This is a genomic window from Endozoicomonas sp. ALD068, assembly GCF_049310145.1.
Classification (GTDB): Bacteria; Pseudomonadota; Gammaproteobacteria; order Pseudomonadales; family Endozoicomonadaceae; genus Endozoicomonas_A.
Genome location: NZ_JBLYNU010000004.1, coordinates 3,685,582 through 3,800,924 on the forward strand (window position 1 = coordinate 3,685,582; position 115,343 = coordinate 3,800,924).

At 46.8% G+C, this 115,343-nt stretch carries 110 protein-coding genes and 1 pseudogene (2 of these 111 only partly in view); 49 read left to right on the forward strand and 62 right to left on the reverse strand.

What is annotated here, in order from left to right:
* On the forward strand, nucleotides 1-113 hold the 3' portion of the coding sequence (locus tag ACO6V5_RS12995) for a hypothetical protein (RefSeq protein WP_422132635.1). Its footprint begins 61 nt before the window's first position; 113 of the gene's 174 nt are visible here — the last part of the coding sequence; the start codon falls outside the window, past its left edge; it ends in the stop codon at nucleotides 111-113.
* Between the two features lie 64 nt (nucleotides 114-177).
* Here the strand turns inward: ACO6V5_RS12995 and ACO6V5_RS13000 are convergent, their stop codons facing one another.
* Entirely contained in the window at nucleotides 178-387 is a 210-nt protein-coding gene (locus ACO6V5_RS13000; RefSeq protein WP_034832746.1) for a cold-shock protein, read from the reverse strand.
* Between the two features lie 522 nt (nucleotides 388-909).
* On the opposite strand from ACO6V5_RS13000, the gene ACO6V5_RS13005 reads away from it, so the two are divergent.
* Entirely contained in the window at nucleotides 910-1,422 is a 513-nt protein-coding gene (locus tag ACO6V5_RS13005) for a GNAT family N-acetyltransferase (protein ID WP_422132634.1), read from the forward strand.
* A gap of 206 nt (nucleotides 1,423-1,628) precedes the next feature.
* Here the strand turns inward: ACO6V5_RS13005 and ACO6V5_RS13010 are convergent, their stop codons facing one another.
* Nucleotides 1,629-2,144 (reverse strand): TIGR00645 family protein, encoded by a 516-nt coding sequence (locus ACO6V5_RS13010; RefSeq protein ID WP_422132633.1) that lies wholly within the window; start codon nucleotides 2,142-2,144, stop codon nucleotides 1,629-1,631.
* Between the two features lie 266 nt (nucleotides 2,145-2,410).
* Nucleotides 2,411-3,445, reverse strand: coding sequence for an N-acetyl-gamma-glutamyl-phosphate reductase (argC, locus tag ACO6V5_RS13015; RefSeq protein WP_422137287.1), 1,035 nt, complete (start codon nucleotides 3,443-3,445; stop codon nucleotides 2,411-2,413).
* Nucleotides 3,446-3,827: 382 nt separating this feature from the next.
* Here argC and hemJ point away from each other — a divergent pair, with 382 nt between their 5' ends.
* The 5 genes from hemJ to ACO6V5_RS13040 all read left to right on the forward strand — a co-directional run bounded on the left by hemJ (nucleotide 3,828) and on the right by ACO6V5_RS13040 (nucleotide 9,483).
* Nucleotides 3,828-4,250, forward strand: coding sequence for a protoporphyrinogen oxidase HemJ (hemJ, locus tag ACO6V5_RS13020; protein WP_422132631.1), 423 nt, complete (start codon nucleotides 3,828-3,830; stop codon nucleotides 4,248-4,250).
* A gap of 96 nt (nucleotides 4,251-4,346) precedes the next feature.
* A complete protein-coding gene (locus ACO6V5_RS13025) occupies nucleotides 4,347-5,174 on the forward strand; it encodes a DUF805 domain-containing protein (protein ID WP_422413732.1) in 828 nt (275 codons plus the stop codon).
* 414 nt (nucleotides 5,175-5,588) lie between these two features.
* Nucleotides 5,589-6,776 carry an acetate kinase gene (locus tag ACO6V5_RS13030; RefSeq protein ID WP_422132629.1) on the forward strand — a complete coding sequence of 396 codons (1,188 nt, stop codon included), beginning with the start codon at nucleotides 5,589-5,591 and terminating at the stop codon, nucleotides 6,774-6,776.
* A 66-nt stretch (nucleotides 6,777-6,842) separates the two neighbouring features.
* Nucleotides 6,843-8,939 carry a phosphate acetyltransferase gene (gene pta / locus ACO6V5_RS13035; RefSeq protein ID WP_422132628.1) on the forward strand — a complete coding sequence of 699 codons (2,097 nt, stop codon included), beginning with the start codon at nucleotides 6,843-6,845 and terminating at the stop codon, nucleotides 8,937-8,939.
* A 259-nt stretch (nucleotides 8,940-9,198) separates the two neighbouring features.
* Complete coding sequence (locus ACO6V5_RS13040) at nucleotides 9,199-9,483, forward strand: GDCCVxC domain-containing (seleno)protein (protein ID WP_422137076.1); 285 nt, start codon at nucleotides 9,199-9,201, stop codon at nucleotides 9,481-9,483.
* 87 nt (nucleotides 9,484-9,570) lie between these two features.
* Here ACO6V5_RS13040 and ACO6V5_RS13045 read toward each other — a convergent pair whose 3' ends face one another.
* The 4 genes from ACO6V5_RS13045 to bioA form a co-directional block, all read right to left on the reverse strand.
* Nucleotides 9,571-10,233 carry an OmpA family protein gene (locus ACO6V5_RS13045; RefSeq protein ID WP_422132627.1) on the reverse strand — a complete coding sequence of 221 codons (663 nt, stop codon included), beginning with the start codon at nucleotides 10,231-10,233 and terminating at the stop codon, nucleotides 9,571-9,573.
* 11 nt (nucleotides 10,234-10,244) lie between these two features.
* Nucleotides 10,245-10,889, reverse strand: coding sequence for an MBL fold metallo-hydrolase (locus ACO6V5_RS13050; protein WP_422132626.1), 645 nt, complete (start codon nucleotides 10,887-10,889; stop codon nucleotides 10,245-10,247).
* Between the two features lie 200 nt (nucleotides 10,890-11,089).
* On the reverse strand, nucleotides 11,090-11,338 hold the full coding sequence (locus ACO6V5_RS13055) for a hypothetical protein (RefSeq protein WP_422132625.1): 249 nt from the start codon (nucleotides 11,336-11,338) through the stop codon (nucleotides 11,090-11,092).
* Nucleotides 11,339-11,564: 226 nt separating this feature from the next.
* On the reverse strand, nucleotides 11,565-12,851 hold the full coding sequence (bioA, locus tag ACO6V5_RS13060; RefSeq protein ID WP_422132624.1) for an adenosylmethionine--8-amino-7-oxononanoate transaminase: 1,287 nt from the start codon (nucleotides 12,849-12,851) through the stop codon (nucleotides 11,565-11,567).
* 205 nt (nucleotides 12,852-13,056) lie between these two features.
* On the opposite strand from bioA, the gene ACO6V5_RS13065 reads away from it, so the two are divergent.
* The 3 genes from ACO6V5_RS13065 to nagA all read left to right on the forward strand — a co-directional run bounded on the left by ACO6V5_RS13065 (nucleotide 13,057) and on the right by nagA (nucleotide 15,957).
* Nucleotides 13,057-13,911 carry a 6-carboxytetrahydropterin synthase gene (locus ACO6V5_RS13065; RefSeq protein ID WP_422411524.1) on the forward strand — a complete coding sequence of 285 codons (855 nt, stop codon included), beginning with the start codon at nucleotides 13,057-13,059 and terminating at the stop codon, nucleotides 13,909-13,911.
* Nucleotides 13,912-14,022: 111 nt separating this feature from the next.
* Nucleotides 14,023-14,679, forward strand: coding sequence for a hypothetical protein (locus ACO6V5_RS13070; RefSeq protein ID WP_422137283.1), 657 nt, complete (start codon nucleotides 14,023-14,025; stop codon nucleotides 14,677-14,679).
* A gap of 123 nt (nucleotides 14,680-14,802) precedes the next feature.
* Nucleotides 14,803-15,957, forward strand: coding sequence for an N-acetylglucosamine-6-phosphate deacetylase (gene nagA, locus ACO6V5_RS13075; RefSeq protein ID WP_422132621.1), 1,155 nt, complete (start codon nucleotides 14,803-14,805; stop codon nucleotides 15,955-15,957).
* Nucleotides 15,958-15,999: 42 nt separating this feature from the next.
* Here the strand turns inward: nagA and ACO6V5_RS13080 are convergent, their stop codons facing one another.
* Together ACO6V5_RS13080 and ACO6V5_RS13085 are read right to left on the reverse strand one after the other, a co-directional pair.
* Nucleotides 16,000-16,899 (reverse strand): GlxA family transcriptional regulator, encoded by a 900-nt coding sequence (locus ACO6V5_RS13080; RefSeq protein ID WP_422411521.1) that lies wholly within the window; start codon nucleotides 16,897-16,899, stop codon nucleotides 16,000-16,002.
* 198 nt (nucleotides 16,900-17,097) lie between these two features.
* Nucleotides 17,098-17,790, reverse strand: a complete 693-nt coding sequence (locus ACO6V5_RS13085) for a class I SAM-dependent methyltransferase (protein WP_422411519.1) — start codon at nucleotides 17,788-17,790, stop codon at nucleotides 17,098-17,100.
* Nucleotides 17,791-18,688: 898 nt separating this feature from the next.
* On the opposite strand from ACO6V5_RS13085, the gene ACO6V5_RS13090 reads away from it, so the two are divergent.
* The 4 genes and pseudogenes from ACO6V5_RS13090 (at nucleotide 18,689) to ACO6V5_RS13105 (ending at nucleotide 20,945) form a co-directional block, all read left to right on the forward strand.
* Entirely contained in the window at nucleotides 18,689-18,979 is a 291-nt protein-coding gene (locus ACO6V5_RS13090) for an addiction module antidote protein (RefSeq protein ID WP_422411517.1), read from the forward strand.
* Between the two features lie 151 nt (nucleotides 18,980-19,130).
* Nucleotides 19,131-19,379: pseudogene (locus tag ACO6V5_RS13095) on the forward strand (transposase); the annotation flags it as partial.
* A 184-nt stretch (nucleotides 19,380-19,563) separates the two neighbouring features.
* The gene (locus ACO6V5_RS13100; RefSeq protein WP_422411515.1) at nucleotides 19,564-20,391 is read left to right on the forward strand and encodes a hypothetical protein; all 828 of its coding nucleotides are present in this window, start codon (nucleotides 19,564-19,566) and stop codon (nucleotides 20,389-20,391) included.
* A gap of 365 nt (nucleotides 20,392-20,756) precedes the next feature.
* A complete protein-coding gene (locus ACO6V5_RS13105; RefSeq protein ID WP_422442237.1) occupies nucleotides 20,757-20,945 on the forward strand; it encodes a hypothetical protein in 189 nt (62 codons plus the stop codon).
* A gap of 97 nt (nucleotides 20,946-21,042) precedes the next feature.
* On the opposite strand, the gene ACO6V5_RS13110 is transcribed toward ACO6V5_RS13105, so the two are convergent.
* The 7 genes from ACO6V5_RS13110 to ACO6V5_RS13140 form a co-directional block, all read right to left on the reverse strand.
* Entirely contained in the window at nucleotides 21,043-23,631 is a 2,589-nt protein-coding gene (locus ACO6V5_RS13110; protein WP_422411511.1) for a GTPase domain-containing protein, read from the reverse strand.
* A 428-nt stretch (nucleotides 23,632-24,059) separates the two neighbouring features.
* On the reverse strand, nucleotides 24,060-26,606 hold the full coding sequence (locus ACO6V5_RS13115; RefSeq protein WP_422411509.1) for a GTPase domain-containing protein: 2,547 nt from the start codon (nucleotides 26,604-26,606) through the stop codon (nucleotides 24,060-24,062).
* A gap of 59 nt (nucleotides 26,607-26,665) precedes the next feature.
* Nucleotides 26,666-27,649, reverse strand: a complete 984-nt coding sequence (locus tag ACO6V5_RS13120) for an IS66 family transposase (RefSeq protein WP_422411507.1) — start codon at nucleotides 27,647-27,649, stop codon at nucleotides 26,666-26,668.
* 15 nt (nucleotides 27,650-27,664) lie between these two features.
* Nucleotides 27,665-28,309 carry a hypothetical protein gene (locus tag ACO6V5_RS13125; protein WP_422411505.1) on the reverse strand — a complete coding sequence of 215 codons (645 nt, stop codon included), beginning with the start codon at nucleotides 28,307-28,309 and terminating at the stop codon, nucleotides 27,665-27,667.
* Nucleotides 28,310-28,698: 389 nt separating this feature from the next.
* Entirely contained in the window at nucleotides 28,699-31,179 is a 2,481-nt protein-coding gene (locus ACO6V5_RS13130; RefSeq protein WP_422411503.1) for a GTPase domain-containing protein, read from the reverse strand.
* A gap of 814 nt (nucleotides 31,180-31,993) precedes the next feature.
* On the reverse strand, nucleotides 31,994-32,362 hold the full coding sequence (locus ACO6V5_RS13135; RefSeq protein ID WP_422411501.1) for a helix-turn-helix domain-containing protein: 369 nt from the start codon (nucleotides 32,360-32,362) through the stop codon (nucleotides 31,994-31,996).
* A 17-nt stretch (nucleotides 32,363-32,379) separates the two neighbouring features.
* The gene (locus tag ACO6V5_RS13140; protein WP_422411499.1) at nucleotides 32,380-32,682 is read right to left on the reverse strand and encodes a type II toxin-antitoxin system HigB family toxin; all 303 of its coding nucleotides are present in this window, start codon (nucleotides 32,680-32,682) and stop codon (nucleotides 32,380-32,382) included.
* Nucleotides 32,683-33,220: 538 nt separating this feature from the next.
* Here ACO6V5_RS13140 and ACO6V5_RS13145 point away from each other — a divergent pair.
* The 8 genes from ACO6V5_RS13145 to ACO6V5_RS13180 all read left to right on the forward strand — a co-directional run bounded on the left by ACO6V5_RS13145 (nucleotide 33,221) and on the right by ACO6V5_RS13180 (nucleotide 42,364).
* Nucleotides 33,221-34,435 carry an aspartate aminotransferase family protein gene (locus ACO6V5_RS13145; protein ID WP_422411497.1) on the forward strand — a complete coding sequence of 405 codons (1,215 nt, stop codon included), beginning with the start codon at nucleotides 33,221-33,223 and terminating at the stop codon, nucleotides 34,433-34,435.
* 109 nt (nucleotides 34,436-34,544) lie between these two features.
* Nucleotides 34,545-35,807 (forward strand): hydrolase, encoded by a 1,263-nt coding sequence (locus ACO6V5_RS13150; protein WP_422411495.1) that lies wholly within the window; start codon nucleotides 34,545-34,547, stop codon nucleotides 35,805-35,807.
* Nucleotides 35,804-36,835 carry an arginine N-succinyltransferase gene (locus ACO6V5_RS13155; protein ID WP_422411493.1) on the forward strand — a complete coding sequence of 344 codons (1,032 nt, stop codon included), beginning with the start codon at nucleotides 35,804-35,806 and terminating at the stop codon, nucleotides 36,833-36,835. The genes ACO6V5_RS13150 and ACO6V5_RS13155 overlap by 4 nt, the downstream gene beginning before the upstream one ends.
* 36 nt (nucleotides 36,836-36,871) lie before the next feature.
* The gene (locus ACO6V5_RS13160) at nucleotides 36,872-37,696 is read left to right on the forward strand and encodes a DUF1338 domain-containing protein (RefSeq protein ID WP_422132615.1); all 825 of its coding nucleotides are present in this window, start codon (nucleotides 36,872-36,874) and stop codon (nucleotides 37,694-37,696) included.
* 114 nt (nucleotides 37,697-37,810) lie between these two features.
* Entirely contained in the window at nucleotides 37,811-38,848 is a 1,038-nt protein-coding gene (astA, locus tag ACO6V5_RS13165; RefSeq protein ID WP_422132614.1) for an arginine N-succinyltransferase, read from the forward strand.
* 48 nt (nucleotides 38,849-38,896) lie between these two features.
* Nucleotides 38,897-40,363 (forward strand): succinylglutamate-semialdehyde dehydrogenase, encoded by a 1,467-nt coding sequence (gene astD, locus ACO6V5_RS13170; RefSeq protein ID WP_422132613.1) that lies wholly within the window; start codon nucleotides 38,897-38,899, stop codon nucleotides 40,361-40,363.
* A 33-nt stretch (nucleotides 40,364-40,396) separates the two neighbouring features.
* Entirely contained in the window at nucleotides 40,397-41,740 is a 1,344-nt protein-coding gene (astB, locus tag ACO6V5_RS13175) for an N-succinylarginine dihydrolase (protein WP_422137277.1), read from the forward strand.
* Nucleotides 41,741-41,806: 66 nt separating this feature from the next.
* Nucleotides 41,807-42,364, forward strand: a complete 558-nt coding sequence (locus ACO6V5_RS13180; RefSeq protein WP_422132608.1) for a hypothetical protein — start codon at nucleotides 41,807-41,809, stop codon at nucleotides 42,362-42,364.
* A 32-nt stretch (nucleotides 42,365-42,396) separates the two neighbouring features.
* On the opposite strand, the gene ACO6V5_RS13185 is transcribed toward ACO6V5_RS13180, so the two are convergent.
* Nucleotides 42,397-44,214 (reverse strand): WD40 repeat domain-containing protein, encoded by a 1,818-nt coding sequence (locus ACO6V5_RS13185; RefSeq protein WP_422137276.1) that lies wholly within the window; start codon nucleotides 44,212-44,214, stop codon nucleotides 42,397-42,399.
* Between the two features lie 170 nt (nucleotides 44,215-44,384).
* Nucleotides 44,385-44,924, reverse strand: a complete 540-nt coding sequence (locus tag ACO6V5_RS13190) for a WD40 repeat domain-containing protein (RefSeq protein WP_422442233.1) — start codon at nucleotides 44,922-44,924, stop codon at nucleotides 44,385-44,387.
* Between ACO6V5_RS13190 and ACO6V5_RS13195 the strand changes: the two genes are divergently transcribed.
* The 3 genes from ACO6V5_RS13195 (at nucleotide 44,898) to ACO6V5_RS13205 (ending at nucleotide 47,483) form a co-directional block, all read left to right on the forward strand.
* The gene (locus tag ACO6V5_RS13195; protein WP_422442232.1) at nucleotides 44,898-45,698 is read left to right on the forward strand and encodes an aldehyde dehydrogenase family protein; all 801 of its coding nucleotides are present in this window, start codon (nucleotides 44,898-44,900) and stop codon (nucleotides 45,696-45,698) included. The genes ACO6V5_RS13190 and ACO6V5_RS13195 overlap by 27 nt on opposite strands.
* Before the next feature lie 33 nt (nucleotides 45,699-45,731).
* Nucleotides 45,732-46,859: an N-succinylarginine dihydrolase gene (locus tag ACO6V5_RS13200; protein ID WP_422442230.1), complete on the forward strand. Its 1,128-nt coding sequence runs from the start codon at nucleotides 45,732-45,734 to the stop codon at nucleotides 46,857-46,859.
* Between the two features lie 66 nt (nucleotides 46,860-46,925).
* Entirely contained in the window at nucleotides 46,926-47,483 is a 558-nt protein-coding gene (locus ACO6V5_RS13205; protein ID WP_422132608.1) for a hypothetical protein, read from the forward strand.
* 32 nt (nucleotides 47,484-47,515) lie between these two features.
* Here the strand turns inward: ACO6V5_RS13205 and ACO6V5_RS13210 are convergent, their stop codons facing one another.
* The 6 genes from ACO6V5_RS13210 to ACO6V5_RS13235 all read right to left on the reverse strand — a co-directional run bounded on the left by ACO6V5_RS13210 (nucleotide 47,516) and on the right by ACO6V5_RS13235 (nucleotide 56,767).
* Nucleotides 47,516-49,213: an F-box/WD repeat-containing protein gene (locus ACO6V5_RS13210; RefSeq protein ID WP_422413588.1), complete on the reverse strand. Its 1,698-nt coding sequence runs from the start codon at nucleotides 49,211-49,213 to the stop codon at nucleotides 47,516-47,518.
* Between the two features lie 287 nt (nucleotides 49,214-49,500).
* Nucleotides 49,501-51,309, reverse strand: a complete 1,809-nt coding sequence (locus ACO6V5_RS13215; protein WP_422413590.1) for a hypothetical protein — start codon at nucleotides 51,307-51,309, stop codon at nucleotides 49,501-49,503.
* A gap of 326 nt (nucleotides 51,310-51,635) precedes the next feature.
* Nucleotides 51,636-53,459, reverse strand: a complete 1,824-nt coding sequence (locus ACO6V5_RS13220; RefSeq protein ID WP_422413592.1) for an F-box/WD repeat-containing protein — start codon at nucleotides 53,457-53,459, stop codon at nucleotides 51,636-51,638.
* A gap of 219 nt (nucleotides 53,460-53,678) precedes the next feature.
* Nucleotides 53,679-55,484, reverse strand: a complete 1,806-nt coding sequence (locus tag ACO6V5_RS13225) for an F-box/WD repeat-containing protein (RefSeq protein ID WP_422132604.1) — start codon at nucleotides 55,482-55,484, stop codon at nucleotides 53,679-53,681.
* A 275-nt stretch (nucleotides 55,485-55,759) separates the two neighbouring features.
* Nucleotides 55,760-55,894 (reverse strand): hypothetical protein, encoded by a 135-nt coding sequence (locus ACO6V5_RS13230; RefSeq protein ID WP_422132603.1) that lies wholly within the window; start codon nucleotides 55,892-55,894, stop codon nucleotides 55,760-55,762.
* Nucleotides 55,895-56,131: 237 nt separating this feature from the next.
* Nucleotides 56,132-56,767, reverse strand: coding sequence for a glutathione S-transferase family protein (locus ACO6V5_RS13235; protein ID WP_422132602.1), 636 nt, complete (start codon nucleotides 56,765-56,767; stop codon nucleotides 56,132-56,134).
* Nucleotides 56,768-56,926: 159 nt separating this feature from the next.
* On the opposite strand from ACO6V5_RS13235, the gene ACO6V5_RS13240 reads away from it, so the two are divergent.
* Complete coding sequence (locus tag ACO6V5_RS13240) at nucleotides 56,927-58,096, forward strand: JmjC domain-containing protein (protein ID WP_422132601.1); 1,170 nt, start codon at nucleotides 56,927-56,929, stop codon at nucleotides 58,094-58,096.
* 95 nt (nucleotides 58,097-58,191) lie between these two features.
* Here ACO6V5_RS13240 and ACO6V5_RS13245 read toward each other — a convergent pair whose 3' ends face one another.
* Complete coding sequence (locus tag ACO6V5_RS13245) at nucleotides 58,192-58,446, reverse strand: hypothetical protein (protein WP_422442229.1); 255 nt, start codon at nucleotides 58,444-58,446, stop codon at nucleotides 58,192-58,194.
* A 570-nt stretch (nucleotides 58,447-59,016) separates the two neighbouring features.
* Here ACO6V5_RS13245 and ACO6V5_RS13250 point away from each other — a divergent pair.
* Nucleotides 59,017-60,291: a hypothetical protein gene (locus tag ACO6V5_RS13250; RefSeq protein WP_422412213.1), complete on the forward strand. Its 1,275-nt coding sequence runs from the start codon at nucleotides 59,017-59,019 to the stop codon at nucleotides 60,289-60,291.
* A gap of 219 nt (nucleotides 60,292-60,510) precedes the next feature.
* Here the strand turns inward: ACO6V5_RS13250 and ACO6V5_RS13255 are convergent, their stop codons facing one another.
* Nucleotides 60,511-62,316: an F-box/WD repeat-containing protein gene (locus ACO6V5_RS13255; protein ID WP_422412211.1), complete on the reverse strand. Its 1,806-nt coding sequence runs from the start codon at nucleotides 62,314-62,316 to the stop codon at nucleotides 60,511-60,513.
* 434 nt (nucleotides 62,317-62,750) lie between these two features.
* Here ACO6V5_RS13255 and ACO6V5_RS13260 point away from each other — a divergent pair, with 434 nt between their 5' ends.
* The gene (locus ACO6V5_RS13260; RefSeq protein WP_422442227.1) at nucleotides 62,751-64,052 is read left to right on the forward strand and encodes a hypothetical protein; all 1,302 of its coding nucleotides are present in this window, start codon (nucleotides 62,751-62,753) and stop codon (nucleotides 64,050-64,052) included.
* A 62-nt stretch (nucleotides 64,053-64,114) separates the two neighbouring features.
* Here ACO6V5_RS13260 and ACO6V5_RS13265 read toward each other — a convergent pair whose 3' ends face one another.
* Complete coding sequence (locus ACO6V5_RS13265; RefSeq protein ID WP_422132596.1) at nucleotides 64,115-64,636, reverse strand: hypothetical protein; 522 nt, start codon at nucleotides 64,634-64,636, stop codon at nucleotides 64,115-64,117.
* On the opposite strand from ACO6V5_RS13265, the gene ACO6V5_RS13270 reads away from it, so the two are divergent.
* Complete coding sequence (locus ACO6V5_RS13270; RefSeq protein WP_422412209.1) at nucleotides 64,635-64,988, forward strand: hypothetical protein; 354 nt, start codon at nucleotides 64,635-64,637, stop codon at nucleotides 64,986-64,988. The genes ACO6V5_RS13265 and ACO6V5_RS13270 overlap by 2 nt on opposite strands.
* A gap of 475 nt (nucleotides 64,989-65,463) precedes the next feature.
* Here the strand turns inward: ACO6V5_RS13270 and groL are convergent, their stop codons facing one another.
* The 4 genes from groL to ACO6V5_RS13290 form a co-directional block, all read right to left on the reverse strand.
* Complete coding sequence (gene groL / locus ACO6V5_RS13275; RefSeq protein ID WP_422132594.1) at nucleotides 65,464-67,110, reverse strand: chaperonin GroEL; 1,647 nt, start codon at nucleotides 67,108-67,110, stop codon at nucleotides 65,464-65,466.
* 55 nt (nucleotides 67,111-67,165) lie between these two features.
* Complete coding sequence (locus tag ACO6V5_RS13280) at nucleotides 67,166-67,459, reverse strand: co-chaperone GroES (RefSeq protein ID WP_257252343.1); 294 nt, start codon at nucleotides 67,457-67,459, stop codon at nucleotides 67,166-67,168.
* Between the two features lie 137 nt (nucleotides 67,460-67,596).
* On the reverse strand, nucleotides 67,597-68,064 hold the full coding sequence (locus ACO6V5_RS13285; RefSeq protein ID WP_422412206.1) for an FxsA family protein: 468 nt from the start codon (nucleotides 68,062-68,064) through the stop codon (nucleotides 67,597-67,599).
* Between the two features lie 117 nt (nucleotides 68,065-68,181).
* A complete protein-coding gene (locus ACO6V5_RS13290; RefSeq protein WP_422412204.1) occupies nucleotides 68,182-68,904 on the reverse strand; it encodes a HugZ family protein in 723 nt (240 codons plus the stop codon).
* Nucleotides 68,905-69,301: 397 nt separating this feature from the next.
* Here ACO6V5_RS13290 and ACO6V5_RS13295 point away from each other — a divergent pair, with 397 nt between their 5' ends.
* On the forward strand, nucleotides 69,302-70,354 hold the full coding sequence (locus tag ACO6V5_RS13295) for a hypothetical protein (RefSeq protein ID WP_422412203.1): 1,053 nt from the start codon (nucleotides 69,302-69,304) through the stop codon (nucleotides 70,352-70,354).
* Nucleotides 70,355-70,589: 235 nt separating this feature from the next.
* Nucleotides 70,590-71,351: an SDR family oxidoreductase gene (locus ACO6V5_RS13300; RefSeq protein WP_422412202.1), complete on the forward strand. Its 762-nt coding sequence runs from the start codon at nucleotides 70,590-70,592 to the stop codon at nucleotides 71,349-71,351.
* Nucleotides 71,352-71,393: 42 nt separating this feature from the next.
* Here ACO6V5_RS13300 and ACO6V5_RS13305 read toward each other — a convergent pair whose 3' ends face one another.
* Nucleotides 71,394-72,338 carry a DUF481 domain-containing protein gene (locus ACO6V5_RS13305; protein WP_422412201.1) on the reverse strand — a complete coding sequence of 315 codons (945 nt, stop codon included), beginning with the start codon at nucleotides 72,336-72,338 and terminating at the stop codon, nucleotides 71,394-71,396.
* Between the two features lie 395 nt (nucleotides 72,339-72,733).
* Here ACO6V5_RS13305 and ACO6V5_RS13310 point away from each other — a divergent pair, with 395 nt between their 5' ends.
* From ACO6V5_RS13310 to ACO6V5_RS13330, 5 genes are all read left to right on the forward strand, one after another.
* Nucleotides 72,734-73,048: an MGMT family protein gene (locus ACO6V5_RS13310; protein ID WP_422132588.1), complete on the forward strand. Its 315-nt coding sequence runs from the start codon at nucleotides 72,734-72,736 to the stop codon at nucleotides 73,046-73,048.
* 3 nt (nucleotides 73,049-73,051) lie between these two features.
* Nucleotides 73,052-73,246: a hypothetical protein gene (locus ACO6V5_RS13315; protein WP_422132587.1), complete on the forward strand. Its 195-nt coding sequence runs from the start codon at nucleotides 73,052-73,054 to the stop codon at nucleotides 73,244-73,246.
* Nucleotides 73,247-73,643: 397 nt separating this feature from the next.
* Nucleotides 73,644-73,931, forward strand: coding sequence for a type II toxin-antitoxin system RelE/ParE family toxin (locus ACO6V5_RS13320; protein WP_422137258.1), 288 nt, complete (start codon nucleotides 73,644-73,646; stop codon nucleotides 73,929-73,931).
* A gap of 3 nt (nucleotides 73,932-73,934) precedes the next feature.
* The gene (locus ACO6V5_RS13325; protein ID WP_422132585.1) at nucleotides 73,935-74,216 is read left to right on the forward strand and encodes an addiction module antidote protein; all 282 of its coding nucleotides are present in this window, start codon (nucleotides 73,935-73,937) and stop codon (nucleotides 74,214-74,216) included.
* A 45-nt stretch (nucleotides 74,217-74,261) separates the two neighbouring features.
* On the forward strand, nucleotides 74,262-74,537 hold the full coding sequence (locus ACO6V5_RS13330) for a BrnA antitoxin family protein (RefSeq protein WP_422132584.1): 276 nt from the start codon (nucleotides 74,262-74,264) through the stop codon (nucleotides 74,535-74,537).
* Nucleotides 74,538-74,857: 320 nt separating this feature from the next.
* Here ACO6V5_RS13330 and tnpA read toward each other — a convergent pair whose 3' ends face one another.
* From tnpA to ACO6V5_RS13355, 5 genes are all read right to left on the reverse strand, one after another.
* Nucleotides 74,858-75,310: an IS200/IS605 family transposase gene (gene tnpA / locus ACO6V5_RS13335; RefSeq protein ID WP_422132583.1), complete on the reverse strand. Its 453-nt coding sequence runs from the start codon at nucleotides 75,308-75,310 to the stop codon at nucleotides 74,858-74,860.
* Nucleotides 75,311-75,491: 181 nt separating this feature from the next.
* Nucleotides 75,492-77,057 carry an AmpG family muropeptide MFS transporter gene (locus ACO6V5_RS13340; protein ID WP_422132582.1) on the reverse strand — a complete coding sequence of 522 codons (1,566 nt, stop codon included), beginning with the start codon at nucleotides 77,055-77,057 and terminating at the stop codon, nucleotides 75,492-75,494.
* Nucleotides 77,058-77,300: 243 nt separating this feature from the next.
* Nucleotides 77,301-77,786 (reverse strand): YajQ family cyclic di-GMP-binding protein, encoded by a 486-nt coding sequence (locus ACO6V5_RS13345; protein WP_422412198.1) that lies wholly within the window; start codon nucleotides 77,784-77,786, stop codon nucleotides 77,301-77,303.
* 96 nt (nucleotides 77,787-77,882) lie between these two features.
* A complete protein-coding gene (locus ACO6V5_RS13350) occupies nucleotides 77,883-78,104 on the reverse strand; it encodes a dodecin (RefSeq protein ID WP_317142992.1) in 222 nt (73 codons plus the stop codon).
* Between the two features lie 48 nt (nucleotides 78,105-78,152).
* Nucleotides 78,153-79,325: a MerR family transcriptional regulator gene (locus tag ACO6V5_RS13355; protein WP_422137256.1), complete on the reverse strand. Its 1,173-nt coding sequence runs from the start codon at nucleotides 79,323-79,325 to the stop codon at nucleotides 78,153-78,155.
* A 152-nt stretch (nucleotides 79,326-79,477) separates the two neighbouring features.
* Here ACO6V5_RS13355 and ACO6V5_RS13360 point away from each other — a divergent pair, with 152 nt between their 5' ends.
* Nucleotides 79,478-79,753, forward strand: coding sequence for a hypothetical protein (locus ACO6V5_RS13360; RefSeq protein ID WP_422137255.1), 276 nt, complete (start codon nucleotides 79,478-79,480; stop codon nucleotides 79,751-79,753).
* 23 nt (nucleotides 79,754-79,776) lie between these two features.
* Here the strand turns inward: ACO6V5_RS13360 and ACO6V5_RS13365 are convergent, their stop codons facing one another.
* Nucleotides 79,777-81,735, reverse strand: a complete 1,959-nt coding sequence (locus tag ACO6V5_RS13365; RefSeq protein ID WP_422412195.1) for an AarF/UbiB family protein — start codon at nucleotides 81,733-81,735, stop codon at nucleotides 79,777-79,779.
* A 559-nt stretch (nucleotides 81,736-82,294) separates the two neighbouring features.
* Nucleotides 82,295-84,235, reverse strand: coding sequence for an AarF/UbiB family protein (locus ACO6V5_RS13370; RefSeq protein ID WP_422412378.1), 1,941 nt, complete (start codon nucleotides 84,233-84,235; stop codon nucleotides 82,295-82,297).
* Between the two features lie 234 nt (nucleotides 84,236-84,469).
* On the opposite strand from ACO6V5_RS13370, the gene ACO6V5_RS13375 reads away from it, so the two are divergent.
* Nucleotides 84,470-85,399, forward strand: coding sequence for a ketopantoate reductase family protein (locus ACO6V5_RS13375; RefSeq protein WP_422412380.1), 930 nt, complete (start codon nucleotides 84,470-84,472; stop codon nucleotides 85,397-85,399).
* Nucleotides 85,400-85,436: 37 nt separating this feature from the next.
* Here ACO6V5_RS13375 and ACO6V5_RS13380 read toward each other — a convergent pair whose 3' ends face one another.
* Nucleotides 85,437-85,961, reverse strand: coding sequence for a hypothetical protein (locus ACO6V5_RS13380; protein WP_422412382.1), 525 nt, complete (start codon nucleotides 85,959-85,961; stop codon nucleotides 85,437-85,439).
* A gap of 154 nt (nucleotides 85,962-86,115) precedes the next feature.
* On the opposite strand from ACO6V5_RS13380, the gene nadC reads away from it, so the two are divergent.
* From nadC to ACO6V5_RS13395, 3 genes are all read left to right on the forward strand, one after another.
* Nucleotides 86,116-86,994 carry a carboxylating nicotinate-nucleotide diphosphorylase gene (gene nadC / locus ACO6V5_RS13385; protein WP_422137250.1) on the forward strand — a complete coding sequence of 293 codons (879 nt, stop codon included), beginning with the start codon at nucleotides 86,116-86,118 and terminating at the stop codon, nucleotides 86,992-86,994.
* Between the two features lie 16 nt (nucleotides 86,995-87,010).
* Entirely contained in the window at nucleotides 87,011-88,027 is a 1,017-nt protein-coding gene (gene galE, locus ACO6V5_RS13390) for a UDP-glucose 4-epimerase GalE (RefSeq protein ID WP_422132573.1), read from the forward strand.
* Between the two features lie 89 nt (nucleotides 88,028-88,116).
* Nucleotides 88,117-89,799, forward strand: coding sequence for a helix-hairpin-helix domain-containing protein (locus tag ACO6V5_RS13395; protein ID WP_422412384.1), 1,683 nt, complete (start codon nucleotides 88,117-88,119; stop codon nucleotides 89,797-89,799).
* Between the two features lie 103 nt (nucleotides 89,800-89,902).
* Here the strand turns inward: ACO6V5_RS13395 and ACO6V5_RS13400 are convergent, their stop codons facing one another.
* Complete coding sequence (locus tag ACO6V5_RS13400; RefSeq protein WP_422132571.1) at nucleotides 89,903-90,376, reverse strand: pilin; 474 nt, start codon at nucleotides 90,374-90,376, stop codon at nucleotides 89,903-89,905.
* A 140-nt stretch (nucleotides 90,377-90,516) separates the two neighbouring features.
* Between ACO6V5_RS13400 and ACO6V5_RS13405 the strand changes: the two genes are divergently transcribed.
* Nucleotides 90,517-90,957, forward strand: coding sequence for a hypothetical protein (locus ACO6V5_RS13405; RefSeq protein ID WP_422132570.1), 441 nt, complete (start codon nucleotides 90,517-90,519; stop codon nucleotides 90,955-90,957).
* Here ACO6V5_RS13405 and ACO6V5_RS13410 read toward each other — a convergent pair.
* Nucleotides 90,950-92,221 carry an O-antigen ligase family protein gene (locus tag ACO6V5_RS13410; RefSeq protein ID WP_422132569.1) on the reverse strand — a complete coding sequence of 424 codons (1,272 nt, stop codon included), beginning with the start codon at nucleotides 92,219-92,221 and terminating at the stop codon, nucleotides 90,950-90,952. The two genes, ACO6V5_RS13405 and ACO6V5_RS13410, sit on opposite strands and share 8 nt — an antisense overlap.
* 438 nt (nucleotides 92,222-92,659) lie before the next feature.
* On the opposite strand from ACO6V5_RS13410, the gene ACO6V5_RS13415 reads away from it, so the two are divergent.
* Nucleotides 92,660-93,643, forward strand: a complete 984-nt coding sequence (locus tag ACO6V5_RS13415; RefSeq protein ID WP_422412387.1) for a transposase — start codon at nucleotides 92,660-92,662, stop codon at nucleotides 93,641-93,643.
* Nucleotides 93,644-94,119: 476 nt separating this feature from the next.
* Here ACO6V5_RS13415 and ACO6V5_RS13420 read toward each other — a convergent pair whose 3' ends face one another.
* The 5 genes from ACO6V5_RS13420 to ACO6V5_RS13440 all read right to left on the reverse strand — a co-directional run bounded on the left by ACO6V5_RS13420 (nucleotide 94,120) and on the right by ACO6V5_RS13440 (nucleotide 99,467).
* Nucleotides 94,120-94,983 carry an ABC transporter permease gene (locus ACO6V5_RS13420; RefSeq protein ID WP_422132566.1) on the reverse strand — a complete coding sequence of 288 codons (864 nt, stop codon included), beginning with the start codon at nucleotides 94,981-94,983 and terminating at the stop codon, nucleotides 94,120-94,122.
* A 10-nt stretch (nucleotides 94,984-94,993) separates the two neighbouring features.
* On the reverse strand, nucleotides 94,994-95,857 hold the full coding sequence (locus ACO6V5_RS13425; protein WP_422412390.1) for an ABC transporter permease: 864 nt from the start codon (nucleotides 95,855-95,857) through the stop codon (nucleotides 94,994-94,996).
* Nucleotides 95,858-95,859: 2 nt separating this feature from the next.
* On the reverse strand, nucleotides 95,860-96,978 hold the full coding sequence (locus ACO6V5_RS13430; RefSeq protein WP_422412392.1) for an ABC transporter ATP-binding protein: 1,119 nt from the start codon (nucleotides 96,976-96,978) through the stop codon (nucleotides 95,860-95,862).
* Nucleotides 96,979-97,065: 87 nt separating this feature from the next.
* Nucleotides 97,066-98,136, reverse strand: coding sequence for an extracellular solute-binding protein (locus ACO6V5_RS13435; RefSeq protein WP_422132563.1), 1,071 nt, complete (start codon nucleotides 98,134-98,136; stop codon nucleotides 97,066-97,068).
* A gap of 308 nt (nucleotides 98,137-98,444) precedes the next feature.
* On the reverse strand, nucleotides 98,445-99,467 hold the full coding sequence (locus ACO6V5_RS13440) for a hypothetical protein (RefSeq protein ID WP_422412394.1): 1,023 nt from the start codon (nucleotides 99,465-99,467) through the stop codon (nucleotides 98,445-98,447).
* A 476-nt stretch (nucleotides 99,468-99,943) separates the two neighbouring features.
* Here ACO6V5_RS13440 and ACO6V5_RS13445 point away from each other — a divergent pair, with 476 nt between their 5' ends.
* Nucleotides 99,944-101,800 (forward strand): hypothetical protein, encoded by a 1,857-nt coding sequence (locus ACO6V5_RS13445; protein WP_422412396.1) that lies wholly within the window; start codon nucleotides 99,944-99,946, stop codon nucleotides 101,798-101,800.
* A 143-nt stretch (nucleotides 101,801-101,943) separates the two neighbouring features.
* On the opposite strand, the gene ACO6V5_RS13450 is transcribed toward ACO6V5_RS13445, so the two are convergent.
* On the reverse strand, nucleotides 101,944-102,369 hold the full coding sequence (locus ACO6V5_RS13450) for a type II toxin-antitoxin system VapC family toxin (protein WP_422137243.1): 426 nt from the start codon (nucleotides 102,367-102,369) through the stop codon (nucleotides 101,944-101,946).
* Nucleotides 102,366-102,620, reverse strand: coding sequence for a type II toxin-antitoxin system Phd/YefM family antitoxin (locus tag ACO6V5_RS13455; RefSeq protein WP_422137242.1), 255 nt, complete (start codon nucleotides 102,618-102,620; stop codon nucleotides 102,366-102,368). The genes ACO6V5_RS13450 and ACO6V5_RS13455 overlap by 4 nt, the downstream gene beginning before the upstream one ends.
* A 629-nt stretch (nucleotides 102,621-103,249) precedes the next feature.
* Between ACO6V5_RS13455 and ACO6V5_RS13460 the strand changes: the two genes are divergently transcribed.
* Together ACO6V5_RS13460 and ACO6V5_RS13465 are read left to right on the forward strand one after the other, a co-directional pair.
* Nucleotides 103,250-103,483 (forward strand): FitA-like ribbon-helix-helix domain-containing protein, encoded by a 234-nt coding sequence (locus tag ACO6V5_RS13460; RefSeq protein ID WP_422132560.1) that lies wholly within the window; start codon nucleotides 103,250-103,252, stop codon nucleotides 103,481-103,483.
* Nucleotides 103,470-103,889, forward strand: a complete 420-nt coding sequence (locus ACO6V5_RS13465) for a type II toxin-antitoxin system VapC family toxin (protein WP_422410774.1) — start codon at nucleotides 103,470-103,472, stop codon at nucleotides 103,887-103,889. The genes ACO6V5_RS13460 and ACO6V5_RS13465 overlap by 14 nt, the downstream gene beginning before the upstream one ends.
* A gap of 215 nt (nucleotides 103,890-104,104) precedes the next feature.
* Here ACO6V5_RS13465 and ACO6V5_RS13470 read toward each other — a convergent pair whose 3' ends face one another.
* The 5 genes from ACO6V5_RS13470 to ACO6V5_RS13490 form a co-directional block, all read right to left on the reverse strand.
* Nucleotides 104,105-104,377 (reverse strand): CopG family antitoxin, encoded by a 273-nt coding sequence (locus ACO6V5_RS13470; RefSeq protein WP_422132557.1) that lies wholly within the window; start codon nucleotides 104,375-104,377, stop codon nucleotides 104,105-104,107.
* On the reverse strand, nucleotides 104,374-104,652 hold the full coding sequence (locus tag ACO6V5_RS13475) for a hypothetical protein (protein WP_422137240.1): 279 nt from the start codon (nucleotides 104,650-104,652) through the stop codon (nucleotides 104,374-104,376). The genes ACO6V5_RS13470 and ACO6V5_RS13475 overlap by 4 nt, the downstream gene beginning before the upstream one ends.
* A 266-nt stretch (nucleotides 104,653-104,918) precedes the next feature.
* Entirely contained in the window at nucleotides 104,919-105,245 is a 327-nt protein-coding gene (locus ACO6V5_RS13480) for a type II toxin-antitoxin system HicB family antitoxin (protein ID WP_422137239.1), read from the reverse strand.
* A 1,599-nt stretch (nucleotides 105,246-106,844) separates the two neighbouring features.
* A complete protein-coding gene (locus ACO6V5_RS13485) occupies nucleotides 106,845-108,467 on the reverse strand; it encodes a Wzy polymerase domain-containing protein (RefSeq protein ID WP_422410776.1) in 1,623 nt (540 codons plus the stop codon).
* Between the two features lie 70 nt (nucleotides 108,468-108,537).
* Nucleotides 108,538-109,113 carry a pilin gene (locus ACO6V5_RS13490; protein WP_422410778.1) on the reverse strand — a complete coding sequence of 192 codons (576 nt, stop codon included), beginning with the start codon at nucleotides 109,111-109,113 and terminating at the stop codon, nucleotides 108,538-108,540.
* A gap of 349 nt (nucleotides 109,114-109,462) precedes the next feature.
* Between ACO6V5_RS13490 and ACO6V5_RS13495 the strand changes: the two genes are divergently transcribed.
* Together ACO6V5_RS13495 and ACO6V5_RS13500 are read left to right on the forward strand one after the other, a co-directional pair.
* Nucleotides 109,463-109,939 (forward strand): hypothetical protein, encoded by a 477-nt coding sequence (locus tag ACO6V5_RS13495; protein ID WP_422410780.1) that lies wholly within the window; start codon nucleotides 109,463-109,465, stop codon nucleotides 109,937-109,939.
* Between the two features lie 17 nt (nucleotides 109,940-109,956).
* Nucleotides 109,957-110,244, forward strand: a complete 288-nt coding sequence (locus ACO6V5_RS13500; RefSeq protein WP_422410782.1) for a type II toxin-antitoxin system ParD family antitoxin — start codon at nucleotides 109,957-109,959, stop codon at nucleotides 110,242-110,244.
* 60 nt (nucleotides 110,245-110,304) lie between these two features.
* On the opposite strand, the gene ACO6V5_RS13505 is transcribed toward ACO6V5_RS13500, so the two are convergent.
* The 6 genes from ACO6V5_RS13505 to moaD form a co-directional block, all read right to left on the reverse strand.
* Nucleotides 110,305-110,751 carry a DUF29 domain-containing protein gene (locus ACO6V5_RS13505; protein ID WP_422132552.1) on the reverse strand — a complete coding sequence of 149 codons (447 nt, stop codon included), beginning with the start codon at nucleotides 110,749-110,751 and terminating at the stop codon, nucleotides 110,305-110,307.
* A gap of 64 nt (nucleotides 110,752-110,815) precedes the next feature.
* Nucleotides 110,816-111,889 carry a molybdenum ABC transporter ATP-binding protein gene (gene modC / locus ACO6V5_RS13510; protein ID WP_422132551.1) on the reverse strand — a complete coding sequence of 358 codons (1,074 nt, stop codon included), beginning with the start codon at nucleotides 111,887-111,889 and terminating at the stop codon, nucleotides 110,816-110,818.
* Nucleotides 111,889-112,563, reverse strand: a complete 675-nt coding sequence (gene modB / locus ACO6V5_RS13515; protein ID WP_422137234.1) for a molybdate ABC transporter permease subunit — start codon at nucleotides 112,561-112,563, stop codon at nucleotides 111,889-111,891. The genes modC and modB overlap by 1 nt, the downstream gene beginning before the upstream one ends.
* Entirely contained in the window at nucleotides 112,563-113,312 is a 750-nt protein-coding gene (gene modA / locus ACO6V5_RS13520; protein WP_422410785.1) for a molybdate ABC transporter substrate-binding protein, read from the reverse strand. The genes modB and modA overlap by 1 nt, the downstream gene beginning before the upstream one ends.
* On the reverse strand, nucleotides 113,309-113,764 hold the full coding sequence (moaE, locus tag ACO6V5_RS13525) for a molybdopterin synthase catalytic subunit MoaE (RefSeq protein ID WP_422132548.1): 456 nt from the start codon (nucleotides 113,762-113,764) through the stop codon (nucleotides 113,309-113,311). The genes modA and moaE overlap by 4 nt, the downstream gene beginning before the upstream one ends.
* A 2-nt stretch (nucleotides 113,765-113,766) precedes the next feature.
* Complete coding sequence (gene moaD, locus ACO6V5_RS13530; RefSeq protein ID WP_422132547.1) at nucleotides 113,767-114,012, reverse strand: molybdopterin converting factor subunit 1; 246 nt, start codon at nucleotides 114,010-114,012, stop codon at nucleotides 113,767-113,769.
* A gap of 80 nt (nucleotides 114,013-114,092) precedes the next feature.
* Here moaD and ACO6V5_RS13535 point away from each other — a divergent pair, with 80 nt between their 5' ends.
* The gene (locus tag ACO6V5_RS13535) at nucleotides 114,093-114,656 is read left to right on the forward strand and encodes an MYG1 family protein (protein WP_422137232.1); all 564 of its coding nucleotides are present in this window, start codon (nucleotides 114,093-114,095) and stop codon (nucleotides 114,654-114,656) included.
* 42 nt (nucleotides 114,657-114,698) lie between these two features.
* On the opposite strand, the gene moaC is transcribed toward ACO6V5_RS13535, so the two are convergent.
* Nucleotides 114,699-115,172, reverse strand: coding sequence for a cyclic pyranopterin monophosphate synthase MoaC (gene moaC, locus ACO6V5_RS13540; protein ID WP_422410788.1), 474 nt, complete (start codon nucleotides 115,170-115,172; stop codon nucleotides 114,699-114,701).
* Nucleotides 115,172-115,343, reverse strand: the end of a protein-coding gene (gene moaB / locus ACO6V5_RS13545; RefSeq protein WP_422137074.1) for a molybdenum cofactor biosynthesis protein B. 353 nt of this gene lie beyond the right edge of the window; the window shows 172 of its 525 coding nt (coding positions 354-525); its start codon lies beyond the right edge, outside the window — the gene reads right to left on this strand; it ends in the stop codon at nucleotides 115,172-115,174. Before moaB ends, moaC begins: the two co-directional genes overlap by 1 nt.

Consider the following 115,343-nt stretch of genomic DNA (forward strand, 5'->3'; position numbering starts at 1 on the left):
CACAGCGGTTCGGCAAACCCATGAGTCGGGAGAAACAGTCAAAACTGTCAAAAATAGCCATCATACTGATTTTGATCATGCTGGTAGCCAGAATCATCAAAGAGTTCGTCTAGACGAAAGAAGGCAGCGCAAAGCGCTGCCTTTTTTGTTCACTGCCCGAAGGGTCGTGAAGAGTAATCAGTCGATTACTTCAATGTTCTCAGCCTGAGGGCCTTTGGCGCCCTGAGTCACCTCGAACTTAACACGCTGGCCTTCGACCAGAGTTTTGAAACCAGTACCGACGATAGCTCTGAAGTGAGCAAATACGTCCGGACCAGAGTCCTGGCTGATAAAGCCGTAACCTTTGGACTCGTTGAACCATTTAACTGTTCCGGTAGAAGCAGACATAATCAATTCCTGAAATTGAACAAAAATAGGGTGGTCACACAACATGACCGCTTAGCTGAAAGCGTCGCTACTACTTATGATTTATCAGGAAGATCTACAACTATGGAACTTCGAAACGCAAGACATAAATATAAGGCATAACTTAAAGCTAAGCTAATTGTATCTCAAATAGCTACAGAAGCAATGAGTACAACACGATTAAAGATATCGTGAAAATCAGCAGATACAACCCCGGCAACATTGATATAGAGACAACCTGCATGATTATTTCTCATAACCGTTACCTTGATTCCTTATTCCGCACCAAAACCTGCGACTGGAAGACCGCTATCAGAGGGCATGCAGCCTTGTAAAACAGATACCAAAATTCCCAGACAGACAGTTTTGTTGAACTTTGCTACTTATTCCCACACCCAGGCTCACACCAGCCACCTCGAGAAAAGCACCCAGCCATATAACTTGCATCGAACATTTGGGTAGAGAATACTGCAGTTTTGAAGTTATAGCAGAGAAGTAGTGATCATGAAAATAAAAATACGACATCAGGAAGACAGAGACTTACCCCACATTGCAGAAATGTTTGAATATGAGGATTTGGCAGAAAACACCTCCCAGATCCCCTATAACCACTCCGACCACTGGAAACAGCTGTTCCAATCCCGAAGCAATGAATCCGTTCAACTGATTGCAGAGGTAAATGGCAAGGTTGCAGGTCATCTCGGCATTCTTATGTCCAGCAAGCCACGTAAAAAACACGTCGCTACTTTTGGCATCAGCGTACATCCTGATTTTCAGGGACAGGGAATAGGATCAGAACTGGTTGACGAGATGATACAGCTTTGTGATCACTGGCTGAATATTGTTCGCATTGAACTGGGTGTTTTCACAGAAAACAAACAGGCAATCGCCCTGTATAAAAAGTACGGGTTTGAAATTGAAGGGACGTCGCGCTTTGACTGCTTCCGCAGAGGCCAGTACAGCAGCACCTATAAAATGGCCAGAATAAGACCGGATCTGCTGGAACAACTGTCATAACACCAAGGTCCGGGAATAATCTGCAAATCCAGAACGCTGTCCTGAGCCACCAGTATCACAGCAAGGTCTTCTGGTGCACGCTCCATCAGTCCATACTTCAGGCATTGGACAGGTTAAGAATACAAGAATAGAAAGAATATCAGTCATAGCTGGCTCACCGGAATGAGTCAGCCTGAGAACAGGATTAACCTCTGAGTAAGAGAGCGTTAGAGCGAGGTATTAATTTCTTTCTCTTTTCTGTAAAGCAGGAGATCGAGCAGGCCCATAAAGAACGCTGAGGCAACAAAGGTCAGATGTATCAGCGCCGCCCACATCAACTTGTCATTTGGGATATTAACTGTATTCATAAACATTTTGAGCAAGTGGATTGAGGAGATGGCTACAATGGAGGCAGCAACCTTGGCCTTAAGTGAGCTGGTATCCATTTTACCTAACCAGCTGAGCTTCTCAGAACTCTCATCCAGGTCTATTTTAGAAACAAAATTTTCATAACCGGCATACATAACCATAACGATCAGGCCCCCAACCAGAGCTAAATCAACTAGCGTAAGCACCTTGAGTATTACCTGCGTCTCATTCATATTAGAAACGTCGAGCAGCAGGTTAGTAACACTCTGAAAAAACTCAATCAATAAAGCGATCAGGACAAGACTCAAGCCGATGTAAATTGGCGCAAGAAGCCAACGGACAGAATAGAGCAGCTTTTCAAACAGTTTTTCCATGGATATGCCAGATCAGTCGGTAGATCATTAAAGGTCGCAGAATATAGCACAATTATTCTAAGCGAAATTACAAAAGTCGTAATGATTTGCGAACCGAGCAGTGCCGACGCATGAAAGACTTGAAGAAGCCATTACCCAGTATACTTGCTCTTTTGATGTCTACCCCTCAAGCTGAAGTGTCCTTTGACCAAAAATAACGCTCAGTCTATGCAACCTGCCAGGCAAGGATGGAGCATCGACAACCCGAACAGGCTCACAAAAAAATATCAAGGCATCAAAGCAGGCGCATCAAGGCCTGCTGTTTCATTCAGTTCGCACATGATATTCATGTTCTGAATGGCCTGACCTGCCGCCCCCTTCACCAGATTATCTATGACCGACAGAATAACTACGGTATCGCCGTCCAGAGGACGATGAACGGAAATGCGGCACTGATTACAGGATTTGACTGAACGGGTTTCCGGATGACTGCCTGCAGGCAAAACATCAACAAAAGGTTCATGACTGAACTTGTTTTCATACAACGCCTGAAGATCAATGGAGTGATCTTTTACCGAAACATAGGACGTTGCATGAATCCCCCTGATCATGGGGACAAGGTGGGGCACAAAAACCAGCTCGCCCCTGTAACCCTGCCCTCCCATTCTGCCTATTCCCTGTCTGATTTCTGGCAGGTGTCTGTGGCCTGGCACACCGTACGCCTTGAATGACTCCGAAACTTCGCACAACAAACTGGCCACTTTGGCTTCACGACCAGCGCCGCTGACTCCTGACTTGGCATCTATAATAACACTGCCTTCTACCAGAGCATTTTCCATCAATGGCAACAGACCCAGCTGTGCAGCTGTCGGATAACAGCCCGGATTAGCCACCAACTGCGCAGTTTTAATGGACTCCCGATTCATTTCTGGCAAACCATAGACCGCTTCTGCCAGCAGTTCGGGACAGGCATGATCAATACCATACCATTGCTTCCAGTCAGTAGCACTGGCCAGACGAAAATCAGCAGCCAGATCCACGACTTTCACACCTTTGTCCAACAGTTTGGGCACGGAATTCATGGCAATTCCGTTGGGCGTTGCGAAGAACACAAGATCACAGGTGGCCAAGACATCATCGTCTGGCTGTGAATAGACAATATCCATCTTGCCTCTAAGCCCTGGATATAGCTCACTGACGGGCTTGCCTGCCTCTTTTCTTGAAGTAATCACCGTTACTTCAACGTCGGGATGAATCGCCAAAAGACGCAGCAACTCTGCTCCGGTATAGCCGGTACCACCAACAATGCCTACCTTGATCATGGATACAACGCCTTAAAAATAGAATATTTATTTAAAATAATAGAATAAATATTTATAAAAGCTCTTTCAAGACTCGCTTCTGCAAATATTCTTTGTGACACTCCCCGCCTTGTCGAGGGTTTACGGCGATTTGCTAAAAGATGATGCTATTTGGCCCAAGACTACGATAAATATCCCGCAAGCTCTCACCAGCATGCAAAGACTGTTTAAGACAGCGAGTCACTCTAACAGCAGGGTTTCAACAAAACAACGTTCATAACACAACCTAGCCGGTTTACAATACTCAGGAATTCACTCACCCTTGCACCCGGATATCGAACTCTGGCGTCTTTTCCGCTACTCTCTATCCGCTATCAGTAATCAAAAATCAAGGATCTCGCGCATGCTCTGGGTTAAAGCCTTTCATATTATCGCCATGGTCTGTTGGTTTGCAGCCCTTTTCTACCTGCCAAGACTCTTTGTTTATCACGCCATGAGCGAAGATCAGGTCAGTAATGAACGATTCAAGATCATGGAGCGCAAGCTTTACCGTGGGATTGCCCTGCCGTCCATGATCGCCACTCTGGTGCTGGGTATCTGGTTACTCCGTTTCAACCCGTCCTATTATATGAGCAGTGGCTGGATGCACGCCAAGCTGGCATTGGTGGTTCTGCTGATTGGCTATCACCACATGTGTGGCGCGTTCCTGAAAAAGTTTGCCAATGATGCCAACACTAAGTCAGACAAATTCTACCGTATTTTTAATGAAGTGCCGGTTCTGCTTCTGGTGGCTATTGTAATTCTGGTTGTAGTCCGTCCCTTCTAAGGATTAACAACCTTGCGTTTCCGGCATATCTGCCGATAAGACGCCCTGAGTGGTGACACCCCGAACAGGTGTTTCCAAAGCTCGGGGGATCCAGTTATGAAGCGCAAAGATTATAAAGTCATATTCAAAGGGCAGATTCTTCCTGGCTTTTCCGAAGCTGAAGTCAAAAATAATCTGGCCCGTTTGTTCAATGCCGATGCGCAGCGCATTGGCCGCCTTTTTTCAGGCAAGCCCTACGCGGTTCGAAAGCCTGTCACCAGGAAAGAAGCCCGCAAATACGAAGAAGCCATTAGAAAGGCCGGTGGACAATGCCGGATTATGACCCTGGATGGCTCAAAAACATTACCACCCACTGAAGAAAACAGCTCATCTATCTTTGCCGAGACCCCGCTGTCCAGAGCACCCCGACAAAATAGTAATGAGCCATTGCGGCTGATAAGACGCATCGGACGAACCCGCTACCTGGCCATGAGTTGGCTGGTCGTAGCTGTAGAAGCTGTTGCCTTCCTGCTCCCTGATTATTTACCAATGCTGATTGGAGCAGCCCTGACTATTCAGCAGACTGTGTCAATGGTTCTGGGCATTCACAGTCTGGCAATCATGCTTACACTTTATCTGGTCATTACCCGACTTCACGATATGGATCGAAGCGGCTGGCTGTGGCTGTTTCTGGTCATTCCAGTGGTCAATATTCTGCTGCTTTTCTGGCTCAGTATCGGACCGGGCACAGAAGGAAAAAACAACTATGGGGAGCCGCCGTTACCACCAGCCAATCTGACACGTGCACTGGGCATTTATCTTCCCATCTCATTGATGCTTGTTGGAGTCGCTGGCGCTTATCTCTATCAGGAACAACTGGTGACCTGGATTCAGATGTTGCCTGAAGCGACCAAGAAATGGACGGGGCTTGAGTATCCGGGATAAAAGGCTAAATTACCTTTGTGCCCTGAACAGATTCTAACAATATGATTTTCCTATCTGCGGAATACCTTTCCCCGGACTGTAGAAATTCCGATAGAGGCATTCAAAAATAGTATCTGAATACGCATCTTTACGCAGTCCACTGACCTGCATCAATGGTTATAATCGAAACTTTTATAACGTTGCCCGTATTATGAGTCGATATTCGTCTGGTGAATTGCAAAGCATTTTTATTCATCCCTGGTTTTCGAATATCTGTCCTGCGGGCCACCATGATGCAAACAGTTCCTTCAGTATTGAACTCAGGGTGCTTCGGCACACAGAGTCAAACTACTGTTGACACACACCCCTTCAGGAGACTGACCGGAGTCAATCGGTCAGCCTCCCATTGCAAGTATTCTGCTAGGTACTATTTCAATGAGCAAAGACAGCATTCTGGTCATCAACTGCGGCAGCTCATCCCTCAAATTCGCAGTGATTAACCCGACAACGGAAGAAGAGAAAATCAACGGCATCGCTGAACGCCTGGACAGCAGCGAAGCGGTTCTGCGCTGGAAGGTCAAGGGCGAGAAAGGCTCTCAGGCGCTCGGACTGGCTGCACACGAAGCAGCTTTGGAAGCACTCATGGGCCTCCTGCGTGAAGAAGGTCTGGTAGAAGGCATCTCCGCCATTGGTCACCGCGTTGTTCACGGTGGAGAGAAGTTCTCCAAGTCCTGTCTGGTCACAGATGAGGTTCTGCAGGCGATTGAAGACGGCACCAAGCTGGCTCCTCTGCATAGCCCAGCCAACCTTGCAGGTATCCGTGCCGCCCAGAAAATTTTCCCGGGCCTGCCCAATGTTGTTGTTTTTGACACTGCATTCCATCAGACCATGCCAGCCGAAGCTTACCTCTACCCGATTCCATACAGCCTGTACAAAGAACACGGTGTTCGTCGTTACGGCTTTCATGGAACCAGCTATCGCTATGTCGGTCAGGCTGCTGCCGACATGCTGGGTCTGGATATCAATGACAGCAATCTCGTGGTAGCTCATCTGGGTAACGGAGCCTCTGCCTGTGCGATCAAGAATGGCAAGTCCATTGATACCACTATGGGCCTGACACCTCTGGAAGGTCTGGTTATGGGCACCCGTTCCGGTGATGTTGACCCCAACCTCTTCAACTTCCTGAACAAAACTCTGGGCTACACCCTGGAAGAAGCCACCGACCTGCTGAATAAGAAGAGCGGTCTACTGGGCCTGTCTGAAATGGACAGCGACTGTCGTGTTATTGAAGACGCTGCAGCTCAAGGCAATGAACGTGCGCAACTGACCCTGGACGTTTTCTGCCATGTTCTGGCTGAAAAAGTAGCGGGTTTTGCTGCCGCCATGGGTAAGATTGATGCCCTGGTATTCACTGGCGGTATCGGAGAGAACTCCAGCGTCATTCGCAAGAACGTTATTGAACGCCTGAGCATTTTCGGCTTCAAGGTAGACAACAAGCTCAATGATGAAACTTTCCGGGGCAGAAGCGGTGTTATTACCGAGGAAGGCTCAACGATTGCAATGGTCGTGACCACCAACGAAGAGCTAATGATTTCCCGTGACACTCAGGCCCTGATCGCCTGATTCAACCTGGGGTCTGCCTGAAGACCCCATGTTTGACTTGCTTGCGAACATTTCTGGAGCTGCATTATGCGTACGTTTTTTCTGGCCCCAACCCGATATGGAGTCGGCCTGACTTCAGTCTCCCTGGGTCTGGTGCGGGCACTCGACACTCTGGGCCTGAGGGTAAAATTCTTTAAGCCCATTGCCCAGTTGCATACGACGGATAAAGGACCTGAGCGTTCTACACGACTGGCTCAGCGTATTATGGACCATGAGCCACCGACACCGATTACCACCCAAAGGGTTGAAAACCTGCTGGGAGACAATAAAGGTGATGAGATTATGGAAGAGATTGTCGCTCTATTCGACGATGCTTCCGAAGGGGCTGAAGTGGTCGTAGTCGAAGGCCTGGTTCCCACCCGTGACATGCCTTATGCCAACCGCCTTAACAGCGATATGGCCAGAACATTGAACGCCGATATTATTCTGGTTTCAGAAAAAGGCAAGGACTCTCTGGAAGATGTTGCAGATAAACTGGAAATTGCTGCCGACAGTTTTGGTGGCATCAAAAACCCCAGTGTCATCGGTTATATCCTGAACAAACTGGATAAAGAGCTGGTTGAGCAACTGACTGAAGATCAACAATTCAGACCCTTGCCCGAGTTTACTCGCAAGAGCTTCTTGCCCCTGGGTTACATCAGCTACGATCCACAGCTGAGTTCACACCGCACTCTGGACATTGCCCGCCATCTGGGTTGTGAAGTCATTAACGAAGGTGACATTGCCCAGCGTCGTGTTAATTCCTACACACTGAGTGCCAGAACTCCCAGTAACATGATCCAATACCTGAAGCCCGGTAATCTGATCATTACTGCCGGTGACCGTGATGATATTGTTCTGGCAACCTCTATGGCAGCCTCCAACGGTGTTCCCCTGCCCGGATTGTTACTCACCAGCGGAATCAGAATGTCCAAGGCTGTTCAGGAGCTCTGTGCCAAAGCATTCTCTACCGGTCTGCCAGTCCTGATGACTGAAGATGACTCTTATACGACCGCTACCCGTCTGGATCGCATGAGTGACGAGCTGCCTCTGGACGACATGGAGCGTATTGAAAAAGTGATGAACACCATCGCCGAGAATCTTAATAACAACTGGTTCAAGCAGCACTGCGGAGGTCTGACAGAGCGTCGTCTTTCGCCTCCGGCATTTCGCTACAGTCTGGTGCAACAGGCAAAAGCAGCTCGCAAACGCATTGTTCTGCCAGAAGGTGATGAGCCAAGAACCATTCAGGCTGCCATCATCTGTCAGGAACGCGGCATTGCCGAGTGTATCCTGCTGGGTAATCGCGAAGTCATTGAACAGGTGGCTCGTGACAACGGTTTTGATCTGCCAGAAGGGCTGATTATTATGGACCCCAGGAGTATCAGTCAGCGTTACATTGAGCCCATGGTCGAACTGCGCAAGCATAAAGGCCTGAATGCTCCTATGGCAGAAGCTCAGCTGGAAGATACCGTTGTTCTGGGTACCATGATGCTGGCCACGGACGAAGTGGATGGCCTGGTTTCCGGCGCTGTCCACACTACGGCCAACACCATCCGTCCGGCTTTCCAGCTGATCAAGCCGAAAAAAGACGCCGGTGGACTGGTATCTTCCATCTTCTTTATGTTGCTGCCTGATCAGGTTCTGGTGTACGGTGACTGCGCCGTTAATCCAAACCCTGACGCAGAAGCTTTGGCTAACATTGCCATTCAGAGTGCCGACTCCGCCAGAGCCTTTGGCATTGAGCCGCGCATCGCGATGATCAGCTACTCTACAGGCTCTTCCGGCATTGGTGCAGACGTTGAGCGTGTTCGCGATGCTACCCAGCTGGTTCGTGAGAAGCGCCCTGATCTGGTGGTTGACGGTCCACTGCAGTACGACGCTGCGTCCGTCGAATCTGTTGCCAAGAGCAAGGCGCCCGACTCAGACGTTGCTGGTCGTGCAACTGTCTTCGTATTCCCGGACCTCAATACGGGCAATACTACCTACAAAGCTGTACAGCGTAGTGCCAATGTCATCAGTGTAGGTCCAATGCTTCAGGGTCTGAACAAGCCGGTCAACGACCTCTCCCGCGGTGCTCTGGTGGACGATATTGTCTACACCATTGCCCTCACCGCTATTCAGGCTGCTGCCGAAAAAGCCTGACTCTGCCTTTTGTTCGGGGGAGACAAAATGTCTCTCCCGTCATTTATGCAAATCAAATATCTCATCTCACTGTCGTTTGTTTATCCTGCTACACATCTTCCTGAACACGACCGCGAATAATCTCTTAATCATTCGAGGCAACACATAATTGTCACACTTCTTGCTTAACATTTATGAACAATCATTCAAGTAAGGAGAAACTGTGTCGACATTGGATTATTACGCCCTGAAGAAAATAACAAAAGCAGAGAAATTGACAATGAAACTTCATCTTAATACCAAGTCAACGGTTACCTGTAACTGCTGCGGCCATTCCGAAACTGAAACCATGCCACTGGATGCTTGCGTTTATCTCTATGAATGCAGAAGCTGTAAAAACCTGATGACTCCCCAGAGAGGGGACTGCTGCATCTTTTGTTCTCGTGGCTCCCATCCCTGCCCCACCAGCCAGAAAGAAAGCAGAAGCTATCGAGTAATACCCAAGCAAGAACAAGCAGCCACGGAAGCCTCACACTATGAGACGAGCCAAACGATGGCAGGATAATCTGTCTGCCAGCCCGTAAAGGAGCCAGTGAGGCCGACGAACGCTTATCTCAGAACAGTTTCGGCACACTGGCTGGCTTTTCAATATTTATTGATGTTTGGGATCCGGTATCAAATTTATCTCTACCCTTCTGTTCAGCGCACGACCCTGCATGGTGTTGTTATTGCCAATAGGATCTGAGGCTCCCGCACCAGAATAGGTAACGCGTGACCCGGAAACCCCTTGATATATCAGATAATCCGCCACACTCCTGGCCCGATCCTCGGAGAGAGGCAGGTTAATCTTGTTAGTCCCGGTGCTGTCGGTATAGCCAACTATGTCAACCAGATTCTTGTCGAACTCCTTGACAACTTTGGCAACAGAACCCAGAACAGGATAGAAACTGGACTTGATCGCTGACTTATTGGTATCAAATGTGATGTTAGAGGGCATGATTAACTTGAGGTTATCTCCATCCCGTTGTACCTGAACACCGGTTCCCAGCAACTCTTTTCTGAGCGCTGCTTCCTGCCTGTCCGTGTAATAACCATAGCCAGCTCCGGCTGCAGCACCAATCGCAGCGCCCTCCAGAGCCCCTTCGCCGCCACCGACCAAACCGCCAATGACAGCACCGGTAACTGCACCAATGCCACCGTATGCAGTGGTTTTACTGACTTCCTTCTCACCAGTGTATGGATTGGTCGTATGACAACCCGCTATGACCGCAGCGGCGGCAACGACCAATGACATTCTTTTCAGCTGCATTAACATGTTCACTTCTCCTAACCGCGAATAATGCTGTTTTCCCGGATTTCTTCGCCAATACAGGTATCCGGACCATGACCTGTAACTACAGTGGTTTCCTCATCCAAAGTGTACAGACGATCACGAATGGACTTCTCTATTGCTTTGAAGTCACCACCCCAAAGATCCGTTCTACCAATTGATCGGCGGAACAGGGTGTCTCCAGCGATCAACAGATTCTCTTTCACAAAGTGGAAACACATGGACCCAGGGGTATGTCCGGGAGTATGCATCGCCACCCCCCCACAGCAAGGAAGCTCCTGATCATCATTCAGCCAGAAGTCAGGATCTGGAACAGGGTTATAGGGCACACCAAACATACGACACTGAGTTTCGAGATTATCCCAGAGGAACTTATCTTCTTTGTGAAGATGAATGGAAGCACCAGTCTTTTTCTTGATTTCACCGCTAGCCAGGAAGTGATCCAAGTGAGCATGAGTATGAATCAACGCTACTGATTTTAGTCCGTGACTCTCCAACTTGGCAAGAATCACATCAGGATCACCACCGGGGTCGATGACGATGGCTTTCCTGGTAATGGGGTCACCAATGATGGTGCAGTTACACTGCAAAGGCCCCACAGGAAATGTTTCTTTGATCAGTGATGGATATTGCTCGGTCATTCTAGGGAACCTGCGAATAAGATTTGATTTCTTCCAACCTTTTTGTTTTCAGCAAAGCCAGATCGATATTCAGAAAAGAGAGTGGCTGTTGAACGGACACTCTTTGACAGGGCTTTGACGCGGAGATTATCACATATCGGGGGATCTTATTCGCCAGCTTACGTTCGAAGTGTCTGGTGTGCCAAACTCCAACTCCAATCTCAGGGAAGTCTTACCAGCACCTTCATTCGCCCACGACCCTGACTCAAAGAAATACTCAACCGCGTATTGACGGGAGCACCTCGCAGATTCAGCCTGACCAATGAATTACAAACGGTCAGCCGCCTCATGACGACTTCTTCTGGCAACCCGCCAAATATCGGGTAGGGATAGCAGGGTTCTGCGTCACAAGAGCCCTGTTCTTCGTCAAAGTCTTCCAGCAGATCAGGCAGATCAAAACGGAGAGCCATAACTAAACCTCCAGCAGCAGCCTTGGGAAGTGCCAGCCCGGAAGCCCGAACGAGGGCCACCGGAACTCTATAACCGACTATCCGAGCCGGATAGCACGTAGAATTGTAGACAACCCCTGCAGAGCCCATGAATCTTTTTTGAGCACTGGCACGCCAATCACCAAATCCCTCAGCGCATCCTGCTCAGCCATTAATTGCGATTCGCACTCTCGCGAGACGGTGCTCGTTAACGGATGGACTCAACAACCGTACAAATGGCTTTGCACAGAGTATCCAGATCTTCATCTGAAATGACATAAGGTGGCATAACATAAACCAGTTTACCGAAAGGTCTGACCCATACCCCCTGTTCTGGGAAACGGGGTTGAATTTCAGACATCACCACCGGCTGTCTCAATTCAACCACACCAATAGCTCCCAGAACCCGTACGTTAGCCACCGCTCCAAGCTTATTACAGGGAGAGAGACCAGCCCATAATTTTTTCTCTATGTTAGCCACCTGATTGACCCACTCACCTGAAGATAAAATATCCATGCTCGCCACACCGGCAGCACAAGCCAGAGGATTAGCCATGAAAGTAGGTCCGTGCATGATCGGACCAGTGTCACAGATGGCCTTACTGACTTCTTCGGTGCACATCACAGCTGATAACGTCATATAGCCACCGGTAAGGGCTTTACCTACACACATGATATCCGGGATAACATCGGCGTGTTCACAGGCAAACATTTTCCCGGTTCGACCAAAACCCGTGGCAATCTCATCATGAATGAGCAAGACTTCATGCTCATCACAGAGTGCTCTGACTTTTCTCAGAAAGTCGGGGGAGTAGAAATGCATTCCACCAGCCCCCTGAACGATAGGCTCAATAATAACGGCGGCCACCTGATGATTCAGGGACTCCAGTTCAGAGCGAAAAGGTTCTATATGATGGTCTTCAAGTGTCTCATCGAAGCCGCAGCCGGGACGGGGCACGAAATGATGTTCAGGCAGAATACCGGTAAACAGATGGTGCATACCATTGTCAGGATCACAGACCGCCATGCCCCCGGTCGTATCGCCGAAGTATCCGCCTTTAAATGTCAGCAACTTGTTCTTGTTAATCTCGCCCCTGCATTGCCAATACTGCATGGCCATCTTGATGGCTACTTCTACAGCGACTGAACCTGAATCCGCAAAAAATACGGTTTTGATCGGTTCGGGTGTCAACTCAACCAGTCTGCGAGACAGTTCAATGGCGGGCTTATGGGTCAACCCACCGAACATGACATGGGACATTGAATCGACCTGATCCTTAATGGCCTGATTCATAAACGGATGATTATAGCCGTGGACCGTACACCACCAGGAGGACATCCCGTCAATCACTTCTCTGCCATCACTCAAGCGGAGCCTGACCCCTGAAGCACTTTCAACGGCAAACAGTTTATACTGGCTGGGTGTTGTCCCATAAGGGTGCCAGATATGCCGGGCATCAAATTCAAGATCAGATTGTGTGATGGTTCGATCCAAAATGGACTCCAAGGTTTTCAGGTGTTCAGGATGCGATGAATAATAAGCTAAATCCCCGCAACAATTCACTGGGCGGCCAAATGAAAATCCATTCCACAGAATTTAGCCGGGCACTGAATCGCCTCGAGAAATGAGTTACAATTGCTCTTTAACTCATTATTTTTCTTCACCCCGTTTTCTTCAATCACAGTAGAACCAGAAACCAATGACCGCACTGTTCGTCAATCAACTCACCACACTTGATTTCAGTTACCTTTCTCCGGAACGCGGGGTTGTAGGGGAAACCTGGCTGGTCGATGTCGTGCTTCGGGGCGACCTGGATGAACAGGGCATGGTCTTTGACTTCGGCCATGTCAAAAAGCAGATCAAGGCTTCTCTGGACATTCTTGCCGACCACCGCCTGCTTGTGCCTGCTTCTCACGGAGCAATAACCGTCAAAACAGAGAGCGAAGAATGCCTTTCTGTCAACATGCAGACCAGTACCGGTGATGCCATCGAATGCAAGGCTCCCGCCCCTGCAATTTTACTGGTCAATGCTCAGGAAATAACCCCTGAAGCTCTGACCCCCTTTCTCGAAAAAACCTTGCTGGATGAACTGCCAGACAATGTCATCGGTGTTGAACTGGATATTTATCCTGAACAGTTTTCCGGTGCTTTCTACCACTACAGCCACGGCCTGAAAAAACATCTGGGCGACTGCCAGCGAATTGCCCATGGCCACCGTTCTCCTATCCACATCTACCTGGACGGAAAGCGCGACCCGACGCTCGAAGCAGACTGGGCCGAAAACTGGAAAGATATCTACATCGCCACCCGTGAAGACCTGCTGGAAAAAGTGACCATAGGCAGGCGGGATCACTTTCGCTTTGGCTATACCTCAGACCAGGGCTACTTCGAGCTGACTCTGGCAGAAGACCGCTGCTACCTGATTGATACTGACAGTACCGTGGAACTTCTGGCAGAACACATTGCAACCACCCTGAAAGCCCGTACCCCGAATCACTCAGTCCGGGTTGTGGCTTTTGAAGGATTTAACAAAGGCGCTGTGGCGGAAAAATAAATACCCCTGATTCAGGAGGCGTCTTTGACGGGTCAGACTTATGCTTTCAAGCCAAAGCTGTCTTAAGTCGGACTAAAATTAGATCTATCGATCAACAGAAACGGATTTCTTATGGCCATCGAAGACGTCAATAATCGCCCCATTTCCCCCTCAAGCCCTCGACAAGATCCTGAATTGGGCCTTTCCGCTGAGCAACAGGTTGAAGAAGAAGTAAAATTCACTTTTCAAGACCTGAAAAGCCACATGGAAGAGATGTTGCAATTCAATTACGCCGTCATCCATGAACTCCTGGGGCAGATTGCCGCTATCAGTCCCTACAGGGCAGACATGGCTCAGGGTAAACAGCCAGAAGTGGCCTTAACAGAAGCTTCTGATGCCGTCAAAGCAACCCCTGTTGCGCCCGTCGGAAAAGCAAGCGCGTCAGCCTACCTGGCTGGCCTTCAGCACATTGAAGGGATGTTGGGAAACCACGACATCAAGCTTCAGGCAATGCTTGATAAGCTGGCGCTGTCGCGCTCTGGCAGAAAAGTCAGTCTGGAGAGTCAGGGGTTGGAGTTTGAACGTCTGAAATCCATCGTCATTCAGGCAGAAGGCAGAATGAACCAGGTATTAAGCCAGATGCCAGAAACCCTGCCTGAACATCCGGGACGCATGTTAAAGGACATGCTGCCTGAGGTCATCGAAAAATTGCAGCAATACGATGGCAGCTTTCGGGAAGCGCTCACCGAAGTGCGTGAAGAAATCCTCAGGGTCAGCTCACCCCGGTGAGAACCGATGATCACCTCACTGCTCCTGAGCATTCTCACCTGAGCATAGGTAATCATAACCCTACGGAGCCCGTTTAGCGTCATGGTACAATCATGGTCATTTTCCTGCTGACAGGTCTGAGACATGACGACTTTTTATCTGAAGGCAAAAAAGATCTTCACTGAAGAAGGCATTCTTCAGGACAGTTTTCTAAAAATAACGGACGGCCGTATTGCCGCTATTGACTGTGTGCCTGAAGAAGGCGCGGAGATCACGGATCTGGGAGACAGTCAAATTGTCCCCGGCCTCATTGATCTGCATATTCATGGCAGCGGTGGCTTTGACGTCATGGATGCCAGCCACGAAGCCATTAACACCATCTCAAAAACCATTGCTGCTAAAGGTGTCGTAGGCTTTCTTGCCACCACCGTTACTGATACCTGGGAAAGAAACCTCGCGGCCCTGAGAAACGTTAAGCACTGTATCGAGCAGGGCGTTGAGGGTGCAGAAGTGCTGGGTTCCTACAGTGAAGCCCTATTTTTTTCCGAACGTTTCAAAGGCGCCCATGAAAGCAGCTACTTCCTGAAGCCCACAAAAGAAAGACTCGACGAGTTGCTGGCAGCATCGGGTGGCACCCTTCGCTCACTGGCTCTGGCCCCTGAAATTGAGGGCGGCATTGAAGCAATTGAATACCTGACCAGCAAGAATGTCCGCGTCATGATTGGACACACAGGCGCTACTTACGATGTCTGCAAGAAAGCCTTTGCAGCGGGAGCCGTGGGCGGCGTTCATATTTTTAACCAGATGCTCGGATTGCATCATCGTCAACCCGGTACCGCCGGTGCTGTTCTGCACCACCGGGATATCTATGCAGAATTGATAGCAGACGGAGTTCATGTTGACCCCATAGTGATGGACCTGGTTTACCGCCTCAAAGGGGCTGATAAAACCGCTTTGATCACCGATTGCATCTGTGCAGGTGGATTGAGCGACGGGGAATACCAGCTGGGACTGTTGACAGTTCATGTCAAAGACGGTGTTGCCAGAACCGAATCGGGTGCTCTGGCAGGAAGCACCCTGACACTGAATCGTGCCGTCGCCAACATGATCGAAAAAGTGGCTGTAGACCCTCTGAGCGCTGTTCACATGGCTTCTCTGACACCAGCGACTTTGCTCGGCCTGCAGGACGAACTGGGCAGCATTAAGGTCGGTAAGCGTGCATCCATAGCGGTTATGAACAAAAATCACGAGGTCCTGATGACTTTTATCGACGGCAGGCAGGTTTTCAGCCTGTATTGATATCTTGCTCCGGTGGTGCGCTGACTACTGTAGAAGGCTAACTTACGATTGCCGCTCTTCCCTGGGCGTCAGATCAAAATGGTTTTTATACGCCGTGCTGAAATGTGAAGCATTAGAGAAGCCACAAGCAACCCCCACATCCACTACCGGCCTGTCAGTCTCCCTGAGCAGCTTTCTGGCGCACTCAAGCCTGAGCTTCAAGTAGTGCCTGGAAGGCACAGTATCCAGATATTTTCGAAACAGTCGTTCCAACTGTCTACGGGAAATACCCACCAGAGAAGCCAGTTCATCGGCACCCAGTGGCTCTTCTATATTGGCAGCCATCAACTGTGTTGCTTCCTCAATCTGTGGTTGCTGCTTTCTGACGGGGGGCGCGACAAAAGAAGAAGTCCCCAGCCCACCAAGACGATCCCTCACCAATAATTCCGATACACTGGCAGCAAGATAACCCCCCTGCTCCCGGGCGACCAGAGAGAGCGTCATATCCATAGCAGCCGTGCCTGCGCCACAGGTCATTCTGTTTCGGTCCAGTTCAAAAGTCGTCTGGCTCAACACCACCCGGGGATAGAGTTCCTGAAGGGCATCAGCGGCCCCTTCCAGTCGAGCACGATAACCATCAAGAAGGCCTGCACTCGCCAACAGGTTGGCGCCTTTGCCAATCCCGCCCAAAACAGATGCCTCGGACAATGCGGCAGAAGGAATCTGAACACCTGTTTTTGAAGCGACCAGAATCACCACATCCATGAATTCCAACGCCGACTGAGAGGGCTCAATGGAAAGACCCAGGTTACTCGTGACCGTTGATTCTGCAATGACAGCACTCTCATAAACGCACTGTCCGGTCGCCTGATTAACTGCTCTCAGCACTTCCAGGGCTGAAGACAACCCCAGCAAAGAGAAGTCGGGATATAAAAGAAAACCGACTTTGCAAGGCTTACTCACCCATAGCTCCTTTCTGCGCTGCAATCTCCGGAACCGAAAAAAGAATTATTCTTCATAGGGAAAAAAATACTCGTAAAGCGTGCCTGATGATATCTCTATGGACAGAAGCCAGACTCTGAAAAATTCATCATAACAACTAAAGGCATCTTCTTTCAGTACAGAAATAAGCCTTGCAGCTCAGATCAGGACAATGGCCAGTCAATGCCCCAAAATGTAAATACTGAACAAAGGTGAATGAAGCTCGTCCTTCCACGGCATCCCGTCATCTGCCGTCCCCAGAGGCTGACTAAACGCCAGCAGGTTCAAATTCGACAGAGAGAATACTGAGCGGTAGTCCTCATCAGTCCAGAAAAAATCTTCAAAGACCACCCCCGAATCCGCCACAGAGCATTTAACTCGACAGCCACTGGTAAGCTCCCTGTTTTGAGGGAAGTCATTATCGATCGTCAACCAGTTGCCCTTGAACTTTTGCTCTGAACTGACAATCACTATCGCCGCACCATCGGGCTTTAATACCCTTTTCACTTCGCGGATCACCGCCTCCATTTCAGATAAAGAGTCTATTTCAACCAGAACATAAGACAACATCACCAAATCATAAGACGCATCGGGACGAGGAATAGCTGCGGAATGAATGCGGGTAAATACCGTGTTCTGATGATCCTTTATAGCCTGATGGAGCATACTGTCTGAAATATCCATACCCTCTACATCAAATCCGGCATCTCTTAATAGCGGAATCATCAATCCTGCACCGCAACCATAGTCCAGCGCCCGGGCTCCCACTTTAACGTATTTAGCCAGGATTCCAGGCAGGTCTCTGCGGATCATAAATCCGAGGTGGTTTTTCTCTTCGGCATAAGCCCTTGCTATCTCTTCTGAGTACTCCATAGACTCATATCACTGTGATGGGAACATGAAGGTAAAAAATAGCAGAGCCGTTCAGAAATTTTGCTCACATTCGTTGCAAAAAGCTCAGCCCTCTTGTATGCCAGTCTCGCCAGTCATAATTTCATCCCTTGGGAAATATTCAGATCATCTTTCCAGTCTGCAGTTTATAAACTACAACGTGTTTCATGGTCACAATTAAACAGACTGAAACTTATCGTAAATGAGAACGAAAGCTGAAGGATTCCCGGGCAAAGGCGGCCATAGCAGCGCGAATTTTTCGCCTGGCTAACGGGCTACCTGGCGATGTTTCTCCCGTGGGACAAGGGACAAGCGAAGTGACACTCCCCGCCTTGTCAGGCGAGGCTTCTGACTTCACAGGCTACAGCCAGCCTATAGCGACTGGACTTACACAGAAGCCTCCATCAGCAGTAACCGGGTGCCCCTCGGTTATTTATTGGTCTTTTGTTTGATTTGCCGCAGCCTTAACGGGTCACTCAGGTATGGGCTCGTCTGGTTCTTCAAGGGCGGTTGGGCAGTTGTCTCTGCCTTAATTTTTTGTTAACAGTGCTTGGTTTTCGTTAGCGTGAGTCTCTGCATAGAGACAGACCGATGGAAAATATAACCAACTACGTACAAATACTCAACCGGAACGCTCTGCGTTCCCGTCTTATATCCCCGCCCGATTGAGGGTGTCGCAAAAGGTCAATTAAAACGCTTCAAGCTTCAAACCGTCATCTCCGCGAAGGCGGAGATCCACTGTTCGTGGTGGGTTCCCGCCTGCGCGGGAACGACGATCTTGATATATCCTGCTGACCATACCCTTTTGCGACACCCTCGATTGGGCGAGGGTTTACGACGATTTTGCTAAACAATTAGTAAAAACAATGGAGGACAAGTGATGACTGAACCTGTATACAGTTATGATCCGGCTGCTGCACTGGTCAGCCCCGAGGCTATAGAGTTGTTTATCGCAGACGCTTTCGAGACTGGCGATGCGTCTTATATTGCCAAAGCTCTCGGTGTTGTTGCCAGAGCTGAAGGCATGAGTAATGTTGCCAAAAAGACCGGACTTTCCCGTGAACAGCTTTATCGTTCATTCAGTGAGGATGGAAACCCAACATTGAAAACCATCCTGTCCGTTATGCAGGCGCTTGGCTTAAGCGTTACAACCAAACTCCAAAAAGCTTGAAATGATCACCGTGGCAGAATTCTTTTCGTTCTGTCACTGGGAGCCAGGGGGCGTTCTTATCCAACCGACCGAACAGATAAAAACATCAGTAACCTGACCGGAAAGACACCTAAAAGTGATCTAGAGCACGGCATTTAGTGAACAATGGGATCGGATCAAAGACATGCTGCCCGATAAAGTCTCTGAGCCCGGACCAACAGCTGACAACAGGTTATTCATTGAGTCGATTCTCTGGCTTGCTCGTACCGGAGCACCTTGGAGAGACATGTCTGAAGAGTTCGTTGATTGGCACAATACATACAACCGATTCAGTCGCTGGAGCTTGAAAGGAATATGGAATCAAGTCTTTGAAGAACTGAGTCAGGAGCGACTATTCCAAAAGCTCAAGAGCTTTTGGTGAGTTGCAACTCGCTATGAACGCTTGGCAAGCAACTATATGGGAATGCTTCAGATAGCGGCCATCATGATCTGGTTAGCATGACAACATCAGTAAGTTGATCGTCTGGTTAGATAAAAACGCTCCCTTGGAGATGGCAGCAGTGGCTTCTGCCTCTGCTGTCGGCAAAAACTCTTAAGGAAATGCTATGAGTGATTCAAGACCATGGGGATCAGCCTATTACTCCGAAAGGAGTAATCCCGTTCATAGAGAAACATGGGGACACCTTCTCCAGCAGAAGTGCCCAAGCTTGAAGGAGGATGTTACCAGGGCTGTCAACCACTGGAACCAGCAGGTGAGGGATCATTTGCGGGGTGAAACCGCACTAAAGCTAACGATAGGAAACGATACGATTAAGGTACCAGTGGCAGTGGTTGACGGTCTTCCTTTACCATTTGCCGAGGTTCTGGGTGAATTTGAAAACTGGCCACCACTTTTACCGAACAGGGAGGTCCTTAAAAAATCTATTGATGGTCTTTTGGTGACTGAACAGCATTTCAATCCCCTGCAAGATCTGGTACCAGCAGATATAGATAGGGAAGAAGTTAGCGCTATGCACCAGTGGCTGGTGAGGATTCTCGATAAACTTGATCAATCTGAAATCATCCGGCGCCTTTGTGGTATCCAGCAGGATATTCTTAGTGCTTATTTTTTTCATGTTCCCAAGGTAGAAATTTACTGGATGGCAATAGGCGTAGCCTCAGTGCTATTCGACATTCCGGTTGAAGCCCTGACGATTGTTGTGCTGGCTCATGAACTGGCCCACGCATATACCCATCTGGGCAAGGACATTGATGGTAAACAATGGGAAACACCTGCGTTCGCGCAAAGTGATCTCAGGATAGTGGAGGGGCTGGCGCAGTTTTACACAGAGGCGGTGTGCAAAAAATTGGAGAGACGATATCAGGCAGCGCTTGCAGCCTATGAATCCCTTCTGAAGAATCAATCAGAACCCTACACAGTGCAAATCGGGTAGGCAAAAGATACTGATCACCGGGGGGAGGCTATCCGGTTTACGATGGTTCATGCATGGACCTTACAAGTGAAGGACTATGTTGATTTTCAGAAAACACTGGAACAACAGAGTAAGACCATGGGTAGAGCACTACCTTCTTCTCGGGTTGATTGGTAATTACAGGGGCTGTACGTTATATCTCCGGGCTTTCAGCAAATTTTTTTATAACAGTGATCTTGTGACTGAGTAATCTGATCAAGGCGAGCCGGATGATCACAAACCGAAAACTGATTCTATAGGATATATTTGTCGTTTTTTGAAGCATGAGTCAGAAAGACTTCTATCGTAGATCTGTGTGTCAGTCTAACATCGAAGTTATGGTCATTATGCTTGGTTCAATCGACACTTTGGCTAACCTGATTGAAGAAAATGCGACCCGTGAAGATAAAAGACCAGTTGAATTGTTATATCGCTTTGTCAGTGCAAGCCATCCTTCGTATGAAATCCCAGGCTGTGAGGTGCAGGCTATCTGCCTGTTAATCGAGTATCAGGAAAGCTCTTTTTCATCCAGTTAATACACAGAGCGGCCTCTTTTACTTGCTCAGTAAAATTAATGGCACTTAGCTGTTGCTTTATTTCTTCATAACCTTCAGTTATTACTCGATGTTGATCTTACAATATATGAGGTCGTTTGGCAGGAGTTAAAGGTGGGTTTTGAGTAATTTGCTTCTGTTGAATTTTAGGTTTAATTACTGTGTTTGAAATTTCATCGTATGGTACAGGAAAAGCAACACTTGCTGCTGCGAAATGTGTTTGATCATAAACTCTTTGATAATATTGAAGCCATTTTTCAATCAGCTCTCTAAACAAAATGGTTGCATTTCGCATTTTTTCCTGAAGTTCCTCAGCCCACAGTTCAAACTTAGCAAGCTTATCTTTGTATTTTTTTTTAATTTTCTCTATCTCTATCTCAATCTCAAGGAACTTGTCGAAATCATGAGAATTAAAATCTAACATACCAGTGGGGGTTTTTAAGTATACTATTGAAATTTCTACATTCATCTTTTGATCTAAAATGTCTTTGATTTCGTTCTTACATAGATGATAAGAATCTAAACCAATATTGAAATTTCGTTTAATAAAAGCGTTAGCTACCTTGGCTACACCAACTCCAACTAGTCTTCCAAAGAGTGCACCTACAACAGCTCCCCATTGCCCGAATGATCTGCCGATTGTAACGCCTGAATCGGTAGTCAACGCAGCCACTTCTTCTTCTGGGAAGACGTCTCTAGCAATGCTATTACATGTTCTAAGGAAAAACTTTTGGTCATTATCAGAAGTTATATTCTCAAGATGCCCTAAGATTTTGTGAAAATAACCTTTAAATATATCTAGCTCACTACCATGAACTTTATCTGTCCTCACGTCTGGATTTATAATCTCCTTAATAGCATCACTTATAATAATATTGATAACTTCTATGCTAGGTAATTGATCATCATATGTCTTAACGACCCCTTCAGTTTTCTCTTTCAGAAATTTGATTAATTTTTCATCAGGTCGCATCCTTGTTTTTAAGTACTTTTCAAAAAATGTTCTTTCATTTTTTTTTAGGATAGTCAGAATTTCTTTTTCCAATTCTTTGGTTGCTGTTATTTCTTCTACATTTTTACTGTTGGATTGGGAACATGTAAAAATAAGATTTGGAGTATTCTGAATACCAACTTTTCTTAAATTACGCTCTAACCGATCTTTTATTTTTTCTTTGTCTCCCTTATGAGTGCATGTATCGACCTTATTACAAACAAAAATAATTCTATTTCCATTTTCTACTAATACTTTGATAGCTTCACCATCATGCTCAGTCAGATCCTTGTCAAATAAAAAGATAATGACGTCGTTTTGCTTGATATTTTCATCTTCAAGGTATTGATGTTTTATATAGTCACTGCCATAGCCAAAACCGCCATAACCTTTTATAGACTTGATTTCCACCTCTTGAAAGCGGTAGACAGGGTCAGTCTCTTCGTTGTAAACAGCATTTCTTTTAAAAGGCTCCCAGCCAATTAGCTGGTTGCCCAGAGATGACTTGCCAACATTTTGCATTCCAGCAAAGACAATCCTTAGCGATGGAGTGTACTCCAAGCTCATTTCTTGCATTCGAGTCAATAGCCATCTCTCGCTCTCTTCGTCATCTTGTGCATTACCACCTACACCAGAGCGTTCAGCTCCTCCTTGACTAGAACCAGCCCTGTTTCCACTCCCACTACTGTTGCTCCGGTTTTTTTTGCTACCCCTAAGCCAGCTAAACATGGCCTGATAAATGAGTTTTTTAATATCTTCACCTTCATAGATTGTCTCTGTATCGGGTTCATGAGCCATAGTCATGTCCATAAAGTTATCTGAATTAGCCAGTGTTTGTTCCAGCTGCTCCCACTCAAACTCCAGGTTAAACTCATGGTCCGGCCACTCTGCCAGCGTATCGATTTGCTTTTCAATTTGCTGTCGGGAGTCTTCATCCTGTTCAGACAGTCCGGCGGCCATATCCATAAGACAGTGAACAAATGCTTCTCTGCCGCTGAGTTTGGGAACAAGCCATTGCAGTAGCTGTTTCGTACTGCCCATATATGCCTTTAGCTGGCGAAACTCTGCCTGGCTCAGTTGCATAACAGAAGGCGATGAACCATTAAAACGGATGTGTAAGGTCACTCCTGAAACAGGATCGGGCTCGCCCATGACCCAGTGAAACCAATGATTTCCCGGTAAATAACTGCGCCAATCAGAAGGAATCCGAAAAACCGGGAGTAATGTCAGGGTGAAATCCCCTTTGTTCTGAATTGGATAGTAAGGGGGACGTTTAAAGCTATCGTCGTCATCCTGAACAAGGTAACCTCCTCCGTATAGTTCAGACTCTCGTTTTTCTTCTGGAAAAGGCAGTCCTGCAATCCCTGACAGACTCACAATCTGGCCTGATTTTTTTTTCTTTTTTCGAGCAGGTGAATCTTTGAGGCTTTCAATAACTACCACGGTTTCCGGGGTTGAAGTGATTTCTATAACCTTATCGGACTCCGGACCTATTGCTGACAGACGGGTCGTTAAACGGAAGCTTGTCTTTTCAGGCACACCCGCAGTAATGGACGTAGTGGTAAAACCCGTCGCATTAGGTGTTGCCTGTTCCAGAGAAATCCATGTAAGAAAAGTCAGCAGGCAAGTCTTCCATGTATTGACCAGCAGTCGTTGGTTAAGAAAGCGATTTTTCATTGAAGGAAACCAATAATAACGGATGGAAGTTGGAGAGGAGGAGAGGGCAAGAGTATTTCTCAACAACTGACTGAAATTAGACGATAGCTAGATTAACGTCAAAGGTGAATTTTGGCCACAACAGGTTTGATTTTCTCCAGTGGGGTACCAAATGCGTAAAGCGAAGGAATAAAAATAACAGAGTTGTAATAACCATGTTGATGCAGAGCCGTTTCAACAGGCTCTTGTCTCCCGGTTGAATAAGCCTACAGAAACTTTAACCTGTCTCTAATATCAGGAAAGCTCTTTTTCATCCAGCTACTACACAGAGCGGTCTCTTTTACTTGCTCAGTAAAATTAATGGCGCTTAGCTGTTTCTTTATTTCTTCATTTTTTTCTGTTGTTACTCGATAGTGATCTTGCAATATATAAGGTGGTTTGGCAGGAGTTTATGGTGCGTTTTGAGCAAGTTGCAGCTGTTGAATTTCTGGTTCAATTATTGTGTCTGAAATTGTATCGTCTAGTACAGGAAAAAAATCAATTTCTCTATAGAAATATTTTTGATCATAAACTCTTTGATAATATTGAAGTTGTTTCTCAGCCAATTCTCTCACCAAACTTGTTGTACTTACCATTATTTTCTGAAGTTCTTCAACCCATGTGTCAAATTTAGCAAGCTTCTCTTTGTATTCTTTTTTAATTTTCTCTACCTCAGGGCTGTCGCCGGCATGATGCTTTCCTTCTATATCATCAGTGACTTTCTGTGGGTCTATCTTTTTGATTTTATTATTCATTTGTTTAACTAAAAGGTCTCTAATTTTACCCTTACATTGATGATAATAACGAAAATCAATCTTGAAATTTGGTTTAAACAAAAAGTTAGCTCCTCTGGCTAATTGTAATCCAAAGTATCTTGCTATAAATATATATACAAATCGTCTCCAGAATCCGTAAGATTGAGTGTAGCCAGTGGCTACAAATTGAGCCCAAAATTTCGCCCGATCTTCATTATACCCATCTCCAGCAATCTCATTACATGTTCTAAGGAAAAACTCTTGGTCATGATCTGGTACTATATTCTTAACATGCCTTAAAATTTCGTCAAGCTCATTTTTAAATCTATCTGGCTCACTATCAGAAACTTTAACTTCCACCCAGACTGGAGAAATATGCCTATTAATGACATCAATTATAACTTTATTGATAATTTTTATACTAGGAAATTGATCATTACATGTCTGAACCATCTTTTTAAATTCTTTTTCCAAAAGTCTGATGAAATTTTCATCAGGCCGCATCCTTGTTTTTAAGTAATTTTCAAAAACTGTTCTTTCATTTTCTTTCAGAGCAGTCAGAATTTCTTTTTCTAATTCTTTGGTTGCTGTTATTTCTTCTACATTTTTACTGTTGGATTGGGAACATGTAAAAATAAGATTTGGAGTATTCTGAATACCAACTTTTCTTAAATTATGCTCAAACCGCTCTTTTATTTTTTCTTTGTCTCCCTTATCAGTGCATGTATCGACCTTATTACAAACAAAAATAATTCTATTTCCATTTTCTACTAATACTTTGATAGCTTCACCATCGTGGTCAGTAAGATCCTTGTCAAATAAAAAGATAATAACATCGCTTTGCTTGATCCTTTCATCTTGAAGGTATTGATATTTTATGTAGTCACTGCCATAACCAAAACCGCCATAACCTTTTATAGACCTGATTTCCACATCATGAAAGCGGTATACAGGGTCAGGCGCTTCATTGTAAACAGCGGTTCTTTTAAAGGGCTCCCAGCCAATTAGCCGGTTGCCCAGAGATGACTTGCCAACATCTTGCATTCCAGCAAAGACAACCCTCAGCGTAGGAGAAGAGTAGATCTCGCTCATTGCTTGCATTTGATCCAATAGAAATCTCTCGCTATTTTCGTCATCCTGCGCATTACCACCTACACCAGAGCGTTCAGCTCCCCCTTGACTAGAACCAGCCCTGTTTCCACTCCCACTACCTCTTGCTCCGGTTTTTTCGCTACCCCAAAGCCAGCTAAACATAGCCTGATAAATGAGTTTATTGATATCTTCACCTTCATAGATCGTCACTGTATCGGGTTCATGACCCGCAGTCATGTCTTTAACGCTATCTGAGCCAGTCAATGTTCTACCCAGCTGCTCCCACTCAAACTCCAGGTTAAACTCATGATCCGGCCACTCTGCCAGCGTACCGATTTGCTTTTCAATTTGCTGTCGGGAGCCTTCATCCTGTTCAGACAGTCCGGCGGTCATATCCATAAAAAAGTGAATAAATGCTTCTCTGCCGCTCAGTTTGGGAGCAAGCCATTGCAGTAGCTGTTGCGAACTTCCCATATATGCCTTTAACTGGCGGAACTCTGCCTGGCTCAGTTGCATTACAGAAGGCGATGAACCATTAAAACGGATGTGTAACGTCACTCCTGAAACAGGATCGGGCTCGCCCATGACCCAGTGAAACCAATGATTACCCGGTAAATAACTGCGCCAATCAGAAGGAATACGCAAAACCGGGAGTAATGTCAGGGTAAAATCCCCTTTGTTCTGAAATGGAAAGTAAGGGGGACGTTTAAAACTATCACCATCATCATGACCAAGGTAACCTCCTCCGTATTGTTCAGACTCTCGTTTTTCTTCTGGAAAAGGCAGACCTGCAAGCCCTGGCAGACTTACAGACTGGCCTGATTTTTTTTTCTTCTTTCGAACAGGTAAATCATTAAGCCTCTCAATAACTTCCACTGTTTTCGGGGTTGAAGCGATTTCTACAACCTTATCGGACTCTGGACCTATTGCTGACAAGCGGGTTGTTAACCGGTAGCTTGTCTTTTCAGGCCCTCCCGCAGTATATGAAGCAGTTGTAAAGTCTGATGAAGTAGGTGTTGCCCACACTAGAAAAGCCCAAGTAAGAAGAGTCAGCAGGCAAGTCTTCCATGTATTGACCAGCAGTCGTTGGTTAAGAAATTGATTTTTCATTGAAGGAAACCAATAATAACGAATGGAAGTTGGAGAGGAGAGAGTATTTCTGTAACTGCTCAAAAATCGTAGGTAAATTCAGCTGTGAGGTGAGTTAATTTCTCACGTACCAGCTCTGACAACTTCGGAATAAGACCGGACCCTGAAATTCTGTCTTTCAGGTATTTTGAGAATGACAGGCCATGCAGCCGACACGTTTTCTTTAGGCTCGCGAATGTGTCCCGACAGCGCTGGCCAAGTAAACTGCGAGTACCGCCACTAATCTTTCGTCGTTTCACATATTCCCTGATCTGACGTTCACTCAGGTTGTTATGCAGTGGTAACCATGGATATTTCAGAACCAGTAGCAATTCCTCACGGGCCCGATAAATTTTACCCAGTTCCGCACGAAGTTCCGGGTAATCTACGTGCGTCGTCACCCAGTGGTTAAAGTCCTGTTCAAGCTGGAGTTTTCGAGCCTCCGTTGGTGCCTCGCAATAAGCCTCTATATCGTCGTATAGATTCCAGTATTGCTTTTCTACCCAGTCACGGGCGGCTCGCTCCCTGTTATTGGCAGGGATTAGTTTTGCCAGAGGCCGACTGGCATGGAACCAGCACAGAGAGTGTTCAAATACCGTGTCGAACTGACGGGCTCCATCGCTATGGATGATCATGCTCTCTGGAAAACCATTGCTCAGCAGCCCTGCCTTGAGAACAGCTTCTGTTGCCCAGCGGCGCTGCTGTTTAGCAGACAGTTTGTGGTCATCCAGAAAGGCTGACCACGCGGCATCATTCAGAAAATGGGTTTCACCATAGGCTGACAGGGCTTTGATCCATTTGGCAGCCATTCCGACCTGTTCCATATACTTGATGGCTTCCAGGTTTAATACATGGCTTCTGCGCTGACCCTGCAAGAGTTCCAGGAAATTGATACGGCTTTTACTCGAAGTCGATGTAAATACGGTAAAGGCCTCGTTGCCGATCACTGTACAATAGCCATTACTGCCATCGTGTCGTGCACCTGTGTCGTCTACAAGAAGTGCGCTGGAGTGGGCGATCCCCATTTCCAGAATATCTTCTCACTCCTGGTGAAAAGCATCGTGATTCTGAGTCAACAGGGTATTAAGAGTGCCCTCTGAAATTGAGCAACCATGGCTGTGCAACCAATCAAGTAGCAGCGGTTGGGTCACACTGCAGGAATGATAAAGATCCAGAACCATAGCGACGAGGTTATCACCGAACCGTCCTTTAACATGCTCGGGCAGTGGTGCGATGACAGGTCCTTCAGGAGTGAGCCAGAATTCGCGTCGGTAACAGGTCGTCGTAAACTGAAGATCAACATCTATATGGGTAAAATCTTTGTAACCCTTGAACTCCCAGTCTTTTTGCACACCTTCTGCCTTACGGATTTCTTTGCGGATAGAGGTTGGTGCTGGCTTGCTTGTGCGTCCGGGCTTCTCTGACCGTTGTCGTTTCCCTTTCGGGGGAGGTGTGTTGCCTGAATCAGGTGCAGGTTTTTCGCTGTTATCTTTGTTGCTGGATTCTGAATTCTTTTTCCCGGGCCGAATTTTAGGTTGTCCCTTGAGTTTTTTCAGGTGCCGGAGTTCCTCACGCAGGGAGGTGTTGTCGGTGGTCAGCTTGTTGATCTTGTCGAGTAGATTGCCGACAAGTTTTTTAAGCTCGCTGACTTCTGTTTCGAGCGATGAGGTTTTCGACGGATTCATGGTTCAGGAGTATACCTGAATCCAGCTCACTGAGTTTTGATCTGGGTGTCTTGATATGGGACTTTCCACCAAATTTTGAGCAGTTACGTATTTCTTAACAACTGTCTGAAATTAGACGATAGTTAGATTAACGTCAAAGGCGAATTTTGGCCACAGCAGGTTTGATTTTCTCCAGTGAGGTACCAAATGCGTAAAGCAAAGGAATAAAATAAAAATAACAGAGGTGTAACAATCATGTTGATGCAGAACCATTTCAACAGACTCCTATCTCCCGGCTTGAGAAGTATACAGAATCTTTTACCTGTCTCTAATATCAGGAAAGCTCTTTTTCATTCAGCTACTACACAGTGCAATCACATTTACTTGCTCAGTAAATTTAATGGCACTAGCTACTTCTTTGTTTCCTCATTTATGAAAAATAAATTATCATAAGCTCTTTGGTAATATTGAATTTGTTTCTCAGTCAGCTCTCTAACTAAACTTGTTGCACTTGACATTATTTTCTGAAGTTCTTCAACCCATGGGTCAAATTTAGCAAACTTCTCTTCGTATTCTTTTTTAATTTTCTTTACCTCAAGGCTGTCGTCGGTATAACGCTTCCCACCTAGATCATAAGTGACTGCCTTTGGATCTACGTTTGAAATTTTTTCATTCATTTCTTTATCTAAAATGGATTTAATTTCGGCTCTACATTGATTATAAGAATGTAAATTAATATTGAAATTTGGTTTAAACAAAACGTTAGCTCCCTTGGCTACTAGTCCTCCAAAGAATCCACCAATGATTGCACCTGCAGCACTTCCCCATGGTCCAAAACAGGTACCGATTATAATGCCTGCACCTGTAGTCAATGTAGTCACTTTTTTTTCTGAGTAACCGTCTCTAGCAATCCTATTACATGTTTCAAGGAAGAACTTTTGGTCATCATCAGGCGCTATACTCCCAACACGCTCTAAAATTTTGTCAAGCTCATTTTTAAATCTATCTAGCTCACTATTAGAATCTACATCTGGCATCACGGCGGGACGTATATGCTCCTTAATAACACTGCTTATAATATCATTGATAATTTTTATGGTAGGAAGTTGACCACCATATCCCTTAACCATCTCTCTAATTTGTTCTTCCAAAATTTTGATGAATGTTTCATCAGGCCGTATTCTTGTTTTTATGTAATTTTTAAAAGCCGTTATTTCATCTTCTTTCAGAACAGACAGAATTTCTTTTTCCAACTCTTTGGTTGCTGTTATTTCTTCTACGTTTTTACTGTTGGATTGGGAGCATGTGAAAATAAGATTTCGAGTATACTGAATACCAACTTTTTTTAAATTACGCTTAAACCGATTTTTTATTTTTTCTTTGTCTTGTATCCTATCAGTGCATGTATCGACCTTATTACAAACAAAAATAATTCTATTACCATTTTGTCCTAATACTTTGATAGCATGACCATCATGGTCAGTCAGATCCTTGTCAAATAAAAAGATAATGACATCGCTTTTCTTGATACCTTCATCTTGAAGGTAGCGCTGTTTTATGTAGTCACTGCCATAGCTAAAACCGCCATAACCTTTTATAGACCTGATTTCCACGTCTTGAAAGTGGTAGACAGGGTCAGACTTTTCATTGTAAACAGCAGTTCTTTTAAAGGGTTCCCAGCCAATTAGCCGGTTGCCCAGAGATGACTTGCCAACATCTTGCATTCCGGCAAAGACAATCCTTAGCTTAGGAGGGTAGAACCGGCTCTTTGCTTCCATTTGAGCTAATAGCCATCCCTCACTATTTTCATCATCTTGTGCATTACCATCTATATCAGGGCGTTCAGCTCCCTCTTGACTAGAACCAGCCCTATTTCCACCCCCACTACCTGTTGCTCCGGCTTTTTTGCTACCCGAAGACGAGCTATACATAGACCGATAAATGAGTTTATTGATATCTTCACCTTCATAGATCGTCTCTGTACCAGGTTCATGAGCTATAGTCATGTCCTTAAAGTTATCTGAATTAGCCAATGTTTGCTCCAGCTGCTCCCACTCAAACTCCAGGTTAAACTCCAGGTTAAACTCATGATCCGGCCACTCTGCCAGCGTATCGATTTGCTTTTCAATTTGCTGTTGGGAGTCTTCATCCTGTTCAGACAGTCCGGCGGTCATATCCATAAGAAAGTGAATAAATGCTTCTCTGCCGTTAAGTTTGGGAGCAAGCCATTGCAGTAGTTGTTGCGAACTTCCCATATATGCCTTTAACTGGCGGAACTCTGCTTGGCACAGTTGCATAACAGAAGGCGATGAACCATTAAAACGGATGTGTAAGGTCACTCCTGAAATATGATCGGGCTCACCCATGACCCAGTGAAACCAATGATTTCCCGGTAAATAACTGCGCCAATCAGAAGGAATACGCAAAACCGGGAGTAATGTCAGGGTGAAAACCCCTTTGTTTTGAATTGGAAAGAAAGGGGGACGTTTAAAGCTATCGTCGTTATCCTGTCCAAGGTAACCTCCACCGTATAGTACAGACTCTCGTTTTTCTTCTGGAAAAGGTAGTCCTGCAAGCCCTGACAGACTCACAACCTGGCCTGACTTTTTTTTCTTATTTCGAACAGTTGAATCATTAAGCCTCTGAATAACTTCCACGGTTTCCGGGGTTGAAGCGATTTCAATAACCTTATCGGACTCCGGACCTACTGCTGAGAGGCGGGTCGTTAACCGGTAGTTTGTCTTTTCAGGCCCCCCTACAGTAAATGAAGTAGCGGTAAAATCTGTCGAAGTAGGTGTTGCCTTTGCCAGAGAAGCCCAAGCAAGAAAAGTCAGCAGGCAAGTCTTCCACATATTGACCAGCAGCCGTTGGTTAAGAAAGTGATTTTTCATTGAAGAAAACCGATAATAACGGATGTAAGTTAGGGTGGAGGAAAGGAAGAGAGTGTTTCTCAACGACTGACTGAAAATAGACGTTAGTTAGGTTAACGTCAAAGGTGAACTTTTTTTGCCCATCAGCCTGGTAGACAGGGGATTTGAGCTTTCTGCAATGAATGTGTGCACTGCCGGAAATTATCGTGCTTTTCGGAATGATTGTGAATTCATTTGCAATGTAACCGAGCAGTAGCCATTTTCAATTTGCAATGAATCCTGGCTGAAAAGGTGAGTTTTGCGATCACTGTAGTTGGTTTTTGCAAGCGCTTCCAACCATGCACCATTGGCTGACCGGGATTCTTGGTAAACCTGATCAATCTGAAATCATCCGGCGTTCTTGCGATTTCCAGTAGGATATTCTTGGTGCTTATTTTTTCATGTACCCAAGGTGGAAAGATTCTGGTAGTAATGCTTAAAACGTGAAAGGCACTTTGATGAAAATAAATCATGATGATCATTATTTCACTGAGTGATAGCTTGAATATAACCGTAGACTTTTCGAGATTGCAGATAAGCTAATTATGCCATTCTGGTTCAAAAATCAGGCAGAAATCACCAACATCACAGAATAAGTCAGTCATAGACATGGATGCCACTGGTTGGCAAAGTGTGATCTGGCAACCGTAAGATAGCTAAATAACGGAGTTTGTATGTATTAAGTTTTTATAGCTGAACAGAGCGGGTATCAATGCCTTCAAGAATTGAACCCGCGTCCGCCGATTCTCAGCCTTCGGCTTTACATGCTTGGATTTGCCTTTGGAATCCATCAGTCTTAAGCATGCGCTTGAGGTGGTTTGATCAAGGATTCAGCAGGAATACCCAAACCTTGATGCAGATTCCAGATCATTTTTAGTGTAAGCGAACGTTTATGGTTGAGAATCTCATAGACTCGATTGCTTTTACCAATCATTGGCTCGAGGTCTTTTACTGTTAAACCTTTGCGCTCCATTTCGAACTTGATGGCTTCAACAGGATCGGGTAGATCCATAGGGAAATGCTTGGCCTCATAAGCTTCGATAAGCGTGACCATGATATCCAGCTTTTCACCTTCGGGAGTGTCAGAACCTGCCATCATCAAGCTTTCAATTTCGTTTAATGCCGCTCGGTAGTCGGCATCAGTTTTAATCGGTTTGATGTCCATAATTTTTCCACCGCTAATTAAATAGTTTGTACATCAATTTTGTCGTATTGCGCATGGGTGCCGATGAACCGGATGTACATCACACGGTAGGCGTAGTTGATCCAAACGACCAGTCGGTACTTGTTGCCTGCAATATTGAAAACCACTCGACCATCTTTGAGAATACTGGCATTTCTGAAGTCCTGCTTTACATCAGCTGGTGCGCTCCAATCGGCGGCTAATGCATATCGATACCAGGCGAGCGTTGGCTCTTTAGCATCCATGCACTCTGGGTGTTCTTCCCAGAAAGCTTTCAGTTTCGATAAGGCAATGATTCTCATAAACTTAACAATAGTCCCATAATGGGACTATTTCAACTGAAATATATTGGAGAATCAATATGAATGAATATCAAGCACTTATGACGCAAAGAGAGCGATCTGACACTCCTCGCCCGACGCTTCACTCTGGGCGAGGGTTCTTAGATCGCTCCAAGAACATTCCTGTTTCAACACGCCCTCCCTGGATGGTTGCTTAAGCAGCCATCCCCGTTCCAGTCGCTCCGCAGGCTAACCCGCCAATCCGGCAGTTTTTATATTCAATGCTGCATTAAGAAAAACTTTATGACACCCGACCTCTTCAAGTGCTTCAATCTGGGGAGTTAGAAAGCTCGATTGGTACGATATGATCCTCAGAGAAAACTTCAGGTCGCCTGGTGTAAACTGTTCGATCCGACTTTGATCTATAGTGGACAGGCAAGCGGCCAATATAATAAATAAGTTCATGATAAATCAGCCATGATCGGAAGCAGCGCATTTCAGTCTGTACCCTGTTGAAAGACGCTCACTATATAAAAACCATGTACACCGAGGACAAGAAATGAGCGAATACTCCGTTAACAGAGCGACCTTCGATGAAGTCATGGTGCCTAACTATGCACCACAGGCGATGATTCCCGTTCGCGGAAAAGGTTCACGAGTCTGGGATCAGGAAGGCCGAGAATACATCGATTTCGCAGGGGGTATTGCCGTTAATGCTCTTGGCCATTGCCACCCTCGGCTGGTCAAGACTCTCAAGGAACAGAGTGAAAAGCTCTGGCATATGAGTAATGTTTACACCAATGAGCCTGCTCTGGCTCTGGCCCAGCGCCTGACCGAGATATCCTTTGCCGATAAAGTATTCTTCTGTAACTCGGGCACCGAAGCCAACGAAGCAGCCTTCAAACTGGCCAGAAAGTATTCTTTTGATCATGTTGGCCCTGAAAAGCATGAAATCATATCCTTCAAAAGCTCCTTCCACGGTCGCAGCCTGTTTGCTGTAACAGTGGGAGGCCAGCCAAGTTACTGTGAAGGTTATGCGCCGGTCCCCGCCGGTGTGACTCATCTACCCTACAACGATCTGGAGGCCCTGAAAGCAGCCATTTCAGACAAGACCTGTGCGGTCGTTCTGGAACCGATCCAGGGTGAAGGTGGGGTAATCCCGGCGGACCCAGAGTTCCTGAAGGGCATAAGAGCACTATGTGATGAACACAAAGCTCTGATGGTTTTGGATGAAGTGCAAACCGGTGTAGGCCGTTCCGGTGAGTTTTATGCTTACATGACCACCGGTGTCATTCCAGACATTCTGACCACAGCCAAATCACTGGGCGGTGGCTTCCCCGTAGCTGCCATGCTGACCACCGACGAGGTGGCCAAAAGCTTCGGCTTTGGCAGCCACGGCAGCACCTATGGCGGTAACCCGCTGGCATGCGCTGTCGCTCTTGAAACCATCAACCTGATCCACAACGATCAGGTTCTGGCCAATGTCAGCAGCAAACACGAACTCTTTCGAAGCGAGCTGGAACGCATTAACAAAGCCTATGGCATCTTCAGCGAAGTTCGTGGCAAAGGTTTGCTGATGGGTGCAGAGCTGACCGAAAACTGGCACGGCAAAGCCAAAGACTTTCTGGCTGCTGCTGCTGAAGAAGGTCTGATGATGCTGGTTGCTGGCCCGAATGTGCTGAGAATGGCCCCCTCACTGATCATCCCGGATGAAGATATCCGTGAAGGTATGGCAGCACTGGAACGGGCAATTGCCAAGGTAGTCAATTCATAATTAACCACTGCACCGGTCTCTTGCTTCTGGCCGGTGCCCCTCTTTAATCAGAAGAGAATGCCGCATTAGTGTGCATTTCAACAAAAAACATCTCTGAAAATGGTGTTTCATGTCCGACCTTCTTGCCCCGCTACAATCCCTGCTAACCCGTCTGGATAGCCTTCAGGCAGAGATGCTTCTACACACCATTGAACTGGCTGAAATCAACTCTGGCAGTCTCAATGCCACGGGCGTTAATCAGGTGATGGAACGCCTCAGACAAATGACTGCACCTCTGGGTGGAAAACAGGAAGTCATTGACCTGGAACCTTATGAAGTAATTAATGACCAGGGGGAAGTGATTCAACACACATTGGGCAAGGCCCTGAGAATCCGTAAGCGCCCCGAGGCGCCCCTGCAGGTTTTCCTGTGCGGCCATATGGACACTGTGTTCCCAAAAGACAGCTCTTTCCAGAAGGTTATTCAACTTGATGAAGATACTATCAATGGTCCGGGTGTCACCGATTTGAAAGGCGGCATCATTGTGATGCTGAATGCACTCAAAATTCTGGAAGCAAGCCCATGGGCAGATCAAATTGGCTGGGAAATTCTCTTTAACCCGGATGAAGAAATAGGTTCACCGGGTTCTGCTGCGTTAATAAAAGACGCCGCCAGCCGTGTAGATCTGGGCATGATTTACGAACCCTGCTTCCCGGATGGCAGCTTCGCGGGTCAACGCAAGGGCAGCGGAAACTTCACTGCTGTCTGCTACGGCAAAGCAGCCCACGCTGGCAGGGAACATCATCTGGGAAGAAATGCTATTCGTGCCCTGTGTGACTTTATCTCTGCTATGGATGACCTGAACGGAAAGCGGGAAGGCGTCACATTTAATCCCGGCTATATTCACGGTGGTGGCGCAACCAATATTGTTCCGGACCAATGCATAAGTCGTTTCAATATACGTCTGGAGAGACCGGAAGATGAGCAGTGGTGCCTTAAGGAACTGCAAATGATTGTCAATGAGATCAGCAGTCGCAACGGTATCCGTCTGGAACTTCACGGTGGCTTTAGCAGAAAGCCCAAGGTACTCACTCCGGCCAATCAGCAACTGTTTGAGCTGGCCAGACAGTGTGGTCACGCCCTGGGGCTGACCCTTGATGTAAAGCCAACCGGCGGCTGCTGCGACGGCAACAACCTGGCCTCAGCCGGCATTCCCAATATTGATACCCTGGGTGTTCAGGGTGGGCATATCCACAGTGAACAGGAGTACCTGAAAATCAGCAGCCTGATACCCAGAGCCAAATTGAGTGCAGCCCTGCTACTGACCCTGGCCCGTAATGAAGCCCTGGGTACCGGAAACGCCTGGCTGAAAAACAAAGAGTCCCGACCATGAAAGTCGTCAGACCTGTTGATTATCAAGACCTCAGTGCTCTGGAAACACTGGCCAACAGCGCCAGAGGCTCAATGACCACCCTGCCTGCGAACCGTGATCATCTGGCAGAATTGATCTGCAAAACCCGTGACTCCCTCAGTCAGAACGTTGAAGGTGCCGGAGAAGAAAGCTACCACTTTGTTCTGGAAGATCAGGAAACGGGTGAGATTCTTGGCATATCTGGCATTATCGCCACGATAGGTCTTTCGGCGCCTTTCTATAATTTCCGTGTCGACGAAGAAGTTCACGCCTCCGAGACACTGCAAACCATTAACCGGATGACGGTTTTAAAGCTCTGTCAGGACTACACGGGTTACACCAGCCTTTGCACTCTTTTTATCTCTCAACAACACGACAGCTGGTCTAACCTTCAGTTGCTGAGCCGTGCCAGGCTGCTGTTCATAGCTGAACACAGAGACCGTTTTGCTGACCGTGTTCTGGCAGAAATTCAGGGCGTTGTTGATGAAAACAACCGCTCAGCGTTCTGGAACAGTCTGGGCGCTCACTTTTTCCCAATGGCGATGTCCAAAGCCAATTATCTGACCGGCCTTGAGGAAAAGAACTTTATTGCTGACCTGATGCCCCGTTATCCGATTTACACACGCCTGCTGCCGAAGCAGGCAAGAGCAGTCATTGGTGAACCCAGACCCGACCGGGAGCCGGTGTTTAACATTCTTGAACGGGAAGGCTTCAGCTATCAGGGGTATGTGGATATTTTTGATGCTGGCCCCACTCTGGAAGCAGGAACCGACCGGCTAACCACTCTCCGTGACAGCCAGATCCATCAACCGGATCTATCCACAACATCGGCTGAACGAGAAACAGTTTATACACAAAACGACGACTATCTTGTAGCCAATACATCGGCCCGATCTTTTCGATGCATCAGCACGGCTTTCAACCCTCAAGCCCCCACCCTGAAACAGAAAGAAACAGACCTGCTGCAACTGAATGACGGAGACCCCGTCAGAGTGGCAGTTAGCTATTAAAAGACCTTGGACTTATAAAGTTAGAGGATACAGGCAATGACAGAAGCCAAAACAAACACGATCAAAACCCTTCTGGAAGCCATGTGGCAGAATTATCTGGAACTGACCCCTGACGCCCGGACAATCCATAACCTCTTTGCTGCTCAAAATGATGGCTTAGTGATCAATGATCACATTGCATTGCGAACGTACAATCTGGACAGGGTTAGCCTCGAAAAAGTAGCACGCCCTTTTCTCGATGCAGGTTATGTTGCCGGCGGCGACTATGAGTTTCCCGGCAGAAAACTGGTAGCCAAACACTTCCAGCATCCCGACGACACCCTGCCAAAAGTATTTATCAGTGAGCTGCTGGTTGAGGCGCTGTCCATTGAAGCTCAGCAAGTTATCCACAGCCTGGTCAACCAGGTCACTGAAACGTCTGTTCTTCAGGATGATTTCTGTTTTTCAGGACGACCCTGGACGGTCAGTCAGCAAGACTATGACCTGCTATTACAGGAAAGTGAATACGCTGCCTGGGTGGCAGCCCTCGGGTACCGTCCCAACCACTTCACTGTCTCCATTAATCACCTGCAATCCCATGATGACATCCAGGTTCTGAACCAGATGCTGCAGGACAATGGTTTCATACTGAATGAAAGCGGCGGTCTGGTGAAAGGCTCTCCCGAAGTGCTTCTGGAGCAGTCATCCACTATGGCCGGTAAAGTCAACGTCAGCTTCTCCGATGGTGACCGGGAAATCCCCGGCTGCTTTTATGAGTTTGCCAAGCGCTACCCTCTGCCCGACGGCAAACTCTATCAGGGGTTTGTAGCCGCTTCTGCTGACAAAATTTTTGCAAGCACTGATACCCGGTCAACCCAATAATCTGGAGTTGTTCAGTTATTGAAGAAGGCAAAAGCGGCAGTGCAGATTTTTTCTCAGGCTGCTCTATTCAGCTCAATATAATCAAAAACAACAACTATTCAGTGACGTTTTCTTATGATGATAATCAGACCCATCACCGAACAGGATCACGACGCACTCTGGCAGATTGCCCAGATAACCGGCGTGGGTTTCTCGTCCCTGCAACCTGACCCTGAGATGGTTCAGAAAAAGCTCGAATGGGCAGTCAACTCCTTCAGGGCTGAAAAACCTCTGGAAGAAGCTTACTACCTGTTCGTCATGGAAGACATGGAAACAGCAGAGGTCGTTGGTGTCTGCGGCATTGAGTCCGCTGTGGGCCTTAAAGATCCCTGGTACAACTATAAGGTCAACACTCAGGTACATGCCTCCAGAGAACTGGATGTCTATACCCGTATCAAGACCCTGACACTTTGTAGTGACTACACAGGTCACTCAGAACTTTGCACTCTGTTCCTGACACCGCAATACCGCAAATCCAGTAATGGACACCTGTTGTCCAAATGCCGCTTTCTTTTCATGGCCGCTCATGAGCCTCGCTTTGACGAAAGCGTCATTGCTGAGCTTCGTGGTTTTTCCGATGAAGAGGGTGAATCTCCTTTTTGGGAAGCCCTGGGCAGACAATTCTTTGCCGTGGACTTTGTCGAGGCGGATCAACAGGTCGCCCGTGGTAAATCCTTTATCGCCGAGCTGATGCCACGCAACCCCATTTATAGCAACCTGTTACCGGCAAAAGCCCAAAGTGTCATTGGCCAGACTCATGAGGATACCGTACCGGCCAGAAAACTACTGGAGGGCGAAGGGTTCCGATACACCGGTTATATCGACATTTTTGATGGTGGCCCGGTGCTGGAAACTCAGGTTAAAGACATCCGGGCAATCAGGGATTCCCGTCGCTACCGGATCAAAGTCCATAACCACCTGGATACCGATGAAACGGTCTGGCTGATGGCCAATAGTCACTTCCGTGACTTTCGCTGCATCGCCGGACAATTGTCTTTTGAAGGACTGGAGTTCGTCAACATCAGCCAGAAACAAGCTCAGGCACTGAATGTAGGGGACGGCGATGAACTCAGAGTCGTGCCACTTTTCAACCCACAACGAAGTCATCGCTAAGAAGCAGTTATTGATAAACAGCCCATGGCTCACTAACGGAGTTACATTATGAAAGGTTCTCTATTTATAAAAGGACAATGGCTTCAGGGTGAGGGGCAGACATTTCATTCCCTGAATCCAGCCAGTGGTGAAATCATCTGGAGTGGTTCTGCTGCTCAACCCTCCCAGGTTGATCAGGCCATTTCAGCAGCCCGAAAAGTCCAGCCGGAATGGGCTGCACGCACTCTGGAAGACCGCATTAAACGGGTGCGCAAGTTTGCCGCACAGGTTGAAGAAAATGCTGACTTGCTGGCCAGAACCATTGCCATGGAGACGGGTAAACCCCTCTGGGAATCCAGAACTGAAGCAGCGGCCATGAAAGGCAAGATTGAAATTTCTATCAAAGCCTGTAATGAGCGCACCGGAACGACAGAAAACACCATGCCCGGAGCCCGCGCTTTTATACGACACAAGCCTCATGGTGTCGTCGCGGTTTTTGGCCCCTACAATTTTCCGGGACACTTGCCCAATGGGCACATTGTTCCGGCCCTGCTGGCGGGCAATACGGTTGTCTTCAAACCCAGCGAACTGACCCCGGCTACTGCGGAAGAAACCATCAAACTCTGGCAGCAGGCCGGGCTGCCGGAAGGCGTGTTGAACATGGTTCAGGGCGAAAAAGAAACGGGTATGGCTCTGGCCAGGCACAAAGGCATTGACGGTCTGTTCTTCACCGGCAGCTCCAATACCGGAAGACTGATCCACCAGCAGTTTGGTGGCCAGCCAGGCAAAATTCTGGCTCTTGAGATGGGTGGCAATAATCCATTAATTATTACTGAAGTTAAAGACCACAAAGCAGCGATACACGACGCTATTCAGTCAGCGTTTATTACTGCCGGTCAGCGCTGTACTTGCTCCAGGCGCTTGTTCGTTCCTGCCTCAGAATGGGGTAATAGTTTTATTGATCAGCTGGTCGAAGCCGCTGGCAACATCAAAGTGGGTCAATGGAATGATGAAGACCAGCCCTTCATGGGAGCCGTTATTTCAGAAGCGGCGGCGGACGCTATTCTTCAAGCTCAGACACACCTGCAGCAGCTGGGTGGTCAATCACTGCTGACGAGCCAAAAATTGAAGAAAGGCACCGGTTTACTGTCACCCGGCATTATTGATGTTACCGCCATTAAAGAGCTGCCTGATGAAGAATACTTTGGCCCTCTGTTGCAGGTAATTCGTTACGACCAGCTCGACGAAGCCATTGAACAGGCCAATAACACCCGCTATGGACTCTCCGCAGGCATTTTCAGTGACAGTCGTCAAGACTATGAACAGTTCCTGCACCGCTCCCGGGCCGGAATCGTCAACTGGAACAAGCCCATCACCGGAGCCAGCAGTGCTGCGCCATTTGGTGGTATTGGCGACAGTGGTAACCACCGCCCCAGTGCCTACTTTGCCGCTGATTACTGTGCTTACCCGGTAGCCAGTGTGGAAGCTGAGAGTCTGTCACTCCCGGAAAAACTGGCCCCGGGTTTAAAGCTTTAATAACGCTGGCTCCGAGATCGGAATAGAAGAGATATGAATAAAACTGTTGAAGCCAATTTTGATGGCCTGGTAGGTCCAACCCATAACTATGCCGGCCTGTCTCTGGGCAATATCGCCTCAACCCATCATCAGTCAGCGCCTTCCAATCCCAAACAGGCTGCTTTACAGGGTCTGGCGAAAATGAAGGCATTGCACGACATGGGTTTAGTACAGGGAGTGCTGGCACCCCAGGAAAGACCAGACGTTTATACCCTGCGCAAGCTTGGTTTTAGCGGCAGTGATGAACAAGTGCTTGCCGAAGCCTCACGACAGGTGCCCAAAATTCTTGCCGCATGCAGTTCTGCATCCACCATGTGGACCGCTAATGCCGCTACTGTATCACCCAGCGCCGATACAACCTCTGGCACCGTGCACTTTACACCTGCAAACCTGTGCAGCAAGTTTCACCGCTCCATTGAGCATGAGATAACAGGCAGAATTCTAAAAGCCGTTTTCTCCAGCGAGGAACATTTTACGCATCATCCTGCACTTGTCAGTAGCTCTCACTTCGGTGATGAGGGTGCAGCCAACCATACCCGTTTCTGTCAGAACTATGGAGACGAAGGGGTAGAGTTCTTTGTTTATGGCCGTTACAGCTTTGATGACGCCCGGCCAGCTCCGACAAAGTTTCCGGCTCGACAGAGTCTGGAAGCCTCACAGGCTGTTGCCCGCATCCATCAACTCAATACCAGTCGTACTGTATTTGCACAACAAAACCCCGAAGTCATTGATCAGGGAGTTTTCCATAATGATGTTATTGCTGTGGGGAATCGCAACGTCCTGTTCTGTCACGAGAAAGCTTTCCTGAACCAGGCTCAAGTCTATAACGACCTGAAAAATGCCTATGGCCGGGATGACTTCTGCATTATTGAAGTGCCTGAAAGTCAGATCAGAGTGGAAACGGCAGTGAAAAGTTACCTGTTCAACAGCCAGCTGCTCAGCACTTCCGATCGTGATATGACTATTGTTGTTCCCTCTGATTGCCAGAGCGATCGACAGGTTGCAACCTATCTGGAAGGGCTGGTTGCATCCGATAATCCCATCAATAACATCAAAGTGTTCGACCTGCGTCAAAGTATGAATAATGGTGGTGGACCTGCCTGCCTGCGCCTGAGAGTTGTGCTGACTTCTGAGGAACTGGCTGCCACCAACCAGGCCTGCCTGATAAACGACACTCTCTATGTAACACTCTGCCACTGGGTTGAAAAGCATTACCGCGACAGGCTGACTGAAGCCGATCTTGCCGATCCTGAACTTCTGATTGAGTCTCGCACAGCACTGGATGAGTTAACCGGCCTTCTGAAACTGGGGTCTATTTATCAGTTCCAACAGGTGTAAAGGCCCGGAGCTGATTTTATCTCCGCAAGAGATAGAATCAGCTCATCCATTTCATGGGAGAAAAAAATGAGAACAATGTCGCTTGCCATGGTGGCGCTTATTTCCATAGTCCTTACAGGTTGCGTGAGCCTGACAGCTCCTCAGAAAAATCCCCAGGTCGCCCCCCTGTCGATTACTTCTTCGCCTCTGCATCGATTCTCTTTAGCCGATTTTGATGGTCTGATGTTCGAGCCCATTATCCCCGAAGAAGCGGACCCGATGTTCCCCAGCCGCGAGAGTGCTTATCAAACAATAGAATTCGAGATAGCCAAACAGCTGTCAGCGAAAATGACTATCGATCCTGACCAGATCCCTCAGAATTCATTGATTGTTCGCTATGGCATTGCTTCCGATTCCATCGTCTCCGACGCAGAACTGATTCAATTCTTTGGCACAACGCCGGGACTGGTCACTGAGCCGGGTCAGGAAAAACTGACCATAGCCATTGCTCTGATTCGGGCCAATACCGGCGACGCCCTGTGGAAAGGGGTTGCCCAGGGCACAATAGTTCCCGGACTGAGCAATGAAACACGACTGGCCAGAGCCGAAGCGGCCATAGCCAGAATGCTGGGCAATTTGAAGTAACGTCTAGGATATTGGAGAATGAAGGCAAGTAATCAATTATTCATTTTCCGTAGTTCAATAATTTTCACCTTGTTATAGCTGCTTTCATAACTACCGCAGGCGTTGGTAAGCACGTGGCCGCAGTCGGTACTGAAGGTGGCTGATTCGACCCCCCACATCCCATGGGAAATTGTGGCTTTTTCTACCCATAATCCATCAGCACTCAGGCCAATAATTTTCGACGTTGAATCTCTGCTGGCAGTTATCAGATGACAGCCATCGGGACCGAAGGTGGCTGAGTTGACCCTTGCCTTGTGGGAAAAGGTGGCTAATTTTTCCCATACTCCATCATTGTCATGGCCATAAATTTTCACCTTTCCATCGTTACTGGCGGTCACCAGGTAGAGGCCATCGGCGCTAAAGCTGGCTGAATTGACTCCGTCCTTATGGTGAATGGTGGTTTTTTTCTCCCATTTTCCGTCCTCCTCCTGGCCGTAGATTTTCGCCTTGCCATCAACACTGGCGGTCACCAAATGATTGCAATCAGCGCTGAAGGTGGCTGAGTTGACTACTTTCTTATGTAAAATAATGGCTTTTTCTTTCCATGGCCCGTCATCCTCATGGCCATAGATTTTCACCGTACAATTGCTGACGGTCAACAGATGGCTGCTATCAGCGCTGAAGGTAGCTGAATCGACATCATCAACATGGTAAATTTTCGCTTCTTCTTCCCAGGTTCCCCCCTCCTTCTGGCCGTATATTTTTGCCGTGCCATCACAACTTGCGGTCACCACGTGGGTGCTATCGGGGCTGAAGGTAGCTGAGCTGACAGAGTCATCATGATCGATTGTGGCTTTTTCCACCCATAGTCCATCGCCCATCTTGCTGTAGATCTTCACTGTGTGATCGTCACTGGCGGTCACTAAATGAGAGCTATTGGCGCTGAAAGTGGCTGAATTAACGCATCCATCATGAAAAATGGAAGCTTTTGCTTTCCATGATCCATCGTCCTCATAACCATAGATTTTTGCCGTGCCATCATCACTGGCAATGACCAAATAGCAGCCATCGGCACTGAAGGTGGCCGACTCAACGCAGGTATCATGGAAAATGGCAGCCTTCTCTTCCCATGAACCATCGTCATTACGGCTACAGATTTTCACCATGTCATCATTACCGATGGTCACCAGGTGGCGACCATCGTCGCTAAAGGTAGCCGATTCGATGCCTTCATCATGGAGAATGGTAGCTTTTTCTTTCCATGATCCATCGGACTCCATGCCATAGATTTTAGCCGTGTCATCGTCACTGCCAGTCACCACGTGGAGACCATCTTTACTGAAAGTCGCTAGACTGTATAAGGAGTCATGGGAAATAGTGACTTTTTTATCGACATTGAATGTTCTGCACTTCGACATCAAATCAGTGTTGTTGAAAAAGAACAGAGCAGGAAAACATTCCTCTTCTCGACGCCCAACAAGTGACTCGATTAACGCCTGATTATTCGTAAATTGCCCCACCCAACCTCTGAGTTGCTCATCACTTCTTGCCTTGATAACTGTCTTCATCAGAGACTGTTGAGCTGGAGAAAAACGTCGATACCATTCCTTTGCCAGGACATCTTCTTTTTTAATAAGCTCTCGAAAGTGGGTACATGACTGTTTCAAACGGGCAATATCTTTAAGCCACGGACGGCCAATAATATTTAATTGTGTCGAGCGGGAAGCATTGAGTAGAGGAGGTTTACCATTCTCAAAGGCAGTAATTTCCCTACCCTCACTGACACCGGTTTTTGCTCGCTTCGATTCAGGTTCATCAGGTTCTGGTAAATATGAAACGCCGGTGTTTGAGCTGTTATATATTGAGTCCATGCTTGGTCACTCCTTAGTTTAATAGTTTGTGTTTATCTTCAATCAGGAAGAACATCCAAAATTGAAACTAAGGGTTGGATTCTGTTTTAAAGTAAAAGTTCATAACAGGGTGTTAAGTGAAACTAACAACAGTTTCTGCCTTTCAGCACAAGGTAAAGGCAAACAATCAATTATTCATTTATCCGCAGCTCAGTAATTTTCGCCTTGTGATAGCCACTGTTGGCGGCGGTGGTAAGCACATGGCTACAGTCGTCACTGAAGGCGGCTGATGAGACCAGCCCGCCATGGGAAATTGTGGCTTTTTCTTTCCATAATCCATCCGCCCCCAGGCCAATAATTTTCGCCGTTTTATCTTTACTGGCGGTGACGATATGGTAACCATCAGAACTGAATGTGGCCGAATAGGCTCGACTATTATGGCAAATGGTGGTTTTTTCTTTCCATGATCCATCGTCCTCACGGCCATAAATTTTCACCTTGCCATCGTCACTGGCGGTCACCACATAGCGGCCATCGGGACTGAATGTGGCTGAATTGACATCGCCTCCATGGTAAATGGTGGCTTTCTTTTCCCATGACCCATCATCCGCCTTCTTACCATAGATTTTCGCCGTGCCATCATAACTGGCGGTCACCAAATGGCTGCCATCGGCACTGAAGGCGGCTGATTTGACCTTATTTTTATGACGAATACCGGTTTTAAATTCCAACAGCAGTTTGGTGGCCAGCCAGGCAAAATTCTGGCTCTTGAGATGGGTGGCAATAATCCATTAATTATTACTGAAGTTAAAGACCACAAAGCAGCGATACACGACGCTATTCAGTCAGCGTTTATTACTGCCGGTCAGCGCTGTACTTGCTCCAGGCGCTTGTTCGTTCCTGCCTCAGAATGGGGTAATAGTTTTATTGATCAGCTGGTCGAAGCCGCTGGCAACATCAAAGTGGGTCAATGGAATGATGAAGACCAGCCCTTCATGGGAGCCGTTATTTCAGAAGCGGCGGCGGACGCTATTCTTCAAGCTCAGACACACCTGCAGCAGCTGCGTGGTCAATCACTGCTGACGAGCCAAAAATTGAAGAAAGGCACCGGTTTACTGTCACCCGGCATTATTGATGTTACCGCCATTAAAGAGCTGCCTGATGAAGAATACTTTGGCCCTCTGTTGCAGGTAATTCGTTACGACCAGTTCGACGAAGCCATTGAACAGGCCAATAACACCCGCTATGGACTCTCCGCAGGCATTTTCAGTGACAGTCGTCAAGACTATGAACAGTTCCTGCACCGCTCCCGGGCCGGAATCGTCAACTGGAACAAGCCCATCACCGGAGCCAGCAGTGCTGCGCCATTTGGTGGTATTGGCGACAGTGGTAACCACCGCCCCAGTGCCTACTTTGCCGCTGATTACTGTGCTTACCCGGTAGCCAGTGTGGAAGCTGAGAGCCTGTCACTCCCGGAAAAACTGGCCCCGGGTTTAAAGCTTTAATAACGCTGGCTCCGAGATCGGAATAGAAGAGATATGAATAAAACTGTTGAAGCCAATTTTGATGGCCTGGTAGGTCCAACCCATAACTATGCTGGCCTGTCTCTGGGCAATATCGCCTCAACCCATCATCAGTCAGCGCCTTCCAATCCCAAACAGGCTGCTTTACAGGGTCTGGCGAAAATGAAGGCATTGCACGACATGGGTTTAGTACAGGGAGTGCTGGCACCCCAGGAAAGACCAGACGTTTATACCCTGCGCAAGCTTGGTTTTAGCGGCAGTGATGAACAAGTGCTTGCCGAAGCCTCACGACAGGTGCCCAAAATTCTTGCCGCATGCAGTTCTGCATCCACCATGTGGACCGCTAATGCCGCTAGCGTATCACCCAGCGCCGATACAACCTCTGGCACCGTGCACTTTACACCTGCAAACCTGTGCAGCAAGTTTCACCGCTCCATTGAGCATGAGATAACAGGCAGAATTCTAAAAGCCGTTTTCTCCAGCGAGGAACATTTTACGCATCATCCTGCACTTGTCAGTAGCTCTCACTTCGGTGATGAGGGTGCAGCCAACCATACCCGTTTCTGTCAGAACTATGGAGACGAAGGGGTAGAGTTCTTTGTTTATGGCCGTTACAGCTTTGATGACGCCCGGCCAGCTCCGACAAAGTTTCCGGCTCGACAGAGTCTGGAAGCCTCACAGGCTGTTGCCCGCATCCATCAACTCAAGGCAGTGAAAAGTTACCTGTTCAACAGCCAGCTGCTCAGCACTTCCGATCGTGATATGACTATTGTTGTTCCCTCTGATTGCCAGAGCGATCGACAGGTTGCAACCTATCTGGAAGGGCTGGTTGCATCCGATAATCCCATCAATAACATCAAAGTGTTCGACCTGCGTCAAAGTATGAATAATGGTGGTGGACCTGCCTGCCTGCGCCTGAGAGTTGTGCTGACTTCTGAGGAACTGGCTGCCACCAACCAGGCCTGCCTGATAAACGACACTCTCTATGTAACACTCTGCCACTGGGTTGAAAAGCATTACCGCGACAGGCTGACTGAAGCCGATCTTGCCGATCCTGAACTTCTGATTGAGTCTCGCACAGCACTGGATGAGTTAACCGGCCTTCTGAAACTGGGGTCTATTTATCAGTTCCAACAGGTGTAAAGGCCCGGAGCTGATTTTATCTCCGCAAGTGATAGAATCAGCTCATCCATTTCATGGGAGAAAAAAATGAGAACAATGTCGCTTGCCATGGTGGCGCTTATTTCCATAGTCCTTACAGGTTGCGTGAGCCTGACGGCTCCTCAGAAAAATCCCCAGGTCGCCCCCCTGTCGATTACTTCTTCGCCTCTGCATCGATTCTCTTTAGCCGATTTTGATGGTCTGATGTTCGAGCCCATTATCCCCGAAGAAGCGGACCCGATGTTCCCCAGCCGTGAGAGTGCTTATCAAACAATAGAATTCGAGATAGCCAAACAGCTGTCAGCGAAAATGACTATCGATCCTGACCAGATCCCACAGAATTCATTGATTGTTCGCTATGGCATTGCTTCCGATTCCATCGTCTCCGACGCAGAACTGATTCAATTCTTTGGCACAACGCCGGGACTGGTCACTGAGCCGGGCCAGGAAAAACTGACCATAGCCATTGCCCTGATTCGGGCCAATACCGGCGACGCCCTGTGGAAAGGGGTTGCCCAGGGCACGATTGTTCCCGGACTGAGCAATGAAACACGGCTGGCCAGAGCCGAAGCGGCCATAGCCAGAATGCTGGGCAATTTGAAGTAACGTCGGGAATATTGGAGAATGAAAGCAAGCAATCAATTATTCATTTTCCGTAGTTCAAAGATTTTCACCTTGTTATAGCCACCGGGATAGCCACTGCTGGCGGTGGTAAGCACATGGCCACAGTCGTTACTGAAGGTGGCTGATTCAACCCCCCACCCAAAGGAAATTGTGGCTTTTTCTACCCATGATCCATCAGCCCTCAGGCCAATAATTTTCGACGTTGAATCTCTGCTGACAGTTATCAGATGGCAGCCATCGGGACCGAAGGTGGCTGAGTTGACCCCTGCTTTGTGGGAAAAGGTGGCTAATTTTTCCCATACTCCATCATTGTCATGGCCATAAATTTTCACCTTTCCATCTTCACCGGCGGTCACCAGGTAAAGGCCATCGGCACTAAAGCTGGCTGAATTGACTTCGTTCTTATGGTAAATGGTGGTTTTTTTCTCCCATGTTCCATCCCCATCCTGGCCGAAGATTTTCGCCTTGCCATCAACACTGGCGGTCACCAAATGATTGCAATCAGCGCTGAAGGTGGCTGAGTTGACTACTTCCTTATGTAAAATAATGGCTTTTTCTTTCCATGGCCCGTCATCCTCATGACCATAGATTTTCACCGTACAATTGCTGACGGTCACCAGATGGCTGCTATCAGCGCTGAAGGTAGCTGAATCGACATCATCAACATGGTAAATTTTCGCTTCTTCTTCCCAGGTTCCACCCTCCTTCTGGCCGTATATTTTTGCCGTGCCATCATAACTGGCGGTCACCACATGGGTGCTATCGGGGCTGAAGGTAGCTGAGCTGACCCAGTCATCATGATCAATTGTGGCTTTTTCCACCCATAGTCCATCGCCCATCTTGCTGTAGATCTTCGCTGTGTGATCGCCACTGGCGGTCACTAAATGAGAGCTATTGGCGCTGAAAGTGGCTGAATTAACCCATGCATCATGAAAAATGGTAGCTTTTGCTTTCCATGATCCATCATCCTCATAGCCATAGATTTTTGCCATGCCATCATCACTGGCAATGACCAAATAGCGACCATCGGCACTGAAGGTGGCTGACTCTACGCAGGAATCATGGGAAATGGTGGCCTTCTTTTCCCATAAACCATCGTCATTCAAGCTACAGATTTTCACCTCTTCATCATCACCGATGGTCACCAGGTGACGACCATCATCGCTTAAGCTAGCCGATTCGACGCCATCATCATGGAGAATGACGGCTTTTCCTTTCCATGATCCGTCGGACTCCTTTTGATAGATTTTCGCCATGCCATCGTGACTGGCAGTCACCACGTTGAGACCATCTTTACTGAAAGCCGCTGAACGGATTAAGGCCTCATGGTAAATAGTGACTTTTTTATCGACATTAAATGTTTCACACTGCGACATTAGATCGGCATTGTTGAAAAAGAGCAGAGCAGGAAAACAAGCCTCTTCCCGACGTTTAACAAGTGACTGGATTAGCGCCTGATTATTCGTAAATTGCCCCAGCCAGGCACTGAGTTGCTGATCACTTCTTGTGGCGATGGTTGTCTTCAGTAGAGACTGGTGTGCTGAAGAAAAACGGTGGTACCATTCCTTTGCCAGAATATCTTCTTGTTTAACAAGCTCTTGAAATTGGCTAGATACCTGTTTCAAACGGGTAACATCTTTAAGTCCCAAATAACCAATAATATTTAATGGTGTGGGGCGAGACAAATTGAGTAGCTGAGGTTCACTGCTCACAGATACAGTGATTTCCCTACCCCCACTGGCACCCCTTGGTGCATGCTCCGATATAGATTGAGGAGGTTTTGGTAAATATGAAAAGGCAGCTTTTGAGTTGTTGCTTATTGATTCCATGCTTGGTCAATCCTTAGTTTAATAGTTTGTGTTTATCTTCAATCAGGAAGAACATCCAAAATTGAAACTAAGGGTTGGATTCTGTTTTAAAGTAAAAGTTCATAACAGGGTGTTAAGTGAAACTAACAACAGTTTCTGCCTTTCAGCACACGGTAAAGGCAAACAATCAATTATTCATTTATCCGCAGCTCAGTAATTTTCGCCTTGTGATAGCCACCGTTGGCGGCGGTGGTAAGCACATGGCTACAGTCGTCACTGAAGGCGGCTGATGAGACCAGTCCCCTATGGGAAATTGTGGCTTTTTCTACCCAGCATCCACCAGCTCCCAGGCCAATAATTTTCGACGTTTTATCTTTACTGGCGGTGACGATATGGTAACCATCAAAACTGAATTTGGCCGAATAGACTCGACTATTATGACAAATGGTGGTTTTTTCTTTCCATGATCCATCGTCCTCACGGCCATAAATTTTCACCTTGCCATCGTCACTGGCGGTCACCACATAGCGGCCATCGGGACTGAATGTGGCTGAATTGACTTCGCCTCCATGGTAAATGGTGGCTTTCTTTTCCCATGACCCATCATCCGCCTTCTTACCATAGATTTTCGCCGTGCCATCATAACTGGCGGTCACCAAATGGCTGCCATCGGCACTGAAGGCGGCTGATTTGACCTTATTTTTATGACGAATACCGGTTTTAAATTCCAATGATCCATCGTCTTCAAGGCCATAGATTCTCACCGTGTAATTGTTGCTGACGGTCACCAGATAGCTGCCATCGGCGTTGAAGGCAACTGAATCAATATCGTCAAAATAGTGCAAGGCGGCTTTTTCTTCCCATATTCCACCTTCCTCCAGACCGTAGATTTTTGCCGTGCCATCATAACTGGCGGTCATCACACGGGTAGCATCGGTGTTGATCTTAACCGAGCTGATCAAGTCATTATGATAAATTATGCCGGTTTCCAGCCATGACCCATCGTTCTCCCTACTGTGGATCTTCACTGTGTGATCGCCACTGGCAGTTACCACATGGCGGCCATCGTTACTGAAGGTGGCTGAGCTGACAAATTCATTATGGGGAATGATAGCTTTTGCTTTCCATGATCCATCCTTCTCATAGCCATAGATTATCGCCGTGCCATCGTCACTGGCAGTTATCAAATAGCGGCCATCGGCGCTGAAGGTGGCTGATTTGACATAGGCATCATGGCAAATAGTGGCCTTTGCTTCCCATGATCCATCATCATTACGGCCATAGATTTTCACCTTGTCATCTTCACCGATGGTCAACACGTGCAGGCCATCGGCGCTGAAGGTGGCTGATATGACCGATTTATCATGGGAAATGGTGGCTTTTTCTTTCCATGACCCGTCGTCCTCCTTGTCGTAGATTTTCGCGGTGCCATCGTCACTGGCAGTCACCTCGTGGAGACCGTCTTTACTGAAAGTCGCTGAATTGATAAAGGCTTTATGGGAAATAGTGACTTTTTTATCGACATTGAATGTTCTGCACTTCGACATCAGATCAGTGTTGTTGAAAAAGAGCAGAGCAGGAAAACATTCCTCTTTTCGACGCTTAACAAGTGACTCGATTAACGCCTGATTATTCGTAAATTGCCCCACCCAACCTCTGAGTTGCTCATCACTTTTTGCCTTGATAACTGTCTTCATCAGAGACTGTTGAGCTGGAGAAAAACGTCGATACCATTCCTTTGCCAGGATATCTTCTTGTTTAATAAGCTCTCGAAAGTGGGTACATGACTGTTTCAAACGGGCAATATCTTTAAGCCCCAGACGGCCAATAATATTTAATTGTGTCGGGCGGGAGGCATTGAGTAGAGGAGGTTTACCATTCTCAAAGGCAGTAATTTCCCTACCCTCACTGACACCGGTTTTTGCTCGCTTCGATTCAGGTTCATCAGGATCTGGTAAATATGAAACGGCGGTGATTGAGTAGTACTTGTCTGGCCGCATGCTTTGTCACTCCTTAGTTTGATAGTTTGTATTTATCCTCAATCAAAAAAACATTCGAAATTGATGTTTAGAGTTAGATTCTGTTTTAAAGTAAAAGTTCTTAACATGTTGTTAAGTGGAACTAACAACAGTTTCTGACTTTTAGCACACGCAGAGTAGCGTCACTCAAAAGAAACCTCTTGAATGGATAAGCCCGGATCGCGCACTCATCTTCAGGGTGACAGGATTACTGAAATACGATCAATGTCGCACCGTCGTGGACAATGGAATATGGGAGCGGCTACTCGAGGCTATATTTAACCGCTCTTTGATGAAGAAGCGGTGGACTAGTGAATATAAAATGAAAGCAAACAATCATGCATCAGTAGTTGTGTAATTTTTACTTTGCGATCGCTACCAACGGTAACCACATGACCACCATCATTGCTGAAGGTGGCTGATGTGACCCAACCCATATGGGAAATAGTGGCTTTTTCCAACCATGATCCATCGGCCTCCTGGCCAATAATTTTCGCCGTGTAATCTTTGCTGGCAGTCACCAAATGGCGGCCATCGGAACTGAAGGTGGCTGAATTGACTTCGTCGGCATGGGAAATAGTGTTTTTTTCTTTCCATGATCCATCGTCCTCACGGGCATAAATTTTCACCTTGCCATCTACACTGGCGGTTACCAGGTGGCTGCCATCGGCGCTGAATGCGGCTGATCTGAGATCATTTTCGTGGGGAATAGCGACTTTTTCTCTCCATACTCCATCCTCAAGAGCAAAGATTGTCACCGTGTTATCGTAACTGGCGGTCAGCAAATAGCGACCATCGGAGCTGAAGGTGGCTGAAACGTCAGACTCAAAATGGCTAGTGGTTACTTTTTCTTCCCATGTTCCATCCTCCTTCAGGCTGCAGATTTTCGCCGTGCAATCATAACTGGTGGTCACAAGGTGGGTACTATCGGCGCTGAAGGTAGCTGAGCAGGCCCAGTTATCATGATAAATTGCGGCTTTCTCTACCCATGACCCATCGTCCTCCTTGCTAAGGATCTTCAGTGTGTAGTCGCTGCTGGCAGTCACTATATGCTGATCATCTGGGCTGAAGCTGGCTGAATGGACCTCTTCAAGATGGGAAATGATCGCTTTTTCTTTCCATGATCCATCGTTCTCATGGCCATAGATTTTCGCTGTGCCATCGTCACCGGTGGTCACGACATGGTGGCTATCGTTGCTGTTGCTGAAGTTGGCCGAATTAACATATTTACCATGGCAAATGATCGCTTTTTCTTTCCATGATCCATCGTCCTCATGGCCATAGATTTTCGCCGTGCCATCGTGGCTGGCGGTCACCAAATAGCGACAATCTGTGCTGAAGGTGGCTGATTCAACACGGGCAACATGGGAAATGATGGCTTTTGCCTGCCATGATCCATCGTCATCACGGCCATAGATTTTCACCTTGTGATCGCAACCGATGGTCATCACGTGGCGGCCATCGGTGCTGAAGGTGGCTGATCTGACCAAGTCATCATGGGAAATGATGGCTTTTTTTTGCCATGATCCATTGTCCTCCTGGTCGTAGATTCTCGCCGTGCCATCATAACTGGCTGTCACCAAGTGGAGGCCATCGGTGCTGAAAGTGGCCGAGTTGACATCGCTTCTATGGGAAATAGTGACTTTAGTCTCTAAATTAAACGTTTTGCGTTGCGACATTAAATCAGTGTTGTTGAAAAAGAGCAGCGCAGGAAAATAAGCATGGTTTCGGCGTTCTACAAGTGACTTGATTAACACCTGATTATTCGTAAACTGCCCCAGCCAACCACTGAGTTGCTGAACATTTTTTGCAGTGACGACTGTCTTTAGCAGGGACTGGTGTGCAGAAGAAAAGCGGCGATACCATGCCTTTGCCAGAATGTCTTCTTCTTTAATAACCTCTCGAAAGTGGGTACACACCTGTTTTAAACGGGCAATATCTTTAAGTTTCAAACAGCCAATAATTTTCAATTGTGCCAAGCTGGGCAAATTGACTAGTGAAAGTTCATCCTCGTCACATACAGTAATTTTCCTGCCTGTATTGACACCCTTTGGTGCTGGCATCGATGTAGATTGATCAGGTCTTGGCGAAAGTGAACCGACAATATTGGAGTTGTTATTGACTCCATTCATGCTCTGTTACTCCTAGTATTTACCCTCAATTAAAAAGAACATTTAAAATTGATGCCACGGGTTAGAATCGGTGATGAAATAAAAGTTCATAACAGGTTGTTAAGTGAAACTAACAAAAGTTTCTGTCTTTCAGCACACGCAGAGCAACGTCACTCAGATGGATAAGCCCGGATCGCACGCTCATCTTCGGGGTGACCGGAGTACCGAGCAAGCAAACAATCAATCGATGAATAGTTTAATGATTTGCACCCTGTCATGGTAGCTGACGGTAACCAGATGGCTAACGTCGTTGCTGAAAGTGGCTGATATTTCCGACTCCCATTGGTAAATCGCGGCTTTTTCTACCCATGATTCATCAGTTTCCTGGCCGATGATTTTCGCCATGTTGTCGTAACTGGTAGTCACCAGATGGCGGCCATCGGCACTGAAGGTAGCTGAGGTGACCGGATCGTCATGTTCAATTTCGGACTTTTTTTTCCACAAACCATCGTCGTCATGGCCATAAATCATCACTCTGCCATCGTAACCGGCAGAAACCATATGACGGCTATCGGCGCTGAAGGTGGCTGAATTGACGTAGTTATAGCCGCCATGGTCGATGATGGCTTTTTCTTCCCATAATCCACCCGCACCCGCCTTCTGGCCACAGATTATCGCCGTGCCATCGTCACTGGTGGTCACCAGATGGCAGCCATCGGGGCTGAAAGAGGCTGTATCGACCGCATCTCTATGGAAAATAGTGACTTTTTCTTTCCATGTTCCATCGTCCTCATAGCCATGGATTTTCACACTGTAATCGTTACTGACGGTAACCACATGGTATCCATCGGCGCTAATTGTAGCTAAAATGACACCGTCTTCATGGTAAATGTTGGCTTGTTCTTGCCATGTTCCACCCGCCTCCTGGCCGTATATTTTCGCAGTGCCATCCCAACTGGCGGTCAGCACACGGCGACCATCGTCGCTTAAATTAGCCGAGATGACACAGTCATCATGAGTAATTCTGGCTTTTTCTTTCCATGAACCATCATCCTCATAGCCGTAGATTTTCGCCCTGTGGTCGTAACTGGCGGTCACCACGAGACGGCCGTCGGAGCTAAAGACGGCTGAAACGATCTTGTCATCATGGGAAATGATGACTTTTTCTTCCCATAATCCATCCTCATCATGACCATAGATTTTTGCAATGTCGTCGTCACTGGTGATCATCAGATGGCGGCCATCAGGGCTGAAGTTAGCCGAGTTGATGCAGTCATTATGACGAAAGATAGCTTTTTCTTCCCATCTTCCATTAGCCTCCCAACCGAAGATTTTTGTGGTTTTATCGTCACTGGTGGTCACCACGTGGCGGCCATTGTCACTGAAGGTAGCTGATCTGACCGCGCCATAATGGGAAATGATGGCTTTTTCTTGCCATGATCCATTGTCCTCCTGGTCATAGATTCTCGCCGTGCCATCATTACTGGCAGTCACCAAGTGGAGGCCATCGCTGCTGAAAGTGGCCGAGTTGACACCCATCCAATGGGAAAAAGTGACTTTAGCCTCTAAATTAAGTATTTTGCGTTGCGACATTAAATCAGTGTTGTTGAAAAAGACCAGAGCAGGAAAATAAGCATTCTTTCGGCGTTTTATCAGTGACTGGGTTAGCACTTGATTATTCGTAAACTGCCCCAGCCAAGCGCTGAGTTGTTCATCGTTTTTTGCGCTGACGACTGTCTTTAGTAGAGACTGGTGTGCTGAAGAAAAGCGGCGATACCATGCCTTTGCCAGAAGGTCTTCTTCTTTAATAAGCTCTCGAAAGTGGGTACATACCTGTTTTAAACGGGCAATATCTTTAAGTCGCAAACAGCCAATAATTTTCAATTGTACCAAGCCGGGCAAATTGATTAGTGACAGTTCACCCTTGTCACATACAGTAATTTTCCTGCCTGTACTGACACCTGTTGGTACTGGCCTCGATGTAGATTGATCAGGTTTTAATGAAAGTGAACCGACAATATCGGAATTGTTATTGACCCCATTCATGCTCTGTTACTCAATTAAAAAAGACGTTCAAAATTGATGTCAGGGGTTAGACTCGGAGTTGAAATAAAAGTTCATTACGGGTTTTCAAGTGAAACTGACAATAGTTTCTGTCTTTCAGCAAAAGCAGAATAGCGTCAATTAGAGGAAACCCCTTGAATTGATTACCCAGGATCGCACGCTCATCTTCGGCGTGATTGGAGTAAGGCTTTTCAGCCGGGTAACAATAACGCAGCTCAGCCTTACTTTTTTACCACCGGCAGCAATAATTTTCGCCACTAGTGCAGCCAAGCCTTGATATCCATACAGGCCACTCGTTCCGATACTCTGAGGTCGTCATTCCCGCGAAGGCGGGAATCCAGCGCCAACAGCGGGTCTCTGCCTTCTCGCGGATGAAAAGGCCAGGGGGACACCGGGCAGTATGGTTCTGGTGATGAGTCTGTGTGGATTCCCGCCTTCGCGGGAATGACGGGAGTGAGGCCGGAAATGACGGGAGGGGAACGGGTTTTGCGACACCCTCTGTTGCGTGGGAACGAGGGGTGTATGGATATCAGAGCTTAGCTGCACTAGCCTTCTGATTTTGGATCTTCTAAACAGAAATGGATGACAACTGTTTTCCAGTATCCAACATTATTTTCCGTTTTTTTTGATTAATTCAACAACCTCGCATCTTCCTTCATTCTTTTCTGCAAAGCCGGATGCGCCTTGACCCTATGGAGATAGGCGGCAAAGGCCGGATATTCTGAGGGGTCAGGTTCGAATCCGGCATAACCGGCATTGATAAAACAGGAACCGATGCCAATATCAGCCATCATCAACGATTCACCCAAAAGAAAACCTTGTTCCGGAACAACACTTTCCAGATAGGCCAATGTCCTGGGCATGTTGTCTTTAAGGTTTTGCTGTACTTTGTCTTCGTCCGTTTCCATCCCCATCATTGGCTTCACCACCCGTTCGAAGAACAAACCTTCAGCAATCACTTTCATCAAAACGGTATCAGCGTATTCCTCATACCAGCGGGCTTTGGCTTTGTGGGCCGGATCGGTGGGATACAAAGCAATTTCCGGATAGCGATCTTCCAGATACTCACAGATGATGGAGGAGTCGGCCAGGGTAACTTCACCATCCTGCAGGGCAGGAATTTTTTTCAGTGGACTGATTTTTTCAAAGCCCTCCGGGGTATTAAATGGAATGACGAGGTCCAACTCAAAATCCAGTCCCTTCATTTCCAGGGCTGCTATAACCTTTCGGACCATGGGAGAAAGGATTGCTCCGTAAACTTTCATGCTAATTCTCCTTTACTGTGAATCATTTTCATTCCTTAAAGATAAGAAAATGGTTCTATCACTATGACGACTGAGAACCCCTTATCCTACAACCAAGTCTATTAATAAGACCACTTTATGCTAACCTTGCGTCGTTTATTTACATTCCGATGAAATTCAATGAGACAGTCTATTCTGGGTCCCCTCTCTGCAGAGGCTTTCCTGCAGGGCTATTGGCAAAAGAAACCCCTGCTGATTCGCCAGGCCATAGCGGATTTTCAGTCGCCTCTCTCAGCCGATGAGCTGGCAGGTCTGGCTCTGGAAGAAGAAGTTGAGTCCCGCATTGTTCTGGAGAAGGGAGAAACTCCGTGGCAACTGAGACGAGGACCTTTTAGTGAATCTGACTTTACCTGTCTGCCTCCCAGTCACTGGACACTTCTGGTTCAGGCTGTGGATCACTGGGTTCCCGATGTTCACTCGCTGCTGGATTACTTTGACTTTCTGCCCTCCTGGCGCCTTGAAGACATCATGATCAGCTATGCAACCGATGGGGGTTCAGTGGGTCCTCACTACGATCATTTTGATGTTTTCCTGATTCAGGCCGAAGGCAAAAGGCGCTGGCAAGTCGGCCCGGTCTACGATGCCAGCTCACCAAAACTGGAAAACACTGACCTTCATATCCTGTCAGAGTTTGAAGTTCAGGAAGATTATGTCCTTGAACCGGGTGATATGCTCTATTTGCCACCCGGTGTCGGTCATCATGGCGCTGCCGAAGGCGAATGCATGACTATTTCAGTAGGCTTCCGGGCTCCCAGTCATCGCGAAATTCTAATGCAGTTTACTGACTTTATCGCCGATCAGCTGCCAGAAAGTCTTCGCTATTCAGACCCCGACCAGACTTTGCCCGAACGCGAAGGCGAGATTGATGAAAAAACCCTGGATCGTCTGCAGACAATCCTGAAAGAGCATATAGAAGATCGTGCAATGCTGGCAGACTGGTTTGGAGAGATGATGACTCAACCCAAACACGAGCAGCCTGTCGAAGAGCCCTGGCAAAATTGGGAAGCCTTTAAGGAAGAGGCTGCAGGAGTTGATCTGGTGCTTAATGAGGGCTCAAGGCTTGCTTTCAGGGAAGAGAGAAATTCCCTGACACTGTTTGCTGATGGTGACGCCTACAAATGTCACTCTGAGGAGGCAACAAACCTGGCTCAACAGTTGTGTCAGGACTCACAACTGGCATCCGATCATTGGTGCTCTGTCGTAGATAATGAAACACGGGAGCTAGTGCTCGACTTGATTAACTCAGGCTGTATCTACCCGCTCTTTGAAGAAGATGGTGTGGGCTCATGATCGACATCCTACCCGACCTAAAGAGGGTGTCGCAAAAGCCCAACAACTCGTTTCCACGCTCTGCGAGGGTGTCGCAAACCTTCAACAGCTCGTTCTCACGCTCTGAAGTCGTCATTCCCGCGAAGGCGGGAATCCAGCGCCAACGGTGGATCTCTGCCTTCTCGGGGATGACAAGGCCAGGGGGACACCGGGCAGTATGGTTCTGGTGGAGAGTCAGTCTGGATTCCCGCCTTCGCGGGAATGACGAGAATGAAGCCGGGAATGACGAGAATGAAGCCGGGAATGACGAGACTGAAGTCGGCAATGACGGGAGTCAGCGCGTTCCCGCGCCGGAGATAGTTTTGCGACACCCTCTCTGCGCGGGAATGCATACCTCCCCTGAAAAGCGGACTCTGCAGCTCGAGATAAGTATGGGTTCCCACGCAGGGACCCACAGGGACTAAAAGCATGGGAACCAGAGTTTTGCGACATCCTCTAAAGGACGGGGATTCCTGTTAGTCACCCGACAGGTTCCTGTTTCACAGTTCGTTGCTCAGGGAACAAGCGAGGGCGCCTAGCCCAATGTTCCCCAAGTCTCACACGAACTCCGCAGGCTTAACATTCCTCCAGCCCGGAGGTAGGTCTGCGAGAGACGTAAGGTTTGATAGTTCATGGGCTTGCTCTACGCAAGCCGAAGCCGAGCTTACATCCCCATCCTCAAAGTATGGGGTTTTACGCTTATTCGATAAGAGTGAAAGCAAGCAATCACTCATGCATCTGTAGTTGTGTGATTTTCACTTTGCGATAGCCAATTAGTTCTGTTTCTTTGAAAGATTACCCAGACATCTTACGGCCCTAAAATTTCACTGATACAGAATCCCCGCAGAAATTTTAATTACGACTATTCTGGTTAAATTATTTTAAAGAATGCAGATGAAGCAATGACCATACAACATGCCTTTAAGTTATTTTCGTTTTCAATATTTTTGTTTATTTGTCAGCATGGTCTGGCAAACGACACTTACAACCTTGAAGAATTTCGCCAGTATTATATAAAAAACTGGAAGCCCACTTCAAAACAACAACAAGACAAAGATAATTCCATCATAAACCCATTTAAAAATATTCGTATTGGCTTTTTCAGGCTAAATTTAACGACTGACGATGTATATGGAGATGATCGGCTGGAAATTTATAATGACTTTCTGTTTGATGAGCAAGACTTTAGGCATCTTTTAAACTTTTACTCTAATTACGTGAACATAGGGGGTCCTCAATATCGGCATGGGCGCATTCAGAAAATGTTGAGATTGATGTTTCATATATTCACTATAAATGTGACCACGAAAATCAGGCCGATAGATCGAATGAAAATGAATGCAATGGCGACAAGACTCTTCGAACAATTATTTAAGTCTCCAACCATCAATGGCGGAGCAAACCCTCATTACAACTATTTCAATTTAGGTATAGCACCTATGCTACCTGATTATGACAATATAAATGACGTTTTTGCCCTGATGTTTCTTGCTTTTCTTAGCCCTCATGTTCTTTCCATGCAAGACTTTGATCCGTACTTTGATCAGGTGCTCCTGCACTTTACCCGAAACAGCTATCATCAAGCGGTATCCGATTCTCTGATGTCTGGTAATATCAGCAAATATCAATCTCCGCAAGGCTTTGCCCATCAGCTCAAAGCGGCAAATCTGGACAGTGAAACTGCGCTTTTGATCGCTTTATGCGCAATGGGAAGAGCTTCTCACCATTACATCGAATTAGGACGGGTTTGGCCAAAAACACTGGAAGAAGTGCTGCAAAGATTTTTGCGAAATGACTTTCTGAGCAGAAGCTACCTGTTTATGGCAAACGACGACTACAAAAAAATACTTTCTATGCCCGCAGCCCTGCATAGCCGTGAAAGCATGCAAGAGTTCACACACATAATTCTGGGTATTGACATGGCATCCTTGCCTGTATTGGTGGAGGATGATAGGCCAGATTTCGACTATTACGGGAGTTCAGACAGTGAAGATTCCGATGAAGGAATGGTATCAGACTATAACAGCGAGGTGTCAGAAGGAGCAGTGGGAGGAGCCGCACGAGAAACCCAGGGATGCAGGATTTGCTCAAGACCAACGGATGATAATATTCCATCAGAAAACTGCACACGCTCTGTTGTCTGCAGTGTCTGTATTGAAAGCACTTTGAAGGAATAGAGGGGCAGTCCGGTATGTCGGAACAATAACACAGCGCTGTGATCGCCTGATTACCAGAGGTTCAGCTATGGTGTCGTATCTCATGACTGGCACCCGGTCAATGGTCTTCTGTCATGGACAATAAAACACAGGAATGGCTTCTTGACTTCATTTACTCAGGCACTAACCGTTCTTGGGGAAAAATGCCAAAGACTGATGAACAAGAGTGAAAACAAACAATCAAACGCTCATCACTAGTTTAATGATCTTCCCCCTGCGATCGCAGTCGACGGTAACCAGATGGCTTAAGTCGTTGCTGAAGGTAGCTGATGTAACCGAATCCCAATGGGAAATAGTGGCTTTTTCTACCCATGATCCATCAGTTGCCTGGCCAATAATTTTCGCCGTGTTATCTTTACTGGCAGTCACCACATGACGGCCATCGGCACTGAAGGTGACCGACCTGACCGGAAGCGTATGGTAAATGATGGATTTTTCTTTCCACAATCCACCGTCCTCACGGCCATAAATTATCACTCTGCAATCTTCACAGGCGATAACCACATGACGGCCATCGGCGCTGAAGGTGGCTGAATTGACGTTGTCGTAGCCATGGTGGATGTTGACTTTTTCTTCCCATAATCGACTCGCATCCGCCTTCTGGCCATAAATTATCACCCTGCCATCTATACAAGTGGTGACCACACGGCAGCCATCGGGGCTGAAAGAGGCTGTTATGACCAAATTCCCATGAACAATAGTGGCTTTTTCTTTCCATGTTCCATCGTCCTCATAGCCATGGATTTTCACAATGTAATCATCACTGGCGGAAACCACATGGTGTCCATCGGCGCTGAAGGTGGCTGATCTGACGACTTCATCATGGTAAATGGTGGCTTGTTCCTCCCATTTTCCGCCCGCCTTCTGGGCGTAGATTTTCGCCGTGCCATCGTAACTGGCGGTCACCACATGGCGACCATCGGCGCTAAAAGTAGCCGAGATAACCCAGTCACCATGAGAAATTCTGGCTTTTTCCAGCAATGATCCATCGGACTCCAGACTGCAGATTTTCGCTGTTTTATCGTCGCTGGCGGTGACCACATGGTGGCCATTGGCGCTGAAAGAAGCTGAATTGACACTTTTACCATGGACAATGATGGCTTTTTCTTTCCATAATCCATCGTCCTCATGACCATAGATTTTCGCCATGTTGTTGTCATCGGTAGTCACCAGACGGCGGCTATCAGGGCTGAAGTTAGCCGAGCTGATATAACCATTATGGTGAACGGTGGCTTGTTCTTCCCATGTTCCATTGGCCTTCCAACTGAAGATTTTTGCGGTTTTATCGTCACTGGTGGTCACGACGTGGCGCCCATCGTCGCTGAAGGTGGCTGATCTGACCCAGTCATCATGGGAAATGATGGCTTTTTCTTGCCATGATCCATTGTCCTCCTGGTCATAGATTTTCGCCGTGCAATCATTACTGGCAGTCACCAGGTGGAGGCCATCGGTACTGAAAGTGGCCGATCTGATAGGGCGTCTATGGGAAATAGTGGCTTTCGTCTCTAAATTAAACGTTTTGCATTGCGACATTAAATCAGTGTTGTTGAAAAAGACCAGAGCAGGAAAACAAGCATTCTTTCGGCGTTTTATAAGTGATCGGGTTAACACTTGATTATTCGTAAAATGCCCCACCCAATGGCTGAGTTGTTCATCATTTTTTGCGGAGATAACTGTCTTTAGTAACGACTGGTGTGTTGAAGAAAAGCGGCGATACCACGCCTTTGCCAGAATATCTTCTTCTTTAATAAGCTCACGAAAGTAGCTGCACACCTGCTTTAAACGGGCAATATCTTTAAGTCTCAAACAGCCAATAATTTTCAATTGTGTCAGGCTGGGCAAATTGAGTAGTGAACGTTCATCCTTGTCCGCTACAGTAATTTTCCTGCCTGCACTGACACCCATACCCGTTGGTAATCGCCCAGATATAGATTGTCCAGGCGTTGTTGAGCGAGAAATATCAGGGTTGTTATTGATTCGATCCATGGGTGGTTGCTCCACACCTCGTATTTATCTTCAATTAGAAAGAGTCAATTAGAAAAGACGTTCGGAATTGACGCTGTATGTTCGACGCGTTTTTAAAGTAAAAGTTCATAATATGTTTTTAAGCGCAACTGAACAAAGTTTCTGTCTTCCAACATACTCAGAATGACTGACTTCAATCAGTCAGAGCTCCATGGAGCTGTAAGACTTGGAATTTTCATTTTCCACGTCTCAAATCAAGAAAAGTTGAAGCTGATTTCTTAGGTAGATATGTCCTGTCAAGTACTGGATTTCTGAGTCTTTGACAGATTAACCAGTCATTTTTTGGCCTTCAGGCTTTACTGAAAAAAAGCCCAACGGCAGGCTTGTTAGTTACTATTCTAATGAGGTTGTTTTAACTAATTGAAGGCAAGGTTATGATCCTGGAGCGCTCCTTTATGGTGCTTTTGTTTTCAGTGTTTTTTTTCTTTCAGCAGGGGCTGGCAAAGGATACCTATGACCTTGAAGAGTTTCGCCAGTATTTTAAAAAAAACCGGAATCGACCTTCGAAAGAACAACAAGAGGGCGCAGATAATTCGATCGTGAGTCCCTTTGAAAATATTCGTATTGGCTTTTTCAGACTGAATTTAACGGCTGACGATGTATCTGGAGATGATCGACTGGAAATACATAATGATTTTTTGCTTGATGAGCAAGACTTTAGAAATCTGTCAAGCTTTTACTTTAACTATGTCAACATTGGGGATTCTCAACATCGGCATGGGCGCATTCAGAAAATACTAAGGCTTATATTTCGTATATTCACTGTAAATACGACCACGGAAAACAGCCCGGAAGATCAGGAGCTAATACAGGCAATGGCAAAAAGCCTTTTTGATCCATTGTTTTATAATCAAAGCAACGCTGACGGGATTAACCCCTATTACACTATTTTCAATCCAGATTCACCAGAATTCCTGTCTCATCATATCAATATTGATAACAGTTTAGCCCTGATGTATTTTACTTTTCTTGGTCCTTATGTTCTTACCATGAATACCTTCTTACATCATTCTGATGTTCTGATTAGACGTCTCACCCGAAACAGCTACCATCCGGCATTATCCAATTCACTGCTGTCTGGCAATATCAGCGAATATTATTCTGCGCAAGGCTTTGCCAATCAGCTCAAAGCAGCGAACCTGGACACTGAAACAGCCCTTTTAATCGGGCTATGCACCATGGCAAGAGCTTCTTCAATGTGTACGAATTTACATTGGAGCTGGCCAGAGACGCTGGAAGCACTGTTGAAAAAATTCATGTCCACTGGAATTTTGGGTAACTGCTTCAATGCTATTTCGCTCCTACGCCAAGGACCCTTTGCTTCTGTACCCGAGTTTTCGCATAGCTATCAAGGCATGCGAGAGTTTGCATACAATATTCTGGGTCTTGACATTAACTTCACACCCTCGCGTTTATTAGCTAAAGAAATCTATTCACATTCAGGCATTCCCGGCAATCTGTCGGACCATTCTCTCCAGGATACCGGTTCTTCCCGTAATTTTGACTCTGGCTGGCGTTCAGAAAATCAAGGTTCCAACAATGGAACAACGCTGGAAGCAGGAGCAATTGAGGGAGCCACAGAAGGACGTCAGGAATGTTTGATTTGTTCAGGATCACTGGAAGATAAAACAATATCAGAAAACTTCATACGCTCTGTTTTTTGCACAGCCTGTACTAAGAACATTTTAAAGGACTAGAAAAGAAGGGAAGCCATGCTTCCCTTTAATCTTTCCTGCTGTTCTGACACTCTTTCCGGCCTTTACTGGGCTGACTCAGGCGGACCTTCGGTAATAACTACGGGGCTATTGGAGCGGTTCAAACCTTCAAAAGCCTCCAGTCTCACAGGCTTATGGCGTACTTCCTTCCAATGCTTTTCCCAATCGTTATCGAAATCGTTCTCACCTTCCTGGTAAGTGTTGTCGCCCAGTTTATCAGCGATCACTTTGATACTGTTTTTAATGATTTCCAATTTTTCATTTTCATGTTCAGAATTGTAATTGGCAAAGTTTGCAATCTCATGTTCTGCCAGCACCTTTCTAGCGGTATCCCAAAGTTTATGAAAATCAGCTCGCTCCATAAGCTGGTCGTCCCATGGAATGAGGGTAACGGGCTCCTCACCTGGAAAGGCAATGGTCACTTTGAGATCTTTTGGAGCATTCTTTGGATTATCCAGAGCCCCCTTGGCTCGATTTAATAAGGAAAACTCCTCATAGCGATTGGAGATCGGAGCTGCTTCATTCAGCTTCTCCTTCTGCCTGGCAATGAGTTGATCCTTAGTCATGGTTTCAAGCTCTCTGAACTCCCTGAAGGCTTTTTCTTCGGGAGTCTCGGGTGCCGGAGGTGCCGGAGGTGCCGGTGGTGCCGGTGGTGCCGGTGGTGCCGGTGGTGCCGGTGGTGCCGGTGGTACCGGTGGTACCGGTGGTACCGGTGGTGCCGGTGGTACCGGTGGTGCCGGTGGTGCCGGTGGTGCCGGTGGTACCGGTGGTGCCGGTGGTGCCGGTGGTGCCGGTGGTACCGGTGGTACCGGTGGTGCCGGTGGTTCTTCGCCGGGTCTCAGCCCCGGTGTATTTTCGGGGTTTGAAGAATCTATTCTTCTTTCGCTTAAAGGCGTATCAGGCGTCTTTTTTTGCTGAAGCTGGCTTAACTGATGATCAGGGTTCACAGGACCACTGATTTTATGAGTTTTTGAATTCCCGTCATTTGATAAAGGGTCGTTGCCACCTGTACTTCCAGACGGTGTTTGAAGATGACTACCATTCCCTCTGATTTCCATGCCACTGCTCATATGCTGCTCCTTTCCTGTTAATCGCCATGACCAGAGTCATCGGCAAAGTGCATTCCTGATTGAGTTGGAAACTCTCCTCAGAGGGTCAACTTCCTCTGTCCATATAAGGTTTGATTCTGAAAGATCTAAAAGGTTCCTTCACATTCCACTTTTTTTCACTCTCAGATTCGAGCTTAAGAAGCGGTTTGTCAGCAACAATTGAGTCGGTATGAAGTGATCTCTGCAAGCAGATCACCGCAAACGATGGGGAATATGATCATCAAAAAAGGCCACTCCTGAAACAGAAGCAGCCTTTTAGGAGAAGCAGAGCTTCGGGAAGATGACTACATCATGCCACCCATACCGCCCATACCACCCATGCCGCCCATGTCAGGCATAGCAGGAGCAGCAGCGTCAGCGGGCTCATCAGCAACCATGGCTTCAGTAGTGATCATCAGACCTGCAACAGAAGCAGCCGCCTGCAGGGCAGAACGGGTTACTTTAGCAGGGTCCAGAATACCCATTTCGATCATGTCGCCGTACTCGCCGGTAGCAGCATTGTAACCGAAGTTGCCTTCGCCGGATTTAACCTTATCAACAACAACAGAAGCTTCATCACCGGAGTTGGAAGCAATCTGACGGATTGGACCTTCAAGAGCGCGCAGAATCAGCTCAACACCGGCTTTCTGCTCAGCATTCGCCGTTTCAACAGAGATCTTGGAGAGCGCGCGAACCAGAGCAACACCACCACCAGCTACAACGCCTTCTTCCACAGCTGCGCGGGTAGCGTGCAGAGCGTCTTCTACACGAGCCTTTTTCTCTTTCATTTCCACTTCGGTCGCAGCGCCAACCTTGACCACAGCAACACCGCCAGCCAGCTTGGCAACACGCTCTTGCAGTTTTTCCTTGTCGTAGTCGGAGGAGGAGTTTTCGATCTCGGCACGGATCTGCTCAACACGGGAAATGATATCAGCCTGGTTGCCAGCACCATCAACAAGGGTGGTGTCTTCCTTGGTGATGGCTATACGCTTGGCAGAACCCAGGTCTTCCAGAGAAGCGGCTTCCAGAGACAGACCCACCTCTTCAGAAATAACAGTACCACCGGTCAGGATCGCTATGTCCTGCAGCATGGCTTTGCGACGGTCACCGAAGCCAGGCGCTTTAACAGCAGCTACCTTAACAATGCCACGCATGTTATTTACAACCAGAGTGGCCAGAGCTTCGCCTTCAACATCTTCAGCGATGATCAGCAGAGGCTTGCCAGCTTTGGCTACGTTTTCCAGTACTGGCAGCAGATCACGAATGTTGGAGATCTTTTTGTCAACCAGCAGGATGAAAGGATTTTCCAGTTCAGCAGACATGCTTTCCTGGTTGTTGATGAAGTAAGGAGAGAGGTAGCCACGATCGAACTGCATACCTTCTACTACGTCCAGTTCATTTTCCAGACCGGAACCTTCTTCAACGGTGATAACACCTTCCTTGCCTACTTTCTCCATGGCTTCAGCGATGATCTGACCCACCAGCTCATCGGAGTTAGCGGAGATAGTGCCTACCTGAGCGATGGACTTGCTGTCTTCGCAAGGTGTGGCCATAGCTTTCAGTTGTTCAACAACAGCCGCTACCGCCTTGTCGATGCCACGCTTGAGATCCATTGGATTCATGCCGGCAGCTACGTACTTCAGACCTTCGTTCAGAATAGACTGCGCCAGTACAGTTGCAGTGGTCGTACCATCACCCGCCTGGTCGTTGGCCTGGGATGCGACTTCCTTAACCAGCTGAGCACCCATGTTCTGGAATTTGTCAGCCAGCTCGATTTCCTTGGCTACAGATACACCATCTTTAGTGATGGTTGGAGCGCCGAAAGACTTTTCCAGCAGAACGTTACGGCCTTTTGGACCCAAAGTCGCTTTTACAGCGTCGGCCAGAATGTTGACGCCTTCCAGCATTTGTTTGCGAGCTTCGTCGCCGAACTTAACCTGTTTTGCTGCCATGATGGGTAATCCTTTGGAAATTTAAAACAGTTGCTATGAAATCGGGGTTCCGGGATCAGTCTTCCAGAACAGCGTAGATTTCGCTCTCGGATACGATGATCAGCTCTTCACCGTCAATCTTCACGGTGTCAGAACCAGCGTACTTACCAAAAATGACTTTGTCGCCGACGCTCACACCCACAGGACGCTTTTCACCGTTGTCCAGAAATACGCCGTCACCGACAGCCACTACCACACCCTGGTTTGGCTTTTCAGTAGCAGAACCTGGCAACACGATACCGCCAGCAGAGGTAGTGGTTTCTTCTTCACGACGAACGACCACGCGATCACGCAACGGACGGATTTTCATCGATGTATCTCTCCAACTGTTTATGCCGAAAAATCAGCAATCAACTCTTGTAAAACGGTCTGACTTGCATCGCCAGAACCGAACCCAATTATCGGTACTAAGTAGGTAGGGGTGGCTTTTGTCTTTTCAAGGGGGTACTAAGATTTTTTTTCATCTTCGCGCTTGAACTCACCCTCAAGGGTCTGGTGAATCCCCCGGTTAGTGTCGACGTCTTCACGGTAGTATTCACCCTCAAAGGTGTTGGATGACGCCTGCCAGCGACCATTTTTGATCATTCGTCTTACCAGCATACTGTGCACCGGGGGAATGAGCAGAACCAGCCCGATAAAATCGGTGATAAAGCCGGGAACCATCAGCAACACTCCGCCCAGGGCGGTTACAAAACCTTTCAGCAATTCCAGTGCAGGCTTCTCGCCACGATTCATTTTCTCTCGGGCCTTGAGCATGGTACGAAAACCCTGACGACGGATGACCGCCATACCTGCCACCATACCCAGGATAACCAGAGCCAGTGTATTAAGTGCGCCAATATAACTACCTACCTTGATCAGCACGACCAGTTCAAGAGCAGGGAGCAGTAAAAAAATCCAAACGGGGAAGCGCATAGAAGCCTCCAGAGACAATGGTGCTTCTTATATAATGTTAATTGTGCAAACTTCAAGAGTTTAGACGCAAAAAGCCCCGAACACGTCGGGGCTTTTTGCTAAAAGCAAAGCCTGTTATCAGGCCACTTTAGCCATCTCAACCAGAGTCTTGCGTACTGCCATTGGCTCGTTCACTTCTGTCGGGAAAGGAATACGAACCAGCCTGTCTTTCAGTAAAAGGTGCATGCCAGTGGCATCAATACCTGCCATCTTTGGCTCAACACCTTCCGGAAGATCAATATCAGCAGCTTTGCAGTACTTCACCATCGCCTCGACATGATCTTCGTTCATATGCTTGACCATGCCCTTTTCTACGCTGCCGTAAAATGGGTTTTCACGAGTCATCAGCTCATTTTTTACCCAGAAAATCTGACCAAAACCACCGATGAAACGAGCACGCTTCAGATGAATTCGGTAGAAGTCAAAACCATGGGTTTTGTGATACTGAGCAGAAGGTGGGAAGAAAGAGTAGTAACGTTGCTCCAACTCCTTAAGTTCTTCGCTGTCCGTTGCAATCTTTTCTGCATCACCCATCCAGGTCAGACGGCCAGCCTTATGGATATCGTCTACACCACTCTGGGTAATAATCAAGGAAACCTTGGGGTTGGCTTCAATGTTTTTGGTGTGCTGGGCGAGGTCACTGATCAGGATGATCGGGCTGCCCTGCCCGTCGAGGCAGTAAGGCATAACAGAACCAAACGGATACCCGGGCACATCATCAGAGTGAGTCGACAAAATACCGTGGTACTCATTCAAAAGTAAGTTGCGTGCGTCGTGCGCCGCCTGAACCTTGGGTTCCATCTGTTTCCCCCTGAATTTTCATATCATAAAACATACCACTTATAACCACTGCCTTTGAAGATTTCCCAAATCCAGCGGGTATATTTCGATATGTAGAATACTGCTGATCAACCTATAGCCGGAATCAACTATCTATAGCTGGAATCAACTATGGCTGAATATTAAGACACCTGTTTCAGGTATTTTTCGGCGATTATATATTAATGAGAGTGATTATCAATAAGATTTTCATGCGCTGTTAGCCGCTAATCACCAGGCAGACATGCAATCATTGAACAATACCGCAGACTGTTAACGTTGGAACTTTGTTCGAGCATTGAGGTCTGAATGCTCAGGATGGCTGGTAACGCACTTAAATCAGCCCATTTACCTCAATTTAACTTACAGGAATTTCGTTATGCAGATCGGTAATCCAATGGCTCAAAGCCTGTCAATGGGGCAGCCTGCTTCCACATCAGCCAATGCCTCTGAGGAGGGGGTGTTTAGAAATATCAGGAAAGTTTTTTCCTGGTATGATCCGATGGAGGGAACCAGGACAAAATTATTACCCAGCTTAGCACTCGTGGCGGGGACTGCTTCTGCAGGAGCGGTTTCCCTGGATGCTTTGGTAAAGAACTGGCCCCCTGTCACTGTGCCAACCGGCACAGGTCTGGCCGATCGCGCTGTTGCCGTGCTGGAAGATACCGTTCAGAGACATCCATGGGTCTGCGGTGCCGCCGTCGGAGCAGCAACAGCTTTCGTAGGGTTGAACATGCTTGCCAGTAGTCTGAAGCCATTGGCCAAAGAGTGTATAGAAGCTGCCCGGGACGGGGTGAGGCATGAGCTTCACAGGGACTTTCAAGAAATCACGGTTCTCAAAGAGCTGATTGCTCAACATCAGAAAAAGATGTTGGAACTTAAGCCTCTTCTATCGGAGGAGGAAGCAAGATACAAAAAACATTCACAGGAAGCCTATGAGAATCGCCTGGCCGAGTTCTGGCAAGAAGCTAATAGTATGGCGGGGCATTTGAAAGGTTATGTCGATGGCTTGCTGTCGTCTGGCCGCAGTTATCGGAGAAATGTCCTGCGTGGAGATAACCCGGCTCATCTTTACAGGGCTGGTGTGGAGTTAGAAAGGTTTGTCAGCAGGGAGAATCAGGACTATTCATTCCTTTCCCAACGACAACTGCTTGATGCACTCAGACCTGTCTTAAGTGAGGATGAATTAAAGAGAGTTAAAATCATACTCCGAAACTTTCCTATCAAACCCTCCCTTTTCGTCCATCGCGGGCCAATAGCCAGAGAGTACGCAGAAATTCAGGAACAAAACGCATCAGACCAAAGAGAGGTTGGCGGATTGCAATCCAAAATCAGAAAAGTGCTGGGCCAATACCCGATTTTAAATCCTGACGCTGCTGGCAATATCCCCAAACCTCCGGCTAAGGAGTTTGGGGGCTATATGCCAGAGTAATTTGATTGATGGTGTCGTCATTGAACTAAGGCCGGTTTGCGGGCTCAGAGAGGCTCCTTATCCACAAAAGCGCTTCTGACAGTGAAAGATATCGCTACATCCCTGGCTGATCAGGAAGAACTCTGACAAAGCAGCTCGTTCTAATGGCTGCTCCGCATAACAGAGCCGTTTATAGAGAATTCGTTGTGTTCCGTTACAATCACTAAGTGGTTTTCAGACGCAGAAGAACAGTAGAATGAATCTTGAACGAAGCAACATCCTGATCACCGGCGCTGCCCGTGGTCTGGGCAGGGCCATGGCGCTGCATCTGGCAAAAAAAGGCGCTGGCCTTGGACTGATAGATCTTGAAGGCGAAGCCCTGGATCAGGCGTTAAAAGAATGCTCTGAGCTGGGAGCAAAAACCATTGCCCTGCCCACCAATGTCGCCAATGAGCAGGAAGTAGAAAACAGTGTCAGGCTTGCCAGCGAGAAACTGGGCCCGCTCAATGGTCTTATCAATAATGCAGGCATCCTGCGTGACGGCTTAATGATCAGGACAAAAGACGGCAAGGTCACTGACAAGCTTTCATTGGCAAAATGGCAGTCAGTCATTGACGTCAATCTCACGGGTGTTTTTCTTTGTGGTCGTGAGGTGGCGGCCAGCATGATTGATTCAGGCAGCAAAGGATTGATTCTGAACATTGCCAGCATTTCCCGCTCAGGCAACTTTGGACAAACCAACTACTCCGCCGCTAAAGCCGGTGTCGTCGCCATGACAGTATCCTGGGCCAGGGAACTGGCTCGTTTTGGCATCAGGAGCGCTGCAATTGCACCGGGCATGATTGAGACTGAAATGACGCTGGGCATGAAGCCTGAAGCCCGCGCCAAAATGACTGCAGGTATTCCGGCTGGACGTATGGGCAAGCCTGAAGAGATTGCGGCAACTGTCGCCTTCATTTTTGAAAACGACTACTTCAATGGTCGTGTATTGGAACTGGATGGAGGTTTACGCCTGTGATTGGTCGCCGCAGAAGCTATTGGCCTCTGCGGCCAATCCTCGCTACCAGGAATAACCAATGCCCACCTTGATCTGACTGGAGGTTTTGTCAGCACCCTCTGTTGGAATACTGTCGTAATCCAGATAATGCATCAGGTTTAAAGAAAGACTTTCAGATAACCCCACCCTCAAACCATGCTCTCCATCAAACAACCACTGCCGACCTGAGTTCAAACGGTAAAACAGCTTACTGTTAAAGGAATACTCAAGGTTATCAATGAGCTTCTTCCGGTACACCAGCCCTGTTGTCACGGCCAGGTTTTGCTGGTTATCTTCCAGCTGATAATCTTCCCAGAGATGGGTCAGGCCGACAGTGGTAATCAAGGTTTCTTTGACCGTTTCCCTGAAGCGGTAACCAACCGACCCTCCCAGTGTCAGTCTTGATCTCAGATCTTCCATGGAGTCATACTCCTGATCCAGAGAGCCCTGGACAAACCAGTGTTCAGTGAAATAGCGACTGTAGGCATACCCCAGCTCCCACTCCTTGGTGGAAGAGTCTGAGTCTTCTTCTTTCTCTACTTCAATGTCCCACTTAAAACTGTTCTTGTTCCACTCGTCATTGATATCCAGATTGCCACTGAGCATAAAGGTGGTTTCATTGTCCCCACCCAGATCACTGTCCAACCCAAAGTTGACCTTGCCAGCAATGTCCCAGTTCGAAGCCAGCACGGGCTTTTCACGGCGAATTTCTGCTACTGGCCAGGCGGCCGAGAAGCTCCGCTCAAAACCATCGGGATCCACAACCACCAGTTGATCGCCATTGCTCTTTAACTGACGCTGCTGAGCCTCTTTCTCACCAATCAAACCAATCCAGACGGGCTGATCGGTTTCAAGAGAACGAACATGACGCCAATTGATGGAAATATCTCCAGCATACCGGGTAGAAACAGTCAGTTTACCCGCTTCCAGCCCCATGATTTTGCCACTGATTACATCTCCATTTTCCATCCATATCTTATCCCCATGAACCATCGCTGCCATGCAGGAAAGAAGTAGTACCCAGACTTTGCGTAACCCAGGAAAACGGCCAATGCCCCTGAAACACTGGACCCCCATGAATACCCCTCGATGAATCGATGTCTTAATGCTTTATAAGGGGGACAAGAGTTCCAAATTAATGAAAGCTTAACAAGAGGGAAAGCCGCTATAGGCATCAGTTTTGCCTCTACAAACGGGTGCCTGGAACCAACAAAAAGGCAGAATCATCGTTTGTCTTGACAGCTTAGTGTGCTTAGTCGGGGGAAATTAAAAAACTTTTCACGACAAATGGCCAACAGATTAAGATATGCTTGGCAAGTCCGCTGGTAATACCTACCCCTTTCCAATCACTCTGGAGACCAGGCTTGCAAGCACCGTTCAGTCCATCCGATATCTGGCTCATCCTGACCAAAATACCCGAGGGTAAGGTGGTCACTTATGGACAACTGGCCAACATGGTCGGTGCTCCGGGCTATGCCCGGGTAGTGGGTAATATTATGAAGCAACTGCCTTCAGGTTCCGGACTTCCCTGGCACAGGGTCATCAATAGCAAGGGACAGATTTCGTTTCCGGAAACCAGCGCCAAGTATCAGCAACAGCAATCCTTGCTTGAGTCAGAAGGTATTACTTTTCTTAATGGCAAGGTCAATCTGAAGCTATATCAATGGAGTGGAGATTAAAGTTTGAACGATCAGGATCAGCACCCGGAAGACATTGCTCTGGCGATTGAAATTATTCGCCAGTTGGAAAACCTTAACTATCAACCCGAGACCATTCTCCAGGCAATGATGCATATTTGCAGGGATTCTCTCGGCAAGCTCCCCGAACAGGAAAAAGAACAATGGCAGGCAAAACTCATTGCCGAGATCAAACGCTAGGAGCCTGACCGAGAATAGCGCCCGTAGCGAGGACGGCAGAAAATTGAGGATGAAAATTCGGTTTTGTGAGGAGAATAGCGAGCTATTTGACGAACAAAAGCGGATTTTCAGACCAATTTGCTGCCGCCGCAGTAGGGCAGTCTATTCTCGGTCAGGCTGCTAGGAAGCTTATATTGTCCGCCCCTCCTAAACGGCTTCAAGTAAGCCAAAATGGAGTTAACCATTTAAACAGGATTAATCGGAGCGAACCACCCATGACTATATCCCGCTAGGCGTGGAGCAGGGCCAGAAGCCGACTGTCGAGCTCTACCCGAATGGATAAAGCGTTAACGTGTGCTACTTTTAAGAGCTGGCAAACCTTAATTAACGTGCATACAATAATTCTATGAAGTATGAAGTGACTCGAACGCGGGAGTTTGTCCGCTGGCAAACCCGACTGAAGGACCGTCAAGCCCGCAGGGCGGTTACCATGCGCTTGGTCCGTGCCCGTGCTGGCCACCTGGGCGACACCAAACCGTTGGGTGGTGGTGTCAGTGAAATGAGAATTTTTGCAGGCAAGGGTTACCGCCTTTATTTCACGATCCGTGAGGGTCAGCTGATTGTGTTGCTTTGCGCTGGCGACAAGTCCAGCCAGTCCAGAGACATAGAAAAAGCCAGACAGATCCTGAAAGACCTGGAGGAATAAACGATGAGTTTGAAATTGACACCCTTTGATCCTTTTGACCATGCCCTGACCGATGAAGACATTCCATGGTTTCTGACGGAGGCTTACCTTGATGAGGACCCCGCTGTGTTCATCATTGCCCTTGGGGATGTGGTAAAGCACAAAGGCGTGGCCGAGCTGGCCGAGCAGACCGGACTGAATCCCGAAAGCCTTTACAAAGCCTTCAACGGCAAGACTCAGCCCCGCTGGGATACGGTTCACCGCATTCTTAAGGCGCTGGGTGTCCGGTTGCAGGTGGCGGCCTGAGTTGGTTAAACCTTTGTGCCCTTGATAAAAGGGAGATTAAACGTTATGCCGAAGCTTATACCGGGCACTATATGGCCCACTGATGAAGAAGAGGCGGCCATCAATGCAGGCATTGCCGCTGGTCCTGACACATATGAACTTACTGACGAGGAGTTCAAACAATTACGCCCAGTGGGGCGACCCAAGGCCGAAGAGACCAAGGAGCGGATTACTATCCGGCTGTCACCCGAGGTGGTAGAATTTTTCCGCGCCACTGGCAAAGGCTGGCAGACCCGTATCAATGAAGCTTTGCGTGAACATGTGGTCAGGCATTCAGGGTGACAGCTCATGCGGCCTCCCCCTGCTCTGGTTTCACCGGATCCCCAGCCAGCCGAAACGCCACTTCAGTACTCCCACCCCCCGCAGATTGCGATGAGCATGTACAGTTGATGGCAATCAGGTAAAAACCGGCAACCTGAAACCTGATAGGAGACTTGGCCCTTGAGGCCGTCGGACTGATAAGGCCAGGTTGCGCGGATACCCATCAGGGCCAGAAGGTTAGACCTCATGAATAGGCCGAATGTAATTGCAGTTATCTTTGTTTGCAAGTTAAATGACCTCCGAGAGCCGGAGGCTTATTAGGTGACGCCCTCAAAGGGCTTTTATTGCGCCCAAGGGCGCGTGTCAAAACCAAGTTTCAGCTGATCTCGTGTTTCATCATTTTTCTCCTGATTTCGGATATATTCCCTAACCACATCTTCATCAAGACCTACTGTGCTGACAAAATACCCTCTTGCCCAGAAATGCTCACCAGAAAAATTCCTCTGCTTACCTTTGAAGTGTCTCGCAATAGCTATTGCGCATTTACCCTCCAAATAGCCAACAACATTTGAAACAGAATGTTTCGGCGGAATGCTAATGCAAATATGAACGTGATCTCGCATCAAATGCCCTTCCACAATTTCACACCCTTTGCGACTGGCAAGATCGTGGAAAATGGCTCCCAGAAATTTTCTCAAGCTCCCATAAATAACCTTTTGCCTCTTTTTGGGAATAAAGACAATGTGATACTTACAATCCCATCGAGTATGAGTCAGACTTTTGTAGTCTGGCATAAGTCAAACCTCTTGGTTCTTGGCGGAACCTTTGAGGTTAGCTACCGAAGCCTCGGTATAACCTATGCGAGTCTCCCCGGCATAGCCGGGGGTTTACCTAATGATTAATTAACAAAACAGGCTCTTGCAAAACGGGGCGGACCATATAAGCCTTCCAGGCGGGCTTTAAGCCCGCCTGGTGTCAATCGCGTGCAGCTTCCTCAGATTGCTCCATAAGCCTCTGCACGTAACTGATTAACAGCAGCACCGGCAAACCAAGAATAGCGGAGCCTGCAAAAAAGACAGGATAGTTCACTGCATCCACCACGCTACCGGAGTACCCCGCCAATAGTTTCGGTACAAGCGACATCAGCGAACTGAAGACTGCGTACTGCATCGCTGTGAATGCACGATTCGTCAAACCGGAGAGGAAAGCAACAAAGGCAGCAGAGGCAATACCTGCACTGAGATTGTCAGTTGCGATGACCACAGCCAGAATCCAGGTTTCAGGTTCCATTTGAGCCAGCAGGGAAAACAGCAGGTTACTGATAGCAGCCAATAGCCCACCGATCCAGAGAATTTTCATCACCCCGTAGCGAAGGGCTAACAATCCCCCCAGAAAACCACCGGCAATGGTCATTAACAGACCAAAGGTTTTGGTAACAGCTGCTATCTGTTCCTTGCTGTAACCCATATCCTTGTAGAACACATTAGCCACTGCCCCCATAACAATATCTGCAATCCGATAGGTGCCTACCAGCAGCAAAATATAGATCGCCAGTTTTCCGTAACGCGCAAAGAAATCAGCAAAAGGAGCCACATAGGTTTCTCTGACCATCCCCTTGGGCGCTACGTTCAGACTGATCATCAACCAGGCAGCCCCACCACCCAGAGCCACACTGAACAGCAATCGGAAAGATTCAGAAAAGAACCCTGCAACATGAACTGAAACACCGCCATCAACCAACATTGTTTTCAACTGGGAAGAGATCTCGGGAGTTAATGTAAAACCTGCAACAAAAGCCCCTGCCGCTACTACAAACAACCCCAGAAAACGAACATAGTCACTGGTGCCATAATCCTGAGAGAAGGCAGACTGATTGTTTTCAGGCTCTGGAATCAACAAGGTGGTGACAACCCCTACCAGCATGAACGCAGCCATACAGCGATAGACAGAAGCCCAGGCCTGGTAGTGATAAACGGATTCATCACCCCCTGAAAACCAGCTGGCCAGTGCCAGACTGCCAGCCCCGGCCACCAGCATGCCGACTCTGTAGCCCGCAATGTAGGCGGAAGACATCATGGCCTGAAGATCGCTCTCTGCAGCTTCTATCCGGTAGGCATCAATCACTATATCCTGTGTAGCAGATGAGAATCCCAGCATCACAGCCCCCACTGCAACCCAGGTCAATCCATAGACAGGATCATGACTCGCCATAAATAAAAGAGCAGCCATCACCGCGAACTGGGCGAGTAATAGCCAGGCTCTGCGACGCCCGAGACTTTTTGTCAACCATGGCAGAGGGACCCTGTCTACCAGAGGGGCCCAGACAAACTTGAAGGAGTAACCCAGGGCAGCCCAGCTAAAGAAGGTCACCATGCTGCGCTCAACACCCGCCTCCCTGAGCCAGATAGAAAGGCTGCTGAATATGAGTAATATGGGAAGGCCGGCTGAAAAACCAAGAAACAGAACACTGATGACCCTTGGATGCCTGAAGCTTTTCCATGCCTCTCCCCAGGAACGGGAAGAAGAGTCCATTAGTTGCATTCTGCTCCTCCGGGTTTGCTCTTCACAGATGTCAGCGAGTTCTTCGTTGAACTCATAGAAAGGTGCCCTGATAATAACATACCGTTAACGTCTTCCAGTGGTCGAATCTGGCAAATTTATTTTATAGAACTATCGGGAAAGTTTAATAAAAGCACACCTGAACATGCCGGGGAATATTTTTTTGTCTCGATGTTGATTTACCGGATGCCGGTTAACAGGAGAGGCAAGCCCCTCCTGCCAGAATCAGTCTCTGAAGTTGTTGTACTGCAGAGGCATCTCGGTATCCGCTTCTCTCAACAATGCAATAGCGGTCTGAAGATCATCACGCTTCTTACCCGTAACGCGAACCTGCTCACCCTGAATGGCTGGCTGTACCTTGAGCTTGGCATCCTTGATCATCTTGACGATTTTTTTGGCTTGCTCTTTATCCAGCCCCTGACGAACTATGATATCCTGTTTGACCTGTTTGCCAGAACCATAATGATCTTTCACTTCCAGACATTTAACATCAATGCCCCGCTTGACCATTTTGGTTTTCAGCATTTCAACCATTTGCAGCAGCTGGAAGTCAGCATCGGCCGTCATCACAATCTGGTTTTCACCGCTTTTTTCAAAGCTGGCTTCAACCCCTCTGAAATCATAACGGGTGGTCAGCTCACGGTTCGCCTGATCGACCGCATTGGTCAACTCGTGCATATCCACTTCTGAAACAATATCAAATGAAGGCATGAGGGATTCCCCAATCAACAAATTTTAAACGTTGACGACTATTGTATCCGAGAATCCCTGTTGAATGGCAAGCTTAGGTTGAACAGGGTATGGCAATCAGGATGATTGACCACGGTCTTCCAACCTGAAACCAATTCTGACGGTTACCTGAAAGTGTGCAATCTCACCATCCTCAACATGGCCCCGATGCTCCACCACTTCGTACCAGCCCAGGTGATTAAGAGTGACACTGGCAGTGGCAATAGCATTGCGAATAGCGTCATCGCTGCTGACAGTCGAGCTGCCTACCACTTCCAGGATTTTATAGATGTGTGCCATAAATACTCTCCACGACATTGGAACGTCAGGAGAAGTATAGACGTCCATTTAATCACGTTTGCCAAGAACAAACATTTGATAACCGAACTGTCCCAGGAATTTTCTATAGATTTCCAGCTCAGTCTCAATATTCTTCAGCGCTAATGAGTCAGGCATGGCAGGTGACAAATCATGGATTCGTTTTTTCAGTGGTTCGGAGTAGTTATCCCAAGACTCCCGGCTTAGAGAAAAATGGTCGACTATATCATATCCGACAGCGTCCATTTGCTTGAGACGATTGCTGATCGTCTGCATATCAGGGTAGTCTTGCTGCCAATGGGCCATCGCTTCCTGATCCGGATTATCTGTTAGCCATACCAGGTCGCTTACCACCATGAAGCCACCGGGCCGCAGTAATGACTGCCATTGCGTCAGGGCTTTTTGGACCCCCATGATATAAGCACTGCCTTCCGACCAGATAAGATCAAAGCTTTCACTCTCAAAGGGCAATTCAGTCATGCTCACGCAAACGCTGGAAAGCCGTCCGGAAATATCCTGCTTCTCAAAACGCTCTTTTAATCGAGCCAGTGCTGACGCTTCATTATCTATGGCAGTGATGTGTGCTTCGGTATTGTCTATCAACACTCTGGTTGACAGGCCTTTGCCACAACCAATCTCCAGAATATCAGCAGGAGCTTCGGGCACCAGTGATAATGCTTTCAGCGTGTCTTTTTCACTGCCTGGACCCCAGCGTTCGAGGGTCTCATAAACTTTCATAAAGTCGATCATATAAGTCTCGTGATCATTCATATCTTTCGATAACCACTTCAATCTGAGGGCTTCTTTTTCACTAAAACCCTGTTTTACTAACCAGTTCAGATGAGCATCAGGAGCAACCTTATCGAGGTCTTCATGCCAGGCTCTGAGGTCACCCTCACCCAGCATGGCTGCCAACAGCGCTCGTGACTGCTGCTTCAGTGCAATGTCTTCATCAAGCTGCCTGAGGCGGTTTTTCAACAGGTCCCTGTCTATCTTTTTTTCAAGGCAAACTTTGCACTCTTTCAAAGTCAGCCCTCCCGCCTGCAGTTGCTGAATCAAGCGGACTCTTTGAAGGTCTTTATCACTGTAAAGACGGTAGCCATTTTCAAGTCTTTTACCTGAAATAAGCTGCTGCTTCTCGTAGTAGAGAAGCGCTGTACGTGAAAGCCCTACAGCGGCGGCTAACTCAGAAATCCGGTACACACTGATGCATCCTCAAACCATCAACAGGAAGGAACTTTAAGCTATAAAGCTGTAGACAGGTCAAGAAAAATTGAATGATCGAGAACAAATAGAGACCAACACCCGGAGCCTTAGAGAGGGTGTCACAAAACTCTCTCCGCCGTGAGAACGAGTTGACTCCCGTCATTCCCGGCTTCATTCTCGTCATTCCCGCGAAGGCGGGAATCCACAGTGACTCATCACCAGAACCATACTGCCCGGTGACCCCCTGGCCTTGTCATCCGCGAGAAGGCAGAGATCCACCGTTGGCGCTGGATTCCCGCCTTCGCGGGAATGACGACCTCAGAGCGTGGGAACGAGTAGTTGGAGTTTTGCGACACCCTCTTTGTCGAGGGTGTCACAAAAATACTTACCCATTCAGATCAGGTCTTTATTATTACAACTACTGATTATAGGGTCGCCCGGACGGGCGCTATTCTCTGTCAGGCTCCAATTTGTCCAATAGCGCCTCAAGATACCCTATATACTGACGATATGCAGATAATTGCCACCCAACCCGCATTAGCCTGGGATCGATCGGTCTGATCTGAAAACCGAAACTTTTAGCCAATTTGTCAAAAGGAACACCGACGACTTTGTTCAAGGTCGCTTTGCCAGCCTTCTGCATATCTTGCTCCTCATGCTCCATGGCAAGCCTGATCAAAAATCGCGACAATAGCTCTACAAACGCAGCCTCTGATTGAACAGGCCCCTTCGTATTAGAATCGTCCGAGATGCCTTTTAACCAATGATAAATCTGACTGCAAACTGCTCCAACGGTAGCTTCTCTCTGAAATTGTTGTAATTCATCAATGGGGGGTATGATGCCCCGTCCAAAGCCGCTACGAAAAGGTTCAATAAATTCTTCTAAAGATTCCAGCATTTCCGGAGATATTGGCGTGTAAACCAGATCCCGGACATCAACTTCGTCGGTTGTATCCGTTGGGCTGGGGTTATTTTGCTCCTCAACCAGACCATTCCCGGTAGCACGGCTATGAAAAAGCAAGAACAGTCCAATAATAAGTGAATAATAAACAGTATCTTTTACTATGCGCAAAATATCGTTATTGGTACTACTGTTAGCGTGATCAATACAATAAATACTGATACGATCGCTCTCCAGTTTCATCATGAAATTACCCGATTGAAAATCGGTGTTGAAAAAACTGGATTCACTGACTGAATCCAAATAAACCGATAACACATGTTTATGAATGCCGACGATAATAGTCTTTATTTCCGCTTCACTTAACCTTCCACCCTCTTTCCAGTCCGGCTGCCATGAAGCGAGCCTCTCCCTTAATGCGTCTGTACGATCGAGAGAACAGCCATCAATATACTCCATCACAAGGGCATCAGGGCTGGATAACGATACAGCCACCTCAGGTACCCTGAACTGAACTGGCACCTGATGGCCTGAACCGGTACTTACGCGGTACTCGTTGGTTTCTGTCAAATTTTTTAATGCCTCAGACGCTTTTTCAGTAAACTTAAGTTCCTGTGATAAATCACACTCATTACTAAAACTCTTGAATGCCTTGGAAAAGTCGTCAAAGTCCTTCTCTGACATAAAACCCCGGTCATAAAAGTCAGAAAACACGTCGGTCATTATCGAAACATCAATGTTAATTTTTTCTGCCAATTCTGGTGATAAATATTTAACAGCAAAATCTTGTCCATCAATATTAAACTGATCGACCTGGCAAATAGTCCCACGCCCAAGTGTTTCAACATGCCGGACAGTTGCTGCTGAAAGGGCAATGTTAGCCATGAACTGACTACCGCTGTCATTATCAGCTGTGCCTGATCGTTCCTGCATGGCACCTTCAGAAAGCAGCCTGTCAGAACGCAATCCGGCATTAGCCACATTGCGCTCGACAACTTTCCTGATTACCTCAGGATCAACCTTGCCTGCCGAATACTGACTTGCGGATTTCACTATGTCAGTCACATAGTTATAAAGCTTTTGATCTGATTTAAAATACTCAGCCGGTAACTGAGTTGCTGCCAGGTATTGGCCTATTTTGCCGCATAGTCCACCATTTTCATGGTAAATCTGAGCAATTGCTTCAGGAGAACGTAAACAGACTTTCTTCGCCACTGCAGCGCCGCAACTGGCAGCCACCCCAAGAACACGTGATGTCCTCTTGAGGGTGCGGGTGACTCCCTGTGTTATTGAGCCAGCCGCCTGAGATATCGTCCTGAAAACCAGGGAGTCACCCGCTCTGGAGTGACCTGCTGCAGGGTGCTCATGGGCGGGTTGCAATTGCTTATCGGGATTAATGGCGGTGACAGTGCTTTTTGATGATGCACTGGTGGAAGAGTTAGCCTCAGACAGCCTATTGTATGCACCGGTGCTGGTCAGTCCTGCGGTATTATTCGAAACGTCCATATCAACTCCTTGGTTCATCCATATTGTTTACATACAATCTTTGACTTGAATGAATCAAAGAAGTTCATTTTTAATGCTTATTATTTATTTTGAAAGAAATTAAGGGCGCAATCCCGCTTCTTTAGAGGCGGGTCAAGGCCTTGCAAGGCGTTAGCCTTGCTGTGACAATTGCTTAGATATTGTTACTGACTTTTTCCGAGGTAGTGACCAATAAGACTGCAGTCGTCGGCAACTGCTCCTGCGTTGCTCTAGCTCCTGCATCCATGCAGTCGTCGGCAACTGCTCCTGCGTTGCTCTAGCTCCTGCATCCATGCAGTCGTCGGCAACTGCTCCTGCGTTGCTCTAGCTCCTGCATCCATGCAGTCGTCGGCAACTGCTCCTGCGTTGCTCTAGCTCCTGCATCCATGCAGTCGTCGGCAACTGCTCCTGCGTTGCTCTAGCTCCTGCATCCATGCAGTCGTCGGCAACTGCTCCTGCGTTGCTCTAGCTCCTGCATCCATGCAGTCGTAGGTGGCAGTGAATTGGCCTGAAAACCCGCTTTTGTTCGTCAAAAAGCTCGCTATTCTCGATAATACTCCCAGTTATCCATTAGCGACTCCAGTTGCCCTATATACTGGCGATATGCAGACAATTGCCACCCAACCCGCAGTAATATGGGATTGTTCGGACTGATCTGAAAACCCAGACTTTGAGCAAATTTGTCAAAAGGAACAGCGACAACTCTGTGCAAGGCTGTAATGTCAGCCTTCTGCATATCTTGCTCCACATGTTCCATGGCAAGCCGGATCAAAAATCGCGTCAATAGCTCCACAAACGCAGCCTCTGATTGGACAGGCCCCTCCGTATTAGAATCGTCCGAGATGTCTTTTAACCAATGATAAATCTGACTGCAAATTTCTCCAACGCTAGCTTCTCTCTGAAATTGTTGTAATTCATCAATGGGGGGTATGATATCCGCTCCAAAGCCCCTACGATAAATTTCAATAAATTTTTCTATATATTCCTGCGCTTCCGGGGATATTGCCGTGCAAACCAGAGCCCGGATGTCAACTTCGTCGGTTGTATCCATCGAGCTTTTGATATTTTCCTCTTCAATCAGGCTATTCCCGTTAGCACGGTTATGAAACAACAAGAACAGTCCTGCAAGAAGTGAATAATAAACAGGGTCTTTCATCATGCGCAAAATATCGTTATTGCCAGTACTGTTGGCGTGATCAATACAATAAATACTGATACGATCACTCTCCAGTTTCACCATGAAATTACCCGTTTGGGGGTCAGTATTTAAAAAAAAGGATTCACTGAATAAATCCAGATAAACTTTTAGCACAAGTTTATGAATGCCGACGATAATAGTATTTATTTCCGTTTCACTTAGCCTTCCACCCTCTTTCCAGTCCGGCTGCCATGAAGCGAGCCTCTCCCTTAACGCGTCTGTACGATCAAGAGAACAGCCATCAATATACTCCATCACAAGGGCATCAGGGCTGGATAAGGGTACAGACACCTCAGGTACCCTGAACTGAACCGGCACCTGATGGCCTGAGTCGGTAGTTACATGGTAGCGCTTGGTTTCTGTCAAATTTTTTAAGGCCTCGGACGCTTTTTCGGTAAACTTAAGTTCCCGTGATAAGTCACACTCATTACTAAAACTCTTGAATGCACTGCAAATGTCGTCAAAGTACATCTCTGAGATAAAACCCCAGTCATAAAAGAAAGAAACCAGGCTGTTCACCAACGAAACATCAATATTAATTTTTTCTGCCAACTCTGGTGATAAATATTTAACAGCAAAATCTCGTCCACCAATATTAAACTGATCGACCTGGCAAATACTCCCACGCCCAAGTGTTTTAACATGCCGGACAGGTGCTGCTGAAACGGCACTGTTAGCCATGAACTGGCTAACGCCGTCATTTATGCCTGATCGTTCCGGCATGGCATCTTCAGAAAGCAGTCCGGCATTAGCCACATTGCGCTCGATAACTTTCCTGATTACCTCAGGATCAACCTTGCCTGCCGAGCACTGGCTCGCGACTTTTACCATGTTAGTCGTGTAGTTATAAAGATCTTGATGTGATTTGAAATACTCAGCCGGTGCTTGTTTTGCAGCTACGTATTGGCCTATTTTTCCCCACAGTCCGCCATTTTTATGGAAAAACTGAGCAATTGGTTCAGGAGAACGATAACAGGCAACCTTCGCCAGAGTAGCGCCACCACTGCAAGCCAACCCAATAACACGCGATGTCCTTTTCAGGGTGCTGGTGACTCCTTGTGTAATTGAGCTAGCCGCCTGAGATATCGTCCTGAAAACCAGGGAGCAACCCGCTCTGGAATGGCCTGCTGCAGGGTGTTCATGGGCGGGTTGCAATTGCTTATGGGGATTAACGGCGGTGACAGTGCTTTTTGATGATGTACTGGTGGAAGCAGCGTTAGCCTCAGACACCCTATTGTATGCACCGGTGCTGGTCACTCCTGCGGTATTATTCGAAACGTCCATATCATTCCCCCTGGTTCATAAATATTGTTTACATACAATCTTTGACTTGAATGAATCAAGGAAGTTCATTTTTAATGCTTATTATTTTAAATTTTGAATTGAAAAAACTGTAGATAGGTGGAGAAAAATTGAATGGTCGAGAACAAATAGAGACCAATCTTACACCGCTGGCAGCACTCAATATTCACATATCATCATTGACTGTTTAAACTCGCCCGGATTATCTCAACCAGAGTGAGCCAAGAAGTGACCTGGCATATCATCGGTGCTGGCAGTATGGGCTGCCTGTGGACAGCTCAGTTCCTCAAGGCAGGCATGGAAGCTACCCTGCTTGTTCGGGAACAGAGACTGCGCTCACTCAACGTTACCCAACCTGTTCTGGCCATTGATGAACTGGATGGAGTCAGTCAACACTTCCCTATCAAACTGGACTCTCCCGAGTCTCTCACTGGCTCGATAACCCATTTATTAGTCTGCACAAAAGCACAGGATGCTGAAGCGGCTGTTCTTTCAATCGCTGATCACTTATCAGACCAGTGCCAGATACTATTAATCCAGAACGGTATGGGCAGCCAACAGGCGATAGCACAACATTTCAGTTCACAAACCGTATGGGCCGCATCGACGACTGAAGGAGCATGGATGAAAGACGTTCTGCATGTCTGTCATGCCGGTCGTGGGTCAACCTGGGTGGGTCCTGTTGCTCAGAAGCCTGACAATGCTGTCTGGCAAGGATTAAAGGGCACGCTGAAAAAGCTGCCAGTTGACATTCAGTTTACCCATCAGATTGAAGAAAAGCTCTGGGATAAACTGGCAGTCAATTGTGCCATCAATGGTCTTACGGCTTTATATGATTGCAGGAATGGAGAACTGCTGGACACTGAAGAGCGTCAACAACGTTTGGCAGCATTGGCTGAGGAAGTGACACAGGTGAGGCAAGCCGCCGGTATTCCCGGTTCAGGAAACCTTCTTGAGCTGGTCAGGCAAGTCTGCCGAAATACCGCAATAAACCACTCTTCTACCTGCATGGATGCCCGACAGGGGCGAAAAACCGAGCTGGCATTTATTAATGGTTATCTGATCGAGCAGGCTGTAAAGCTGGGATTGGAAACGCCTGCTAACCGGACACTGATAAGAGAGCTGGCAGAACTCAACATTCGTTAGCCAAAAAATAACGTCAAGGCGTCAGCGACAGGTCAATTCAAGAGTGAGGTGTGCACCACAACTTAACGGCTGATCCAAATGGACAAGTGAAGCGACCGGTTTCGAGGGTCTTTCCGGTTTTTGCATCCGCAGCAATAAACCAGATGTTAAATTCTGTATCATTGTCTCTGGAGAGGGCGTAGGCACTTTGCCACTCTATCCAGGCTGGCCAATCTATCCAGTCTGGCAGAGGTCTGCCATCCCTGACTTCAGCCACTAGAGAGGTATTGAGTTTATAGCTCGTTAACATCATTATCGAACCATCTTCATTGATGGTGTTTCGTTTAAAAATAGTGACCTCTTTTCCACGGAAACTCTGTAATGCCTGAGATTTATGCTTAAGGTTCTGGTACTTATGAGTACACTGTCCAAAATCAATCACACCGATAACAGGCACTTCTCCCTGCTCAAGAGCATCCTTGAGGGCTATGTAGGAATTAATTTGTCTGGTCTCGGCCCATACCTGAGAGCAGGACATGGCCAGGGCAAGAAAAGCACACTTAAACGGCTTGATAATGTACATACTCTTTTGTCTTCTGCTGTGTTTTGAACATGACCCACGAGTATAGATCATGACAGGCTATTACTGTCGGCAAGAGCAAAGACATGAGACAACGATTTGTTTATAATCCCCGCCAATTCTTCATGATTTCCGGCCATATATTAGTAGAGTCAACATGCAGCCCCGAGACAATCTCGCTTCCGACCTGACCGACACCATCCAGCACAATGTTCGCAATGCCCTGGAAGAAGACATCGGCTCAGGTGATATTACGGCCTCCCTCATTCCTGCCGGGCAAATGGCCAAAGCACGTATCCTCTGTCGTGAAACTGCGGTTATTGCAGGGCGCCCCTGGTTTGATGAAGTATTCAGGCAGATTGACCCATCGGTGACTCTGGACTGGCAGGTTCAGGAAGGTGAACAGGTGGAAGCGGACCAGGTTCTGGTTTTTATGGAAGGTCCTGCCAGAAGCCTGTTGACCGGTGAACGTGCAGCCATGAACTTCCTTCAGACCCTTTCCGGCACTGCTACCCGCTGTTCTTACTACGCCAATCTGGTCAAAGAGACGGGCGTTAAACTGCTGGACACTCGTAAAACCCTGCCCGGTCTTCGCCTCGCCCAAAAGTACGCCGTCATGGCAGGCGGATGTCACAATCACCGGATCGGGCTTTATGATGCCTTCCTGATCAAGGAGAATCATATTGCCGCCTGTGGCGGGATTGAGCAGGCAGTCAGCACCGCCCGGACCATGGCTCCGGGCAAGCCTGTGGAAGTTGAGGTCGAGAACATGGAAGAGTTCCAGCGGGCAAGAAGCGCTGGTGCCGACATCATTATGTTGGACAACTTCCCTCTGGACGCACTGCGTGAAACCGTCGAACTGAACAACTCCCTGCCAGCACCTCAACCCGGGCTGGAAGCTTCCGGGGGTATTACCGATGAGCGCCTGCCGGTAATTGCAGCGACCGGAGTCGACTTTATTTCCATCGGAACACTCACCAAAGATATTCAATCCATTGATCTGTCCATGAGACTGATTGATACCACAGAGATCTGAACAGGAAGCCAAAACCATGAGTAAAATTCTGGTCACAGGAGGTGCAGGCTATATCGGTAGCCATACCTGTCTGGAATTATTAAACGACAACTACGAAATAGTGGTTCTGGATAACCTCAGCAACAGCAGCGAAGAATCTCTGGGCCGGGTTCAGGAGATTACCGGCAAAACACTGGCGTTTGTTAACGGCGACATCCGCGATCGAGCTTTGCTGGACGGCCTCTTTCAGCAGCACGATTTTGAAGCCGTTATTCACTTTGCGGGGTTGAAAGCCGTAGGGGAGTCTTGCGAAATCCCTCTCGATTACTATGAAAACAATGTCTACGGCACCCTTGTACTCTGCCAGGCCATGCAGGCAGCTAATGTTAAACGCATTGTCTTCAGCTCGTCAGCGACCGTTTATGGTGACCCTGCCAGTCTGCCGATCACAGAAGATTTTCCGCTAAGTGCCACTAATCCTTACGGTCGCTCGAAACTGATGGTGGAAGAAGTTCTGGAAGATCTTTTCAAATCGGATACTGACTGGAGCATTGCCCTGCTTCGTTACTTTAATCCGGCAGGTGCTCACGCTTCTGGTCGCATTGGCGAAGATCCTAATGACACCCCGAACAACCTGATGCCTTACGTGACTCAGGTGGCCATTGGCAAGCTGGAAAAGTTGAGAGTTTTCGGTAACGACTACCCCACCATCGACGGCACCGGAGTTCGTGATTATATTCACGTCGTGGACCTGTCACTGGGTCATGTCAAAGCCATAGAAAAACTTCGTACGACCAAAGGCGTACATACCTGGAACCTCGGCTTAGGTAAAGGCTACAGTGTTCTGGAAATAGTTGCGGCGTTTGAAAAAGCGTCTGGCCAAAATGTACCTTACGAGATCACGGCTCGCCGTTCCGGTGACATTGCCGCCTGCTATGCCAATACCGACAAAGCTCTGAATGAGCTGGGTTGGAAAGCAGAGCGGGGGCTTGAAGAAATGGTGACCGACGCCTGGCGCTGGCAGTCCGACAATCCGGATGGATACAACCCTTAACTTTAATGGGGCTCTAATGCCCCATTTCGATCAGTTTCGTCTTATCTGGCCGATCAATTAAAGACGTCCCCCTCCCCGGAAAACTGATCATGAAACACCTTTTTTCGCTTTTTCTCCTACTCATTCCAATCACTGTATGGAGCGCCTGTCCAAGCTGGACCTCAGAGCAGGCTGAAAAGCAGATCGTTGCTCTGCAAAAAGAGATCAGACATAACGATGACCTTTACTACAACAAACACTCTCCCGTGCTCACCGACCATGAATACGATGCGCTGAAAGCGCAACTGCAATCTCTGATAAAGTGTTTTCCGGAACTGACACTTCCTCCTGTTGCTGAGGAGAATATCGAGGGAGACGTTGACCATCGCGCCTTTATGGGTAGCTTGAAAAAAGCCCGGGACATTGATGATATCAAAAAATTTCTCAAACAAGCCGGTAAGGAAATCATTCTGGTTCAACCCAAGATTGACGGTGTTGCGGTTGAGCTGGTTTATCAGAACGGCAAACTGGTCGCCGCTTCTACCCGGGGCACAGGCGACAGAGGGCAGAATATTCTTGATGCCGTCAAACACATGCCCATAATCCCGAAAGCGCTGATTACGGAATATAACGATATTGTCCTGCACGGAGAACTCTTTGCCCGCCTGAATGAGACCGTCAAAAATTCCGTTTATAGCAGTGCCCGTCATTATGTCTCCGGCCATATCAGTCGCAAAGAACTGGATGTTTCGTCACTGGGCAGTATCGAATTCTTCCCATGGCGCTGGGTCAACAGCCCTTTTGATAGCGACAAGACGGTGATCAATACCCTGTATGGCTATGGTTTTGAGCTACCTGCCGAGCATACCCAACGGGGTAATACTCTGAAAGAGATAGAAAAAATCCGTGATACCTATAATAAACGCAGCGGTATGGAGCCCTTCCTTATGGACGGTATTGTTCTGAAACTGGACAACCTCGAGCTTCGTAAAAAACTGGGCTGGGAGAGCCAGAATCCAGCCTGGGCCATTGCCTGGAAATTCCCTTCCGACAGTGCGATAACCACAGTTAAAGGCGTTGATTTCAGAGTGGGACGTACCGGCCAGATCACCCCGGTACTTCAGCTGGAGCCGATAGCGATCGGAGGGGAAACTGTTCGGCAGGTATCACTGGGCAGCATCAAAAACCTGTCTGAGAAGGATATCGCTATTGGTGACCAGATTTCTGTGCAACTGAAAGGCGCTGCTACACCGGTTTTTGGTCAGGTTGTTCTGAGGCCGGAGCATCGCACCCGACCAATGTTTCCAGACCCGAAAAGATACAATGCCTTCTCCTGCCTTGAGTTAAAGCCGGGCTGTGAAGAACAGTTTACTGAAAGGTTGAAATGGCTGAGGATAAGTCTGGATATTCCCTTTTTGCACGAGCCACTGATAAAAAAGCTGATGGCAAATAAGGCCATTGACCGCTTTCCAGATAGTTTCAAAGTGTCTGAGTCTGACCTGAAACAGGCTGGCTTGAATGAGCATTCATCGAAACAACTGCTATCAGTACTCAATACACTTCATAGGGTTTCTCTAAAGTCCCAGATAAGAGCCCTGAGCATTCCACAGCTGGGAGAAACTCGCTCCAGAAAGCTGGCAAGCCATTTTAAAAGCTGGGACAAAATTCTTGATGCCACGCCAGAGGAAATGGCGGCTGTGGTTTTGATGTCCGTTAAGCAGGCTCAGAGGGCTAAAAGCTATTTGAATACTCCAAGCATCAGGGACTCTATTGAATGGTTCAGACAGCCCTGATTCTTCTTCTGGCCTTCAATCTCAGGTCACCCTCATAGATTTACCAAACAGAAAAAAGGCCGGAATTAAATCCAGCCTTCGAAGAAACTACGTCAGTAAAGTTCTAGGGCGAGTAATCTGGTGTAGTAGTTAAAGAATCATTGCTGCACAATGTACCACCACCATTACATGTAAGAGTCCATACAGTGCCTGTTGCATCAGGAGTGTACGTTAAAGTCTGTGAAGCAAAAGCCCCACCTGGAGTAATTGTGATAACCCCATCCACGACATCGTCTATTGTGTTTCTTGCAGCGGGAATACCATTTGATCCATCATCACAATCAGTGATAGGGTTGGTTTGAGCACAAATACCTACAGCCGTCTTATACTGGCTGGCTTCACTCAATGCAGCGTTTACCGTCGCATTACGGGTGTAATTCTGGTACTGGGGAATCGCCACAGCCGCCAGAATACCAATGATCGCCACTACGATCATCAGCTCTATCAGCGTGAAACCCAGCATCCTGGACATCCATGTTTTCATCTCGTTATCCTCGGTCATTGAATAGCTGCCCTCCGCCAATACACTGGGCCCCACAGGTCAGTCTCTAGCAAGATGTCGGCGCTCATGACCAGAGCTTTAGGACTTACCTTTCGTTTTTAAAACCGCTGATTTCTCGTGATTTTCAGATGTGGCCCGATAAGCCTTATACAGGCTTTTCTTCAGGGGCAGCTGCCATGAAAAATCTCACCCTTTTCGCCAATAAAAGACTCTCTCTTGTTGCCCGGGTCATTACTGTTGTGCTGATACTGACAACCACTGCGATCACCGGCGCTGTTAGTCTTCAACATGTCTACCAAGGTGAAGTGGATCGTTATTTTGAGCAGGGGCAAGACTCAGAGCTGATGCTGATCATTCAATCGGGGTACCACACACTCAAAACCACAGGCGTGGGAAAAGACAATTTCAGACCCTTATTAGGCAGTGAACTGGGAGAATATCAGAATCACACCTTTGTTGGCTGGCACGCAGATTTCAGACAAATGACCCGGGAAGGTGGATTTCCTTTCTTCATGCTCTACGAAGTCAGTTATCAGAAAGGGCGGACTCAGGAGTATTTTTCCTACCAGGGCCTACTGAATCCTCAACTGGTAGCCAGAGAAATCCATATTAATTAACAAGGTGAAAGGCTCCATTCTGCCAGAAACGTGGGGCCATGGATTCAAAGGGAATTGAAACTGGGTAGGTTCCCTGAATAAACTCAACGTAGAAAATGCTAAAGAAGGTAATAGACAACAAGATAAGCATTGAAGCCAACAGCTTTGAAACACTCAGTTCGTAATCCTTAACTTCAGCAATGACCTTCACTCTGTCCTTATCGTGAGCATACAGACAATAGCCCACTACCAGCAACATCATCATCTGACTCACAGGCGTGATAAATACACCACTGATCTGGGCATGAAGCACCGCACTCAGAATAGCCCAAAAGGCCGATATCTGGATATAGGTTTGCTGCCCCGACAATGATCCTCTCTCTAACCTTTTTTTCAGCCGCATCAGGTAAGAAACGCCACCCCAAAGCATGACGATAACAAAGCACAATGTAGCCAGCGTCCCCCACTCAGAAAGCCATTGCAAAACAATATTATGGGGCGATCCCAGTCCATTGTCTGATGAAAGAATAAAATGCTGAGGCCCCACCCCAAACAGGGGATTATCTAATGCCAGTTGCCAGGCAGTGATCCAAAGCTCAACACGATCATAGGTTTTCAATGCCGCTGAGAGTGGTCTGAATCCCTTGACTCCATGCCCCAATAAATAAGGAATGAACCAAATAAAAACCGTATAAGCGATCAACCCAAGCATCAATGCTTTTGTATGAACTCGAATAATGGGTGTTATTACTTTCTGGAAACAAAAGTAAATAGCTATTCCACTCATAACCAAAGACAGAAGGATGCCTCGGCTCTGTGATAAAAAAATGAAAAAATACATAATCATCAAGGGAATCCAGCTTAGCCTCTGAACCAGTGACCCCTTGCTTTTCGACAAAAGGGGCAGTAAAGCCAAAAGTGGAATCAGCCAGTTCTGCGCATGATTCAAAATCCTGGGGTTAGTAAATCCATAAATCGTGTGCATCCAGGACTCAGGCGGATATTGTAAATAAACAGCATAGTGAAACAGGTAGCCAAAACCGTAAAGCCCTAAAGCCATGCCAATAACACTGATAATGCCTGCCAGCTTTCTCTCATCAATACTTTTGGCCAGGAGTAAAGTGCTCATCATCAGTAAACCATAGAGCCCAACCTCCTGAATGCCTTTTAACGGATACTCACTCATTAATGCCGAGCATGATCCAAACCCTAAGCCAAGGAAGATCAAGACTCTGGCCAGAACGGGCAAATAAGCAAAGCCATTCAGGGACTGATAGCAAACCATGAACAACCCAGAGGCAACAGAAAGAAAAACAACTTGAACAACTCGCCTGAAGTTGTAGCTGGACAGTCCGAAATCCCAGATTAGAAGAGCCGACCACATTGCCAGTAGTGTCAGCGTCATTAAAAGAAACACTGCGCTTTTATGGTGAGACTGATGAATGAACGTGAGCATGAGCACTGAATTTATGTGGACATAATCATCGTATATCGGCTATGAGCCGGACAAGAAAAGAACAAAAAGGACACCCAAAAAGAACAAAAAGGACACCCATATATTTGACCAATAGCAAAAGAGAGGAAAGGAAAAAAGAGAACAAAAAGGACACCCATATATTTGACAGAAAGAACAAAAAGGATATCCATATATTTGACCAATCGACTGGTTAAGCTATTTTTCTCATGTTTACGATTTTTACCCACCATAGCAATAGGAGATCTCATGACTCAAGCCCGCAGCAACCTGATTGATTCAGGTTCGACACCCTATTACCACTGTGTGTCTCGGTGCGTCCGCAGGGCTTACCTGTGTGGTGAGGATCATCTGACCGGGAATAGTTTTGAGCATCGCAGGCAGTGGGTGGTCGACCGTCTGCGTACATTGACCTCTGTCTTTGCTATCGAAGTCTGTGCTTATGCTGTGATGTCTAATCACTTTCACCTGGTACTACACATCAACATCAATGAGTCTGATAAGTGGAATCGAGATGAAATACTGCGGCGATGGACTACCCTTTTCACAGGTCCATTATTGATCCAACGCCATTTGAGCAATGCAAAGCTCAGCTGCTCGGAGCTCAGCCGTATCGATGAATATGTGGCTGAGTATCGTAGCCGTTTGAAAAGTATCAGCTGGTTTATGCGTTGCTTGAACGAACATCTTGCCCGTGAAGCCAACAGGGAAGATGGTTGTAAGGGCCGATTCTGGGAAGGACGTTTTAAAAGTCAGGCGTTACTGGATGAAGCCGCTTTACTGACCTGTATGGCTTATGTTGACCTTAACCCTATCAGGGCAAAACTTGCCTCAACACCAGAGCAATCCGACTATACCTCTATCCAAAAACGCATTGAAAAAACTACCGAAGCAACAGATAGCAGGCAGCCGTTCATGTTGAAGCCTTTTCAGAACCAGGAGCAAGACCCGAATAAAACATTGCCATACATTCTTCATGATTATCTGGAGCTGGTAGACTGGAGTGGAAGAGCGGTCAGAAAAGATAAGAAAGGTTCTATAGCGGAAAGCTCACCTCCTATCTTGGCAAGACTAGAAATAGATGGTGACGAATGGCTAAAAACCATGAGCAGAAACAATCGATTTTATCGTGCAGTCGGACGACTGAAGGCCATGAAGGCATATGCGATCAGTACAGGTCAACGTTGGCTTCAGGGGTTATATTGTTGTGGCCAGTTATTTCAGACTGGTTGATTCATCTTTTGCCTTATACGCCACATTCTTACCGAATAGATTTGGTGAGATGGGATTCTGCATATTTTATAAACCTAATAAGTTGTATTTCCTTGTTTTATCGAGTTTAGGGTCATCCCAAGTTTGATCCGATCAGGTATTTTTTATGCGTGACGGGCTATGTATTGGCTTCTGGTCAAGAAATTTTATGGGTGTCTTATTTTTCTATTTTCCTTCTTTTTCTATGGGTGTCCTATTTTCCTTCCCTAATGGATGTCTTATTTTCCTTCTTTTTCTATGGGTGTCCTATTTTCTTTCCTTCTATTTTCCTTCCTTATGTGGGTGTCCTAATTTCTCGTCATGCGTGAGGGGCTATGTATTGGCTTCTGGTCAAGAAATTTTATGGGTGTCTTATTTTTCTATTTTCCTTCTTTTTCTATGGGTGTCCTATTTTCCTTATCCTATTTTCCTTATTTTTCTTTTATCTAATTTTCCTTCTATTTCTCTCTAGTTTCCGTTCTTTGAACAAAAATACTAACGAGAGCAAGTACACCAGACCCCACCATCAACAGCGTCGAAACCGCATTGAGCACAGGTGTTGAACCTTCCCTCATACGATCAAACAATGTAATCGTTAAAGGGGAATCACTGCCTGCAAGAATTAAAGTGGTATTAAAATTCTCGAAAGACATCAGAAAGGCCACAACCGCTGAGCCCATCACTGCTGGCTTTAACCAGGGCAGTGTAATAGTTATAAATACCTCAAGACGGCTTGCACCAAGGTTTAAAGCAGCTTCTTCCATTTCACTATCCAGCTTTCTTAGTCGTGCCGAAATGACTAGTGTTGCCATAGTACTGATAAAGGCGAATTGCCCAAGCACAACAAGTGGCAGACCAGGCCTTAAAAACTCCAGATCAAGCCCATAACTGTCTTCTATCGTATTGGCGATGCCGCTGCTGAAAGAAAGAATGGAAATCCCGAGAATGACACCTGGAACCACCAGTGGTAGCAACATCAAGCTGTAGAGAAACTGTTTTCCCCGGAAATCATAACGCTCAAACAACAGTGCATTAGTAATAGCTAAAGTAACTGACAGAATAGCAACAAACAGTGCGATCATTAAGCTGGTGATAATACTCTCCTTTATCACACCGTCATGAAATAAACCAAGTCGCTCTTTGTTACTAGCAAAATACCAGTCCAGAGAAAACCCTTCCCAGGGCAGGGAAGGAAATACACTGTCGTTCATTGAGAATACGGCAACCGTGACAAGCGGAGCCAAAAGAAACAAAAAGAACAAACATACATAAACCGTGTAAGTTTTCTGAAATGCTCTGCTTTGGGGAATACTTTGTATCATGATCTATTTCTCAGGTTTCACTGGCTAATGCCTGTTTGAACGATTGTTTGCTGAGCTTCAGGCCAAGCCAGACAATCAGCGACGACAGGCAAAGCAATAAAACCCCAAAGGCTGCTCCCTGTTCCCAGTTAAAGCGAGTAATAAACTGGGTAAAAATCTGCTCGGTAAACCAGAGACTGTCTTTACCACCCAAAAGTGTCGGTGTCAGATAATTGCCAAGGGTCAGCATAAAGACGACGATGCACCCGGATACGATACCTGGTACAGCATATGGGATAATGACTGTGCGAAGCACAGTGAAGTGGCTACCGCCCAGATCATAAGCTGCTTCTACAAGGCTATCATCCATTCCTTCCAGAGTGCTGACCAAAGGCACCACCATAAAGAGCGTGGAAGCATATACGAGGCCGGTCATAACAGTGATGTCGTTGTACAGCATCTCTACCGGCGCATCCGCCAGCCCAACCCATTGCAGTAAGCCACTGACAACACCGCTCTCCCGCAGCAAAATCATCCAGCCGTAGGTTCGCACTAGCTCACTGACCCAGAATGGAATCAGACAGGCAAGAAACATCAGGTTCTTGTTTTTACCCTGAGCAATTTTAGCGATATACCAAGAAACCGGGAAAGAGATCAGTAATGTCAGGCCAGTAGCAAGAATGGACATCACAACAGTTCGCAAAAATGTATTCCAATAGAGCGGCTCTGTAAAAAACTCCTGATAATGAAGCAGGCTGAACTCATAAACACCGTAACTGACTCGCTCCCTCAAAGAAATGACCAGCATATCCAGCTGTGGTAACAGAATCAACAATACCAGCGTCAGCAAGAGAGGCATTAACAGTAGATAAAAAGAGAGTTTTCTGCCGGTCATGGTCACGGCCGCCTCTTTTTGTTTGATAGTTTCTTATTTGACAAAAAAATATTGTTCTGTCGTATATCCCAGGACAGTGAAACAGCGTCTCCAGCCACCAGATCATGAAACTCTTGAGTCTGCGGCAACGAAACACTCAACTGCTGGGATGAATCAATATCTTTCACCAATATCTGGCTATTACCGCCATCAAAAAGAATATTTTCTACCCGACCATTAATATGGTTTTCAGAAGTTACATTCTGATCTCTTCGGATACGGATAGCTTCCGGACGTATAAACAAATCAACAGAGTCTCCGGAGTTCAGTTCTACTTTTGGAAACGCAGTTTTAAATTGCTGGCCCGCGTTAGATCGAATTATTGCTGTTTCACCAGCAATAGACTCAACGATTCCATCCACCCGATTATTATTACCAACAAAACCAGCGACAAATGACGTTTCTGGCTCATAGTAAAGCGACTGAGGAGAGCCCACTTGTTCTAAACGGCCATGATTCATGACGGCTACCTGGTCTGACATAACCATCGCTTCAGATTGATCATGGGTTATATAAATAAAGGTTGTACCAAACGCCTTTTGTAGTTTTTTTAATTCAACCTTCATTTGTTCCCGAAGCTTCAGGTCAAGAGCGCCAAGAGGCTCGTCCAGTAAGAGAACATCCGGTTCTAGCACAAGGCATCGTGCAATAGCTACCCGCTGTTTCTGACCACCAGAAAGTTGATTGACTGATTTTTTTTCAATACCCGGCAAGCCAATACGTTCCAGAACATCGGCAACTTTTTTATCCCTCTGCAGCTTTGGTACCTTATTGCGCTTAAGCCCGTAAGCAATGTTTTCCCCAATATTCATCATGGGAAAAAGAGCCAGGTGCTGAAATACCATATTTACCGGGCGCTTATTAGGTGGGATACCAGCCATATTCTTCCCTTTTATCAGAATTTCTCCCTGATCTGGTTCAGAAAAACCGGCAAGCATTCTCAGCAGGGTGGTTTTGCCACAGCCAGAGGGGCCAAGTATGGAGAAAAAGGAGCCAGCAGTAATTTCAAGAGAAATGTCTTCTACTGCCTGAAAACTGCCAAAGTGTTTGAAAACATTGCGGCATTCGAGATCTAAAGTCATCGGGTTGTACATCCTGGAAAACCACCAGCCTCTGTCATATAAATCTCACATTAAAAAAACAGGGCTGACGGATACAGCTATAAGTGACTATTGTGCGGCTTTGATACGATCCAGAGTTTTCCCTTCGATGATTTCAAGACCTGCAGGCACTGGCGGATACCACTTGATATTATCGAGACTGCTCTGGTTATAGCTGATCTTGTAGCTGTTGCTGAGCTGATCGTTAACAAACTCTTCAGCACCGGCGGATGCAGTAAAATTACCCGCAGCTTCGGTAATTTTGGCAGCAATTTCGGGCTGCATTACAAAGTTGATCCATTTATAAGCAGCTTCGTCATTCTTGCCTTTAGCGGGAAGGGCGAAAGTATCAATCCAGCCGAGTGCTCCAGACTCTGGTGGTACGAAGTTGATGCTAGTCGTTTCCTTATGCAGCTTCCAACCGCCGGCATCCCAACCCATAGCCAATGTGACTTCGCCACTGCGCAGCAGGTTAAGCAAAGCATCACCGCCTTCCCAGTAAGCTTTAACATTGGCTTTACAGTTGATGAGCTTCTGCTCAACTTTGCTGAGAATTTCAGTGTACTTCTTCTGATCGTCGTAGGCTGCGAATGGGTCTTCACCCATAGCAAAAGCGAAACCAATAAGGGTTGGACGCTTCAGTCGATAGGAGACTTTGCCCTTATAATCATCAGAGCAGAGGTCATTAAAGCTGTAGCTGCTTTTGCTACCTGCAGTATCGACAATCAGACCGCTGGTACCCCAGATATGAGGAACACCATACACATCACCGTTAATCGTGGTGTTGGCTTTGGTAGCAGACAACATGGAAGGAATAAACTGACCGGCATCGAGTTTACTGAGATCAATAGGCTTATAAATTCGATATTCTTTTTGAGCACCGGTAATACGATCCTGACTTGGCTGAACCAGATCATAGCCTGCGCCGCGAGTAGCGCGGAGCTTGGAAATCATATCTTCGTTATTGGATTTGGTAACCTTAACGGCAATACCGGTTTCCTGTTCAAACTGATCAATGACTTCCTGGGGTGCGTAGCCTCCCCAGGTCAAAAGCCTTAGTTCTTCCGCCTGTGCATCGACAGAGAACATGACAGCAGTGGATATGGTCAGCACCAGCAGACCTTTTATCGGTTTCGACATGGAGCGCCCCTAAGAGGTTTGTTGTTGTTCGTTATTGTTATGCAATCTTGTTACAGAAATATTTCACCAATTGACAAGAAGGTCAATAAAGATATTTTCCTGCTATTTAATTATTCCAACTTAGAAAACAGTTTACCTCGGATAAAAGAGGGCACGCCATCAGGCGCGTTAAAACAGACGACGCAAACTCTTTATTGAAATAAGTGAGGAGCACCGGGCTGCAAAGGCTGTTTTCTAGTTAATCTTTAACACAGCGCAGCAAAATCATCAAGACATTTTGTGAGCATCCAAATTCCCTCAGTTTCTCTTTATATTTTCCCCCTATAGACTTCAAGAGTAATCTTATCTTCTTTTTTAACTCCCAAATATCTCCTTGAAGATGAGAACATTCTAAAATATGGTCGGTCATCCGAATTTTTTAAAGCTGAAAACAATGCAGGCACAAACTTCTGGCCAAATATAGATTTAGAACAGGCTTTATTATTTGATGTTTTTATAACTCTACCGAATGACGATTTTATTTTTTCAAATTCCTTGTAGATTCTTTTCATTTTTTTAGCGGATGAAGGGGAAGATTTTTTTTCGCACTGAAATAAACTCAAATCACAATCTTCTTTAAATTCTTTTACTTGATTGTTTATCATTGAAGAGTCACCAGTAATCCATTGTTCAAGAGTGAATGCTCCAGAAACTGACTGTAGTAAGTGAAATTTTTCAGCTCCCCTAACAATAACAAAATCATGAATACTTTCCTCTTCGCTATCATCCGAAACTTTAAGCTTATGAAAAAACACGTAATCATGCTTTGGGTCATTATTGAGGTAGTTCTTATATCCATCCTGATCATCAGGTGAAAAAATAGTAGATTCTGAATAGCTTTTCAGATCGAAGTTTTTTTGAAGAACTAAAGACGTTACGCTGCTTATCGTTTCTTCTTCCAGTTCACCTAAACTCAATTCTAATGCTAATGAAAATGTGTCGCTTTTTTTTGCAAGAACCCTGTCAGGCATATATTTTTTGTCGACACCCAGTTCTCTTAAAACATCGGATAACAGTCTACTATCTCCCTCACTATAAAGTGAAACAGGCCTTGAAAAAGCACAGGCAGTCTCATCTGAAGTACTTTGAAAAAACGGTGACTTTTCCTGTAGTTCGATTGATTGCCCTACATAGGGTGCTGAGGGCAAATTGAGACAATGCGGAGAACTTTCATTATATACAGTAACTTCTTTACCCATAATGAAACCAGTGGGTAATTTCCCTCTTCGGGCGCGCTTGGGTGGTGGTGAGTCTGAAAAAACTGTGTCGGAATTTTTATTTATGCCATCCATGTCGGTTATCTCCCTGATAAGTATTTTTCCTCGATTAGCAAGAGCTTACAAAATTACTCCTAATAACTTAGAGGCGTTTTTAGCATAAAAGTTCATAGCAAGCTGTTAAGTGCAACTAACAAAGTTTCTGTCTTTCAGTAAGGGCAGGACGGTTTTACACATTGACACCTTGTTTCCAGACTCCACAGACTGACGTAGAACTCTGGCCCCCTTGCTTTTAAACCCTCTGGGTCCCAACGTGGGAGTCCATACGTTATCTCAAGTTACAAAGCTCGGCTTTAGAGGGGGGGGGTGATGTGTTTCCAAACAGGTTGCAAGTACAAGTCGGAAATTTTTTGGATGCCCTGATTTCTTTGGGAACAAGTAAAAAATTTTATGGGTCTCTCTCACACTAATCTATCCTTCTTATCTGTAAACCAGAAGGCAAGGGTAGAATTATTAAACACTCACTCTTTGCAACACTGCTGTTACTGTCGTTGTCTGTCATCTGTCTAGCGAAACCGCTAACAAGGCGTTTTATTATCGAACTTGAACAGAATGCAGATTTTCCAAACCAGAACTTTTCTATAAAGATTGACCAAGGCACATTGTCGGGCAGCCTGCCAGACATTGCCGACATAAATGGCTGCGCAGAAGCGGATTTACCGCCTGATAACAAACGACACAAACCTGGCAGTTACAGGGTAAAAAGGACCCTCGTTGAGTCGATTTCCTGGCAATGGCTTTACACCACAAACCTGCTGGTTACCTACGAACTGTTCCTGACCAGCAGAGATATCTCTCTATGTTTAAAGCCTTATTTATGGATACCTGTAGAAGCATTTATAACCGTCGGCTTGCTTTTAAAAAGCAATTGGAACCCGGATTCATTGCTGTTTAACCCGATTGAACAACATGAAACGAGTCAAAGTCACCTGCTTGCGATAACCGCTACGATGCCTGGCTCTGAACATGAACAACAAGGCCGACCATCAGAATCATCCGGCCAGCAGGGCCTACGTACCGACAGCTACCCTAAAGACTATTTCATCAATCTACTGCATTCTGACTCTGGCGAGAATAACGGATTCCCTCAACAACACTCGCACACTTTAGGTCTAAATTGTTTCATTTTTCCCTGCAGTGACGTTTGTCAATTCCGACAATCTTCCGATGCGTCCTACAACGCAGCCCCAGATTCTAGAGAAAGTTCAACAGACCACAAAGAAGCAAGACCCGGACAAATATCATGCCCCCATCTGGCTGATACAACCGGCCCTTCCAGACAAGCAACCTGCAACGTGATAGTGTTCGGGAAGGATGGCCAGCTGCGACAATGCGGAAAGGTCTACAAGAATAAACGAGCACTAAAGTCTCATAAAAGCAGATTCCATAGCGGCCAAAAGACCTGTGATTTGATGGTGATTACAGAGGATAAAGAGTCGCAGCCATGCGGAAAGGTCTTCCAGAATGCCAGAGGCCTGGAAAATCACAAAAGCATTGTCCACAGCGGGCAAAAAACCTGTGCTGTAACCATAATCGGGAAAGGTGGCCAGCCGCAGCCATGTGGAAAAATCTGCAGCAATGCTCGATCTTTGACGGTGCATAAAAGTCGATACCACACCGGTCAGAAAACCTGTTCCATAACCTATATTGGGGAGGACGGAAATCAGCGGCCATGCGGGAAGGTCTGCAAGAATGCTATAGCCCTGACGGAACACAAAAGCAAATGCCACAGCGGGCAAAAAACCTGTAACGTATCGGTGGCTGGAGAGAACGGCCAGCGAGTGCCGTGCGGGATGGTCTGCCAGAATGCTATAGCCCTGTCGAATCACAAAGGCAGCTACCACAGCAGGCAACAAACCTGTATGAAAAACGTGATCGGGGATGATGGCCAGCTGCGGCAGTGCGGGACAATCTGCAGAAATGTTCCAACTCTGTCGTATCACATAAGAAGAGAGCACTGCGGGCTACAAACCTGTAAAGTAAACATGGTTGGGGAAGATGGTCAGAAACGGCATTGCGGGAAAGTCTGCAAGAACCCTGATGCCTTGTCGAATCACAAAAGAAGAGATCACAGCGGGCAAAAAATCTGTGATAAAACCATAATCGAAGATAATGGCCAGCCGCGACCATGCGCGAAGGTCTGCAATAATGCTAAAGCCCTGTCGGATCACAAAACCAAATACCACGCCGGGCAACAAATCTGTGACGTAGCCGTGATCGGACATGACGGCCAACCGCAGCCGTGCAGGAAGGTCTTCAAAAATTCAAAAAACCTCTTGAATCACAAAAGAATACATCGAAAACGCAAGCCTTTTGATGTGGATCGGGACACTTATCCTATTCCATGAACTGGCACCCGCCCTTGCATAAGGAAAACTCAGAAACACGCTTATTTCTTCAACTCGTTCCCAGGCTCTGAGGCTGTGGCAAAACCTTTAAGTCAGAAATTTTGTGGGTGTCTTGTTTCTTGCCCCCGGATTCATGTCCCAATTTACTTATCTACCCATGGGTTATATAGCTTTGCCTGGCTCATACGCATATCGTTTGTATTTCGAGTAACTACAGTACAGTCATGAACTAAGCCAGTGACAGCTATAAGCCCATCAATAACAGGCATGGGGGCACCCTTCTTTTCAGATTCAGAGTGAATTCGCCCCCAAGCCATTGCCACCCCTGAATCTACAGGTAATATTCTATGCTTGAAGCGCTCCATAAGATCAAACTCAAGCCAGGTCCGCAATTTATCCTGCCTTATCGGATCGTGGCACTTTCCTATCCCTTTTTCTATTTCTCCCAAAGTCAAAACACTCAAATAAAGCTTGTTTTCCTCGCAACCATCCATCCATTCAATTACATGCTGATCAGGACTTTTTTTGAATGCTTCTGACAACACACAGGTATCCAGTAAATACTTCACAGATCTATATCCCTCGGGGTTTCTTTACTTCTGTCAAACGCTTCAACATTAGAATCCGAAAAAGGAGATGTTTTGAGAAAGTCACTCAGACTATTCTCTGGTGCACACATCTTTTGATAGTCTTCAAATGAGAGAACAACAGCCGCTTTATGCCCGTGTCGGGTCACAAATTGTGGACCGAACTGACGAGCCCGGTCCACAATATGACTAAACTTGCTTTTCGCCTCTTGTAACTGCCATTGATTTTCCACTTTGACCTCCTGAATCATCACAAACTCTCAACAAAAACTAGTCTGACTAGTCATTTATGTCAACCTCGGCATCTACGCCATCAACTCTATAGACAGGCTGGAGCTGCAATTGCCGAGAATATCTAACTTTATGCAGAGTACGTCGGAGGAAGTTAAGAAGAAACGGATTCATTCAAGCATTCAAGCACAATGATTCAAGGACACCCATATTAATGTGGATGTTCCCGAATTCCTTCCAACCCTTCCCCTCTGTCGCTTTTCTCACCGGATTCAAAGACACCGGATTCAAAGACACCCATATATGACGGATTCAAGGAAATCAAGAACACAATGATTCAAGGACACCCATATTAATGTGGATGTTCCCGAATTCCTTCCAACCCTTCCCCTCTGTCGCTTTTCTCACCGGATTCAAAGACACCGGATTCAAACGGATTCAAAGACACCCATATATGACGGATTCAAGGAAATCAAGAACACCCATATAAATTTGGATGTCCTCAAATTTCGTGGGAGAAATTTATGGGTGTCCTAGATTGCTCGTTCTTGATTACTTTTTTACCTTTATTATCGTCCATCTCTGATATCAATGCTATCATTTACGAATTGAATACATCTGGATGACTCTCATGGCTAACCTGATAGTGCGCAATATTGATGAGGAAATAGTTGATGCCCTCAAAGCTCGGGCAGGAAAACACGGGAGAAGTGCAGAAGCTGAGCATCGAAGAATTCTGGAAGCAGCTCTCCTTCGTCCCAAGAAAAAAAGCTTCACTGAAGCACTGAAAAACATTCCAGATGTCGGCTCAGATACGGACTTCGAACGTATCAATGATAACGGTGATCGTGATGTATTTAATTGATACCAATGTCATCAGTGAATTAAGAAAAAGAAACAGTGCAAATCAGGGCGTTCAGCTTTTTTTCAACACAGCACAAAAAAAATCATTAAAGCTCTACCTTAGTGTTATCTCCATAGGTGAGCTCCGTAGAGGCGTTGAAAAAATCCGTCATCGAAATGACTCTATTCAGGCAAAGCAGTTAGAGCTATGGCTAAATCATCTGGTAGATGATTATCGAGATCATATTCTTGACTTTGGTAGCACCGAAGCACAGATTTGGGGAAAACTCAGAGTACCCCGCCATGAAAACGCAATTGACAAACAAATTGCAGCAACAGCCCTTGTTTATGGCCTGACAGTAGTCACAAGAAACACCCGGAATTTTGTGGATACAGGAGTTAATTTGCTCAATCCATTTCTGGATTGAACAAAGAGATTATGTCGATGAGGCATAGCAGTCATTGCCAGAAATATTGTGGGTTACCTATTCTCCCTTGAGGAAATTTCGTGGGCGTCGCATTTCTTGCCTTTCTTCGATTCAAAGACACCCGTATACAAATATGGGTGTCTTTGATTAATTTGGTTAGAGATAAATATGGGTGTCCCAGATTATCTGTGGATGTCTCATTTATTGGTTTCTTGTCAGACATCCCGCAAAGCCCCTGACAAATACTTATGAATAATACTGGACACCAGTGTCTGGTATGGAATCCCTTCCCGCTGGGCCCGTGACTTAATCGCCATCAGGTCATGTTGGGAAATGCGGATATTAATACGCTTATCCTTTTTAAACGTCTCACTGGCCATGGCTTCCAGCGTCGTCTTGCGCTCAGGGGTCATCACAGACTCATACTCACCCTGTTCAAGGGCATTGAGCAACGTTTGCTCCTCGTTATCCAATCTTGTTTTTTTCATGTTCGATCTCCCAAATAGTCACGGGTAAATTTGCGGCTGGGAATCAGTGTTTTCAAAAAGATCTCCTGCTCACTTTCCACGTAGGGCACCAGCCAGACGTAACCCTGTACATTCACCACAAAGATCCGCTGATGCGGATAGGCTTGCGGATTTGGATGGACGATGTCATCCAGCAGGCCACCATTCTCTATGTGGAAAATGACTTCCTCGAAAGACTGATCCCGTTCGCGGATCAGCTGTTGATTCTTCTGAGGGTTCCAGTTAAAGCGTTTCATCAGAGAAGTATAGCGAATGTGTGCCTTTTGTCATCAAATAAAGCAGGCAATAGTGATTCAATAGTTCGGCTTTCTGGGGGATTCAAGGATGGGAGATTCAAGGACACCCATATATAAATGTGGGTGTCTTAGATTACCTTTGTCATCAAATAAAGCAGGCAACAGAGATTCAATAGTTCGACTTTCAGGGGGATTCAATGGGTATTCAAGGACACCCATATATGAATGTGGGTGTCCTAAATTACTCTCCCAGTTTATTTTTTTACTCAGTGCAATCTACTGGCTATATAACGATTCAAGCTTACACCTGATTCGGCTGCCTGAATAACTAACAAACGATGCGTTTCTGGAGTAATTCTTAACAATACTTTCCCGCTATAGTCTCTGGTTGAAAAAGGTTGCGGTATCTCTTCATTTGCATTTTTCATTTCATCTACGGTTTCCAGAACTAAATTCTGGATTCCTGATAAAGCACCTACTTGCGTTTCTTCAAGCCAGCTCAAGCCAGGAAATTCAGCACATAAGCCAACATATTCCTGATCCTCTTCAGACCAGGTTACCCGGTATGTATAACGATCAATTTTCCTATCCATTTTTATCACCCTCTATGCGTTCGATCGCCTGTAACACCTGCCTTACCTGGTAAGGTTTAGCTTTGCCCTTGTTATTTTGAATATTCACTCTTGGGTCACCAACCCAAGGTGTTTTATACACCTTATGACTTGATCCTGACTGCCTTGGTGCACCAAAGTATGATTCACAGACTTTGCAAAGGTCTCTGAACCTCACGCCTTTGGGATTACTTCTCATCTGACTGAGAATTTCAGTGATATTAGTCATACAAGGATAGTAGCATTATTGATACTATATTCAAACTGTTAAACACTCCATAGACATGAATAGACCCTTTGGGTCCTGGTGTGGGTGCCCATATTTTTTCTCAAGTTAGTGAGTTCGGCTTTTGAGGGGAGGGGTATGTATTTCCAAACAGCGTGAGGCTACGAGTCAGAAATTTTGTGGGTGTCTTAGATTACTCGTTCTCTATGTGGAAAATGACTTCCTCGAAAGACTGATCCCGTTCGCGGATCAGCTGCTGATTCTTCTGAGGGTTCCAGTTAAAGCGTTTCATCAGAGAAGTATAGCGAATGTGTGCCTTTTGTCATCAAAGAAAGCAGGCAATAGTGATTCAATAGTTCGACTTTCTGGGGGATTCAAGGATGGGGGATTCAAGGACACCCATATATAAATGTGGGTGTCTTAAATTACTCGGCTACGAGTCAGAAATTTTGTGGGTGTCTTAGATTACTGGTGTCCTAGTTTATTGTTACAAATGTGGGTGTTCTAGATTACTCGCTAGATTATTGTTCACCAGATTATCGGAGATAAATATGGGTGTCCCAGATTATCCATCCCAGATTATCCAATAAATGTGGGTGTCCTAGATTACTTTTCTTCCCAGATTATTGGTTCTTCTAGAGATAAATATGGGTGTCCCAGATTATCGTGTTTATATAAATGTGGGTGTCTAAGATTATTGTGGGTGTCTTAGATTACTGGTGTCCTAGTTTATTGTTACAAATGTGGGTGTCCTAGATTACTCGCTCTCCTTCCCAGATTACTACCCACATATAAGTGTGGGTGTCCTGAATTACTTCCTAGAGATAAATATGGGTGTCCCAGATTACCAAGAGAAACCCACATATAAATGTGGGTGTCCCAGATTATTACCCATATATAAATGTGGATGCCCCCGGATTCATGGGAGAAATTTATGGGTGTCCCAGATTACAGGTGTTAAGAAACCCACAAATAAATGTGGGTGTCCTAGATTACTCGTCCTAGATTACTCGGGAGATAAATATGGGTGTCTTAGAATATCTCTTCTTAGAGATAAATGTGGGTGTCCCAGTTTATTCTTACTTCATGAGAAACCCACAAATAAATGTGGGTGTCCCAGATTACTAGGTGTCCTAGATTACTCTGGTACCCTCATAAATGTGGGTGTCTTTATAAATGATCTAATCCAGAGAAACCCACATATAAATGTGGGTGTCCCAGATTATTGCCCATTGGTATCCTAGATTATTTCATTAGATTAAATAAATGTGGGTGTCCTAGTTTATTGGTGTCCTAGATTACTCTCTGCACTAGAAACCCACAAATAAATGTGGGTGTCCTAGATTATGTCCTATTTAATCAGGAAACAAATGTTTCATTTCATTCTCAACAATCTTTGCCTGATCATTTTTACCAAGCGCTTTCAGGGCAATGATCCTGTTAACGTATATCCCTTTTCTTGGCCACTTATTCACAGCTTTTTCCGACCATGAAATATAGTTAATCAAATTTACTCTGTCATTTTCTTTCAACGCCTTATAAAGCATCAAATAGTTCACCTCACCTTCAAACTTTAAATCAAGTGTCATAGGGTTAACAACTTTCGATAGGACGGAAGGGTCTTTTTTTCCATTACGCTCATATTCATAGAATACATAGATCGTATACAAATTGCTTAGCATAAAGACAACTGAAAAGACTGGTACAGGATATAAAAGTAGTTTCATTTTTTTATTTATACTAAAAAAAATTCTTTCCACTTTAAAGTCGAAACAATAAATAAAGAATAAAAATATAATCCCATGAGTGATAGACAAATAAAACGGAAGTTCTGTTTGCGTGTGAAAAGCAATAGGGCAAAGAAGCCCAATTATAGCGAGGATCAAACTCCATTCTTTTCCTTTAAGCAGGTAAAATCCACCAATAACCAATACTAACAAACCAATGGTAGATAGAACACCTCCTTCTATCCCCCAATAAAGAAATTCATTATGAGGATGAGAAAACACAGCCTTAAAAATAACTTCTTCGTTATAATTCGCTCTATTATCAGCAATAAACTCTCTATAAGAACGCTCAAAGTTTCCGTAACCGAAACCTGTAAAGGGTTTTTCAAGAATCATATCAAAAGAAGCTGAATATAAATTCAATCTATGTTCAATCCGCTGAAATGACTCAGCCGATCTTGCTCCCTCTTTAATGTCCGCTAGTAGACCAGCTGTCACTCCAAGAGAGAGAGATAGAACTATCAGACCTGTAAGTTTCCTACTCTTCATTATCAACAAAGGTATTGAAAGAATAAAAGCTAGTGAAGCTCCTATTAGACCAGTTCTTGATTGAAGGACAAAAAGCACAAAGCTGGAAATAAAAACAGTAATTAGCACCAACGCTCTTTTTATCGTTTCACCTCCCTCGCTGAATGACATTAGAATAATTGAAAGAGGTATTGAAGATGCTAAATAGCTTGCCAAAACATTGGGTTGCTGAAAGACTCCACCCGGTCTTATTGAGTATTTGTAGCCGTAAAGTTGACTTTCAGGGATAGGCTTAACAATCTCGAAGAACACATAAAGGCACTGAAACGTAGCTGATATTAGAATAAAGTAAAGAATGACGAGCTTATGCTTTCTATTAAGCTCTAATTGAATCAATGAAAAGTAGAAAAATAATAACGCAGTCATTGCAATCAGCCGGTTTGGAAGGTCACTGCTTTGTTTATAAAAAACGGGCACAACTAAGATTACAAGAGCAAAAGAAAATATAAGCAAAACCCTTGTATACTCTAATTTCTGCTTTCTAAAAACACATACAATACCTAAGAAGCTGATCAGTGAGATAAAAATCCAAGCAACACTGTTTTGAGGTAGATACAAGTCACTTCCACCACCATTTGGAAGGACTAAGTGCATAAAGAGCAGGAAATGAAAACCGAATAAAGAAATAGCTATATTGGACGTATTAGCTTTGAAATAAGCCATAAGACTCTTCAACACAATGGTTCATACAAAGAGACAAGAAAGGGAGCATAAAGCTCCCTAGTAGCATGAATCAGCAGAAGCCTTCAGCAGTACAGCCACCACCAGTAGCCCATTGAACAGTCCCGCCTGCAACAGAGCCAGTCAGAACATAGGTTGTAGCAGCAGCGATATTATCAACACCATTTGTTGGAGTCACTGTGATAGTCACAGAATTAGAAGCACCACCGATCAGAACACTGTCTACCAATGAATCTGCAGCAGTACTAGCAGCTAGAATTTCTGTAGCTGCCAGCTGAGAGCAATCTGCAGGCCGACCTGTTTGAGCACAGACTTCCACAGCTGTCTTAGAAGGTCCAGCAGCAGCAATTATTTCAGAGTATGCAGCACGTGCAGTGTAAGTTTGATAAGCCGGCAAAGCCACAGCCGCCAAAATCCCAATAATCGCCACAACGATCATCAATTCAATCAGCGTAAAACCACTTTGTTGTTTTTTCATTATTCTTAGCCCCCTGAGGACATACATTTTTATTATTGAATCAACCTGCCACCACAGGCCGTAAGCACCCGACAGTGACGCTTCCATAAATACTCTTTCATCCAGTCCATTGTCTGATGGGCAGAATACGATGAAAAAATAACCACTCATGGCTGTAATGTCTTCCTGACTGCTCGCTGAGAGCTTTTTGATGCAAAACTTTCTGTCCTGAGACCCTGTGCGAAAGTGGTACATCAACCTTATCCAACTGCAGAGACCGCACACAGATAAGGGAACATCCTTAGAGCATTACGATATATTCCAGAAAGAAAAAAGCAACCTTTTTCTGGTGTATTTGTGTTGTTTTGGCCAACTTTTTCAGCTTGACAAAAAACACGGTTTCTGACGTTTAGTTGCCTGACAAAAGGCAGCCCCTGAGCCACACAGGATTCTGGCAAAAAGAAGGGTTTCAACTATAGTTCCTCCCACTATCAGTTTAAGGCCAACAAGGAGCCCACCAGTGCAAAATGCCCTGTTTAAAGAACTCAAAAGAATGGGTATGAACGAAGATATAGCCTTGGAGTTCGTCAGTAGCGAACTCCCTCAAAACCTCGCCACCAAAGAAGATATTCTGGTGCTTCAGGAAAGCATCCTGCAAGTCAAACTTGATACAGAACGTAGTATTGCCTCATTACGAGAAGAGATGCACGTCGGTGATAATAAACTTCAGGCTGAATTCGTAAGTCTACGGGAAGTAATGCATACCGATCAGAATAAACTTCAGGCTGATTTTGTAAACCTGCGAGAAGAAACTCATCAATCCATCCACGAGCTGCGCATGGACAATAAGGACATCCGGGCCGAAATGAAAGAAATGAGAGCTGAGATTCGCAGTGAGCTGGCCGTACTGAGCCGACAGTTCTGGATTACTTTTGGAGGTCTGATTACTACTATTGTTAGTGTCTTTCTGATCAATTATTACTTTCACATGCCATAGTGCACTGAGCCAATAAGATGCCAAAAAATACCTGTATTACCCTTGGAGAACACTTCGACAACTTTATCTCCAGACAAGTCGATAGTGGTCGTTATAGCTCAGCCAATGAAGTCATCAGGACTGCGTTGCGGCTGCTTGAAAACCAGAACAAAAAGCTGGAAACCCTCCGGCAGCTCTTGATAGAAGGCGAAGAAAGCGGACATGCAGACTACCAACCAAGACTGGGGGATGAGGCAGAGAGTTTTGCTGAAGATGTCAGAATGGCTCGTTCTAACGACTCATTACCAGATTCATCATGGGACTGATCGAAGTCGCTTAAATGCTGATTGTCGATCATTCCCCCCCAAATCCTATTAAAAGGGAGGCTATTGTAGAAAGTCTGCTGGCCAGAAATCAGCACTCATAGCTTGGTCGTAAGTCCAGGGACAAGTCGAAGGAAACGTCTCAATAGTCAACCCTGTCTCTTTGGTCGCCTCAATCAGTGCGTACCGGTAGGCTCTTTCCATGGCTGCCGGGATTCTGGGTTTAAGGCTGGGGTTATCGTTAATGTGATCCGAGAGTTCTGCCCTTTGGCCTATAATCGTATACCGCCAGCTATTGGATTGCAGACCCGGTTGATATTGCCACTTCAGCAAATGCATCAAGAGAATCTTCAAACGACTGACTAGCTCTCGATGCAGGTTTTTCCCCATAGCTTCTATTTCCAGTGCAATATTCTTGATATCGGCTTCATCCAAATTCCCGGACCTGAGCAAATCAAGCTGTTGATTGACCCATCCGTAAAAGTCAGAGTCGTAAAGTGGCTCGCCCATCAGATATCCCTCCTGCCAAAGTAGCTATTATAGTCATTCATTCTGAATTCAGTGCGTCTTAACCTCAAACCACCTCCAACCCCGAAGCCTTAAAATGAGCAAACACCTTCATGCCAATTTTCAGCACCAACCGATCCACCGACTTTCGTGTCACCAGGGCCATTAATCTCTGCTCCCCAAGACACAATGTAATTAACTGGTGCCAGTCGTCTCTTGTTTGTATTGAATCAATCACCACCGGCAAACGATTCAAAACACTGGTGTCGCGAAAATCTTCCAGGACAATACTTACTTCATGGGCAGGGACAATCATTCGCACTCTGGCCCCTAACGCCAAACCTGACTCGTGAACATGCAGCGTATGGCCTTCCGCATTCAGAACAGTAAGCCCATAGTCTTTATCATGATCAACCACTTCTGCTTCCAGCATGGATAACAGCGGCTCATGCTGATCATCTACGGCTAATGCGCTGTTTAACAGAGTCTGACTCTGATCTTTGCCGGTCACAGTGCCCCGGTGCAGTAATAACACCTTGTCTGTCAGGCGAGCCACCTCTTCTCTTGAATGACTAACCATGATGATGGGGATATTAAAATCCCGGTGAATACTTCTTAAGCAGGGCAATATCGTTGCCTTGGAATCCCAATCCAGAGAGGCCAGAGGCTCGTCCATTAACAGCACCTGTGGCGCATTCAACAAAGTACGGGCAATGGCTACACGTTGTTTTTCTCCGCCGGACAAGGTTTCAACGCCGCGACTTAACAAGTGACCAATGCCTGATTGCTCGACGACTTCTGCAAAGGTTAATCCCTGTCGATCAGTGTTTGAGCGCTTCATGGAAAACTGCAGGTTACCCAGAACGCTCAAATGTGGAAATAAACGGGCTTCCTGAAAGATGTAACCTATCCCACGTTGTTCCGGGGGTACAAAAATACCCTGTTCGCTGTCCATCCAGACCTGTTCATTAAACTGAATCCGACCCAGCACCTGTTTTTCCAGACCGGCAATGGCTCTGAGCAGCGAGGTTTTGCCACAGCCCGAAGCACCCATGATGCCCCAGACAGCATTGAGCTTCAGGGAGCTATTGATGGAAAGATCAAATCGATCCCGGGGCAGTTGAATATCCAGTTTCAACATCAATGATTACTCACTCCAGACACCTGTCGCTTGTCAATGCTATAGAGGGCTACCAGCATCACAAGAGCAAAGGTTAACAAACCCGCTGCCATAGCATGCGCCTGATCCAGCTGTTGGGTTTCCACCGCATCGTATAAGGCAATGGACAATACCTGGGTTTCGCCGGGAATATTGCCGCCGATCATGAGCACCACTCCAAACTCGCCCACAGTATGAGCAAACCCCATACAGGCAGCCAGTAATAATGCTCTGAGGGAATTAGGCAGAACCACATTCATAAACCGGTCAAGCCGACTGGCACCCAGCATTGAGGCGGCTTCAAGCAGACCATAATCCAGCTGCTCAAACGCTCTTTGCAGAGGTTGTACGACAAATGGCAACGAATACAGTACAGAAGCAACCACCAGCCCTGAAAAACTGAATGCGAGGGTAGAACCGGTTAGATCAACCCACCACTGGCCCAGAATATTGTCTGGCGAGAAGGCGATTAACAGATAAAAACCGAGTACCGTCGGCGGAAGCACCAGTGGCAAACCCACAAAAGCTTCTATCAATGGCCGAAAACGACTTTTCATATTGGCCAGTTTCCAGGCCAGAGGGACACCCACCAGCATTAATAGCAGCGTCGTCGTCAGAGCCAGTTTAATAGTCAGCAAGATGGCTGTGGTCAGCATTATTTCGCCCTATCCTTGATGGCTGGAAAATAGCCATGCTCAGCAATATATTTCTGGGACGAGACAGACAACACAAACGCCGAAAACGCCTGAGCTATCTTTTTATGCACTGTCCTTTTCAGTATCACCATATCCTGACGAACGGGATCATAAAGCCTGTCCGGCACATAGGTGATTTGCTTCAGCTCTTCACCCGTCAGCTGAGATAAGGCAACCAGTCCCATATCAACATTACCGCTGGCAACAAACTGCCAGGTCTGCTGAATGTTAGCGCCCTGAACCAGCCGCCCCTGATAACTCTGCCATAACCCCAATTTTTCCAGAGATTGTTTTGCCGCCAGTCCGTAGGGAGCGGTTGCGGGGTTGGCAATAGCCAGTCTTCCCTGCCAGTCTTTGAGCTGCTCAATCGAAGAGGGGTTTTTATGTTCTGTTCGATGCCACAGAACCAGACGTCCATAGGCGTATGTTCTGCGACTGTCTGGCAGCACCCTGCCATGGCTTTCCAGCTTCAGGGGTCGGGCTTGATCGGCTGAGAAGAAAAGATCAAAAGGAGCACCGTGCATAATCTGGTGATAGAGCACGCCGGTCGACGCTGAAGAGATACTGACCCTGTGGCCGGTCTGACGCATAAACTGTTCAGCCAGATGTTCCAGCACAGGTTTAAAATTGGCCGATACCGCCACTCGAAGATTGGCGGCGGTTGCGCCTATGCTCAACAACAGTGTCAGCATACCCAGCCAATACTTCACAAGGATTCCTGTCCCCAGCGTTTGGCTGCCTGTTCATCGGACTCTCTGGCATCGACCCAGCGATCACCTTCTGGCGTGGTTTCCTTTTTCCAGAAAGGAGCACGAGTTTTCAGGTAGTCCATAACAAACTCACAGATCTCAAAGGCTGCTTTGCGGTGGGCACTGGCCACACCGACAAAAACAATTCTGTCGCCCGGCTGAAGCTGTCCAACCCGGTGAATTACTTTAATGGCTTGCAGTGGCCAACGTTCTGCGGCTTCATCAATAATTTCCTGGAGCGCCTTCTCGGTCATACCCGGATAATGTTCCAGGTACAGCCCTCCCACATCATCCCCGAGGTTTTCATCCCGCACCAGTCCGGTGAAAGTCACCAGCGCCCCGGTACCGGTGTTGCCACTGAGCTGATCCTGTTCATAGCCCGGATCAAAGTCGTCTTTCTGTATCGAGATCATGATCACCCTCCGGTGACGGGGGGAAAGAAAGCAATTTCGTCGCCTTCTTTTATTTCAAAATCCTTACGGGTCATGGTCTGGTTCAAAGCCACCAGGGTGCGTGAGTCATTGACGACTTCCTGCCAGTCTTGCCCCTTTGCAGAGAGCAGACTTCGGAGTGCAGAAAGATTCTCTGGAATCTCTGCCAGCTCCAGTCTGTCTGTACCCAGCTTTTCCCGGTAGCTGGCAAAAAAAAGAACCTTAATCACCGGATTTACTCTCCTCTGGAAAAAGTCTGCTACTTTGAGAGTTCTACTCAATAACGTTCTACTAAAACAAGGCTGTATCTATGTCACCCATCGAAGCCAGACTCGACATACTGGAAATACAACATAAAAACCTGGACGCCGACGTGCATAGCCTCGCAAAGGTCTGTGCAGAAATCAAAAATATCGCCCTGACCAATCAGAGTGATATCACCGGATTAAAGCTTGATGTCGCAGACGTTATCAACGACATTGCTGATGTTAAAAATGATGTTGGGTCGGTTAAGGAACATGTCAATGCCTTAACCGCTGCAACTCATGCCGGCTTTATGAGAACCGACAAACGCTTTGATGAGATGGACGCCAGATTCACCGAGCGTATGGATCAAACGGATAAAACAATTAATCAAATGAACACTGAGCTCAATGAACGTATGGATCATATGGACTCAAAATTCACCAAGCGCATGGACCAGATGGACTCAAAATTCACAAAACGCATGGACCAGATGGACTCAAAATTCACCGAACGCATGGACCAGATGGATTCAAAGTTCGCCGAACGCATGGAGCAGATGGATGCCAAGTTCACTGAACGCTTTGAACAACTGGAATTATTAATCCGGCAACGACAACCCATTAACTAAAACCCGCAAACCAGTGGCAGCTTCCTATGTTGCCACAGCCATCTACCCTGCTTTGTAGTGGCCGCCCTTGCCACCGCTTTTCTCAAGCACCCGCACACCTTCGATGCACATATCCTTATCCACCGCCTTGCACATGTCGTAGATCGTCAAAGCCGCCACTGAAGCTGCTGCCAGTGCTTCCATTTCAACACCGGTTTTACCGCTCAGGCGACAGCAGGTCTCAATACGTATGCGGTTTTGCTCTGGCTCAAGTTCAAATTCTACGCCAATGAAGTTAAGCATTAACGGATGACACAGAGGGATCAGGTTGCCACACTGTTTAGCAGCCTGAATACCGGCAATGCGTGCTACCGCCAGAACATCGCCTTTCTTGAGACCATTGTCGGCTACCAGTGCCAGCGTTTCCGGCTTCATCACCACGAAACCTTCTGCCATGGCTTCACGCCGGGTGACATTTTTGTCACCCACGTCCACCATGCTGGCCTTGCCCTCGTCGTTGGTATGGGTGAGCGACATCAGCCTTCAACCTTTTTGAGTTGCTCGACAAAGTTGCAGGGGCGATGACGACGGTCCAACTGCTCTCTGATAATACCTTCCCAGGCAGTCTTGCAAGCGTTGTTAGAACCCGGCATCGCAAAAATGATGGTGCCATTGGCCAAGCCGGCAACGGTTCTCGACTGAATAGTA

Coding starts and splice junctions, on each gene's coding strand:
- ACO6V5_RS13000 (WP_034832746.1), bottom strand. CDS start 387: ATGTCTGCTTCTACCGGAACAGTTAAATGGTTCAACGAGTCCAAAGGT.
- ACO6V5_RS13005 (WP_422132634.1), top strand. CDS start 910: ATGAAAATAAAAATACGACATCAGGAAGACAGAGACTTACCCCACATT.
- ACO6V5_RS13010 (WP_422132633.1), bottom strand. CDS start 2,144: ATGGAAAAACTGTTTGAAAAGCTGCTCTATTCTGTCCGTTGGCTTCTT.
- argC (WP_422137287.1), bottom strand. CDS start 3,445: ATGATCAAGGTAGGCATTGTTGGTGGTACCGGCTATACCGGAGCAGAG.
- hemJ (WP_422132631.1), top strand. CDS start 3,828: ATGCTCTGGGTTAAAGCCTTTCATATTATCGCCATGGTCTGTTGGTTT.
- ACO6V5_RS13025 (WP_422413732.1), top strand. CDS start 4,347: ATGAAGCGCAAAGATTATAAAGTCATATTCAAAGGGCAGATTCTTCCT.
- ACO6V5_RS13030 (WP_422132629.1), top strand. CDS start 5,589: ATGAGCAAAGACAGCATTCTGGTCATCAACTGCGGCAGCTCATCCCTC.
- pta (WP_422132628.1), top strand. CDS start 6,843: ATGCGTACGTTTTTTCTGGCCCCAACCCGATATGGAGTCGGCCTGACT.
- ACO6V5_RS13040 (WP_422137076.1), top strand. CDS start 9,199: ATGAAACTTCATCTTAATACCAAGTCAACGGTTACCTGTAACTGCTGC.
- ACO6V5_RS13045 (WP_422132627.1), bottom strand. CDS start 10,233: ATGTTAATGCAGCTGAAAAGAATGTCATTGGTCGTTGCCGCCGCTGCG.
- ACO6V5_RS13050 (WP_422132626.1), bottom strand. CDS start 10,889: ATGACCGAGCAATATCCATCACTGATCAAAGAAACATTTCCTGTGGGG.
- ACO6V5_RS13055 (WP_422132625.1), bottom strand. CDS start 11,338: ATGGCTCTCCGTTTTGATCTGCCTGATCTGCTGGAAGACTTTGACGAA.
- ACO6V5_RS13065 (WP_422411524.1), top strand. CDS start 13,057: ATGACCGCACTGTTCGTCAATCAACTCACCACACTTGATTTCAGTTAC.
- ACO6V5_RS13070 (WP_422137283.1), top strand. CDS start 14,023: ATGGCCATCGAAGACGTCAATAATCGCCCCATTTCCCCCTCAAGCCCT.
- nagA (WP_422132621.1), top strand. CDS start 14,803: ATGACGACTTTTTATCTGAAGGCAAAAAAGATCTTCACTGAAGAAGGC.
- ACO6V5_RS13085 (WP_422411519.1), bottom strand. CDS start 17,790: ATGGAGTACTCAGAAGAGATAGCAAGGGCTTATGCCGAAGAGAAAAAC.
- ACO6V5_RS13090 (WP_422411517.1), top strand. CDS start 18,689: ATGACTGAACCTGTATACAGTTATGATCCGGCTGCTGCACTGGTCAGC.
- ACO6V5_RS13100 (WP_422411515.1), top strand. CDS start 19,564: ATGAGTGATTCAAGACCATGGGGATCAGCCTATTACTCCGAAAGGAGT.
- ACO6V5_RS13105 (WP_422442237.1), top strand. CDS start 20,757: ATGCTTGGTTCAATCGACACTTTGGCTAACCTGATTGAAGAAAATGCG.
- ACO6V5_RS13110 (WP_422411511.1), bottom strand. CDS start 23,631: ATGAAAAATCGCTTTCTTAACCAACGACTGCTGGTCAATACATGGAAG.
- ACO6V5_RS13115 (WP_422411509.1), bottom strand. CDS start 26,606: ATGAAAAATCAATTTCTTAACCAACGACTGCTGGTCAATACATGGAAG.
- ACO6V5_RS13120 (WP_422411507.1), bottom strand. CDS start 27,649: ATGGGGATCGCCCACTCCAGCGCACTTCTTGTAGACGACACAGGTGCA.
- ACO6V5_RS13125 (WP_422411505.1), bottom strand. CDS start 28,309: ATGAATCCGTCGAAAACCTCATCGCTCGAAACAGAAGTCAGCGAGCTT.
- ACO6V5_RS13130 (WP_422411503.1), bottom strand. CDS start 31,179: ATGAAAAATCACTTTCTTAACCAACGGCTGCTGGTCAATATGTGGAAG.
- ACO6V5_RS13135 (WP_422411501.1), bottom strand. CDS start 32,362: ATGGACATCAAACCGATTAAAACTGATGCCGACTACCGAGCGGCATTA.
- ACO6V5_RS13140 (WP_422411499.1), bottom strand. CDS start 32,682: ATGAGAATCATTGCCTTATCGAAACTGAAAGCTTTCTGGGAAGAACAC.
- ACO6V5_RS13145 (WP_422411497.1), top strand. CDS start 33,221: ATGAGCGAATACTCCGTTAACAGAGCGACCTTCGATGAAGTCATGGTG.
- ACO6V5_RS13150 (WP_422411495.1), top strand. CDS start 34,545: ATGTCCGACCTTCTTGCCCCGCTACAATCCCTGCTAACCCGTCTGGAT.
- ACO6V5_RS13155 (WP_422411493.1), top strand. CDS start 35,804: ATGAAAGTCGTCAGACCTGTTGATTATCAAGACCTCAGTGCTCTGGAA.
- ACO6V5_RS13160 (WP_422132615.1), top strand. CDS start 36,872: ATGACAGAAGCCAAAACAAACACGATCAAAACCCTTCTGGAAGCCATG.
- astA (WP_422132614.1), top strand. CDS start 37,811: ATGATGATAATCAGACCCATCACCGAACAGGATCACGACGCACTCTGG.
- astD (WP_422132613.1), top strand. CDS start 38,897: ATGAAAGGTTCTCTATTTATAAAAGGACAATGGCTTCAGGGTGAGGGG.
- astB (WP_422137277.1), top strand. CDS start 40,397: ATGAATAAAACTGTTGAAGCCAATTTTGATGGCCTGGTAGGTCCAACC.
- ACO6V5_RS13180 (WP_422132608.1), top strand. CDS start 41,807: ATGAGAACAATGTCGCTTGCCATGGTGGCGCTTATTTCCATAGTCCTT.
- ACO6V5_RS13185 (WP_422137276.1), bottom strand. CDS start 44,214: ATGGACTCAATATATAACAGCTCAAACACCGGCGTTTCATATTTACCA.
- ACO6V5_RS13195 (WP_422442232.1), top strand. CDS start 44,898: ATGACGAATACCGGTTTTAAATTCCAACAGCAGTTTGGTGGCCAGCCA.
- ACO6V5_RS13200 (WP_422442230.1), top strand. CDS start 45,732: ATGAATAAAACTGTTGAAGCCAATTTTGATGGCCTGGTAGGTCCAACC.
- ACO6V5_RS13205 (WP_422132608.1), top strand. CDS start 46,926: ATGAGAACAATGTCGCTTGCCATGGTGGCGCTTATTTCCATAGTCCTT.
- ACO6V5_RS13215 (WP_422413590.1), bottom strand. CDS start 51,309: ATGCGGCCAGACAAGTACTACTCAATCACCGCCGTTTCATATTTACCA.
- ACO6V5_RS13220 (WP_422413592.1), bottom strand. CDS start 53,459: ATGAATGGAGTCAATAACAACTCCAATATTGTCGGTTCACTTTCGCCA.
- ACO6V5_RS13225 (WP_422132604.1), bottom strand. CDS start 55,484: ATGAATGGGGTCAATAACAATTCCGATATTGTCGGTTCACTTTCATTA.
- ACO6V5_RS13235 (WP_422132602.1), bottom strand. CDS start 56,767: ATGAAAGTTTACGGAGCAATCCTTTCTCCCATGGTCCGAAAGGTTATA.
- ACO6V5_RS13240 (WP_422132601.1), top strand. CDS start 56,927: ATGAGACAGTCTATTCTGGGTCCCCTCTCTGCAGAGGCTTTCCTGCAG.
- ACO6V5_RS13250 (WP_422412213.1), top strand. CDS start 59,017: ATGACCATACAACATGCCTTTAAGTTATTTTCGTTTTCAATATTTTTG.
- ACO6V5_RS13255 (WP_422412211.1), bottom strand. CDS start 62,316: ATGGATCGAATCAATAACAACCCTGATATTTCTCGCTCAACAACGCCT.
- ACO6V5_RS13260 (WP_422442227.1), top strand. CDS start 62,751: ATGGTGCTTTTGTTTTCAGTGTTTTTTTTCTTTCAGCAGGGGCTGGCA.
- ACO6V5_RS13270 (WP_422412209.1), top strand. CDS start 64,635: ATGGTTTCAAGCTCTCTGAACTCCCTGAAGGCTTTTTCTTCGGGAGTC.
- ACO6V5_RS13265 (WP_422132596.1), bottom strand. CDS start 64,636: ATGACTAAGGATCAACTCATTGCCAGGCAGAAGGAGAAGCTGAATGAA.
- groL (WP_422132594.1), bottom strand. CDS start 67,110: ATGGCAGCAAAACAGGTTAAGTTCGGCGACGAAGCTCGCAAACAAATG.
- ACO6V5_RS13280 (WP_257252343.1), bottom strand. CDS start 67,459: ATGAAAATCCGTCCGTTGCGTGATCGCGTGGTCGTTCGTCGTGAAGAA.
- ACO6V5_RS13285 (WP_422412206.1), bottom strand. CDS start 68,064: ATGCGCTTCCCCGTTTGGATTTTTTTACTGCTCCCTGCTCTTGAACTG.
- ACO6V5_RS13290 (WP_422412204.1), bottom strand. CDS start 68,904: ATGGAACCCAAGGTTCAGGCGGCGCACGACGCACGCAACTTACTTTTG.
- ACO6V5_RS13295 (WP_422412203.1), top strand. CDS start 69,302: ATGCAGATCGGTAATCCAATGGCTCAAAGCCTGTCAATGGGGCAGCCT.
- ACO6V5_RS13300 (WP_422412202.1), top strand. CDS start 70,590: ATGAATCTTGAACGAAGCAACATCCTGATCACCGGCGCTGCCCGTGGT.
- ACO6V5_RS13305 (WP_422412201.1), bottom strand. CDS start 72,338: ATGGAAAATGGAGATGTAATCAGTGGCAAAATCATGGGGCTGGAAGCG.
- ACO6V5_RS13325 (WP_422132585.1), top strand. CDS start 73,935: ATGAGTTTGAAATTGACACCCTTTGATCCTTTTGACCATGCCCTGACC.
- ACO6V5_RS13330 (WP_422132584.1), top strand. CDS start 74,262: ATGCCGAAGCTTATACCGGGCACTATATGGCCCACTGATGAAGAAGAG.
- tnpA (WP_422132583.1), bottom strand. CDS start 75,310: ATGCCAGACTACAAAAGTCTGACTCATACTCGATGGGATTGTAAGTAT.
- ACO6V5_RS13340 (WP_422132582.1), bottom strand. CDS start 77,057: ATGCAACTAATGGACTCTTCTTCCCGTTCCTGGGGAGAGGCATGGAAA.
- ACO6V5_RS13345 (WP_422412198.1), bottom strand. CDS start 77,786: ATGCCTTCATTTGATATTGTTTCAGAAGTGGATATGCACGAGTTGACC.
- ACO6V5_RS13350 (WP_317142992.1), bottom strand. CDS start 78,104: ATGGCACACATCTATAAAATCCTGGAAGTGGTAGGCAGCTCGACTGTC.
- ACO6V5_RS13365 (WP_422412195.1), bottom strand. CDS start 81,735: ATGGACGTTTCGAATAATACCGCAGGACTGACCAGCACCGGTGCATAC.
- ACO6V5_RS13370 (WP_422412378.1), bottom strand. CDS start 84,235: ATGGACGTTTCGAATAATACCGCAGGAGTGACCAGCACCGGTGCATAC.
- ACO6V5_RS13380 (WP_422412382.1), bottom strand. CDS start 85,961: ATGTACATTATCAAGCCGTTTAAGTGTGCTTTTCTTGCCCTGGCCATG.
- nadC (WP_422137250.1), top strand. CDS start 86,116: ATGCAGCCCCGAGACAATCTCGCTTCCGACCTGACCGACACCATCCAG.
- galE (WP_422132573.1), top strand. CDS start 87,011: ATGAGTAAAATTCTGGTCACAGGAGGTGCAGGCTATATCGGTAGCCAT.
- ACO6V5_RS13395 (WP_422412384.1), top strand. CDS start 88,117: ATGAAACACCTTTTTTCGCTTTTTCTCCTACTCATTCCAATCACTGTA.
- ACO6V5_RS13405 (WP_422132570.1), top strand. CDS start 90,517: ATGAAAAATCTCACCCTTTTCGCCAATAAAAGACTCTCTCTTGTTGCC.
- ACO6V5_RS13410 (WP_422132569.1), bottom strand. CDS start 92,221: ATGGTTTGCTATCAGTCCCTGAATGGCTTTGCTTATTTGCCCGTTCTG.
- ACO6V5_RS13415 (WP_422412387.1), top strand. CDS start 92,660: ATGACTCAAGCCCGCAGCAACCTGATTGATTCAGGTTCGACACCCTAT.
- ACO6V5_RS13420 (WP_422132566.1), bottom strand. CDS start 94,983: ATGATACAAAGTATTCCCCAAAGCAGAGCATTTCAGAAAACTTACACG.
- ACO6V5_RS13425 (WP_422412390.1), bottom strand. CDS start 95,857: ATGACCGGCAGAAAACTCTCTTTTTATCTACTGTTAATGCCTCTCTTG.
- ACO6V5_RS13430 (WP_422412392.1), bottom strand. CDS start 96,978: ATGACTTTAGATCTCGAATGCCGCAATGTTTTCAAACACTTTGGCAGT.
- ACO6V5_RS13435 (WP_422132563.1), bottom strand. CDS start 98,136: ATGTCGAAACCGATAAAAGGTCTGCTGGTGCTGACCATATCCACTGCT.
- ACO6V5_RS13440 (WP_422412394.1), bottom strand. CDS start 99,467: ATGGATGGCATAAATAAAAATTCCGACACAGTTTTTTCAGACTCACCA.
- ACO6V5_RS13460 (WP_422132560.1), top strand. CDS start 103,250: ATGGCTAACCTGATAGTGCGCAATATTGATGAGGAAATAGTTGATGCC.
- ACO6V5_RS13465 (WP_422410774.1), top strand. CDS start 103,470: ATGTATTTAATTGATACCAATGTCATCAGTGAATTAAGAAAAAGAAAC.
- ACO6V5_RS13470 (WP_422132557.1), bottom strand. CDS start 104,377: ATGAAAAAAACAAGATTGGATAACGAGGAGCAAACGTTGCTCAATGCC.
- ACO6V5_RS13475 (WP_422137240.1), bottom strand. CDS start 104,652: ATGAAACGCTTTAACTGGAACCCTCAGAAGAATCAACAGCTGATCCGC.
- ACO6V5_RS13480 (WP_422137239.1), bottom strand. CDS start 105,245: ATGGATAGGAAAATTGATCGTTATACATACCGGGTAACCTGGTCTGAA.
- ACO6V5_RS13485 (WP_422410776.1), bottom strand. CDS start 108,467: ATGGCTTATTTCAAAGCTAATACGTCCAATATAGCTATTTCTTTATTC.
- ACO6V5_RS13490 (WP_422410778.1), bottom strand. CDS start 109,113: ATGAGTGGTTATTTTTTCATCGTATTCTGCCCATCAGACAATGGACTG.
- ACO6V5_RS13500 (WP_422410782.1), top strand. CDS start 109,957: ATGCCAAAAAATACCTGTATTACCCTTGGAGAACACTTCGACAACTTT.
- ACO6V5_RS13505 (WP_422132552.1), bottom strand. CDS start 110,751: ATGGGCGAGCCACTTTACGACTCTGACTTTTACGGATGGGTCAATCAA.
- modC (WP_422132551.1), bottom strand. CDS start 111,889: ATGTTGAAACTGGATATTCAACTGCCCCGGGATCGATTTGATCTTTCC.
- modB (WP_422137234.1), bottom strand. CDS start 112,563: ATGCTGACCACAGCCATCTTGCTGACTATTAAACTGGCTCTGACGACG.
- moaE (WP_422132548.1), bottom strand. CDS start 113,764: ATGATCTCGATACAGAAAGACGACTTTGATCCGGGCTATGAACAGGAT.
- ACO6V5_RS13535 (WP_422137232.1), top strand. CDS start 114,093: ATGTCACCCATCGAAGCCAGACTCGACATACTGGAAATACAACATAAA.
- moaC (WP_422410788.1), bottom strand. CDS start 115,172: ATGTCGCTCACCCATACCAACGACGAGGGCAAGGCCAGCATGGTGGAC.